Consider the following 114,663-nt stretch of genomic DNA (forward strand, 5'->3'; position numbering starts at 1 on the left):
GGTTCAGCTCCGGCATCGGCGCGGGCATCGCGGCTCGCCTGCTGGACGACGGCTGGGAGGTGGTGGGGCTGAGCCGCACCGCCCCCGCCATCGACCATCCGGCCCTGCGCTTCGTTGCCGTCGATCTGATGGACGCCGGGGCGCTGGCCGACGCCCTGGCCGGCCTGCCGCCGGTGCGGGCGGTGGTCCACGCCGCCGGCATCCTGCGCGTCGGCCGGCTGGGCGGGACGGACAGCGCCAAGGCCGACGCGCGGGCAATGTGGCGCCTGCATGTCGAGGCGGCGACGCAGCTCGTGGAGCACGCCGTCCCCGCCATGGAGGAGGGCGGGCGCGTCGTGCTGATCGGCAGCCGCACCTCGGACGGCTCGGCCGGGCGCGGCCAGTACGCGGCCAGCAAGGCGGCGCTGTCGGGGCTGGCCCGCTCCTGGGCGATCGAGCAGGCGCCGCGCGGCGTCACGGTGAACGTGGTCGCCCCCGGCGCCACCGACACGCCGATGCTGGCCGACCCCAACCGCGCCGGCGTGCAGCCGAAGCGGCCCCCCATCGGCCGCTTCATGAAGCCGGAGGAGGTGGCGGCGCTGACCGCCTTCCTGCTGTCGGACGCGGCGGCCAGCATCACCGGCCAGCGCATCGTGGTGTGCGGCGGCGCCTCTCTGGTGTGAAGCGCCTTTTCCGGTTCAGCGCGCGGGCACGAGGCGCGGCACCCAGCGGACGTAAGTGAGCATCGCCACCAGCTCCACAAGGGTCTGTGTCACCACCACCGCGGGCACCAGCGCCCCGCCGTCCGGGACGGCGAAGGCCAGCGGCAGGACGACCAGGGAGTTGCGCGTGCCGCCGCTGAAGACGACGGCCCGCGCCGCCTCGGTCTCGAGCCGGAACAGGCGCGCCACCGCCCGGCCGGCGTAGGGCATCGCCAGCGCGAAGGCGATGTAGAGCGGCACGGCGAGGGCCACCGCCCGCGCCTGGGCGGCCACGTCGGCGGCGACTGTGGCGACGACCAGGAACAGCACCAGCGCCATGAGCGGCACCGGCAGCCACGCCAGGGCGCCCGCGGCGGCCTTTCCAGTACCGCTGCGCGCAGCCCAGGCCTGCGTCGCCCCGGCCAGCGCCAGCGGCACGGCGATCAGTCCGACGAAGGCGTCGATGAACGGACCCGGCTGCATCAGCGCCGCCGCTCCCTCCCCGGCGAACAGGCCGAGATAGACGGGCAGAAGCAGCGTCTGGACGAGCAGCAGCACCGGCGTCGCGGCCAGCACCAGCCGCGCGTCGCCGCGCCCGAGATGGGTGAAGACGACGACATAGTCGATGCACGGCGCCAGCAGGACCAGCAGCACGCCGAGCCGCACCGCCGACTGGTCCGCGGGCAGCACGGAGACCAGCCCGAAGACGACGCAGGGCACCACCGCGAAATTGACCAGCAGCAGGGCCGACAGGAAGCGGGTGTTCGTGACGCTCCGCCGCAGGTCGCCCAGCGGGACCTGAAGAAAGGTGATGTAGATCAGCGCGGCGAGGGACGGGTTGATGCCGGCTCCCCAGGCGTCGCCCGGCACGACGGCGGCGGCAAGCAGCCCGGCGACGACCGCCGCGAAATAAATGGGGACCTGATGGTTTTCCAGATCCGCGCGGGTGATGGCGGCCATGTCTCGGCTCCCGGTCATGGAATGTGTTTCTGGCCGTGCCGGACCCGCCGGGTCACGGGCAGCAGCGGCCATCCTCATGGTGCGGCGACAGCGCCTCGATGATGCGGCACTCGGCGATCCGGCCGCCGCGCCGGCACTGGTGGGCCAGCCGGTCCAGCTCCTCGCGCAGGCGTTCCAGATCGGCGATCTTCCGCTCCACCTCGTGAAGCTGTTCGAGCACCAGGGCGTCCACCTCCCCGCAGGGGCGGTCCGGCTGGTCGGCCAGATCCAGCATCGCCCGGACGGTCTCCAGCGGAAAGCCGAGATCGCGCACCCGCCGGACGAAGGTCAGCCGCCGCACATGGTCGTGGCCGTAGCTGCGGTAGTTCCCCGCCGTACGGGCGGGCGCCGGCAGGATGCCGATCTTCTCATAGAAGCGGATGGTCTCGACCTTGGTGCCGGTCATCTTGCCGAGCGCGCCGATGGACAGATCCTGCTGCGCCATCACAAACCCCTTTGACCCTGTAGTAACTCCAGGGTGGAGGATAGCGCAGAGCGGGCAGCCGCGCATCCACCGCCGAACGGGACCTCACCCTTCCGCCGCCGCGATTGCGCGCTTCAGCACCTCGAAAACGCGCGGATCGCTCATCTGGGCGACGTTGAACCGCAGATAGCCGGCGGCCGATTGGCTGACGCTGAAGACGTTGCCCGGGGCGAGGACCACCCGCTCGTCCAGCGCCGCCCGCGCCGCGTCTGCCGCGTCCCGGCCGTCCGGCAGGCTGCACCAGAGATAGAAACCGCCGCGCGGCATCAGCCAGGGGTGCAGGCCGAGGGCCGCCAGCCGGTCCGCCGTCTCGCGCCGCGCCCGAGCCAGACGGCGGCGCAGCCCCTCCAGATGCTTGCGGTAGCCGGCATCGCCGAGGGTCGCGAGGACGAGTTCGGCGGCGACCGGGCTCGGACCGCCGAAGTTCGTCGCGACCTGCAGATCGACCAGTGCCTCCACCCAGTCCGGCCGCGCCGCGAGATAGCCGCAGCGCACCGAGGCGGAAAGCGTCTTGGAGAAGCTGCCGATCCGGATGACCTGGGACAGCCCGTCCAGGGCGGCGAGGCGCGGGGAGGGGTCCGGTTCGAAACCGGCGAAGATGTCGTCCTCGACGATGGTGATGTCATGGGCGGCGGCGGCCTTGAGCAGCCGGTGCGCCGTCTGCGGCGACATCGTCGCCCCTGTCGGGTTGTGGAGCGCCGCGTTGGTGATGTAGAGGCGTGGCCGATGTTCGGCCAGCGCTTTGGCGAAGAGCGCGGTGTCCGGCCCGTTGCGGGTGTAGGGCACGCCGACGATGCGGACCTGGTGGGCGCGCAGCAGGGCCTGGAAGTTGAAATAGCAGGGGTCGTCGATCAGCACCGTGTCGCCGGGGCGCAGCAGGAAGCGGCAGATCAGGTCGATCGCCTGCGTTCCCGACCCGGTCAGGAGAATCTGGTCGGCTCCCGCCGCGATCCCTTCCTCCGCGAACTGCCGCGCCAGGAGCCTGCGCAGGGCGAGCGAGCCGCGCGTGCTGCCATAGTCGGCCAGCACGGCGTCGTCGGCGTGGGCGAGACGGCGGATGGCGCGGCGCAGGGCGGCGTTGGGCATCCAGTCCGCCGGCAGCCACCCGCAACCGGGCTTCAGCATCTCAGCGTCGGCGTCGAGCGACTGGCGCGACACCCAGAAGGGATCGATGGCCCGGTCGCGGCGCGGTTCGACTTCGGCCAGGGCCAACGGTGGCAAAGCGCCGGACACGTAGAAGCCGGAACCGGGCCGCGAGCGGATCACGCCTTCGGCGGCGAGACGGTCGTAGGCCTCCACCACGGTCGACGGCGACACGCCCATGGTGGCGGCGAACCGGCGGATGGACGGCAATCGGTCGCCCGGAGACAGCCGGCCGTCCGCCATCCTTTGGCGGATCGCGTCCATCACCTCCATGGTCCGGGTGACGTTGCGCGGTTCCGGCAAGGGCGAGCCCGTCCTCACCCGGTCTCCCGCAGGGATTTCGACGCCTTGGTGCGGCGGGCTTCCAGGGCGCCGCGCACCTCGATCAGCATCTCCGGGCTGGTGTCGTCCGCGTTGAGGATGTTGTTGATGAGGCCGAGCAGCACATGCTCGCTGAGATTTTCCACCACCGTGCCGCGGCTGACGTCGAAGCGTCCGGCCAGCACCCGTTCCGCGGGCAGCTTCTGTCCCGCCTCGATGATCCGGCGGGCGATCAGGTCGTTGAACTGCTCGATGATGATGTCGGGCGGGCGTCGGACCTTGGTTTTCTGCAGGTGGCGGGAGACGTCGAAATCAGGGTCTTCCATGCCGCTCTCCAGTCGCTGAACTGGTTCGCTGGTACGCAGCGGTTCCAGTTGTTTAGGCATCCCGGGTGGGCAAGTCAATCGCACGCCGTGGTCCGGGATCCCGGAACGCCGGTCATGAACGCGCGGAACGGCTTGTCCACCGCTCCGTTCGGCATCCCGACCCGGGACGGAGCGGCGGAGGTTCAGCCGACGGCCTTGGTCCGTAGATGGCCATGAAGCCGTCATCGACGAAGATCAACTGGCCGTTGACGAGGTCGGAGGCCGGGAACACCGCGATGCTTATGCCTCCGGCAGGTCCGGCCGGCAATTTGTGCCCATAGGCAGAGTCCCGCCAAGCGAAAGGTGTCCGCACCGGCGTCACGGGGGCCCGGCGTGGTGTTCATCGGCGGGGCGGCGATGTGGCACAACCTTTGCTTTTGCTCGGCACCACATGGCGCAAGCCATGAACCGCAGTGGAGGTGAACATGCACATCCTTGGGCACCCTGTGGTCGTTGGACAGGCTGCCGTTTCGGATCGGAGCCGGATGTCGGGCGCCAGCCAACCGACCGGCTCGACCAGCTTCTCGGATATGCTGTCGGCAAACGCTTCCGAAGCGCCGGCTCCCATGACCGCGCCGGCATCGACCGAGCCGGCCGAGAGCCAAGAGATCGCCCGGCTGCAAAAGGATCTGGATGCGTACAAGCGCCAGCGGGAGAAAGTCGTCCAGAGCCGAACCAGCGACCCGCCGGCGTTTCAGATGGCGCTGCCTGTCAACGACCGCGGTTACATGCCCTACGTGACGGCCGACCAGCAGAAGCTGATGGACCGCATCACCGATTCCTATCTTGGCCGGCCGGAGCACGAGATGGAGAGGATGTGGGAGGAACTGCGGGCCAACGGCCTCACGCCGGAGCAACTCGTGCGGACCGCGACGTACTTCGTCAATCTTGACGGCGAGGTCGTCAGCCGTGCGGTGGCAACGGGAGGCCAGCGATCCGCCCCGCACGGGAGCACCGCCTGGATGGCATCGAGCGTTTGAGGGATCGTGACCGACACCGTCTACGTCACGCTGGTCTCCGGCTTTTGCGCCTCACCGTCCGATCCCTCCTGGATAAGCCGCGACCGGAGTTCGGCGGGCGCGCCCTCCGCCCAGATCAGCAGAGCGTCAAGAGCCGGGCACAGGGACTGGCCCCATTCCGTCAGATGATACTCCACCTTCGGCGGGACCTGATGGTGGACGATGCGCCCGACCACCCCGTCGCTTTCGAGCTGACGCAACTGCTGGATCAGCATTTTCTGGGAAATACCGGGGATGGCCCGCTCCAGATCGGAAAAGCGCCGGACCTGGCCGCCGAACAGTTGGAACAGAATGACGAGCTTCCATCGGCCCTCCAGAACCCGGAGCGTGTTCTGCACGCTCTGAGCAGCCGATCGCGCCGTGTAGGAAGCACGCTTACCTTCCGGTAAGTACCTTACTTTTTCGTCGGTTCTTGTCATCCGGAAAGCCTAGTAGCACCCTTTCTCCGACGCAACGCATTCCCGGAGAGAGCGCATGAACCACGAACTTCCGCCTGCGATCACCGCCCTGGAGATCGCATGATGCCCGCCCGCATCGATCCCTCCGAATTCCAGGGGCGCCGCGTCGTCGTCACCGGCGGCACCAAGGGCGCCGGCCGGGCGACCGTCCAACGGTTCCTCGCGGGCGGCGCCCACGTCCTGACCGCCGCGCGCGCCGGTTCCGACGATCCGGCGGGCGCGCGGTTCGTGGTGGCGGACCTGACCACTCCGGAGGGATCCCTGCGCCTCGCCGAGGCGGCCATGGAGATCCTTGGCGGCGTCGACGTGCTGGTCCATGTTCTGGGTGGCTCCGCCTCGCCCGGCGGCGGCTTCGCCGCCCTGACGGATGACCATTGGCGCACGGAGCTGGACCTGAACCTGTTGGCGGCGGTGCGGCTCGATCGAGCCCTGCTGCCGCAGATGATCGCCCGCGGCAATGGCGCGGTCGTCCACGTCTCATCCATCCAGCGCCAACTGCCGCTCCACGATTCCACGACCGCCTATGCGGCGGCGAAAGCCGCTCTGACGACCTACAGCAAGGCGTTGTCGAAGGAGCTCGGTCCGAAGGGCGTGCGGGTCAACGTCGTTTCGCCGGGCTGGATCTACACCGAAGCCGCCGACGCTCTGGTGTCCCGCATCGCCGCCAGCACCGGCGGAACGCCGGAGGCGGCGCGCCAAAGCATCCTGGATGCGCTCGGTGGCATCCCGCTGGGACGCCCGGCCCGGCCCGAGGAGGTTGCGGAGCTCATCGCCTTCCTGGCCTCGGATCGTGCGTCCGCGATCCACGGCGCAGAGCATGTCATCGACGGCGGGACGATCCCGACGGTCTGATGGAGCCATGCGGGGGTTCGCGGACCCCGGCCGCCTCTTGCCGGAATTCGATGACCCTTTCGTGAAACCCCGGCCGTGCGTCACACGCCTGTCATCGAGTTCGGTTAGGTTGCCCACCCGGCGCGAAGCCGTTCCGCAGGCCGCAGGGGCAGACCGGTGCTCGACACGTCTCTCTCCATCAGCATCCGCCCCTCCACGGAGGCGGATGTGGCCGCGATGCTGGAGATCTACGGTTACCACATCCAGCACGGCCTCGGTCCCTTCGACATCGGGCCGCTGCACGCCGAGGAACTGAAGCGCCGCCGCAAGGCCATGCTGAAGCGGCGCCTGCCGCACCTCGTGGCGGAGATCGGGGGCGTGGTCGTCGGCTACGCCTACGCCGCCCCCTTCCGCAAACGCCCGGCCGATCGCTACACGGTCGAGCACTCGATCTACGTCCACAAGGACCGCCAGGGTCTCGGCATCGGCCGGCGCCTGCACGAAGCCTTCGGGTTCGTCCGGGCCGGCGTTCTGCGGTCGGTGGGCTTCAAGTTCGGACGCTGGACCGACAGCGTCTTCCTGCAGCGCAGCCTGGGCGAGGCCGACGCGGAGCTGCCGGATGACGTTCGTGGCGGCACCGTTCAGGCCGGCGACTGACGTCTTCCCCCTTGGAGGTCCGGCATGGACTTTTTCCGACGCTTCTCCTCCTGGAGTTGCGCTTTCCAGACGCGCGAGCGGCAACTGTTCGAGCCACCAGCGTCGGCCAGAATCAACAAGTGCTCAGCCCGGGGAAAGCGACGGCTCAGCTGCCGCAGGGAACTGCGCTTGCCCTTGGCACGCCGGCCCATGGGGTCACCGGCGGTCTCGGGGGCGAGCAGCGTCTCCAGAGCCGGGAGAAGCTCCGGATCCTGCACCTCCTGCGCCGGTCGCGCGCCGCCCGGGGCGCGGACGTGCTCGGTCGAGCGCTCGGCCAAGCCGGCCGCGAGTTCGCGGCGACCACGTCGAATGGTCCGCCGGTTCAGGCCGGTGATCTGCGCCAAGAGCGACTCCCCGCCGCGGCCAAGGCGCTCGGCCTCCAGCGCGACGAACCAGCGGCGCTGCTGCTCATTGAGGCGACTGACGAGCAGATTGATGTGCTGGTGAAGCGCACGATCCGCGTGCGGCTCATCGGCCCGACAGCGCGGACAGCCACACGGATGAACAATGGACGAGGGCATTGGCAATTCCCGTCGCCGCCGACGGAACAAGCTTTCAGTCTCTCCAACCCACGTCCGGGGCACATAATTCCCTGCCTTGCCCTAGCCTCGGCATGCCGACTTCCCGGAAGGTCGCCTGATCTCCATCGCCTCCGGGCGAAATCCATCCTCAGGCCGAGTTCTGCGCCAAAGTCGCCAACCACAGCAGGTCATCCCCGGATTCCTCGACGAAGTTGCAGGCGCACCGGGCCGCCGATCAATGGCGTCAGCAATCCATAATTTGCCGTGCGATCAATCACATACAACCGACCCTCCTTGAGATCGCGGACGCGAGGGGCGAAGCGGAACCTTAGCAGATGGCCGAGCCCCGACACATGATCCGAGATTATGTGGAGACTCAGCGACCACAGGCGGCGGGAAGTGCTATTCTCCCGCAGGCGCCCCATCATCAGCTTTACGGGATCGAGCGCACCCCGGTCGCTGCGTCTTGGCCTCGCACGGCCAGCCTTGTGACTGACGGCGGCAGCCGGCGCGATTAGCCGACCTTCACACCGTCCGGCGCTTCAGGATGCACGGGGCCAGAAATCATAAGGCCATCTTATCGCAGTGATTATGAAAGCCTAATTTACTCGACGGACCGTGTTGGGCAAGATTTTTGCCAGAACACACAATTTCCGCAGGAGGAGACGATGGACGCAAGGACCGACGAGAGTGCTGGCCAGTGCCCGTTCAGCGGCGGAGCCCGCGGCCGTAGGAACCGCGACTGGTGGCCGAACGCCCTCGACATCGAGATGCTGCATCGGAACTCGCCGCTGTCCGACCCGATGGGCAGGGACTTCGACTATGCCAAGGAATTCCAGTCCCTCGATCTCGACGCCGTGATCAAGGACCTGCACGCCCTGATGACGGACTCGCAGGAGTGGTGGCCGGCGGACTTCGGCCACTATGGCGGGCTGATGATCCGTCTGGCGTGGCACAGCGCGGGCACGTACCGCACCACCGACGGCCGTGGCGGCGCCGGCGCCGGCCAGCAGCGCTTCGCGCCGCTCAACTCGTGGCCGGACAACGCGAACCTCGACAAGGCGCGCCGCCTGCTGTGGCCGATCAAGCAGAAGTACGGGCGGAAGATCTCCTGGGCCGACCTGATGGTCCTGGCCGGCAACGTCGCCCTGGAGTCGATGGGCTTCAAGACCTTCGGCTTCGCCGGCGGACGCGTTGACGTGTGGGAGCCCGAGGAACTCTTCTGGGGTCCCGAGGGAACGTGGCTCGGCGACGAGCGCTACAGCGGCGAGCGCCAGCTCCAGGAGCCCCTCGGCGCGGTGCAGATGGGCCTTATCTACGTCAACCCGGAGGGGCCGAACGGCAAGCCTGACCCGGTCGCGGCGGCCAAGGACATCCGCGAAACGTTCTACCGCATGGCGATGAACGACGAGGAGACCGTGGCGCTGATCGCCGGCGGCCACACCTTCGGCAAGACGCACGGTGCGGGCGATCCGTCCTTCATGGGCCCGGCGCCCGAGGCCGGCGCGCTCGAGGACCAGGGACTCGGCTGGAAGAACAAGTACGGCAGGGGCTTCGGGCCCGACGCCATCACCGGCGGCCCGGAGGTCATCTGGTCGCAGACGCCGACCAGATGGAGCAACCACTTCTTCGACAACCTCTTCAAATACGAATGGGAGCTGACCAAGAGCCCGGCCGGTGCATGGCAGTGGCAGGCGAAGGACGCCGAGCCGTCGGTCCCGGATCCCTTCGACCCGTCGAAGACGCGCCTGCCGACCATGCTGACGACCGACCTGTCGCTGCGCTTCGACCCGATCTACGAGAAGATCTCGCGGCGGTTCCACGAGCATCCCGACCAGTTCGCGGACGCCTTCGCCCGCGCCTGGTTCAAGCTCACCCATCGCGACATGGGCCCGGTCGCGCGCTATCTCGGCCCGCTCGTGCCGAAGGAGACGCTGATCTGGCAGGACCCGGTTCCGCCGGTCGATCACCCGCTGGTCGATGACGGCGACGTCGCCGCGCTGAAGGCGAAGATCCTCGCGTCCGGCATTCCGGTCCAGCAGCTCGTCTCGACGGCCTGGGCCTCGGCCTCGACCTTCCGCGGCTCCGACAAGCGCGGCGGCGCCAACGGTGCGCGCATCCGCCTCGCCCCGCAGAAGGACTGGGAGGTGAACGAGCCCGCGCAGCTCCGGACGGTTCTGGAGAAGCTCGAGGCGATCCAGAAGGACTTCAACGCGTCCGCCGCCGGCGGCAAGAAGGTCTCGCTCGCCGACCTGATCGTGCTCGCCGGCGGCGCCGCGATCGAGAAGGCCGCGAAGGACGCCGGGCTGGACGTGCAGGTGCCGTTCTCGCCCGGCCGCACGGATGCGTCGCAGGGGCAGACCGACGTCGACTCCTTCGCCCCGCTCGAACCGCGAGCCGACGGCTTCCGCAACTACATCAACAGCAAGAAACAGCAGTTCATGCAGCCCGAGGAGGCCCTGGTGGACCGGGCGGCGCTGCTGCGGCTGACCGGGCCGGAGATGACCGTCCTCATCGGGGGCCTGCGCGTCCTCGGCGCCAACACCGGCGGTTCCAGGTACGGTGTCTTCACCAGCCGGCCCGGGACGCTGACGAACGACTTCTTCGTCAACCTGCTCGGCATGGACACGGAGTGGCAGCCCCCGAACGCCGAGGGCGTCTATGAGGGCCGGGACCGCAGGACCGGAGCCCCCAGTTGGACGGCCACCCGCGTCGACCTGATCTTCGGCTCGCACTCCCAGCTCCGCGCGTTCGCGGAGGTCTATGCCTGCGTCGACTCCCGGGAGAAGTTCGCGAAGGACTTCGTCGCGGCCTGGACGAAGGTGATGAACGCCGACCGCTTCGACCTCGCGCGGCCGCGGCAGTAGATGCGTCCGGGGGAAGCGGGGGAAGCGCCGCAGGGCGCGGGCGGGCCTCGTCGCCGCGGGGCCCGCCCTTCGGGGTGTAAATCTGCGCGGAGGGGCGAATGGGCGAAGGATAAAGGGAATGCAGCAGGTGCTGGTGGCATCGTGGCTCGAAGGGCGCTCGGCCCTATGGCGTGCCCCCCCCGCAAGGGTGGATCCTTGCCGCACGGCGTCGGCGGCCCCGGCGCTCCGCTCGATCCCGGTGCGCCCCTTGCCCACTGCAAGGTCGGTATCGGACCTGAGGTGATCGTTTCCGGGCCCGTGGGGAATGACCATCATCAAGACGGCGCGACAACGGGCATACAGTCCCACTTCAAAATCAGGAACTGCCAGGGCGAGCGAGGATGATCCGATCCTGTCACGGTGTGCGGACGGGAGGCGGTGCCCCCGAGGTTGAACAGCCGTGTCGGGACAACGCGTAGAAGCAGGTCGGCACCGATGTGGCTGGTCCGTAAGGCCGGGCGGCGCTCAACGCCTACTCCTCGCCACGCCTCCATCACGGTCGCCGCCCCAGAGAGGCGCCGGCAAACCAGAAAACGGCGGCGACGAGCACGGCCCCGGACATCCACCATCGATCACCGTGCGACAGGATCGACGTCAGAATGACGATCGCAAAGCTCACGATAATGATCACTGCGCTCATCACGCACCCCTCCGGCCATGGGCTTTGGCGCATGCTTGTTGAGCAAGGCGCGTTTTCGAGCCTCCTGCGCAAAACTGCCTGAGCGGGCACCCCGCTCGATAGCAGCGGGGCAGGGAAGCACCGTTGCATGGCGTCCGCAACGCTGGATCGGCCGAGCGGGAATACCCGTGGTCCGGCACGCACGGCCGGACGGCGGTCGCACAGGCCGAAGGCCAGCAACATGCGTACCCCACCAACCCGATTTCCCAATGCGCCCTACCAAGCAGCCAACACGATAAGGCCAAGCAGCGCCGCCAAGGGCACCACATACATTGGGTTGATCTCGCGCGCTTCCAAACGCTCCCACAGATGCGGTTTCATATAACGTCCCCTCTGGATGGGGCAGCCGCACCGGCCAAGACACTCATTCAACTCGGAGTGCACCAAGGCCGGATACTTGCCGACACAATGAATATGGGAATGGTATGCTTGCGACGATGTGCAAAAAAGAGAGCGATGACCGGACGCCAGTAGGTTTCCTCAACAGCGGAACTGTCGACAAGCCTCGAACGCGGGTGTTAGAGCGAATTGCCATTCGCTTGAGATTCACACGGCCTCATTTGCCGGCTCTCAGCGGATGCCTTTGGCATCCACCTGCCGCCAGCGGGAACGAAGTTCCCGCGAGAGGCTGGGCTTCGGCCGCATGAGCGGCCGGGACCGCCGTCGCGGTCCAAAGCAAATCGAAATCCGCTTTGGTGCATGGAGACGGGCGGCCGGTCTGTTCGTCCTTTCTGCCGCCGGTTACGCGGTGCGTAACGGAGGTGGGGCGTCCTGCGTCGAGCACGCGGTTGAGGGCGGATACGCCGATCATGGCCTCCGCCTGCTGAGCCGACAGACTCCGGGCGTGCCGTGCCGCTCCTCCAGACCGAGGTCGCCGATACTGGGCTCGTCGGTCGGGAAGCGTTTCTGGCGGGCTACGGGGCGGCGCAGGCCGTACCCGGCCCGCTGTTCACTTTCGCGGCCTATCTTGGCGCCGTGATGCAAACCCCACCCAGCGGTATTCTGGGTGCCATCATTGCCCTCATGGCGATTTTCGTGCCGTCGGCTTTGCTCATCCTCGGCGGCTTACCATTCTGGAGCCGCCTTCGGACCGCCCCGCTGGCGCAACCCGCACTCTCCGGGATCGATGCCGCAGTTGTGGGCCTGCTCGCAGCGACGCTCTACGGCACGGTCTTCAGCGAAGGAATCACCTCGTCAGTCGCCATGGCCATCGCCGCAGCGGCGTTCGTTGCCCTGACAGCGTGGCGGGCACCGGCATGGGCCATCGTCATCGAAGCAGGTATGGTTGGTTTCCTGACGCTCTGACAAAGGCGCATGCAAAATCCAGGAGGAAGGCAGATGGAGACAAAGAAGATTTCGGACAAGGTTGCGGTCGGTCGGCAGCCCTCAGCGGAGCAACTGGCTGAATTACGCGCTCAAGGGTTCGCGACGGTTGTGAACCTGCGCACTGCAGGTGAGAAGAACCAATCGCTGTCACCGGCTGATGAGGAGGCTGAGGCTAAGTCGGCTGGATTGTCTTATCATCACATTCCGGTTGCAATCTCCAGCTTGGACGCGCAGCAGGTAGAAGCCGTACGCGAGGCCATCCGGAACTCCGAGGGTCCGGTATACGTGCATTGTGGTGCAGGCCAACGTGCCTGCGCCATCAGCCTGCTTGCCACAGAGAGTGGTGGAGCAGCTGGCCACCTCGTCACCAAAGCCCGCGATCTTGGGTTCCCCGTGGTTGATGACGAACTCCGCACGTTCATCGAGGGCTTCGCACGAAAGCCGGAGGGGAATGAATGAAGCATATTCCTTGCCTCTGAGCAGCCAAGCCAATCTATGGCGCTGGTCCGCCGCCCCAACTGGCAGGAATACCCATAAAGAAATCTCCGTCACGAGCGGTTGGATTACGATGGGCTTCCTGCCTGTTGGGGCCTGAGTAGAAGAGATACTGTTGGCGAATCCCGGAGCGGCGGGTCGGAGTTCCCTCATGGAGAAATCCCGCTGCAGATTTGAACCGCTCCGGGTTTCCCGGAGGCCATTTGGCTTGAGTCACGCCGCCATGGCGGCGTCCTCGGTTTGGGCATGGTAGCGCGCTTCGGCCTCGGCGGGCGGAATGTTGCCGATAGGCTCGAGGATGCGCCGGTGGTTGAACCAGTCGACCTATTCCAGGGTGGCAAACTCGACAACTTCCAGGGTGCGCCATGGCCCGCGACGCCGGATCAGCTCGGTCTTGTAGAGGCCGTTGATCGTCTCGGCCAAGGCGTTGTGGTAGCTGTCGCCGACGCTGCCGACGGAGGGCTCGACGCCGGCCTCGGGGAGGCGCTCGGTGTATCGCATGGCAACGTATTGCGATCCGCGATAGGAATAATGAATGAGGCCGCAGCCCTTGGCCGGCGGCGGTCGTGCAGCGCCTGCTCCAGGGCATCGTGCACGAAGCCGGCATGGGCGGTGCACGACACCCACCAGCCCACGATGCGGCGGGCGAAGGCGTCGATGAGGAAGGCCACGTTGACGAAGCCTTGCCACGTGGCCACGCACGTGAAATCCGCCACCCAAAATCCGCCACCCACAGGGCATTCGGGCGGGGCGCCTGGAACTGCCGGTTCACCCGGTCCAGCGGACAGGGAGCCGCCGGGTCACTCATCGTCGCCCGCGCCGCCTTGCCGCGCGTGACGCCCCGCAGCCCCGTGCGCCGCATCAGGCGAGCCACCGTGCAGCGTGCCACGTCGAGGCCTTCCCGCTGCAATTGCCGCCACACTTTTCGTACCCCATAGACCTGGAAGTTCGCATCCCAGACCTGTCGGATAGCCCCACTCAGCTCCGCGTCATTTCGCGAACGGGCCGGCGCCTTGGACGGATCGGCGCGGCGGGCGGCATGAGCGCGGTAGGTCGACGGGGCGATCGGCAGCACTTTGCAGATCGACTCGCCCCCGAGGACGGCGCGGTGCTCATCGATGAAGGCGATCATTTCCGAAACGGGCGGTCGAGCTCCGCCTGGGCGAAATAGGCCGACGCCTTGCGCAGGATCTCGCTCCCTTGGGACAGCTCCCGGACCTCGCGCTCCAGCGCCTTGATCCGCTCCTGCTCATCCGTCGTCGGGCCGGGCCGTTTGCCATGGTCACGCTCGGCCTGCCGGATCCAGTTCCGCAGCGTCTCCGGATTGCAGCCGATCTTCGCCGCGATCGAGCCGATCGCCGCCCACTGCGAGGCGTGGTCCCCTTCGTGCTCGAACACCATCCGAACCGCGCGCTTCCGCACCTCGGGGGCGTACTTGAGTGATCCCTGTTTCGTCATGATGACCCCACTCTCTCAGAAGATGGGGCCTCCGGGAAACTGGGAGCAGTTTAAAAGCTCCAATCAACAGGAAAGCGGGGACTCATGAATGGACGCGCAGGAAATCCGATAGAGGTGAGCTGGATGAACCAGGCCCTTGAGGGGAGTCAGTCCAAGGTCTACGGCTTCAAATCGGCCCACGACGAGGTTGTGGACAATATCGGAAACGACAACAGTATCGGCCTCGGCGTTTTGGCAAATACGAGAAGCCACCTGAACCACGCACCCCAAGAGATCGTTGTTGTCCTCGACAGGCTCACCAGCGTGGATGCCGATGCGCACTCGGAGGTGTTCAGCGCGATCATGATTGAACATATCAAACGCTTGCTGGATGAAACAGGCGCAGGCGACCGCCGCAGAGACATCTCGAAACGAAGCCATCATCCCATCTCCGGTGCGTTTTATCTCTCGTCCAGCAGTATTCTTCAACGCTCGTCGGACGATAACATCATGTTCGTGCACCATATCGACCGCTTTTACATCGCCAAGCCGGGCAGTAATGCTGGTGAAATCGACGATGTCGGTGAACAACACCGCGCAGAAGGAGGGGGCAGCGGTTTCCCAATCGGCAGCCGTTGGCACCGGATCGGGAATGCGGTCGAGAAGCGCCACCACCGCGGAGAGATCAAGCGCCATTAGGTCGGATGCCTCGCCACCATGTGCATCCCGGTGGACGCGCATCGCCGTTTTCCGGTCAGGCGCGTCAATCAGGCAGAAGTCCGTGCCGGACGCTCCATCGGACCAGTGACACAGGAATCTGACACCGTAATGATTTTGCATTTCCAGGTCCTTCCGACGCTCCTCCGCGATGTTGGCTGCCGTCCGTTTGCCAAAACGTTGATCATATCGCGATAAAAATAGGGGCATCAGGACCTCCTGATCTTCATTCATACCACAGAACGACAATTACTGCTCGTGCGATTAATTGTCATTATGGCAAATTTTTCTTTCGTCGTGGCATGGGGCGTTGGCGCGTAATTCGTCGGAAGCTGGCAGCGTCGGAGCCATGGCAGGTATAGAGGCGTCCCGCTGAGTTCGAGAGCCGGATACCGTACAAGGCCAACGAAACCCGCCGTCACAAGATGCCGCGCGCCCGCTATCGGGTGGAGAACTGGGCGGCTTACGATGCGGCGTTGCGCCGCCGCGGTGATCTGATGATCTGGGTGACGCCCGAGGCAATTGCCGCCTGGACGCCAGCGAAGACGGCGCGGCGCGGTCGGCCTCCCCGCCACTCGGACCTCGCGATTGAGGCTGGATTGATGCTGCGCCTCGCTTTTGGGCGGCCATGGCGGCAGACGGAGGGGCTGCTGGGCTCGCTCATGCGCCTGCTCGGTCTGAAGCTTCCGGTTCCCGATCACACGACGTTTTCCCGGCGCAGGGCCGATCTGGCAGTCGCGTCGGCGCTGGCCAGGGCGGATGGGCCGGGGACCGTGGTGATCGATTCGACCGGGCTGAAGGTGTTCGGGACAGGCGAGTGGCACCTGGAAAAGCACGGCGGCCAAGCACGCCGAAGTTGGCGCAAGCTGCATCTCGCCGTCGATCCGCATAGCGGCGAAATCCTCGCCTCGGAAGTGACGACTACGTAGGGCGGCGAAGCCTCTCTGGTCGGGCCGTTGCTCGGTCAGATCACGCGCCCAGCGCAACACCGGAACGGTCCGGCGGATGATCGCGGCCAGCCGACGGGTCTCGACATGACGGGTAGCGATGCGGCGGGGGAACGCAGAGCTGGGACGATCCAGGATCATTTGGAACGCAACGATCGTGAGCAGCATGCCGGCAACGGCTGATACGCCTGGAAGCACGCCGAGGAGCGCCAGGAGAAGGAGGATGCCCCCGAACGAGCGATAACCGAGCCTCCCGGCGAGCCAGTCCAGCGTCACATGCTCCGCGGGTGGTTCGCCGAGAATCCCGTTCAGCATCACGGACGTGGGCGCACGCGTGATGATGACAATGCCCCCTCAGACTGTTGAGCCATCGGGAGAAGGGGGCGGACGGTCGGCTCGGAAGGGTGAAACGCATAGGGGAGATGGCATGAGCCAGTCGCAAGTGGGCCTGTTCATCGCCGCCGCCTCGGTCATCGCGGTTTCCGTCGCCCTATACCGGCGCGGCCGTCTCAGCGAGGCTGGGCTGGTCGGCGTTCTGGTCGGCATTGCCGCCGTGGTGGCGTGGATGCTCTCCAGTCCGTGATGGGTCTCTCCTGGCGTTGGACAGAACGAAAGACCACCCGCGGTGTTGATGCCGGGGTACGTCCTCATCGACCGTCTCCGGAACCGATCGTATCCTGATCACCCGCCACGGTCGGCCAGCTACGGCCGGATGGGCCATGGCCGGATGGGACGAACGAAAGAGGGGCGTCTCCCATGGGCACCGATAGAGGCACGGAACACCGCCGCCAGCGGCGCCAAGCCGCTGGAGAGGATGCGGCCGCAAATCGACAGGCCGGGATGGATGGCGATCCGGATCGGCTGCCCTTGAGGCCTGACATGGCCCTGGGGCTCTGGACATCCTGGATGGAAGCCAACGTCGGTGCCGTCCGCGATTGGAGTGGAGCCGTCAGGCCATGGTGGCAGGTTTCGCCCAACGATCTCACCGGCACCCTGCGGGACGCCGGAACCCGGCGGCTCAACGACGTTCTGGCCAACGACCCGGTGCTCCGGTCCATCGACGGCCTATGGAGCGCCAATCCCTTCCGCACCATCGTGCCGGTCGACTGGGCGGAAGTCGCCCGCGCGCTCCGGACCGTGTGGATGCTGTCGCTCAGCCGTCCGGACAAGGCCGTCCGCAAGGCCGCCGACGTCCAGGCGGCCGTCTGGACGTCCGCGATGGAGGCATGGAACGACGCGGGCCGCCGCTGGTGGGGCATGGCCGCCGGCAAGGGGGCGGACGCCGCCGGGTCGGGACCGGCGCCCCAAGGCGACAAGCGCTTCGCCGCGCCGGAATGGCACACCAATCCGGCCTACCGCACGCTCAAGGAAATGTACCTGCTGGCCTCCGACTGGCTGCTGGAACAGGGCGAGCGCGCCGACGGCCTCGACGATGCCGAGCGGCGGCGGCTGACCTTCCATCTCCGCCAGTTCGTCGACGCCATGAGCCCGACGCTTTTGCTGTTCTCCAACCCGGCCGCTTTGCGCCGGGTGTTGGAAACCGGTGGCGTCAGCCTGGCCGACGGTGCGCGCAACCTGCTCTCGGACCTGAGGGAAGGCCGCCTCAGCATGGTGGACGCCACCGCCTTCGAGCCGGGGCGCAATCTGGCGACCACTCCCGGCAAGGTCGTCCACCGCAACCGGCTGATCGAGCTGATCCAGTACCAGCCGGCGGGCGGGGCGGTGCACGCTGTGCCGCTCCTCATCCTGCCGCCGTGGATCAACAAGTACTACATCCTCGACCTCCAGCCGAAGAACTCGATGGTGCGCCATCTGGTCGAGCAAGGTTTCACGGTGTTCGTGATCTCGTGGAAGAACCCGGACGCCTCGATGGACGGCGTCGGCTTCGACGACTACATGGACCTCGGCCCGCTGCAGGCCGCCGACGTGGTGCGCGACATCACCGGGGCCACCTCCATCAATGTGATGGGCTACTGCATCGGCGGCACGCTGCTTGCCATCACGCTCGCCTGGCTGGCGGCGAAGGGCGACACGCGGTTCAACGCCGCCACCTTCATGGTGTCGCTCCAGGATTTCTCCCATGTCGGCGACACCGCGGTGTTCATGGGCGAACCGGCGGTGGACTTCATCGAACAGCAGATGATGGAGCGCGGCTACCTCGACAGCCGGGAGATGAGCAACATGTTCAACCTGCTGCGCTCCAACGACCTGATCTGGTCGAACGTCGTCAACAACTACCTGATGGGCAACAAGCCCCCGGCCTTCGATCTTCTGTATTGGAACAGCGACGGCACCCGCATGGCGCGGGCGGCGCACAGCTGGTACCTGCGCAACACCTATGTCGAGAACAACCTGATCGCTCCGGGCAAGGTCAGGCTCAAGGGCGAGGCCATCGACCTCGGGCGCATCCCTCAAGACGTCTACGCGGTCGGCGCGGAGAAGGACCACATCGTGCCCTGGGACTCCGCGTGGCGCGTCACGCAGCTGCTCAAGGAGAGCAAGGTGCGCTACGTGCTGGCGTCCAGCGGGCACATCGCCGGCATCATCAACCCGCCCGGCGGCAAGGGCACCTATTGGACCAACGGCGCTGAAGAGCCCGGCGCGACCGCGCAGGCGTGGCGCGAGAAGGCCACCGCGCACAGCGGCAGCTGGTGGACAGACTGGACGTCATGGTTGGCTGAACGGTCGGGTCGAAAGGGAAAGCCGCCGGCGCTGGGCAGCGCGACGCACCCGGCGCTCGCCGACGCGCCCGGAACCTATGTCCTGGAAAAGTAAGCCCGCCACGCTTCCCCGCGGGCGCGGACGGGTGGTCAGGACCAGAAGCTCATCATCCCCCAGGCGACCAGGGCGGCCATGAGCAGAAGAAAAAGCCAAGGGTTGACGACACCCGTGCGGCGGCTCCGGTCGACGACTTCGCCGTTCGGAGCCGTGGCGGACCCGCCTTCCGGCAGAAGCTTCACCAGACGATCCGCGGTCGCGACGGCATCCGGGGCTTCGGGTTGTTGCGCCGGAAGCCGGCGGAGGATGACGGCCAACGCCGATGCCGCAGCGTCCTTCGGCAGCGCCGCCAGGCGGGCCGCCTCGGCCCAGGGGTCGATGCCGAGCCGCGCGAGCGCGGACAGAACGCTGAGGCGGCTTCCGTTCTCCTCGTCCCACAGCGGGGCGGACAGGAACTCGTTCAGATCGGATTGATGCAGGGTGTATTCAGGGCGCAACGGCATATCAACCTCCCACGGTATTTTATGTTCTGCACCTGTATATGGCGGCCGATTGGAAAAAATCAGCGGTGCGTCGATAGGGTTCATTGAATGATGGAATTCTGAAGAAATCCTGCAATCAGGATTTCTTACAAGGTTCATTTTCTTGAGCGGGTGTCGCGACGTTTGTTTTTGCAGCGGTTGAAAGTTCAAGACCCCGCATTGTCCTCCGCCTCGATGTCCGTCAATCGGGTGGCAGGGCCTCGTCGCGATGCTGGCGCAGTTCCGGTGCCCCGCGCCAAGGCTCGCCGTGCCGCCGCTCGTAGACGCCGCCCTCGCCAGCGACGCGAACCCCCTGGACCACGGCCCGCACCTTGTCGTCCGAGGAGCCGAAACTGCGCAGGGCGTAGTCCATCAGCCCAAAGGCGAGTTCGCGCTCCCCCATGATCGCCAGTCCCACGCCTTGCCTTTCCAGGTGGGCAACCTCCGCCTCGCTGTGGGTCCGCACCGCCGTGTCGATGGAGGGGCCGTGTCGATGGAGGGGTTGATCCGGCGCGCGAGATCAAGGACGCGCGGTGTCTGATAGCCCTAGGGCGTGGCGACGACGATCAGCCGCGCCCGCCGGGTGCCGGCGGCCTCCAGGACGCCCGGCGTCGTCGCGTCCCCATAGACCGCCGGCACGCTGCGTTCACGCAACACCTCGACCCGCCGACGATTCTGGTCGATGACCACGATGGGCAGCTTTTGGCTTCTCACCCCCTTGCCGACGACGATGCCGACCCGACCGTAACCGACGATGACCGCATGGTCCTGTGGGCCTTCGTGAGCCGGAGGCAGCACCGACAGGCTGTCGTTTCTCTGGCGTTCGAGCCGGCCCAGCATGCCCGACCGCCCGCGCAGCCAGCCGGAGAGCCGGTCGGGGCCGGCGAACATCAGCGGATGAGCGTGATCGAGAGGAGCGCACCCGTGAGGATCAAGTCGCGTCCCTCCGGCGGCAGCAGCCCGAGCGTCACCCCGAGGCTGGCCAGGATGAAGGAGAACTCGCCGACTTGCGCCAGACTGGCCGACACGGTGAGGGCGGTCGAGGCCGGGTAGCCGAACACCATCACGATGCCGAACGCCGCCAGCGTCTTGCCGAGGACGATGACCAGGACGACGGCGAGCACGGCGAACGGCTCGTGGACCAGGATCATCGGGTCGAACAGCATGCCGACCGAGACCAAGAACAGCACCGCGAAGGCATCCTGAAGCGGCAGCGCGTCGGCCGCGGCTTGATGGCTGAAGTCGCTCTCGCTCAGGACGACGCCGGCGAAGAAGGCCCCGAGAGCGAAGGAGACGCCGAACAGCTCGGCCGAGCCGTAGGCATTGGCAAGTTTGTTCTCGACGCGATGAGTTGGCCGATGTTCTCCAGGAAAACTTGCAGGATGGGCGAGGGATTGTCCGCCCGATAGCCCGCGGCGATCTCAATCACCGGCGCGTTGCCGGTGAGCGGCCGGCTGACCAGCGAACGCGGCAGCAAGGGTTCCACATAGGCAGGCAGCAGCGTGACCCCACCGGTAGACGCCACCAGCGAGATCCCGGTGGCGATGCCGTCGAGGGTGTGGACCGGCGAAACGACGACGCCGCGCTCTCGCAGATAGCGGTCGACAATGCCGCGCAACACATGCGGGGTGTCTGTGTAGCCGATGAAGGATGCCGGATCGATGTTGCGCACATCGATCGCGGAGCAGGCGGCTAGGGGATGATCGCTCGGCAGGACGACTAGAATCGGCTCGTGCGCGATGACCTTGTACGAGACGTCCGGCTGCGGTTCGAGCCGGCAGAAGCCGAGATCGATCTCGCCCCGTTGGATGGCTTCGCCGATGTCGGGCGAGAAGTCGCTCGACACCCGGAAGTCGATGTCCTTCAGCTGGCCCCGCAGCACGTGAGTAACGTGCGACAGCCATTCGACCTCCTGACCGGTCAGGAAGCCCACCGAGAAGCTGGGCTTGGGCGGCCGGGCGGCCCTCCGCGCGGCGGCGACCGCATCGGCCGCCGCCTGTAAGGCCAACCGCGCGTGCACTAGGAAGGCGCGTCCGGCCGGCGTGAGTTCGACACCGCGGGAGCTTCGCAGCAGGAGCTGGGCGCCAACCTCGAGTTCCAGGTCGCGCAATTGGCGGCTCAGCGACGGCTGTGCCGTGTGCAGACGCCGTTCGGCGGCGACCGTGAGGCTGCCCTCTTCGGCTACGGCGACGAAGTAGCGGAGGTGACGGAGCTCCATCTTGTGCAATACCTGCTGGTGTCATCCCTATCAGGGCCATGCCTGAAAGGTATGGACGATACATAAACGAAGTCGTTCTCAAGCGGCAAGTGGTTGGATATCAAGGTGGTACAGACACGCAATCACTGCCGCCCGGGCATGGTCGGTCCGCCACCGGCGACGGTGGCCCAACCCACCATTCGGCTACAGGGCCGGCAACAGGAGACCTGCAATGACCACCATCTCGATCGTGACCGGCGGCAGCCGGGGCCTGGGTCGCAACACCGCCCTCAGCATTGCACGGCGTGGCGGCGACGTGATCCTCACCTACCGCAGCCAAGCCGCGGAGGCGGAGGCCGTCCTGTCCGAGATCCGGGGACTCGGGCGGCGGGCGACGGCGCTCCAGCTCGACACCGCCGATACGTCCGGCTTTTGCACCTTCGCCGGGCGCGTCCGCTCCACCCTGGAAGGCTGGGGTCGGGACCGCTTCGATCACCTGATCAACAATGCGGGCCACGGAGAGATGGCCGCTTTCGCGGAAACGACCGAGGCGCAGTTCGACCAGATCTTCAACGTCCATGTGAAGGGCGTCTTCTTCCTGACCCAGGCCCTGCGGCCGCTGCTGGCGGACGGCGGCCGGATCGTGAACTTCTCCTCCGGCCTGACCCGGGTGTCCTATCCCGGCTTCGCGGCCTATTCGGCGGCCAAGGGCGCCGTCGAGATCCTGACGCTCTACTTGGCCAAAGAACTCGGCGCCCGCGGCATCACGGCCAACACGATTGCGCCCGGAGCCATCGAGACCGACTTCCTCGGCGGTGCGGTGCGCGACACCCCGGCTTACAACGAGACCTTCGCTGCGATGACCGCCCTCGGCCGGGTTGGGGTGCCCGACGACATCGGTCCGGCGGTGGCGAGCCTGCTGAGCCCCGACAACCGTTGGGTCACCGCCCAGCGCATCGAGGTTTCTGGCGGTCAGAACATCTGATCCGCCCCTCCACGCCAAGCATGCAAGACGGAAAACCGTGATGACACGCATTGCAAAGGGACGTGACCCTGTCGTCGCCGCCTCATGGAGTTCGACGAAGGCGAACTTCGATGTGCGATCAATGGCGACGAACATGTGCAACTTGTCCTGTTCGGTCCGAACCTCGGCGATGTCGATATGGAAGAAGCCGATGGGGTAGGCCTTGAACTTCTTTCAGATGGGGGATCGTCGGCTGCAGGGCATAGAGGCAGTCATCAAGCGGCAGCAGGGTATAGCGCCGGAAAGCGACGACGGCTTCCTCTTCGACCGACAGCACCGTCGAGCGAGGTGCCTTGGGGCCGGTCCTCTCATCGGTCACCGTTGACCGGAACTTCCATTTGGCGACCGTCTTCGGGTTGATCCCGTAGCGTTTGGCCAGAACCCTCAGGCTCTCTTGACGATGTTGTATTGCTCGACGGATCGCCTCTGTCGTCGTGGCGCTCCCATGGAGTACTTGGCCCATAGTGCATCCCTCCATTCCTGCGGATACAATGCACCATCAAATGCCGGGACTAAACACCCGCACAAAATCTGCCAGACCACGATGCGCCGCGCCCACCAGCGCCAGAGCCATCCTGCCATCTTCTTTCCCCCGACCTGTTTTTGGCTGCCGCCCGGGCCGCCATCGCCGTGGAGGGCCCTTCGCGAGCCGAATGGACGGACCCAAAGTCCCGGCGGCAAGCGTGGTTTCGCATGATGAAGGAGGCAAGCTGCCAGTTGGAACGGCTGAAGAAGGAGCAGCACCCGGCGCCAGCCCCCATCCACATTTCTGAGCATGAGCCAGCACCGATCAAACCCCCATAACCCGACGGTCAAGCCGCAAATGGAGGCTGCTCCAGAAGCCGGTCCCCCTGCGCCAAAACCAGACACCAACGCTTGGCGCGGGTCACCGCATTGTATAGCAAGCACCACTTCTGCTCGGCACTGCGCCGCTTTGAGACCTGGGCCGAGATCGCGCAGGCTATTGAGCGGGCGACCGCCTACTGGAATCAGCACAAGCATCCCTTCATCTGGGGCCGCCGGCGACGCCACCGGCCACCGCACAGGCTCGGTGTCGCCGTTGTTCCAGTTCTCTCACGGATTTAGCGGATGCACCACCAAGGAGCAGACTGTCCGGGGCGCGTCGCGCCTCAGGCGGCGGCTGGCGAGACGGCGTGCCGGCCGGCCGCGTCCCACATCAGCCGGGGGTCGAAGGTCTCCGCCGCGAACATGGTCAGGATCACCACACCGCAGAAGGCGACCGCCCCGATGCCGGGCTCGATCGTGACCACCGAGCCGAACTTCACCAAGGCCCCGAGCAAGGCCTCCATGAAGATGTCGATCATCGACCAGCGGCCGATCCAGCGCACGACGTGGTAGAGCCGCGTCCGGTCGCGCAGCCAGCCGGACTGGCCGGTCTGCGTCGAGACCAGCATGACGGACAACCCAACGAGCTTCAGCATGGGGACGGCGATGCTGGCGAAGAAGACGAGCGCTGCCAACGGGTACATGCGGGACGCAACCAGTTCCTCCACGCCGCCCAGGATCGTGCTGGGCGCACCGGCGCCGAGTTGCATCACGGTCAGGACTGGGAAATAGTTGGCCGGGATGTAGAGCAGCGCCGCCGCGATCACCAGGGCCCAGGTGCGGGCCACGCTGTCCGGCTTGCGCGGGTGCAGGGCGGAACCGCATCGGGGGCAGCGATGCCGCGCGCCGGCCTCCATGGGACCATCCACGCTGCTGACCAGCCCGCAGACCTCACATCCCGCCATCTCGATGGTTCGGCGGTCCGGCGGCGCGCAGCGCCCTCGGGCGTCGCCGCGCTGGTCCAGCCGATCCCAGATCGCCTCGCGGTCCAAGGCGCTGTCGGCCCAGATGATAACCACGGTCAGGGCGAGCAGCGCGTACACCCCGACGTCGAGTGTGATCTTCACCAAGTCGCCGAGCTTCACGTAGGCGACAAACACCCCGAAGACGAAGACCTCGATCATCGACCAGGGGCCGAGCCGCTCGACCAGCGCGAAGACGCGGCAGAGATGGCGCGGCGGGGCGGCCTCGCGCTGCCGCAGCAGCACGTAGAGCGTGCCGAGCAGCTTGAACAGCGGCGCCACCACGGTGACGAACAGCACCGCCACCGCGAGTTCCGCCATGTCCCGGCGTACCAGTTCGGCCGGCCCGGAGAAGAGGCGCGCGCTGAGCGAAATACCTGCCTTCTGCACCGTCATCAGCGTCGTGCTGCACATGATGACCAGCAGGACCAACGCGGTGAGGTTCAGCGCGACGCTGTGATCGATCGGGCGGCGCGTGGCCCGCTCCAGCGTGGTGGAGCAGCGCGGGCACTGGGCGGTCATGCCCGGCGCCAAAGCGGGGACCGTCTGGAACAGCCCGCAGCCTGGGCACTCGCGCAGCCGCTCCGCGGGTTGGGGCTGGTTCCTCATGGTCGCCCCGCGATTCCGGTGACGGGTGCCGCAGCAAGCCCCGAACCGAGCCCCGCGTTCAGCATCGATGCGAGACCATCAGCCAGCTGCCCGACCGCCGTGCTGGTGGCCGCGACTTGGCCGGCGACGCCCGGCTTCGGCGGCGGAACCGCGATCCGGAAGCTGCGCAGGGTGGGCTCCGCCCGCCTCCGGCCGGTCACGCTCGCCTGAGCCTGAAGGACGAGGGTGCCGGACGTGTCCTCGTCGAGGCGTTGGACGTCCACCTCGATGGTCGCGTCGGGATTGGCGGAGACGGTGCCGGCCTCGCTGACGACCACCGATCGGGACAGGCGCCGTCTCAGTTCATCCGCCAGCACGCGGCCCAGCATCTCCCCGAGCGGCTCACCCCACCAGTCGTTCTCCATCACCTCCAGCCGGTAGTTCTCGGACGAGCGAACGATCTGCGGTCGCTCCAGGTAGCGGGCGATCCCCACCTGACGCAACAGGACGACCTTGGGACCGGCGGCTTCCGGTGCCGAAGTGCGCGAAACGGACGTGTTCGCTGCCGGCGCGCCGGGCACAGGCGCGCCAGATACCGGCGCAATGGTGTATAGGTTGGGCGTCGGAGGCGAGCAGGCGGCCGGAAGGGCCGCCAAGCCGACCGCGGCCAGCCGGTACAATCGAAACGGGCGGGTCACTCCACACCTCCAGCGGGACGGCCTCTGATCAGGGCTTCCGGGTGGCGCGTGAGCATGTCCGTGAGCATGCGGATGGAGCGCACCGCTTCGTTGAGCTGCGCCAGCAGGCGATCGAGGTCACGGTTGAAGCGCGTGTTGTCGCCGTAGCTGTTGTCGAACGAAACGATCAGCCGGTTGGCGTTGCCGAGCGCCTTCTGCAACGCCGCCGAGGTACCCGCCAACTCCTTCAAGGTGGGTGCCACGCCGTTGTCCAGGTGCTGGAGAAGGGTGTTCGCGCTGGCGACGGCGGTCGACAGCTCCGCCACGGTCTGCCGCAACTGGGGGTCACCGGCCAGATCGTTCACCTTTCCCAGGATGCCGTCGAGGTTGTCGCCAATCTGCTTGAAGGGGATGGCGTTCACCTTGTCGAGCAACGCCGCCGCGGAGGCCTGCAGGTCGCCCAGGTTGCCGCTTTCCGTAGTGGGCAGCACGAAATCGGATCCCTGCTTGGTGACGGAGACCGGCGGCGCGTCGGCGATGAAGTCGAGCGCCACCATCTGCTGCCCAGTGATCAGGTTCGCGCTCTGCAACGATGCGCGCAGGCCCCGCTTCACCAGCACATCCGCTGCTTCCTCAATCGTGCTGAAGACGGCCTTCCCGCCCACCCCGAGGATGCGCTCGGGTTCGATCTCATATCGGACTGGCGCCACGACACTGTCGTTGGCGTGATTGGGCGCGAGCCGGACGTCAGTGACATGACCGACCACGAGGCCATGCATCGTCACCTCGGAGCCCGGGCCGAGACCACGGACCGAACCCGGGAAGTAGGACAGGACGGGCACCTTGCGGCTGTAGGAGGCGGCGTTCGCGGTGTCGCGATCGGGGAACAGCGGAAAGACGTGATTCTCAGGGCTGATGCCCGTCTGGCGATGCTCGTCGGGGGTGTCGAAGGCGATCCCGCCGAGCAGAAGCGCGCGTACGGACTCGAGTTGGAGATCGACGCCGGCCCCCCCGAGCTTCAGCGACACGCCCGACGCGTTCCAGAAGCGCGTCTCGTCACGGACATAGGCGTCGAAGGGCGTGCGCACGAAGACGCGGATGGTGGCGCTTTCGGCCATCTCCGCAATGTCCCAGCCCAGCACCTCGCCCACCTCCAGATCCCGGAAGAACACCGGCGAACCCAGCGAAATGGACCCGAGCCGCTTGGCCTTCAGTTGGAAGGTGCGACCCGGAACGTCCGCTTCGAGGACCGGCGGGTCTTCCTGACCGATGAACTCCCGCTGCGCCTTGCCTTCGGTCTGGGGTGGGCGCATGCCGATGTAGGAGCCGGAGAGCAGTGTCTCCAAGCCGGAAACGCTGCCGGCGAACAGCCGCGGCTTGACGACCCAGAACACGGTCTGATCGGTTAGCAGCGGCTCGGCTTCGCGGGCCGTCGCGATCGTGACCAGGACGCGGGTGCGGTCGGGAGTCAGCGTCAGGCCCTGCACCGTCCCGAACACGATGTCCTTGTAGCGAAGCTGCGACTGGCCTGCCTGAAGTCCTTCGGCGCTGGCGAAAGTGATCGTGATCGTAGGGCCCTGTTTCGACAGCGTGTGCCAGACGAGCCACCCGCCGACGAGGAGCGCGGCCAGCGGAATCAACCAGATGGCTGAGATCCTCCGCGACCGCCGGGTCACGGCGCGCGCGGTCACCGGCCGCTCAGCCACTTGGTCCATGGCGACGTCATCCATGGCAACGCCGCTCCGACCCGACGCGGGGCCGTGATACCGTATCGGCCCCAGTATGGAGAGTGATGTCGCGGTCCGTATCAGAAGGCCGGCGTGGCGGGCGGCTCATGCGAAGGCTCCTCTGGCGACTGCCGCGCGGCAGCCCCCGCGGCAGTCCCCCTTGTACGACCATGTACGATCAAGGCACGACCGAACACCGTGTTTGGAAGCAGGGCTTGCAGGCCCTTTGGGCAATCCGCCCGCGTTGGCAAGCCGCTGAAAACAGCCCATCAAGACGGTACGGGACCCCTCGACGGAATGCCGCTGTCGAACGCGGCCTGAACTCTTGTCATGTCGCCAACACGGCTCTCGCTCAAAATATTTTTGATGCACGAGCGGTTGGATTCAAGCGGGATACGGTATGTAACCATACCACTCTTGACGGCAACCCGCGCCTTCCGATGATTCAAGATGAAAAAGGCAAGAGAACGACCTTGCGCGGGCACTCTTTTAACCTCCCTGACACGCTTAAAGGTCTCTGATACCGCCTTGCTGCCTTTAGTTTTGTTTGCTTTGCTCGCCCTCAATCTGAAGCCGAAAGAGGAGAGTTTCGGCGATCCCATGCGCGACAAAGCCCGGCGTTACGATTCGACTGGTCGCGACCCTGCCGGCGGTATCGGGTCTTGCGGCCTGCGCCAGACCGGCAATGGTGGCCTCGCAGGTTTTCAGAGACCGCGTCCGCCGCGACCTGCACGGGTTGGTCCTGAACCTGAAATCTGGTCCAGCTGGCAGGCAACTTTTTGGGCGCATTTCCATCCTGTGAGGAGGAGCGCGCCATGCGGAAACAGTACACGGAGGAGCAGGTCAGCTTCGCGTTGCGGCAGGCCGATGCCGGCACGCCGGTGGAGGAGATCTGCCGCAAGATGGGCGTGTCGGAGCCGATGTTTTACCGGTGGAAGAAGAAGTTCGCCGGCATGGGGGTGGCGGAGATTCGGCGATTGAAGCAGTTGGAGGAGGAGAACGCTAAGCTCAAGCGGTTGGTCGTCGACCTGGCCTTGGACAAGACCATGCTGCAGGATGTGCTGCGCCGAAAATGGTGAAGCCCTCCCTGCGCCGGCACGTGGTGGAGCACCTGCAAAGTGCTTACCGGGTGAGCGAGCGGCGAGCGTGTGCGGTGGCTGGGGTATTCCGGCCCATCCAGCGCTACCGCTCCGTACGGCACCCGTAGACCGCGTTGCGGTTGCGCCTGAAGGACTTGGCCGTCGCCCGGGTCCGCTACGGCTATCGGCGGCTGCATGTGTTGTTGCGCCGGGAGGGCTGGCTAGGACACGGCAGGGAACTATGTATTCAGATTGTCGGTTGGAGGACTGCCCAGGCACCGCATCCTTTGTGAGCGGAGCGACCAATGTCCTCTTCCGCCGTCCACTCGTGTACGTGACCGCGCTGCCGGGCCGATGAGCCGCACCCCGATCAAGTGCTGCACCAGCAGATCAACCTGCTTATCAGCCGGCTCGGTGAGCAGCAGCGCCGCTGCTTCGTGGCCGTTGAGGCGCGGCGTATTGGCTGGGGCGGGGAGACGTTGCTGGCGCAGATCACCGGCCTGAGCCGCCGCACCATTCGGCGCGGCCGCCGTGAACTCGAGGCCGGCTTGGCCGAGCGCCCGGCTGAGCGCGTCCGCGCCCCGGGTGGCGGCCGTCCCCCGCGCGAGGCGCAGGACCCGGACCTTCTTCCCACTCTGGAGGCGCTGCTCGCGCCTGAGACCGCCGGTGACCCGATGGGCCGGCGCGCCATCCAACGGTGGCGCGCCTGTTGCGCCAGCTCGGCTATTCGCCCAAGGTCAATGCCCGGCGCACGGAGGCTCGCAGCTCGCCCCCAGAACGCGACGCGCAGTTCCGCCACATTGCCAAGCAACGGGCACAATTCCAGGCCACAGGCGATCCCATCATTAGCGTCGATACGGAAAAAAAGGAGCTGGTCGGTAATTACAAGAACGCTGGCCGCACGTGGTGCCGCAAGGCCGAAGCCGTGCTGGTGCACGATTGGCCGCAGGACGCCGTTGGCCAAGCGATCCCCTACGGCGTCTACGATCTGATGAGCAATCGCGGCTTCGTGGGCATCGGTGACTGCTTCGACACACCGCGCTTTGCCGTTGAGGCGATCGGGGACTGGTGGGCTCATGAGGGCTACCGGCGCTTCCCGGAGGCCGAGCGCCTGCTCATCCTGGCCGACGCCGGCGGCTCGAACAGCTGCCGCTCGCGCGTCTGGAAAGCGCAACTCCAGGAACAGCTCTGCGATCCCTGTGGGTTGGCGGTCACGGTGTGACACTACCCCACTGGCTGCTCGAAGTGGAATCCCATCGAGCATCGGCTCTTCAGCGCGATCAGCGTGAATTGGGCCGGCGTGCCCTTGCGCACCTTCGACACGGTGGTGCGCTACATCGCCGGCACCGTCACCGCTCTCCTCAAGCGCGGTGGCAACGAAACCGGCGAGCGCGTCTCCGATGCCGAGATGCATCGTCTCCGCTTGGCTCCGCACACCGTCTGTCCCGCGTGGAACTACACACTCTCACCACGAACCGACTGGGAGGAGTGAGCACCTTGTTCCCTGCCGTGTCCTATGTCGTGCCGGTCAACGCCGACGTCGGCGCCATCGACGTCGATTTCATCGACGAGCCGGACACCCGCCACAACCTGTCTGGCGTCAAGGGGCTCGGCGAGGTGGCGATGGTCGGTGCGGCGGCCATCGTCAACGCCGTCCACAACGCGACCGGGAAGAGAATCCGGCATCTGCCGATCCGGATCGAGGACCTACTCTAGGGTCCGCTCCGGTCCATGGCCGGCGATCCACCGGGTGAACCGCCGGCCATCGGATCAACCATGCCCCGAGATATCATCCCGCGCAAAATTGCTGGGGCCACGGACGTGTTTGATCCCAACTGGAGGCAATTCTTCTTCCGCTGTTTTCATCGGGACATCACCATGGTGCCATGGTCGTCTTCCCGACTGGGCGACGCCTTGCGGCATTTTGCAGTGGAAGGATGGACAGCATGGCGGACCAGTCGATAAAATTCTCCTACGAGTACGGAAAATACAAATATTTCGAATTTTCCGGAAACAACAACAAGGTGGATGTCGAGTTTTCCTGGGACTCTCCGAAAACGGACCCATCGGGAAAGCCGATACCGAAGAAGGTGATCGATCTTTTCAACAAGAATGTGCGCGAGGCCATTCAGGAGTTGATGAAGGCCGAAGAGAAGACGGTCGCCGAAATAAAGAAGCAAATCCAGGCGTGGGATCAGAAGATCGCGAAGCACGAGATCGACGGCCGCAACCTGTTTTTGTTTCTGAACACGATCAACACCACCATGGAGCAGCGGGCCGCCGACCGCTTCGGGGGAATCGTCGGCGGCATCGCGACGGTCATGAAGCTGATCGTGAAGAAGGCTTTCGCCGGCCTGGACGCGGCCGTGCGCAAGATGCTCGAAGACATGAAGTGGAAGGTCTACGCCAAGACGGTGGGAAAGATTGCCCTCGCTCTGACGGCGACGGCCCTCGCCATCACAGCCACGGTGCTGACCGGGGGCGCGGCGCTGCCGCTGGTCGTGGCTGGCGCCAAGATCACGCTCGACGTTGTCAAGGAAGGGAAGGCCGCCTACGACAGTTTCAATGACGGCGCGGACGAGGTGGTCGCCTTGCAAAGCGCCGTGGCGAAGCATCGGAGCAGCGCGCAGGAGGCGATGAAGGTGGTCGAGCGGGCTGAGAGCCGGCGCTACCTCATGGCGGAGTCGGTGAACAAGCTGGAACGGCAGCTTCGGGCGGCGGAGGCCAAATACGAAGACGTGGAGCGCATCCTCAATCAGAAGAAGATCGACGGAATCACCGTCACCGAGGATGCCTCCATCCTGGCTCTCGTCAAGAAGGTGAAGCAGTACAAGGATCTGATCGACCGCCTCACCCCCCTGCTGAATGGAGCCCGCGCCGACCTCAAGCGTCTGGACGCGATGATCGACGGAGCGCGACGGGCATTCGACCCGTCCACCTACGACGCGATTCCAAACGCCGACTGGAAGACGATTCTCAAGAAGTACGCGGATGAGTACGGCTCGACGGTCAAGACGCTGGGTGACCTGGGCTCCAGCATCGCGACCGTCGTTCAGAAGCTGGCCTGATCCCCGGCCCGCCAGTCGTAGCCCTTCATGTGATCGAGGAACGCCCGCATGGCCGCGCTCGGAAGGCGGCGGTTCGGGTAATACAGAAACCAGTGCGGCAAGGTGGGGCTCCACTCCGGGAAAAGCTCCACTAGCCGGCCGTCCCGGAGATGGGGTTTCGCATAGTCGTCCAGGACATGGGCGATGCCCCGGCCGGCCAGGGCGGCCTGAAGCTCGTTGTGCACCGTGCTGACCGTCAGGCGTCCGGCGGGCGTGACCTCCAACGCGTCGCTCCCACGGGCGAAGCGCCATGTGACGAGGGTCCCGCCGGGAAATCTCCGCCTGATGCAGTCATGGTAGACCAGGGCATGCGGCGTCACCGGCAGGCCGTGCCGCGCGATGTAATCCGGTGACGCGACGATCGCGTATCGGAGCGACGGCCCGAACGGGACCGCGATCATGTCCTGCGCCAGCTGCTTACCGAACCGGACGCCGGCATCGAAACCCTGCTCCACGATGTCGATCACCGCGGCATCGCTGATGATCTCGATCTTCACCTCGGGATAGGCGTCCATGAAGTCGAAGACCAGCGGACAGAGGAGATGATCGACGGCGGGCGCCGGCGCGTTGATCCGCAGCGTTCCCGATGGGCTGTCCCTCAGTTCGCCGACCTCGGCGATCGCAAGCTGGATGTCGCTCAGCGCCGGGGCCAGGCGATCGAGGAGGCGCTGCCCGGCCTCCGTCGGCGATACGCTCCTCGTCGTCCGGTTGAGCAGCCGGATGCCGAGAGCCTCCTCCAGGGCGTTCATCGTCTGGCTCAAGGCCGATGACGAGACGCCCCGTTCGAGCGCCGCCGCGCGGAAGCCGCCACAGCGCACGATCGCCGCGAACACATCGAAGCTGTCCAAGCGAATGGGGCTCATTGCGAAGCAGGCCTAATCAAGCCGATCACATTTGACGAGCTTATCAGCGCAATCTTGCCGTGTCATGGTCGATCTGCGGTTGATCGTCGCGCCCGGATCGCCGTCCGTCACCGGTCCCCCCGGTCCCGTGGCTGGAAGCGGGCGCCCCATTCGGGAGGAAACACCGATGAATGCCCTCACTCTGAACCGACGCAGGATCATGCTGTCCGCGGCCGTCGGCGCATCGACCCTGTTCGTTCCCGGTGGTGGGGGCGTGTCTGCGCAGCCGACGCCGACGCCCGCGACCGGCAACGCCGGCCACTACCGTTTCCGGGTCGGCGAGATCAGCGCGACGGTGTTGAGCGACGGCGTGATCGGCGGTCCGCCCCGCGTCTACGCGAGCGATGCGCCTGAAGCGGAGCTTCAGGAGGTGCTGCGGCGCGCCTTCCTGCCGACGGACCACATGACGTTGAATTTGAACACCCTTCTGATCGAAACCGGCGGACGGCGCATCCTCGTCGAGGCCGGCGCGGGCGCGACGATGGGGCCGAACGGCGGACGGATTTTTCAGAACCTCGCGGCGATCGGGCTCGGTCCCGCGGACATCGACGCCATCGTGATCTCGCACACCCATCCCGACCATGTCGGCAATCTCAGGACCGCGAACGGCGGCCGGGCGTTCCCCCGGGCCACCGTCTTCGTGCCGCGGGCGGACTGGGATTTCTTCGTCCGCAACGATCCGGATCTGTCCTACATGCCCGTTCCGCAGGATTTCCGCCTGCGCTTCGCCGCCGCGATCAAGAGCAGCCTCGAACCGGTCAGGGAGGACGTTGAGCTTTATGAAGCCGGTGCCGAGATCGTGCCGGGGCTCACGACGATCGTCGCCTCCGGCCACACGCCGGGCATGGCCACGTTCCTCGTCCATTCCGGAAACGACCAGTTGCTGCTCACCGCCGACCTCGCCTACCACCCGGTCGTCAACGTCGACAATCCCTGGCGTCCCGGACCCGATCGCGACAAGGACACCGCGCTCGCCTCCCGCCGCCGCATCTTCGACCGGGCCGCCGCCGACCGTATTCTCGTGCTGGGTTTCCATTTTCCGTTTCCGGGCCTCGGCCGGATGCTCAAGACCGACGGCGGGTACGCCTGGGTCCCCGCGAACTGGCAGTTTTGAGATCCGCCTACGAGGGGGCGATACACGAAAGTGAGCCTCCTCCGAAGCAGTGGTTCTCCCGCACTTTGCGTGGATCCTGACCTTGCCGAGCAAGGCCGTCAGCGCATCCTCAATCTTCTCCGGCTGATGCAGCCGGACAACTTTGCTATCCCAAACAGTCCCCTGAAACGAATGAGGGCGCCCGGCACCGTCATGGTGCGGCGGGCGCCCTCGGTCAACGACCCCGACCGTGATCGGCGGTCAGCCTCACGCCATGTGGCGGAGGACTTCGTTGCTGCCGCGCCAGATCATGTCGAGCGCCACGTAGGAGATGATGGCGAGGCCGACCCAGCCAATCCAGCGGTGCTTGTGCAGCACATGCGCGATCATGTTGGCGGCGGCGCCCATCAGAACGACCGACAGGACCAGACCGATGACCAGGATGGTCGGGTGTTCCTTGGCGGCGCCGGCCACCGCCAGCACGTTGTCGAGCGACATCGACACGTCCGCCACGACGATCTGCCAGATCGCCGCGCCGAAGGTGGTCGCTCCGGCCGCCGCGACGGCGGCGTTGCCCGCCAAGCCGGCGGTGACGGTGCCCGAGGGGTCGGGCGCGTCCATCGCCTCGTCGGGAGCGATCTCGTCCGCGCCGTGGCTGCGCAGCTCACGGTACATCTTCCAGCACACCCACAGCAGCAGGACGCCGCCGGCCAGGGTCAGGCCGATGATGGCGAGGAGCTGGGTGGTGATCAGGGCGAAGAACACGCGCAGCCCCATGGCGGCGGCGATTCCCCAGAAGATGACCTTGCGGCGCTGGGCCAGCGGCACCGCCGCGGCGGCCATGCCGACCACGATGGCGTTGTCGCCGGCCAGAACGAGGTCGATGGCGATGACTTGAAGCAGCGCGGCGAGCGCGTCGGCTGTGAACAGATCGGTCATGCGGTGCCTTCCTCTAGCATAGGGCAAGAGAGCAGCACCCACGGGCGGGACCAGGCACAGGGCAGAAACGCTGCCGGCAGGGGCGGGCGGGCGGGGGCCACTCTGAATGTCTCCAGTCCGACATCACAGTTCAGGGAACTGTCAGAGGGGCCCGGCCTGGTAAGCCGGTCTTTATACCAACACTCCCGGCACCACAACTTCGGTTTCGCCGGGGCGGCCATGCGATTGTGTATGGGGTGGGAACGGCACGCCCACGCCCCGGCCATCGCGGCCTTGGGGGCGGGCGTGCCGTTTCGCTCAGCGAGGCCCGGTCAAAGCGGTAGCGTGCCGACCTTCGTGCCGTCCGCTGCCTCGATGGACAGCGAGGTCCAGCGCGGCGCCCGGCCGCCGCTGCGGCTCACCGACAGCGAGGCCGCGTCCGTGCCGGTGACGGTCAGCAGGCAGACGGACTCGTCGCGGCACACGCTCTCCCCGTCGTCGTCGAACAGGGTCAGCGGGGCGTAGCCCTCCGGACCAGGGAAGCAACGGACGGTCAGCGGACCCTCGGCCCAGGAGGGGGCGGGGCCGAGCGGCAGCAGCGTGCCGGCCCTAACGAAGGCCGGGGACACCCCCAGCGGCGCCGCCACGGTGACGTGCCCGCCGCCGTCGTAGCGCCGGCCGTCGCGCAGGTCGTACCAGCCGCCGGGCACCGCCGGCAGCCAGACCTCCAGCTCCGTCCGGCCGGGGTCGAGGACCGGAGCGACCAGCAGCCGGTCGCCGACCATGGTGCTGTCCTCCTCCCCGTAGGCGGCGGGCTGGTCGGGGAAATCATAGAACAGCGGCCGCATCACCGGGGCATGGTCGCGGTGCGCCCGCCACAGCAGTGTGTAGAGCAGCGGCACCAGCCGCTCCCGCCAGTTCAGCGCGGTCTTCACCTGGGGCAGCAGCTCCGGGTAGGTCCAGGGCTCGGTCACGCTGCCGTCGTCGTTCCAGGAATGGATGGTGAAGCGCGGCCACCACACCGCCTGCTCGATCCAGCGCATCAGCAGTTCCGGCTCCGGGCGGGGACCGGCGAAGCCGCCGACGTCGTGGCCGTAGTCGAACAGGCCCGACAGGCTGAAGCCATGCCCCATGCGCAGGTTCCAGCGCAGCGTCTTCCAGCTCGTCCGGTTGTCGCCCGACCAAGTCTGCACATAGCGCTGGAGGCCCGGCCCGCCGGAGCGCGAGATCAGGTAAGGGCGCTTGTCCGGCGCGTGGGCCACCTGGGCCAGATGCGAGGCGCGGATCATCAGATGGGTCTGCACCGGGCGCAGCGTCGCCATCGTGCCGCCATGGCCGTTGACGTCGCAGACCGCCGCGTCGTCCCAGATCTCGAACTCGTTGTTGTCGTTCCAGGTCGAGCCGATGCCGCGCTCCAACAACTCCTTCGTGACGTTGGCCATCCACCAGCGCGAGGTCGCCGGGTTGGTGAAGTCGAGATAGGCGCCGTCGCCGCCCCAGAACTGGGTGATCTGCGGGCTGTCCGGGGCGTCGCTGTCGCGCACGAAGCCGCCGAAGCCCTGGACCTCGGCGAATTTCGGATGGTCGTTGAGCAGCGCCGGCTTGATGTTGGCGACGAGATGGACGCCGGCCTCGGCGAACTTGCCGGTGACCGCCTCCGGCTCGGGGAACTTGTCGCGGTTCCAGTGGAAGACGTAGCGCTTGTCGCCGATCATCGTGTAGCCGGACGACATCTGGAACGACCCGCAGGGCAGGCCGTGCTCCTTCAGCGCGTCGAGGAATCCGAGCAACCGCACCCCGGCGTCCGGCGCGTCGGTATACTGCATGGTCGAGCCGGAATAGCTGATCGCCCAGCGCGGCCGGAAGGAGGTGCGGCCGGTCAGGGCGGTGAAGTTCGCCACCACCTGCGGAACGCTCGGGCCGAACAGGACGTAGCAGTCGAGATCGCCGTCCGACGCCTCGAACCGGATGAAGTCGCCGTGGTAGGCGTCGATGGTCTGGCCGAGGTCGAAGAGGCCGCGCGACAGGTTGTCGTAGAAGACGCCGACCGCCGCCCCGCCGCGCTCCGGCCGCACGCTGAGGCAGAAGGGGATGTGCTTGTAGAGCGGGTCGCTCGTCTCGGCATCGTAGCCGAGCGCGTCGGTCGTCCCCATGGCGAGGCGCCGGCCGCGCTTGTCGGTGCCGCCGCTCTTGTCGCCGAAGCCGTGGTAGCGCTCCCCGGCGTGGCTGACCAGATGGTGGGCGAAGCGGGGCGAACGGTCGTCGAACAGGTAGGGCTGGGTCGGCCGGTCGGCCAGGACGAGGCGCCAGCCATCGCCCTCCGCCGCCGGCTCGTACCAGCGCAGCGCCAGGGGCGCGCGCTGGACCACGACGCGCCAGCCGGGGGTGGTGACGGTGACGCTGTCGGCGCTTTCCTCGACCGCCGCCGGCGTGCCGGGAAAGCCGGTCAGGTCGCGGCGGTCGCGCCCGTCGATGGGGTCGGCCAGCGCGGGGTCGGTCTGGCCCGACAGCTCGGGGGCCAGCGACCAGGTGCGCGGCGTGCGCAGCCCGCTCGGCCGCTCGATGAGGACGCGCGCCAGCGCGGGCCCCAGCGGGAACAGGGTCAGGCGGTAGCCGCGGTCGAGGTCGAAGACGATCCCCTGGGGGCCGGCTTGCGTCCCGTCGCGGGACGGGGCGGGCGCAGCGAGGGAGGCGCCGGTCAGCGTGCGCATGGCGCGTGAACTCCTGAAGTCATGAGACCTGAGGTTTGTGGGGAGCCGGCTCCTGGGGGCAGGACCCGGCTTGCGTCCCGCTTACTTGATGAGGCCGAAGAGGCTGGGCAGCCAGAGCGACAGGCCGGGGACGTAGGTGACCACCAGCAGCGCCGCGGTGCTCCAGGCGAAGAGGGGGATCAGCGGCCGGATCACCTGCTCGATCGACACGCGCGCCACGGCGCAGCCGATGAACAGGGCGCTGCCGGTCGGCGGCGAGACGATGCCGAGCGACAGGTTGAACACCAGGATCACCCCGAAATGCACCGGGTCCACCCCCAGCTCCACCAGCACCGGCAGGAAGATCGGCGTGAAGATCAGGATGCCCGGCGTGATGTCCAGGAAGGTGCCCATCAGCAGCAGCACGATGTTGACCAGCAGCAGCGCGATGATCCAGTTGCCGGACACCGACTGCACCCAGTCGCCGATGATCTGCGGGATCTCGGCCAGCGACATCACGTAGGCCATCGCCATGGAGGTGCCGACCATCAGCGCCACCACCGCCGTCGCCACGATGGTGTCCACCAGGATCTGCATGATGTCGTCCATCGACAGCTCCCGGTAGGCGAGCGCCAGGGCGAGCGCGTAGACGACGGCGATGGCCGATCCCTCCGTCGCGGTGAAGACGCCGCCGACGATGCCGCCGATCACCACGATGATCAGCCCCAGGCTGGGCAGGGCGGACAGCAGCGCGCGCGAGGACTGGGACAGGGTGGGGGAAGGCAGGCGGGCGTAGCCGCGCTTCTTCGCCATGATCCAGGCCGGGATCATCACCGACAGGCCGAGCAGGATGCCCGGCAGGTAGCCGGCGACGAACAGCGCCGCGATGGAGGTGCCGCCCGACACCAGCGAATAGACGATGAAGGCGCCCGACGGCGGGATCAGCAGACCGGTGATGCAGGAGGAGATGTTGACCGCCGCGGTGTAGCTGCGGTCGTAGCCGGCCTTGTCCATCGACGGCTGCATGGTGCCGCCGATGGCCGAGGCGGCGGCCACCGCCGACCCCGACACGCAGCCGAACATCATGTTGGCGAGGATGGTGATCTGCGCCAGTGGTCCGGGCATCCAGCCGACAAAGACCTTGGCGCAGTCGATCAGGCGGCGGGCGATGCCGCCCCGGTTCATGATCGAGCCGGCCATGAAGAAGAAGGGGATCGCCAGCAGCGCGAAGCTGTCCAGGCCGGTGGCGATGCGCTGCGCCGTCACCGAGATCGCCGGCAGCGGCGGCATGATGGTCAGCAGCGCCGTGATCGAGGCGAGCCCGGTCGCGTAGGAGATGGGCACGCCGAAGGCCAGAAGGGCGACGAAGGCGGCGCTGAGGACGAGGGCGGGGGAGAAATCCATGGCTGCGTTTCCGCGACGGAAGGGGGGCGTCAGTCGAGCGAGACGGCGTGGCTGGTCACGCCCGGCCCTTCGCGCAGGCTCTCCATCAGGGCGATGACCATATAGATCAGGGTCAGCACGCCGGAGAGCGGGATCACGGCGTAGACCACCCACATCGGCAGCTGGAGCGCCGGCGTGACCTGGCCGAGCGTGCGCGCCTTGTCCACCAGCAGCCAGCCGCCGCCGCACAGGATCGTCACCGTGAACAGCGCGACCAGCGCCGCGATGGCGATCTCGACGCCGCACCGCGGCCGGGCCGGCAGAAGATCCACCAGCCCGGTGATGGCGATGTGCCCGCGCTTGCCCAGCACATAGGCCGAGCCGAGCAGGCTGACCCAGATGAAGGCGAAGCGGGCGATCTCGTCCGTCGCCGACGTCGAGACGTTGAGCGCGTAGCGGGCGACGACCTGCCACACCACGCAGCCCAGCATGGCGACCGTCAGCGGGATCGTGATGGCGAGCACGAAGCGGTCGAGCGTGCGGTGGATGGTGGCCAGCATGGGGGCGCTCCTCTGTTTCGACGCGGCGAGCGGGCGGGGCGGGGGCTTACTTGACCGCCTGGATGCGGTCGGCGAGCGTGGCCAGCGCCGGGGTGGCCTTCAGGTCGTCGTACATGGGCTGCACCACCTGACGGTAGGCCGCCTTGTCGGCGTCCACGAACTTCACGCCCATTTTCACGGCCTCGCCCTCGGCCTTCTCCAGTTCGGCCGTCCAGCGGGCGTTGTGGGCCTTGGCGCTGTCGCGGGCCGCCTGGCGCAGAAGCTCCTGCTGCTCCGGCTTCAGACGGTCCAGCGTCGCGGTGGCGACCAGCACCACATCGGGCACGCGAGTGTGCTCGTCGCGGGTGTAGACCTTCATCACCTCGCCGTGGCGGGCCAGGGTCAGAGCGGTCACGTTGTTCTCCGCCCCGTCGACGACGCCGGACTGCAGGGCCGTGTAGACCTCGCCCCAGGCCAGCGGGGTGGCGGTGGCGCCCAGCAGGTTGATCATGCGGGTGGCGATCGGGCCGGGCTGGACGCGGACCTTCAGGCCCTTCAAATCCTCCGGCTTGGCCAACGGCTTGTTGGCGTAGAAGCTGCGCGTGCCGTTGTCGTAGTAGGCGAGGCCGACGAAGGCCTTGGCGCGGCTGGAGGCCAGGATCTCGTCGCCCACCGCGCCGTCGACCACCTTGAAGAAATGGTCGCTGTCGCGGAACAGGAAGGGCATGTCGTAGACGCCGAAGCTCGGCTCGAAGGCGGCGAGCGGCGAGGCGTTGGCGTGCACGAGGTCGAGCGCGCCGTTCTGCATCTGCTCGATCAGTTCGCGCTGCTGGCCGAGCTGGCCGGCGGGAAACACCTTGATGTCCAGATCGCCCTTGCTGCGCTCGCGCACCAGCTTGGCGAACTCGTCCAGCGAGACGTCCACCGGGTGACCCTTGGCCAGCCCGTGGCCGAGGCGCAGCGTGGTCTTGGCGGCGGCCGGCCCGGCGAGGGTGAGGCCCAGAACAGCAGCGGCGAGAAGGGCGGCGTGACGACGGTTCAACGCGAACATGACGGTTCCTCCGGTTATCGTGATTTGGCTGTATCGGTGCGCGGCGATGCGGGCGCCTCGGCGTCGGCCATCGCCCGGTAATGGTCCGCAAGGACGGCGAAGGCGCGCTTGCGGGTGGTCTTGTCCTCGGCGATCAGCCCCTTGCGGTTCCAGCCGCGCTGGAAGGCGGTCTGCCGCCGCTCGGTGCGGAAGTCGTAGAGAACCCAGGGCGTCATCCCGCGCACGTAGGGGGCGGTGGCGAGGATGGCGAGCTGCTCGCGGTAGACCGCCTCCTGGCAGTCTTCGGTGAAGAGCTCGCGCGGGCCGCCGCGCAAGCCCGCCACCGCGTCGGCGCCGAACTCGGAGATGATCACCGGCTTGCCGGGGGCGGAGTTGGCGAGCAGCCGGCGCAGCCCGTCGAAGGAGGGCTCGTACCAGCCGAAATATTCGTTGAGGCCGATCACGTCGAGATGGTCGGCCAGCCGGTCGGCGATGGCGAAGCGCTCGCGGTCGATCAGGCAGGCCGCGGTCACCAGCCGCGTCGGGTCCAGCTGGCGGGCCAGTGCGGCCAGCCGCGCCATGAAGGACAGGCGGGCGTCGGTGTCGGCGTTCTCGTTGCCGACGCCCCACAGGATCGTGCTGGCCCGGTTGCGGTCGCGGGCGATCAGCTCGGCAAGCTGGTTCGCGGCATCCTCGTAGGTGTCGGGGTTGGCGAAGTCGATGGCCCAGTAGACGGGAATCTCCGACCACAGCATCAGCCCGACCTCGTCGGCGATGGCCGCCGCCCGCGGGTCGTGCGGGTAATGGGCAAGGCGGAGGAAATTGCAGCCCAGCGCCTTGGCGTCGGCAAACCGGCGGCGGATGTCCGCCTCGTCGCTGGTCTTGCCGAGCAACAGGTCGTCCTCATGGACGGAAACACCGCGCAGAGTGATGTCGCGCCCGTTGAGAAGGATGCGCTCGTCCGCCACGGCGATCTCGCGGAAGCCGACGCGATCCGACACGGAGTCGGCGCCGAAGCGCAGGGTGACGCCGTAGAGGCGCGGCGAGTCCGGCGACCACAGCTCCGGGGCGAGGTCGAACTCCACCTGTCCTCGTCCGGCGATGACGGGAAGAGGGGAGGGCGGCAGCAGCCCGTCGATGGCGACGGTCGCCGTTCCGTCCACCGGATCGGACAGGGTGACGTCCACGGCGACGCGGCCGAAGCCGCTGCCCGGCACCAGCGCCACGCCGAAGTCCCGGATGAACAGCGCGGGCAGGCGCAGCAGCGTGACGGAGCGGTAGAGGCCGCCGTAGTTGAACCAGTCCGTGTGGCGCATCGGCACCCGGTCGGTCCGGCGCGCGTTGTCGACCTGGATCTGGAGGCGGTTCGGGCCGGGGCGCAGATGCCCGGTCAGCTCGACGCAGAAGGGCGTCGAGGCGCCGCGGTGCGCGCCCAGGAACTGGCCGTTCAGGAAGACGCGCGCCTCGTAAGCGGCGGCGCCGATGTGCAGGACGGTGCGCTCCCCGGCCTCGCCGGGTGTGAGGTCCAGCGTCCGCGTGTACCAGGCGCCGCCCTCGTAATGCCGCCACTCCGGGTGCAGCATGTTCCAGCAGGCGGGAACCGGGGCGGTCTGCCACGCGCCGTCGTCGTAATCGCGCGGGGCGGTCCATTCCGAGGCCGGCACCGGCTCGTCGGCGTACCATCCCTGGCGCAGCCCCTCGTCGTGGGGGTCGATGGCGAAGCGCCAGTCCCCATCCAGCGACTCGACGGCGCGCCCGGCGACGGTCACCAGGGCCGCGGCGCCCACCCGCCTACGGGCGAAGGCGTCGGCGTACGTCTCGTCATGAAGATGGTCGTAAGGGTCAACGACCGTGGCGCGGTCGGCGCCTTCGGCTGTCATGAGCGTCCTCTCCCTCGTCTTTTTTTCCGCGCCCGCTTTGTCGAAGGGGCGAGGGTGGGCAATTCGTCCGTCCGCCGACGTCGTTACCGATATCATGGCGGAGGGAAATCGATTACCCTTGTCGAAACAATAGGCGCGCGTGCATCTCTACGCAACCGGTTTTCACGCCGCCGCCCCACGCCAACCCTCTTGCGCAGACCGAGGTGCCGATGCCCCCGCCATCCGACCGCAACCGCGCCTCGCGCACGGGGCGTGCGTCGCCCGCCCCGTCGCTCGCCCAGGTGGCGGCCCGCGCCGGGGTGTCGGTCGCCACCGCCTCGCGCGTCATCAACGGCGTCGCCAACAAGGCGACGGAGGAGACTGCGGAGCGGGTGAGGGCGGCGATCCGCGAGCTGGGCTACCGGCCGGGCAGCGTCGGGCGGGCGCTGCGCCGCCGGGAGAGCCGCATCGTCGGCGTCCTGGCCGCGAATCTCGCCAACCCCTCCATGGCCGCCATCGCCTCGTCCATCGAATGGTCGCTGCGCGGGGAGGGGCTGGTGATGTCGCTGTGCGACACGCACGAGCGCGCCGACGTGCAGGACGAGTACATCCGCGAAATGCGCGCCCAGCTCGTCCGCGCGATGATTCTGGTGGGTGCGGTGGACAGCCCGGCGCTGGACGAGGCGCGGGCCGCCGGCGACACGCTGGTCTTCGTGAACCGCCCGGACCCCGGCGACCCGTCCTCGCCCTATGTCGGGCTCGACAACGCCGGTGCCGGGGCGGAGATCGCCGAGCGACTGCTGAACCGCGGGGTGCGCCACATCGGCGTCCTCCACGCCTCGCTGGACCGCACCGCCGGTCACTGGCGCCTGCTCGGGCTGTTCGACCGGCTGGCCCAGGCGGGGGTGGACACGGCGGCCATTCCCTGCGCCACTGGGCCGGGGCTGGATCACATCGTGGCCGGCTACCACGCCATGGGAACGATGCTGGAGCGGCCGGACCGCCCGCCGGTGATCGTCTGCCTGAGCGACTTGCTGGCCTATGGCGCTTTCCGCCGCGCGCGGGAGGCTGGGCTGGAGGTGCCGGGCGACGTGGCCTTCTTCGGGTTCGACGACAACCCGATCAACCCCTGGATCGCCGACTGGCTGAACTCGGTCCGTGTGCCGTCCGACCATTTCGGTCCGGCCATCATGGGCATGCTGCACCGGCTCTGGGACGGGGAGGAGCGGCCGGCTCCGCTGCTCCTGACCCACCAGCTGACCATCCGCAACCGCCGCCTGCCGGGTGAGACGGCACCGGTCTCGGGCAGGTGATCTGAACGCCGACCCCCGCAAGCCGGCGAGCGGTTGCACTGATGCTAGGCTTGCGCTTTGATACGGCGCTTGGTTTTCATTGGCGCAAAAATTCCATAAGATGCCTTATGGAAAATATCGTGATCCCGATGCGCCTTTGAGGCACGTCGCTGACAGGCTTACCCTGGGTCTGTCAACGACGCGGCGGGTTCGGTCAGTTGGACGGCCTTTGACGACACCGGCGCCGTGGTGTCCGAGATCCGCGACTTCGTTCTGTTCCTGGAAGCGCGCCGCTACGCGCCCGGCACGATCAGGCACTATGCCAAGCATGCCGTCCGCCTGGGCAACCATCCGAAGACTCTGGGCAAGTGCTTCGCCAACCTGACCGCGCCGGAATTCGATCGCTTTCTCGCAGCCATCGAGCCGAACATCGTGCCGCTGCATGGTCAAGCTGCCGAACTTTCCCCCAGCCTTCACAACCCTGAAAACTGGGGGCACTATACGAAAGTGCGCAAATTGTCAGGGATATGAAAACGCGGCAGGAACGTGAGCTGCGCCGCGCTCCTGCGCCCCTTTTGCGCCCTTTCGCGACAGCACTCATACCGGTTCCGCCGAACCCACGACGAGGTGCGCAACTTCCTACGCCTGGCGACCCGGCGCAACCAGCACGTCTCCGCGGCGCACGACGGGCGATCCATGTCCAAAGAGTCTCTGCTCTGCGCGATATGATCGGCCTCGCGTAGTTCACGGCGCCCGCCGCCAGACTTTCGGCATCGTCGACTCAGGTATGGCGCGACACCTGACGGAACCGAGACGACTGCAGCGATCTTGGAGTTTCTCGGGCAACCTTGAATCATCTCCGGGCCGCACATCATGCGGTCGCATTCACGAGATGGCTTGATACGGTCGAGATGAACGCACGAAGACGCTGAAGACGCCGTAGGTCCCGGTGATATCCCATCCAGATGTCTCGCGCCGGCGGCGGCGTCGGCAGGTCCAGTCGGCGAATACCCGGGATCTGATTGCCGACCACGCGAGGCAGGACGGCGATTCCGACGCCTTGCCTGCACATGCGCCCCTGGACGTTCCGGTTGTTCGATCGCAGGACCGGCCTCGCGTTGGGGAAACTCTCGATGAGCCACGCGATGTCAGGGAAATGGCCGGTGGACGTGTCGTGGGTGATCAGCCGGAAACCGGTCCCATCGCCATATTTCGGCTCCTGCGCCTCTTCCGCGATGTAAACGCCGTACTCAAGGCGGAAGAGCCGACGCTGAACAACGTCAGCGGTGTCGAACGGAACGATACGGAAAGCGACGTCGGCCTCCCGCTGGGCGAGATTGAACAGGCGCGTGCCGGTCAAGATCTCGACGTCGACATTGGGGTAGGCTTTGGAGAAATCCGCAAGGATGGGAGGCAAGACATAGGCCCCGAACCAGTCCGCGGATGAAATGCGCAGACTGCCTTTGAGGTTCTGCTCCTGCCCCGCAAGCCGGCGCTCCATCGCCAGCGCGCTTTCCTCCATCTGCTCCGCCAACGCGATGATCCCGTGGCCCTCTTCGGTCAGAACAAGACCGTCCGCGGTGCGCTGGAAGAGCGTGTGACCGATCGCCTGCTCAAGTGCGCGGAGGCGCCGGCCGACGGTCGGATGACTTGTCTGAAGAGAACGCGCGGCGGCGCCGAGCGTGCCGGTTCGCGCAATCGCGAGAAAGACTCTGACGTCACTCCATTCCACCACAACCACCCACACAAAACTGAACGCCGAGAGTACAGTTATGTCACTTATCGAACAAAACTAAATGCCTAGATTGCCACCATGGTCTGGGGGAGCGCGTCCTTCTGTGGATGCGCTGGATCCATGCGGGCCGCCGCTTGGGTGAAGGAATCGTGACCCTGGCTGTGGGGCCCAAGGAAAGCTCGTCCGGACGGAACAGAGAGGATTTTCCTGAGGGGTCGCGGAACGCGGCGGCTCACCTCGATACTCGCAAATGAGGACTTCGACGATGATCACGATGCTGGTGACCTATGCGGGCGATGAGGAAACGCCGTTCGACCGCGACCATTGGATCAACGTGCACTTCCCGCTCGTGCGGGAAAGCTGGGGACGTTATGGGCTGGTCAGCGCCGGCGGGTTCTTCCCGCAAGGTGATGGTGCCGGGCTAATCGCGGTTGGGGTCGTCAACTTCCGTGACGAGGCCGCCATGGAAGCGGCGCTCAATTCGCCGGAGACCGCCCAGGTCATGGCTGACGTCGACATCGTCACCGCCGTCAAACCGCAGCGCAGCATCGTGAAGCCACTCTGAGCGGCACAGCGGTGCCTGTCGATTGCCGGGGCCACTGATTTCTCCAGGTCTGTCTGCGCCCCGGCGCGTCGCCGCGATCGGCGGTGCCCTCGATGCGCTCAGCGGGGCGTGCACCGATGCTGGCCAACGTGCTCACGTCTTCATTGTGGCTCTCCTCTGCATCGCCACCCGCCAACTCGTCGGCGCAGGTCTCGGCCTCACGATCGCCTGGCAGCCTGCGTCCGATCCCGCGCACAGCTCTCATCGGAACAACAGGAGATAGAACATGCAGATCGGGTTTGTCGGTCTCGGCAATATGGGCTCGGCAATGGCCCTGAACCTCGTGAAAGCAGGCCATGACGTGCGGGCCTGGAACCGTAGCAAGGTCGCTCAGGACAGCGTTCCCGGGGTAACGCTGGTCAAGCTCGCGGCGGATGCATTCCAGGCTGACGCAGTCTTCACGATGCTATCCGACGACCCTGCCATTCGGGAGGTGATCCTCGATGCCGGCCTTCTGGCAAGCGCGCAACCAGGGCTGACCCATGTTGTCACATCGACGATCTCGGTCGCCTTCGCGCGGGAACTGGAGCTGCTGCACGAAGAGGCAGGCCTTGGCTATGTGTCCGCACCGGTCCTCGGGCGACCGAACGTGGCGGCGAGTGGCCAGCTCAACATCCTGGCGGCCGGGAAGGCCGATGCCGTTGCCGCGGTCGAGCCGCTGCTCGCTCCGCTCAGCAAAAAGGTCTGGAAGTTGGGGGAGGACCCTGCTCGGGCGAATGCGGCGAAGCTCGCCTGCAATATGATGATCGCCATGGCTATCGAGGCGATGGCCGAGAGTGTCGTGCTGACCGAGAGCGTCGGCCTCGACCGTGCGGATTTCTTTGAACTCATCCTGGGCACCCTTTTCTCGGGTCGCGCCTATGAGAGCTACAGCGTGCAGATCACGGAACGGTCATTCGAGCCGGGTTTCAAAGCCGAGCTCGCGCTCAAGGACATGCGTCTCGCGACTGAGGCCAGCAACGAGATCGGACGCACACTCCCGATGCTCGAAGCGGTCCGCGAGGGGCTCGGCAAAGCTGTCTCGGCGGGCTTCGGGAAGAAGGATTGGTCGATCATGGCCGACATGACGGTTCGCGGCGGCGACAGCTTGGCTGTCGTTTGAAAGCAACTTGGAGAAAAAACAATGAAGACTTGGCTCATCACCGGCTGCTCAAGCGGCTTCGGACAGCGCCTCGCGCTCGCCGCGGCACAACGCGGTGATCAGGTCATCGCGACGGCCCGCGATGTCAAAACGATCGATGACATGGCCGAGCCTTTCGGTGGCCGCATGATCACCTTGCCGCTGGACGTGACGGATGCGGCGGCAGCCAAGGCTGCGGTCGCAAAGGCGGTCGAGACGTTTGGCGGGTTCGACGTGCTCGTGAACAACGCCGGCTACGGACTGTTCGGCGCGATCGAGGAAGGCACGCCCGAAGAATATCGGCCGATGTTCGAGGTGAACGTCTTCGGTCTGATCGAAACCACCAGAGCCGCCCTGCCCGTCCTGCGACATTCGGGCGGAACGATCGTCACCATGTCGTCCGGCGCCGGCATCGCAGGCAGCGGCGGCGGAGGTTATTACAACGCCGCCAAGTTCGCCGTGGAAGGGATTTCCGAAGCGCTCGCCAGCGAGCTGGAGCCGTTCGGCATCCGCGTGCTGATCGTCGAGCCTGGGCCGTTTCGCACCGATTTCCTTGGCCGTTCGATCAGGATGGCGGCCAACGAGATGCCGGAGTACGCCGCGAGCTCGCGCAAGCACTATCGCGAAACCAACAACGGCAATCAGGCGGGCGATCCCGACAAGGCGATCACGGTGATCCTGCAGGCGGTCGACGCCGATGACGCCCCGCTTCATCTGCCACTCGGCCCCATCGCGCACGCGATCGCCGAGCGAAAGCTGGCTGCGTTCCGCCGCGATATCGACGCTTGGCGCGACGTCTCGATCGCCACCGATTTCGATCAGCCCTGAGCGCTGGCCGCGAGCTTTGTTTAAACGTCAACATCGATTGGAAAGCGATCATGATCGCAACCTTGAAGGGGTTTACCCAGCAGCTGGTGCCGGTGAATGGCATCAAGATCAACGCTGTCACGGGAGGCTCGGGCCCGCCGATCCTTCTGCTTCACGGCTGGCCGGAAACATGGTGGGAATGGCACAATGTGATGCCGCTTCTGGCCGAGCATGTCAGCGTGGTGGCCATGGATCTGCGCGGCGCGGGCTTTTCCGACTGCCCGCTCGACGGCTATGACAAGGCAACGATGGCGCGCGACGCGCACGAGGTCATGATTGCCCTTGGGCATGAACGCTACGCCGTGTGCGGACATGACATCGGCGGAATGGTCGCCTTGCCGCAGGCCGCCATCCACCGGGAGGCTGTCACCCACCTGGCCGTCCTCGACGTTCCGCTTCCCGGCTGGACCGGATGGGAGGCGACGACCGCGGGGCTCTGGCACTTCAGCTTCCATATGAACCGGGATCTACCCGAGCGCCTGATCCATGGCCGTGAATACGACTATGTTTCGACCTTCATGGCAGAGCGTTTCTACGATCACGGCACCTTCAATCCGGCGGACATCGAGATTTACGCGAAGGCGATGGCTCTTCCTGGCCGCACGCGCGGCGGCATGGAATGGTATCGCACCCTCGCCGCCGATCATGCGGCGGCTCTCGAGTACAAGAAGCACCCCCTCGGGATACCGGTGCTCGGTCTGGGTGGGGACCAGCGGTTTGGTGCGCAGATGGTGCCGATGCTCAAAGAGTTTGCCAGGAACGTGACAGGTGGCTCGATCGCGCGGTGCAGCCACTATGTCGCGGATGAGCGGCCCAATGAAGTCGCGGCCGCTCTGATCGATTTCCTCAAGGCCAACTGAAACTAAGACCAGCTGAAACTCTGCGCCCGCGCCGTCGCGGGCCGGACGGATCGCGACGCTGCGGGCAAATTGCACCCGAAGCGGTCGCGATGGATCGACAAAATCAAGGAGACTGTCATGACCGCACCCCTCATTCGCGGCGTCAATCATATCGGCATTACGGTGCCCGACATTGAAGCGGCAAAATCGTTCCTGGTGGAAGCCTTTGGCGGCCAAGTGATCTACCAATCCTTCGGGCCGCAGGATCCACCGCGGCAGGGACCCGAATTCGAGCGGGCCGTCGGCGCTTTCCCCGGAACGGTCGTGCGTGCGCAGGCGATGGTCAAGATCGGAACCGGACCCGATATCGAGCTCTTCGAAATGCACGGCCCCGAGCAAGCCCAGCCGATCCGGGCGAGCGACTTCGGCATCACGCACTTCGCTCTCTACACCGACGACATCGACGCATCGGTCGAGCGCTTCGAGAAGGCTGGAGGCACCCCCCTCACCGCGCCGCGCGCTATTCCCTATGGAACCGAGAAAGGTCCTGGAAACAAGGTCTGCTACTGCCGCATGCCCTGGGGCACGACGATAGAATTCATCACCACGCCGGACCGTATGCCCTATCATGACCAGACGGATCTGCGCAGGTGGCAGGACGAGGACTGAGCAGAGCACGATCGGACAGAACAGCGTCGTGCGGGATTAGGGAATCCGGCGCCGGCGACAGGACGCGCCCGCCGAACCAAGGAGGACCTCCGATAAGCCGGTGTCGGCGAAGCAGTCCGAACCTCCGACGCCCGGGCATGCGGTTCGGCTCCTGGCTGGCGTCTCGCTGCCCGTCCCGTCATCGAAACAATCTCGGCAGGACATCGTCACATTACCGTGGGCGAGGCCAGGAAGGAGCCCGCCGCTACCCAACCACGCTTTACCGCCTTGCGTTGAATACCCGTTGATCCGCGGACATCGAGAGCTCGAGCCTCCTCACGGGGCGACCGGGTTTTCCGTTGGCCTGCTACTTCGCGGCCGCCCTACCCCGCCTTGCCAAATGGAGGAGCTGGGCGGTCAGGCCGACCACCAGGATAACCGCCAAGCCACCCTGGGCGCCAAGGAGCAGCGGCGACTTCAGGTCGGTCACCAAAGGGTGGCCGTCCGGAAAACGGCGCAGGATTTCGCTAACGGTCGGCACCATCAGAAGAAACGCGCTCACGCTCAGACAAACGATCTCGATGTATTCGGCCGAGCGCCCCGCCCCGAGAATTCCCTTGACCCCATAGCCCGCAAGCAGGAGGAGGATCGTCACGGCGCCGATGACGTTGCTGACCGGCTGATGCGCCACGAGGAAGACCGTCGAAGCGCCGATCAGCATGGAAACGAGATAGACGGCGCCCGCTTTGGACCGGGGAACGATCCGGCCATGGCGGGCAAACATATAGAAAGCCATGGGAATGGCCGGCAGGCTGCCGAGCGTATGGGCCCAGCCAAGCGGAGAGATTCCGAACATGAGGGATTTCCTTCCTTATCCAGTGGGACAGAGCGGCAAAGCAGGCAATTCGGCAACGCCGTCTTAGGCCGCCATATCTACCTATCAGTCGATAGGTGAAACAGGCATGCGTTCATTCTCCCGGCGAAGTGCCGGCTTCAAGCGACGATTCGCTGCAGCAAAGGACGGGCTATCGCTCCGAAGGTCGTGGCGTCGTCATAGGCGCGAGCGGATAGCATCGCGCCATGCACGCCAGCCATGAACAGTTCGGCATCGCTCCTGGCGGTTCCGACCAGCCGGAGACGGCCTTGTGCGGCACCTCGCTCAAAGACGGAGGTGAGCCAGTCTGCGAGCTTGCGGAAATGCGCCCGCACTTCGAGAGTGACCGCTTCGGGAAGCACCGGAGTCTCTCCCGCCAGGAGCGCGCAGACGCAGAACGGGTCGGTCGTGTCGGCGAAGCACCCCTCCCAGTAGCCGAGATAGGCGCGAAGCTGTTCGAGCGGATCGGCGACGTTCCGCTCCAGCTCGGCAAGCCCGGCCTCGACCTCCCGCCGGTATTGCACAACCAGCACGCGGACCAGATCCGCCTTGCCGGGGAAATGGTGGTGGATGCTCGCGGTGCGGATGCCGACGACCTTGGAAATGTCGGCGTAGCTGAAGCTGTTGTAGCCGCCCCTGGCGATCAGGGAGCGCGCACAGCTTAGGATGTCGTCGGCTCTGGTCGATGTGTTCCCCATATCTTTATCTACCAACTAGTAGGGAGTTCGTCAACGCAAACTTGATGCCCGCATATCAACGGGTATCGTCACATAAACCGTGGATGTGGCGAGCCGGAGGTGCACCAACTATGGTAGCGGGATGAGACGCAAACCTGCTCCCCACGTCGGCTGTTGCACGGATAGTGCTGATGCCGTCGACCATGGCCCCAGTGTTGGTGCACGGAGGCGAGCCGGACCGGTTGGCGGGGGCGAACGCGCCGAGTAGAAGGGCGGCCCCGTTGCCCTGACCACTACGCCCGTCATGCCCTTCAAGCACAATGCTGCCCGTCGCCACCGCATCCCCAAGATGCGGTTCACGGTGACGAATTGGTCCTCATATGAAGCGGGGCTGCGCCGGCGCGGCAGCCGCCGCGTTTCCCGCACGGTTCTGGTTGGCACGGTGACTCCGACGCTTTCCCGCACCGATGACAACCCCGACGGAATCGATCCCGCCGTCTTCGAAACCTTCCGCTCGGATTGGCTGATGCGGGACTTTCCGGCATGGCTGGAGGAAAACATTCGCCCCTTCATGACGGCGGACAGTTCGCCCGGCATGATGGCGTGGGTGAAATCGATGGCCTTGCAAGCCTCGATGAAGGCGCTTCTGGACTGCCACCGGGCGACGACGTCCACCGACTTCCGGCGGGAGCTTCGGGACATCACCGTGCCGACCCTGCTGATCCACGGCGATTTGGATGTCTCCAGCCCGCTTGGCATCACCGGAAGGAAAACCGCCGAGCTGATGCCGAACGCGACGCTGACCGTCTACGAGGGGGCGCCGCACGGTCTGTTCCTGACGCATATGGACCGCTTCAACCGCGACCTGCTGACCTTTCTGGATGCATGATCGGCAGCGCTGGTATCATGTGGAGCGCAAAACAACGACAACACCGGACCGGAGGCCGGAACAATGCCGCAAACAGCCACCCGGCACCGACCGACCCCGAGGACCGTGCCGCACCAGCCGGTCGGCGAGTTGCTGCGCGCGTGGCGCAAGCGGCGTGGCTTGAGCCAACTCGACCTCGCCTGCGAAGCCGACATCTCGACCCGGCACGTCAGCTTCTTGGAAACCGGGCGCTCGCAGCCCAGCCGGACCATGCTGCTCCATTTGGCGGAGCGGATGGACATTCCGCTGCGCGACCGCAACGCGCTGCTCGCCGCCGCGGGCTTCGCGCCGGTCTTTTCCGAACACCGGCTGGGCGATCCGGAGATGCAGGCCGCCCGTCAGGCGGTCGATCTCGTGCTGACCGGGCACGAGCCTCACCCGGCGTTGGCCGTGGATCGGCACTGGACGCTGGTTGCGGCCAACCGGGCGGTCGCTCCGCTGCTCACCGGCGCCGCGCCGGATCTTCTCCAGCCTCCGGTAAACGTGCTGCGCCTCAGCCTTCACCCCTCCGGGCTGGCACCGCGGATCGAGAACTTCGCCCAGTGGCGGGCGCACATTCTGCACCGGCTGATCCGGCAGATCGACGTCAGCGCCGATCCTGTGCTGGCCGCGCTGTTCGGCGAGTTGAAGGGCTACCCGGTGCCCGACGGGCAGGCTCCGCACAGCCGGAGCGAGCCGCTGTCGTCGCATGATGGCGTGGTTGTTCCTCTGCGGCTCAGGACGGAAAGCGGGACGCTCAGCTTCTTCAGCACCACGACGGTGTTTGGAACGGCGGTGGACGTCACCTTGTCCGAACTGGCCATTGAGGCTTTCTTCCCGGCCGACCTCGCCACAGCGGAGATCATGCGGCAGGCCCTCGCCCGGTTGTGAGGAGCAGCTCCGCCCGACAGAGGCACCGCCTTTGCGCCGGCATGGCGCACGGGACCCGGCCCTATCATGGCGGACCATCCCATGATGGGCGGAGATGCGACATGGCGCAGACCGACATCGAGTTGCTTCGCAACCTGTACGACCGCTATGCCGTGGGCGATGTGGCGCCGCTGTTCGAGCATCTCGCGCCCGACGTCGAGTGGATATCCTGCGGCCGGTCCCCGGCCCTTGCGGCCTTTTCCGGCAACTTCCACGGCCTGGATGGTGTCCAGCGCTATTTCCAGGGGTTGGCCCAGGCATGGACGATCACCAAGCACGAGATGCGGGACATCGCAAGGGACGGAGACCAAGTCGTCACGCACAACCTCGTTGAGGCCGTCAGCAAGGTCACCGGGAAGCCGGTGGCGGTGACGACCGAACACCGGTGGGTGCTGCAGGACAGCCGAATCCGCCGCTTCGAGGAGCGTTGCGACGATGAGGCGGCCCTGGAGGCGGCTTGCCGCCCGTCCGAGCCCTAACGGCCCGGTTGCCCAACGGAGCGCGGTGATAGGACCGGCATTCGCCGGACGGATTCTCATTCGCTATCCGGGCGACTTTTGGACCTTGGCTTGACCGCGAGAAGCATCCGTGATCATGCAAACGACATCGTCCAGCTGCCCGCAAGGAACCTTGATTTGGAGTTGCACGCCTTGGGGCGTGAAGCCGTTGGTCTCGGCAGAGGCTGCTGGGAAGGCGCCAAGCCCCGACCTGATCCTGGCCTCGTCGGCGAAGGCGCACGTGACGGCCAAGGCTGCAAAGCGGATGATCGGCTGACGTTCAGCGGCATGGAGACACGCCGCTGCGGTGCCGCCGTAGGCACGCACCAACCCGCCCGCACCGAGAAGAACGCCACCGAACCAGCGGCTGACCACCAGCGCCACCCGATCCAGCTTCTGGCCGTCTATGGCCTGAAGAATCGGGCGTCCCGCCGTTCCTCCCGGTTCACCATCATCGCTGGACCGGTAGAGGTCGCCGATCCGGAAGGCCCAGCAGTTGTGGCCCGCATCCCGTTGGCTGCAAGCAGCGATAAAGCCACGTGCCTCCTCTTCGGTCGTGACCGGACCCGCCGAGGCCAAAAAGCGGCTCTTCTTGATCTCCTGCTCGAATTGCTCTTTCCGTTTAAGTGTGAACATTACCTTTTGCCACGATCATTCCTGCATGGGCCAGAAGCCGCCCCGGCCCGGGGCCGATGGAATTTATTCATTCCATGGGGGGATTGCGACGTCGGCGCAACGATATCTGCAACGAAACCGGCAATGACGGAGCTGTGCCCCTCCATCCATGACCGCCATCAGCAAGTCTGCCGATGAGCGTGGGCTCAACCGTAGCGCCGCTCCAGCCAATCGACCGCAAATGCGGTGGTGGCGACCGCCTCGGCCATCATGCTGGGCGCCTCCCCCATGGTCCCCTTTCATACTATCGAGCGTAAATCCTGACACATCAGGACTTACGCTCGCCCTCAAACGGCGGGCGCGGCCGCCCGCCCGCCCCGGGACTCCCCAATGCTGTTAGCGTCGCCTTGTCCATTCGGCCATCGAAGCAGAGCGCAAGCGCCTCACGGTAAAGGGGAACGGACTCCTTCGCAGCCAAGGCGAACAGGGTCATGCAGGAGTGGAACTTCATGTCGTCTGGAGAGCCGAAGATCTCATGAAGTGATCGCCCCCGGATCGCCAGAACGGCCCGCGTCGCGGCTTCCAATCGTGGGCCGAGCGTCGGATGCTCCAGATAGGCGCGCGCCTCGTCGAGGGAGGCGATGCCGTAGAACTCAGCGGTTGCCGAGCGGCCGAGGCCGCGCAGTTGCGGAAAAATGAACCACATCCAATGGCTCCGCTTGCGCCCGTCCTGCAATTCGTCGAGCACTGTCGTGAACACCGGCTCCTGTGCGGTCACGAACCGTTGGAGATTGAAGGGATCGTCCAGTTGCATTCTAGCCCTCCCGACTGAGGAGTCCGCAGGATCGTCGCTCCGGTGATCTGATACCTGGTGGACGACTTGCCCCAGTCAACATTCCGCCTTTTCGCGACAGCGTTGCCGGTCAGTAGAACTCTTCCAGCCACTCGGCATGGACCCACGCAAGATCACGGTCACCTACGTCCGCCACGTCTTCACGCAATGGTTCATGAGCCACATGCATAACGCGAAGCCGCTGTACGCGACCACGATCATCCGTAATGTTAATTCGATCCCCCGGAGCCGGGAGTTGGATGAAACGGAATCTCCCCCACAGTTTACTGTCCCCATCACGGTAAACTGTCAAAGGCACTGAAATCATATCCCCGCCCTTTCACAACATCCGTCCGATTGCGGCACAGCAGGATCACGCATGGAACCGGGCGCCTGTTGCATAAAGCGGCCGTCTGGTTGTCGGTTTGGCGCATCCGGTTGCATAAACCCGGCATTCGGTTGCGTGGCCGGCGCCAGCCGTTGCATGGAAGGCTCGTTTTCACGACGCGCCAGAACCGAGCGGTTCCAGCACAGGGCGCCTAAGCTACCGCTTTCGCCACTGAGCAGGGGGACGATAATGCGTAGCTGAGCTTAAGTTCATGCCGCGTTCTCATACCCCGGACAATTTGTACACTTTCGTGTAGTGGCCCCAAACTGACATGTCAGCGACGTGCAACCCCTTATTCCACACCATCAATCCGAACTTCACCCTAGGTAAATGGAAAATAGCAATTTCCACGATCCTCATCCAACGATGAGGCCGACAGTCTGGACCGTGCCGACGGAATCGCGTACCGGCTGCCCACTGCGTTTTATGTCAGTGTCAGTGCGCTAGGCTCAAGGTACGGCCACCGGCGCGCGGCGCAGCGCGTTCAGAAGAATCCCGATCGTGGTTCCGTTGTGGAGCACGGCTGTGCCCACCGGAGACAGCAGACCCAACGCGGCGGCGCCGAGGATCGCGCTGTTCAGACCGACAGTCAGGCGGTAGTTGCGGGCGATCAGCGCCATGGCGGCGTTCGCCGTCTCCTTGGCATCGGCCACCCGTTCGATCCGATCCTCCAGAAGCGCCACGTCGGCGGTCAGCCGGGCGATATCGGCTCCCTTCTGCATGGCGATCCCGACATGGGCGCCGGCCAGCGCCGGAGCGTCGTTGATGCCGTCGCCGACGAAGGCGATGCGCGCGCCGTCGCGGCTAAGGTCCTCGATGATGCGGGCCTTGTCGGTGGGCAGCAGGTCGGCGTGAAAGCCGTCGAGATGCAGTTCCGCGGCCAGTTCGGCAGCGCGGTCGCGGTGGTCGCCGGTCAGCATCAGCACCTGCTTCACCCCGGCGCGCCGCAGCCGCGCGATGGTCGCCGCGCTGGTCGCGCGCACGCTGTCTTTCAGCGCCAGAACGCCGGCCAGCACCCCGCCGAAGCCAATGAACAGCAGCGTCTTGCCGTCACGGTGCAGCGCGTCGATGGCCTCCCGGTGAGCCGTGGTGTCGATGCCCTCGTCGTCCTCGATGAAATGGCGGGAGCCGACGACGATGCGCTTGCCGTCGATGACGCTGGCCACCCCGTGGGCGACGATGAACTTCACCTCCTGATGGTCGAAGTGGCGGTTGTGCGTCTCCTTGGCGGCGTTGACCACGGCCATCGCCAGCGGGTGGAAATAGTGCTCCTCCACCGAGGCGGCGAGGCAGATCAGGTCGTCGGGGCTGAAGGTCGGGTCGAAGGCGATGGAGTCGGTCACCTGGAGATCGCCGGTGGTCAGAGTGCCGGTCTTGTCGAAGATGACCGTGTCGGCCTGGGCCAGCCGTTCCAGCGCGTTGGCGCCCTTGATCAGGATGCCCGCCTGCCCTGCCCCGTACATCGCCGACTTGAAGGCCACCGGGGTCGCCAGCTTCAGCGCGCAGGAATAGTCGGCCTGGAGAACCGATGCGGCGCTGCGCCAGTCGCCGGTCATCAGGAAGGAACCGCCGGCCAGCTTCAGCACCGTGGGCACCAGCCGGTCGGCCAGCCGCGCCGCGTCGAGCTGCGCCTCGCTCTTGGCGGAAAGCGACTGTTCGACGTAATCGGCGATGCGGGCGGCGGCGGTGTGGCTGCCGACATGCTCGGCGTAGACGACCAGCCGCCCCTCCTCCATCAGCGTGCCGGACAGGACGGCGGAGCCGCGCTGTTTGACCACCGGGGCGCTCTCGCCAGTCATGGCGGCCTCGTTGACGGTCGCCTCCCCGCTCAGCACCGTGCCGTCCACCGGGATCACCGTCCCGGCGCCGATGACCACGCTGTCGCCGACCATGACGGTGTCGGCGGACACCTGGACCTCCGTGCCGTCGCGCAGCAGCCACACCTGATCGCTCGACGGGCGCAGCAGCCGCTTCAGCAGCGCGTCCGACCGGCGGGCGATGGACTCCTCCATATACTCGCCAAGCGCCAGCATGAAGACGGTGGTGTTGGCCGCTGTGAAATCCCGCCGCGCCAGGGAGATCGCCACCGCCGCCGCTTCCAGCACATGGGAATTGACGCCCTCCCGCCCGTAGATGGCCATGCCCTCGCGCAGCATCGGCATCGCGACGGCCAGCGACAGCGGCAGGCGCAGCGGCATGGGCAGCAGGAAGCCGCCGGCCAGCGTGGCGAGGCTGCGGACCAGCGTCGCGACGTGATTCTCCCCGCCCTCCTCCGCCGCCGCGGCGGGAGGCGCCGGTTCCGGAATCGGCAGGGCGGCCAACGCGAGGCACAGCGCCGGGGCGTCCGTCATCGCCGGATCGTAGCGGACGGCCAGCGATCGCGCGGCGCGGCTCGCCCGAACCGACGTCACCCCGGAGACCGCCTCCACCACCCGGTGCAGGGTCGCCGCGTCGTCGGGGGCGCCGGGGCGGCAGGCGTAGCGCAGCCGGATGCGCCCCGGAACCCGATGGACCGGCTCCAGCCGCAGGAACCAGGGCAGGCCGCTCATAACGGTCCGGCCTGTTCCGCCTCCAGTTCGGCCTGGAGGTCGGCCATCTGCTCCTTCATCTCGGCAAGGCCGCCGGCGAGGTTGCCGTACAGCTTCAGGCCGGACTTCACGATCTTGCCGCGCAACTCCTCGTCGGACAGCACATAGGCCGCCGCCGCCCCGACCAGGAGCCCGACCAGGAACTGCTCGGACCGGCGCGACGGGAGAAGACCGCTCAGCCCGCCGAGAAGCCCCTGCCCCCGCGCCATGCCGGCCCCCATGCCACCTCCAATGGGGGCGCCGGCGACGGCCATGGCGGCTTCGTACTGGCGCTGCTGCTTCTTCAGCTTCTTCAACGCCTTCTTGGTCTTCTTAGCCATGGGAGCCCTCGTTCTTCGGCAGTTCTTGCGGCGGCTCGTCCGCCGGATTCAGCAGATGTTCGATCATGACCACGCCCGCCGCCCCGGCGGCGACCGCCAGGGCGAGGCGCGCGTAGTCGCGGTTGCGCAGGGCATCGGCGGCGACGCTGGCGGCGGCCAGCGCCGCACCGCCCTGCAGGCCGTGGCACAGGATGGTGCGCGGCGCGGGGGGCTCGGCGCCCGTCACCCAGCGGTCCTGGACGGCGGTCAGCAGGCCGGTCGCCACCATGCCGCGCGTGAAGTCGGCGGCGAGCGTGCCGGAGCCCCGCGCCTTGCCGCGCCGCTTCGCGCGTTTCACGCGGCCCCCGGTGCGGCGGACGGCGTCGGCTCGGCCTTCACCGGTTCCTCCACATCTTCCTTCGCGGGCGCCATATCCGCTGGGGCTTCCTCAACCGGCTCCTCCGCTGCCGCGTCCACGGGCGTGGCGAGGCGGGAGCGCAGACCGGCGGAGGTCCGCTCGATGGCGAGCAGACCGGTGACGGCGGCCTCGCGCACCGCGGTCTGGGCCTTGCCGGCGCCCTCGCGGGCGGCGGCCTTCACATCGACGGACTTGAGGTCAGCGATCTTCGGATTGGCCTTGGCGTTTTTCACCATCCGGACGCCGATGGCCCCGGCGATCACGCCGGACGCGAATGTCAGAAGCGGCAGCATCATGGTCTCCTTTCCGGCGCACCGCCGGCAAACCCGGCGGTGGCGATGCGCAGCAGCGTCCCCGCCGCCGCGCTGGCTTCCCCCCGCAGCAGATCCGGCCACGCCGAGGGCGGGATCACCGTGGGGTCGTATTCGATGGTGCAGGAGCGGGCGAGCGGGTTCAGCGCGACGGAGCGGATGCCCTCCGCCCCGGTGAGCGCCCGGTGCAGCGCCCTGGCGTCGTCCGCCAGCGCCGCCAGACTGCGCTCCGCGGCGCCGTCGAGCTTCAGCCGCACCCGGCCCGGAATGTGGTGCGCGATGGTCAGAGCGGCGGCCAGCCGGCTCAGGAAATCGTCGGGCATGCTTGGGTCACAATCCTTCATTGGAACAGGCGTTTGCGCTGCACGGTCATGTGGACGAGCATGAAGGCGACGAACAGCGTGCCGAAGCCGGCATGGACGCGCTTGCCCACCCCCAGCGCTGCCAGGGTCGCCGCCATGCTGCCCATCATCCCGATCTTGGCCGCGCGGTTGATCCGCCATTTCAGTTCCGGAGCGGCCGGCTTGCTTTCCGCGACGGGGGCAGGGTCGTCCGGTACCGGAGGAGCCTCAGCGGGGTGCAGGACCGCCGACAGCAGCGCCTCCACCTGGGACCGGGCGTCATCCGGCATCAACACGGCGGGATCGTAGCTCAGCAGAACACTGCCCACCGCCGGGTTGTTCTCGGTCACCCGAACAGCATCCAGAGTCTCCAGGCGGCCCAGCGCCTCCTGGAAGCGGTCCGTCCGGCGCAGCAGCGGGTGGCGCACGCGGATGCGTCCGGGCACCGCCGATGCGATGGGAGAGGTCCGTCCGCTCATTGCCCGTTCTCCTACGTCGGCCACGGTCCGCCCACACGGCCGGGGGCATTCCATGGTTGTGCAGGATATCCATATTTTCACAATGGTGAAACATTTCCTCGCCTTCGCGTACAGGCGTCGGACGCAAGGCGGCGTTGCGGAAAAACCGCGTCCTCACCCATGAAGTGCAGGGAACGGAGCGCAGAGCAGCGCCGTAGGACCGAGCCTCAACGCAGCCCGCGGCGCGTGGGGGAGCATCAACACCAGCACCGCGGGTGGCAGTGACAGCACGAGCCCCAGTCATCCCGTCCACCCCAGCAGGCGGCTGGTCCGGACGGAAGGGCGGCGGGCGAAAACCTGCTCGTGATGGCGGTCCATGGCGAGCGCCAGGGCGAGCAAACCCGCACAGGGGTCACTACACGAAAGTGATCTTCGACTTTGCGCATTTTGGGACAGCCGTCTCAGTTAGGAGCCGGTTCACAAATCCAGCAGCAGTGCGGGGTGATAGGGGTTACGGCGCGTAGCAGGCGACGTCGACGAGCCGTCGAAGGAGGGGCGGCGGCGTTCTGAGCATGTCGCCCTTTTCGGGCGACATGGCGGCCTGTTCGAATCACAGGTGCTGGCGCAGACGGACCAAGGCGTCGGCGAATGTGGGCGCTGGTTTCGGATACCAGATGGCGCGTCGGGGCGAGAGAGCGAGGCGGCTGGCATTCTGATGGACGGACAGGGTGATCAACGAGTAAAGCCCGAACAGCGGCGGTGCGGTGCGGAACACCGCCGGATCCGCCCACTGTTGCTGGGTTTCGATGCCGAGATGGGCCCGGCTCTCCTCGTAGGTTGTCTCCATCGCCCAGCGGCGGTTGAACCATTCCAGCACTGTACGTGGCGGCACCGACAGGTCGGTGCATAGAAAGGCTTCCGGATCGCGCCGGCCATCGGGATAGCGCACCATCACCCAGAGGATGGGCACGATCGGCTTGCCCTGGTGGTGCCACAGCGCCGTTCCGGAGGCATAGTCGACCCAGCCGCCGGGGCGCCACCGGGTTCGGCTTGGTTGGACGGCCCGGCGCCAGACGGTAGCCTTATCGGTCAGACGGGCCCGCAAGCTGGGCTGGCGGGCGCCCTTCATTACCTGCCGCAAGGTCAAGGGCGGATCTGGTGGCGGATCGAACAGGCGCGCATCCAGGCGCAGCCGGGTGATCGCGACCATCTGCGGGCTGACGGCGTCGAGCAGGGGCAGTGCGGCGAATTCGCCATCCATGACGGCGACCAGATAAGGCCACAGCCAAGCGACGAAGGCCGGGGGAAGAGGGATGGCGAGGTGTGCCATGAGGCACCTGTGGCGTCGTCGGAGGCTGACCAGCCAACAACCTTTCGCCGACGGTATTGCGACGCCCGCGTATGACAGGACAAGCGTCCCAGAATGCGCAAAGTCGAAGCGTACTTTCGTGTAGTGACCCCCATGTGTCGGCCTTCGAGGGTCCGGCACCCAGCGTATCCGGAGACCTCCGGCGCCGGTTCGTGGTCCACGCCCGCACCGTTGATCGGCTGCCGGCGAACCCCCGGCCGCCGATCTCGCGCCACAGCGCGGTGGCGTTTCGCTGACCCTCGGCCCAGCGGTGTTCCAGGTGCTCGAGGTACGGCGCGAGGATCCCTCCGCCGCACGACGGGCGCGCCCAGGTGCCGGGGCGTCGATGCGCGGCGCCGTGGTGGCGAGCCGCGGGAGGGTGTCGGCGGAGACCGGCATGGCGAGGCGCTCGACCAGCCGCCCGCCGGCTTCCCCGCCCAGGGCGAGGGCAATGTGGCTTTGAATGTCGACGAGGCGCTTCGGAGCGGCGGGCGGAGGGTTGCACGATCCCGGGCAGGCGTTCGGCGAAGGTGCGCTTCGGGCATCCGGCCTCTCGACATAGAAACCGGCGTGCCTGGAGGCGAAGAATTACCGGCCGGCCTTGCCATGGCAGATCGGCCAACCGGCGCTCATAACGGCTGTGCACCCGCGACGAAGGCGCGTGGCAGCGCGGGCACGGAACTGATGGGCGTCGGGGGCGGACGAAGATAGTGATGCGGTCCGGCTCCGGCAGAACATGCTCGACGCAGAGACCGTCGGGGGTCACGGGGAGGAGGCGCTTGGTCACAGTGAACTGAAGCTGTTGCGATGTTCATCTCATGTGCGCATCTCTAGCGTCCGACGCCACCGGCACCACGCAAAGTGCGGAAGAACCCTGGCCTTTACAGGGGATCAGGACGCGTTGTCATGCCACCCCCTATCCCGTTACCGTTGGCCCAGGCAACTGGGTGGATGACAAGTTGACGGTACCGTTGTCTTCCACCCTCCAAGACTATCGTCATGCACCGCCACGGAACACAGGAGCGCGCTTTTCCAGGAAGGCGCTGACACCTTCACGGGCATCGGCTTGTTTTTCCAGCCGGCGGGCGACGGTCGCTTCATAGATGGCCGCAGCCTCGACGCCTTCGAGTTCACCCAGGATCACGCCGGCCTTGATCGCGGCGACCACGGACGGAGAGTTCCTGGCGATGTCGCGCGCCAGGGCGAGGGCTTCGTTCAAAGCCTCGCCCTTTTCAGTCAGGCGGTTGATAAATCCGGTCCGGTAGGCCTCGTCGGCCGACAGCGGGTTCGCTGTCAGCATCAACTCGAGCGCGCGGGCCGACGTCATCAGGCGCGGCAGACGGCCGATCTGGCCGCCCTCGGGCAGCATGCCGAGACGCGCCCCCGGCGAACCGAAGGTCGCATTCGTGCTCGCCACCCGCAGATCGCAGTTCACCGCGAAGATGAGGGCCGCGGCATAGCAATGGCCGTTGATCGCCGCGATCACCGGCTTGTGCATGCTGCGTGGGCGCAGGAAGGGTTCTTCCCCCAGGTTGCTTTCGGCGTGCGCGCCGGACGCGATCTCGTTCAGGTCATGGCCGCTGGAGAAGGCGATGTCCCCTGCCCCCGTGACCACGATCACGCGCACCGCGTCATCGCTTTCCGCTTCGTTCAGGAGGCGGAGGAAGTCCGCCGCCATCGACCCTTCGAACGCATTCCGCTTGCGCTCGTTGGAGATGGTCAGGATGCGGATCGCGCCCTCCGTCCGCGTGGAAATTTCGGGCATGGCAATAGTCCTCATTCAAGGCCGGCTGGCCTATTCGGATTGGGTCGATGGGGATGGAATGGGGTTGGCGTCAGCGCCAGATCTTGTCCTGCCGGTCATAGGCACCGACGCGCAGGTCGGGCTTCTCGGCGATCAGATGCTTCTTCTGGACCCGTTGGGAGTCGGTCAGCGGGAAGCTGTCGCGGTACTCGTAGTAGCGGGGGACCTTGAACCCGGCGAGATGACGGGAGCAATGATCGGCGATGAACTCCGGCGCGCAGGTGTCCGGGGACACACCGGGGGCCAGCAGGATGTAGGCCTTGATCTCCTCGCCGCGGTAATCGTCGGGCACCGGCACGATGGCGGCGTCCTGGATCTGGTCGAGCGCGCGCAGCACCACTTCAACCTCGCGCGAGGCGATGTTCTCGCCCATGCGGCGGACCATGTCCTTGGTGCGGCCAAGGATGTAGTGATAGCCCTCGGAATCCACGCGGCAAAGGTCGCCGGTTCGGAACCATCCGTCGGTGAAGGCGTCTGCCGTCGCGTCCTCATTGCCGAAATAGCCCTTGAGGATGCCACGGCCGCGAACCCACAGCTCGCCCGTTTGGCCGGTTGGGACCGGCTTGCCGTCCTCGCCCGCAATCATCAGCTCGCGGAAGGGAGCGGCCACGCCGCAGCTTCCCGATCCGGTCATCTCCGGCAGGCGATGGGCGGGGACATAGCTGCCGCCGCCAATCTCCGTCATGCCGTAAAATTCCTGGCCATACACGTCGAAGCGGCGCTGGAAGTCGATATGGCTCTCCGGGCCGAATGCAAAGATCGTGGCGATCTTCAGCTTGTTGTCCGCGTCGCCCGGGCGCGGCGGCTGCTTGTAGACCATCTCGAACAGGGCGCAGTAATCGCATTCCAGCGCTGACACGTCTGGCATGAAACGCTTGGCGCCCGGCTTGCGCGGGAAGAAGGCGCAGCCGCCGCTGACTATGGCGTTCAGCAGGATGCGCTGCCCCACCATGTAGAAAAAGCTGGAACCGACATAGAAGCGGTGCAGGTCGGTGGCGAAGAACTCAGTCGAGCTGATGCCGAGGCACAGCCAATACTCGTTGCTAAGCATGCAGGCCTTGGAGAAGCCCGTCGTGCCCGACGTGTATTGGAGGTTGAGCGTGGCGTCCATGGCACGCGGAGTCGCCGGAGCCTGACGGCCACGGGCCTCGTCCATCAGGGTCCGCCAGTTGCGGTGACGGTCCGACACCGCATCGCCGATCACGATGATGCGGGAGGGATCGAGCTTCACCGTTTCCAGCTTGTCCAGATGCGGCAGGAACTCCGCTTCCAGCACCATGTGCGTGGCGAGCGAGGTCCTCAGGACATACTCGACCTCACGCGCGGTGTAGGTCGCGTTGACCGGCACCATCACCGCCTGGAGACGCGACAGCGCCAGCCAAGTGATCGGGAACTCCTCGCGGTTCCACGACATCACTGCGACATGAACCCCAGGGCCGATGCCGATGGCGGACAGGGCGGCGGCGGCGACATCGACCTTGGCCAGAACCTCGCCCCAGCTCCGCTCCACGCCATCGTCGAGGAAGCGCCAAGCGGGCGCCGCCGGGACACGGGTAGCTGTATTCAGCAGTAGGTCATACACTGAGTCCGGAAGCGTCATCGCTTCCAGGCGTCGGGCGAGAGCATCAGGCTCTTCCCTGCGAAAATCTGAGAACATCACACTTTCCCCGGGTGATAGGGCCGTTGACTGCGCTGGCGCATCTTTGAGATGCGGAGGTGCGGCGTGCAGTATCGGGCGACCTGTTACCCCGCACTCCGTTTGGCGCGGCGTTGGATCAGATCGCTCATGAAGACGGCGGCAAAGGTGACGACGATCAGCAGCGTGGCGACGGCGGCCACGACCGGCGTCAGGTCGTGACGCATGTCCGCCCAGATACGCATGGGCAGGGTTTCGTTCTGCCCCATGACGAACAGGGCGATGACCAGCTCGTCGAAGGAGATGAAGAAGGCGAACACGCCGGCCGAGATCACCGCCGGACGGATCGTCGGCAAGGTGACGTGCCAGAAGGCCTCATGCGGCTTCGCCCCCAGCACGCGGGCCGCGCGGGCCAGCGTGTCGCCGGTCTGGCGCAGCGCCCCGGACACCGTGGTGGTGACGAAGGGCAGAGCCAGAACGGCATGGACCAGAACCACCCCCCACAGCGAGCCGTAAAGGCCGAAGCGGCTGAAGACCAGCAGGGTGCCCAGCGCCAGAATGATGACCGGCACCACCTGCGGACCCAGGAAGACCGGTCCAGCCACCCGCGCGGCCTTGCTGCCCTCCCGGCTCAGCACCAGGGCGGCCGCGGTGCCGATGGCGGTGGCCAGCATGGCGCTCGCCGCGGCGATCAGCAGGCTGCGCAGGGTGGCGTCGATCCAGCCGGCGGACGCGAAGAACTCCTGATACCATCGGAACGTGAAGCCTTGCGGCGGGAATTTCAGATAGCGCGTTTCGCTGATCGACATCGGGATGACCAGCAGCAACGGCAGCAACAGGTAAAGCAGGACGCCGACGAAATAGACCGGAAGCAGGTAGCGCCCGGACTTTTCCCAAAGTGATCGTTTCATCGCGAGCCTCCATGGCCGCTCAGCCCCGTCGCTCGCCGGAAGAGCAGGGCGATAGCACCCACCACGGTGAAGCCCGCGATCACCAGCACCATGCCCAGCGCCGAACCCAACCCCCAATCGAGGGTCAGCGTGATCTGCGTCGCGATCAGGTTCGCGATCATCGTCTCCTTCGGACCGCCGACCAGCGCCGGGGTGATGAAGAAGCCGAGAGCCAGCACGAAGGTGAGCATCCAGGCGTTGACCGCTCCCCCCGCGCTCAGCGGAAGGAAGATGTGGACGAAGCCACGCCACGGCGATGCACCCAAAATCCGGGACGCCATCAACAGAGAACGGTTGATGGTGGTCATGGTCGAGAACATGACCAGAATGGCGACCGGCAGCAGGACCTGAACCATCGCGATGTAGACGGCTCCGCGCGTGTACAGCATCTGGAGCGGCCCGTCGACGGCGCCGATCCCGATCAGCATGGAGTTCACCAGCCCTTCCCGGCCGAGAACGACGATCCAGCCGAAGGTGCGCACCAACACGCTGACCCACAGCGGGGTCAGGATGAGGAGGAGCAGCAGGGTCCGGTTGCGCGGCGGACGGGATGCGAGGAAATAGGCGGCCGGATAGCCGACCAGGATGCAGGCGCAGGCCACGCCGAAGGAAAGCTGCAAGGTTCCGAACAGGATCGTCCGGTATGGCCCCGCGCCGAGTGCCGCCTCGTAATTCTCCGCCGACAGCCCGGCTTCACCCTGCACGCTCCACAACGCGACCTCGCCCACCGGGAGGATGAACACGAAGAGGAACAGCACGGCCGCTGGGGCAAGCAGCCAGAGGGAGGAGAGAGGCGCGCGCCTGCCGCGCGCCGCCCCTTTCCCATCGCGCGGCATGGCAACGCCGTCGCTCATTGCAGGCGCCAAGCTTCCCACCGCTTCTGGATGCGCGGGAGGTTTTCAGCCCAATATTCGGAATCCAGCGCGAACTGAACGTCGAGGTTCGCCGGGCTGGTCGGCAGTTCCTTGGCCTCGTCGGCCGAGAGGATCTTGTAGATGTCAGGGTTGAAGGAGGAGTAGGGCATGGCGCGGGCGATCTCGGCCAAGCGCGTCGGTGTGTTCCAGCAGTAGTTCATGAATTTCTGGGCATCGGCCACGTTGCGGGCGCCCTTCACGATGGAATAGTAGCTGACGTCCAGCGATCCGCCGTCCCAGATGATCCTGACCGGCAGCTTGTCCTTTTGAAGCTGCTGGATGCGGCCGTTGAAGGCTGTCGCGTAGAAGACCTCGCCGCTGGCGAGCAGCTGGACCGGCTGCTGGCCGCTGGTCCACCAGACGGTGATCGCCGGCTTGATCTCGTCGAGTTTTCTGAACGCGCGGTCGACGCCTTCCGGCGACCGCAGCACGTTATAGACTTCGGACGGCTTTACGCCGTCGGCGATCAGGGCGAATTCGAGATTTTCCGCCGGGGAGTTGCGCAGTGTGCGCGGGCCGGGGAAGGTCTTGACGTCCCAGAAGTCCTTCCAGCCGCCGAAGCTCTTGCCTTCCGGCAGCTTATCGGTGCGCACGCCGATCGTGGTGGAATAGGCGATTGCGCCGATGGCGTACTGTTTGCGGGCAACCGGCGGGAGCTTGTTGTCCGGGTCGACCACCGACCAGTCGATCGGCTCCAGCCAGCCATTCTTGGACGAGACCGGCAAGCCCGAACGTTCGGTGGGCGCAATGTCCCACAGGATGTTCTTGGTGGTCTGCTGGACGCGGATCTGGGCAAGGGAGTCTTCGGTCGCCGCCTGGGTGACGGTGATGCCGGTCTCCTTGGTGAACGGCTCGATGCAGATGCGGTTCAGGGTTTCCGCCCACGCACCGCCGTAATTGGCGATCGTGATCGACTTGTTGCCGGACTGGGCCAGGGCGGCGTCGCCGGCACCGCCGACAATCGCCGCTCCAACGGAGAGGCTCCACAGCAGCTTCTTCATAACGGCACTCCCAATCAGTTCTTTAGCGACCGGTCTTGGCGAGATCCGGAACGAGGACGACGTCGGAGGGTCGCAGGACGAGACTGATCGTCTCGCCGCGTTCCGGGATCCGATCCCTGTCGCGTCTCTGTTCCCGGAAGTGGATGAGCGCACCATGGGCGGTGCGGGCGCTGTACTCGATCACGTCGCCGAGGAACACCGCTTCTTGAACGGTCACGCCCACGGCAATGTCCGCCCCTTCGGCCGGGCGGCGCTGAAGCTTTTCGGGACGAACGCTGGCGTACCAAGCCCCTTGGCGGGCCTGGGAGTCCGCATCCCGGTAAACGGCGCCCAGTTCGGAAATGGACACCGATCCGGCCGTCGACAGATCGGCGGCCAGCAGGTTGGTCTGGCCGATGAAATCGGCGACGAAGCGGCTTTTCGGCGCGTCGTACATTTCGGACGGGGTGCCGACCTGCTCGATCCGGCCGTCGCGCAGAACGACGATGCGCGACGACATGGCGAGCGCCTCGCGCTGATCGTGAGTTACATAGACCACGGTGCAGCCGAGCTGATGCTGGATTTCCTTGATCTCGAACTGCAGCGCTTCGCGCAGCTTGAGATCGAGCGCGCCGAGCGGCTCGTCCATCAACAGGACGGGCGGTTCGAACACGATGGCGCGGGCGAAAGCCACTCGCTGCTGCTGTCCACCGGAGAGATCGCGGGGCATCCGCTTGGCGAGCGCGCCGAGCCGGACGATCTCCAGGACCCGCTCCACCCGTTCGTTGATCTCACTACGCGGGGCGCGGCGCATCCGCAGCGGGAAGGCGATGTTGTCGAACACCGTCATGTGCGGGAACAGGGAATAGTTCTGGAACACCATCCCCAGATTCCGGCGCTCCGGCGGCTCGTCGATCACCGACTTGCCGTCGATGAGGATGTCGCCCGAGTCCGCCCCGGAGAAACCCGCAAGTGCATTCAGAGCCGTCGTTTTCCCCGATCCGCTCGACCCGAGGATCGTCAGGAACTCGCCGGGATGAATGGTCAGAGAAAAATCGTGCAGTGCTGTTATCGATCCATAGGCCTTGCGGACGGATTGGAACTCGATCGTCGCACCGGTCGCCTTCGCTTTCGAAAAAGCTTCCCTGTTCAAGGTGCCGCTGGAGGGTTTATTGACATCCACCATCGTAGGTATCATCGGCCTGCCCAGTGATGACGCATTGTCTAAATATGACGCTATGTGTAAAAATGGCCTTCGTCAAGCTGTGAACGTCAGTTCGCAGAACATTTTTGTCGGGGCCATGGTGGTTGGGGAGCGAGGGCATAAAAATGCAGCAGGATGAGAAAATTCAGGGCAGCGGGCCTGAGCGGGATGAAACCGTTCCCCCTCTCTTCTTTGAAGAGGTGCTGGCAGTCAAGAGCCGGGAGCGGACGCGCCCAAAGCGGGAGCGGACGCGCTACATGCTGCTCTCCCTAGTCGCCCGCCACCTGCGCACCACACGGGGAAAGCTGATGACGGTGGAGGCCCTGCTGGACGAAGCTGGGCTGTCACGCGGAACCTTCTACAATCATTTCAAAGACATGGACGAATGCGCCGTCGTCCTCGTCAACCTGTTCTTCGAATATGTCACCCACCGCCGCACCGTATCGAAGGGGCCACGAAGCAGCTACGAGGCGATCTTGACCGCCAACACCGACTATTGCCGCGCCTATGAGGCGAACGCAGGCTTCTACAGCCTGTTCTCGGAACTGGCCACGCGGAATCCCGAGGTGTTGCGCATGCGCGAGCGGATGAATTCCGAATGGGTCGACCGCATCATCGTCGCTGTCGCCCGCCGTCGCGGACAGCCCTTCGGCGTGGAGGAACGCGGCAGGTTCGAGGGCGTCCTGCGCCTGCTGATCGCGATGACGATCGAAAGCTTGCGCGAACGGTTCGTCCATGGCGACGCGTTGCTGTGCCGGTCCTTCCCCACCGCCGACAGCCTCGCAAAAGCGCTGTCCGATCAATGGTATCTTGCGATGGTGCAGTTCGAAGGCCCAATCCAGCCGGCTGTAAGCGCTAACCGCCACGCCGCATCAGGGTGACAAGGTTCGGACAGATTCACCCTGGCTCGGTGGACACCTCAGCTAAGCTCCGAGTGGAACGGGAAGGTGTCTGATGACGAAGACGAGGCGATTGAACCACGCACACGCTGCTCTGTTCCGACGAGACGTCGATTCCGGCACAGTGATCCATGGCTGTCCCTCTTGATGCTTGGAGCCGATCCGCTCGGCCCTGGTTTCCACACCATCACTGTGGGGATAGCTGCCCGCCCAAGCCAGAGCTTGGTGCAAGGCCCATTGCGGCATATAAGTGCGGCACCATGAACAGGTGAAAATGCCGCGGCGGGACAATTGTACACGGGTCCATTCTCCTGAGGACGGGCATTAACCTACGCATCCGGCTTGGCGGTCAGCAGATACCCAAGCCCATGGACCGTGACGATCTCCACCTCGCTTCCGGCAAGTCGACGGCGAAGGCGTGATACCAACACGTCGGCGGTGCGGTCTCCATACACCCACTCCCGCCCGCAGATCGCCTTGCTGATCTCCAGCCGATCCGACGGCCGGTCGAGCGTGTGGATCAGATGGACGAGCAGCCGGCTTTCGGCCGGGGACAGGACTTCGGTCCGCCCGCCGACCGACAGCCGGCGGGTCTGGGTGTTGAGTTGAACGGCCTTGCCGACGGTCACGACCCTTTCCTCATGCGCTTCGCGCGGCGCGTCGATGTGCTTGGCGATGCGCGCCCGCAGCAAGGCCGGCTCGACCGGCTTGCAGATGTAGTCGAGGGCGCCCAGCCCCAAGCCAAGCAGTTGGTCGTGCGAGGCCGACAGGCTGGACAGTACGATGAAGGGTGCCCTGGCTTCGGCCTGGATGGTCTGGGCGAGCAGCAGGCCGTCGGTGTCCGGCAGCCGCCGGTCCAGGATCACCAGATCGAACCGCTGCCGTTTCAGTGCGGCCCGCGCCTGCTCGCCGTCGGCGGCGCAATGGAAGCGATGCCCCATCTGCGTGACCACATCCTCCACCATCAACTGGATCAGGACGTCGTCGTCGATGAGAAGAATGTCGGCGGTCTCGGTCACGCTGAGGAGTCCTCTGCGAAGCGGTTCCGCCAATCCGGTGGGAGAGAGCATGCGAGCAGGGAACCATGCTCTTTGGCCCGCGTCGCCGCGCCGACGGTGCCATCCTCATGCGCCGCTTCGATCCGGCGCAGCCGGTCGGCGATTTCGTCCAGACCGAAGGTCGCGGCTCCGCTCGCCAGCTTGTGGGCGAGAGCGGCAAGGGCGGCATCCCCCTCCGCCGGGTCGGCGACCTCCAGCGTCGTACGGAACTCAGTCCAGCCACGGGTGAACGCTTCCGCCATCCGCCGCCGGGCGGTCGGCGACAGACCGTCGAGCAGGCCGCCCGCCCCCACTGCCGGTCGCGCCGCCTTGCCGCGGATGGCCTTGCCCAGCGCGGTCGCGTCCAGCGGCTTCTCCAGGATGGCCTGAAACAATCCGGCGTCGGCTGGCGAGGCGCGGACCCAATCGGCGTTGGCGCTCAACAGGATGATCGAGGCTTCCGCCAAAGCCGGATTGCGACGGATCTCGCGGGCGAAGTCCGGTCCGGTGCCGTCCGGCAACCGGTAATCGAGGAGGAAGACGCCATAGGCGTCCGGGGCCGCAAGCAGCAGGGCGTGCGCCTGTTCCAGGGTCTGGGCGTGGTCCACCGACAGACCCATGCGATCCAGCATGGCGGCGGTGACCTGGGCATTGATCGGGTCGTCGTCGACCATCAGGCAGTTCTGGTGGAGACGGTCGTCCGGCATGCTCTGCCGGGCCGGCGGCTCTGCCGGGGATGCCACGACCAGCGGCAGGCGCACTTCGACGACGGCCCCTTCCCGAGGGTCGAGAACGGCGATGCCGCCTCCCAGCGCCAGCGTCATGCGCTGTGCGATGGCCAGGCCGAGACCGGATCCGTTGCGCCCCGTCGTCCGGGGCCGCAGCCCGACGGGGGCTTGCGCCAGCATGTCGCGGATCTCCTCGGGCATGCCCGGCCCATGGTCGGCGACCCGAAAGACCAGCATGCCGTCCTCCACCCGCAGGCCGACCAGCACCCCACGGCCGTCGTCATGGCGCAGGGCGTTCTGGATCAGGTTGCCCAGAATCTGCTGGATCATCGACCAATCCAGCCGGACATGCTCCGGCAGGCCCGGCGCCATCTCCAGGCGCAGGGGCACGCCCAGCTGACGGGCGGGAATGTCCTTGATCCGCACCAGATCGCCCAGAGCCTCGCGCAGGCACACCGCGACCGGACGCGGTTGCGGCGCCTGATGCTCGAAACGTGAGAAGCTGAGCACATTCTCCAGGGTCGTGTTCAGCGACCGGGCCGCGATGTCCAGAAGCTCGACCAGTTCCTCCTGCTTTTCCGGGCTGGCCCCCTTCATCAGGCTTGCGGCCCCCAGGACGCTGTGGAGCGGCGCGCGGATTTCATGGGACATCGCCGCCAGGAAAAGCGACATGGTGCGTTCCGCCTCGCGCGCCCTGCGGATCGCCTGACGATGCTCGGTCACGTCGTGCAGCAGCATGATCTGCCAGGGCCGCAGCTTGTGGACCGTATCCTCGACCGACCGCAGGCGGATGTCGAAGCAGCGACTGCCCTGGCGTGTCTGCATCCAGATCGAATTCCACTCCGTGCCCGGAGTGGCGACGATCTGGTCCACCACCGCCTGGAGTTCGCTGCGGTGCGGTTGCAGGGCCAGACGGTAGGTCAACGCACCGGCCTCCGGCATGTCGAGGAAGAATTGCAGGGCCGCCCGGTTGGCGGTCAGCAGCCGGCCGTCCTCGTCCAGGATGAACACCGGATTGCGCAGGCTTTCCAGGGCCGCGAAATACTGGTCGCGCTCGCGCGTCAGCCGCCGCAGGCTGTCGCTCAATGCCTCCTCCTGCGGCGCGGCCACCGCCCAGGGAACCAGCATCGCCAGCTCGACCTCGTCGAAGAAATCGTCGAGCCTCGCCCGGAAGGCGTCGCCGCTGCCGAACTCCCGCGCACCGTCCGGCAGGCCGCCCAGCCGGTTGCGGTAGGCGCACCGGTACAGCTTGAGCATGCCGTTGTTCAGTTCCAGCGGGATCCCGGCGTCATGGTGCGCCTGCGCGATGTGGCGGAGCCGGTCGAAACGCGGGTCGGTGCGATAATTGTTGTGGCCGCTGTGCCCATCCCGGCGCAACGGGTCGGACAGATAGGCGGCAAGGCCCTCGTTGAGCGCAACGGTGGCTTCGGTCCAGGCCGCCCGCATGGAGCTGGTCTGGTCGGCATAGCCCTTCTGCTTGGCCAGCCGGATACCCTCGTCGACCAGCGCCCCGCATTCGGCCCGAAGGGCGTCGGTCAACCATTCGGCCCGCCGCTTCATCCGCACCCATCCTCCAGCCATTGCACCGTCGAGGTTCCGGACCCCGGCCCCCGGACTCCAGACGGCCAGCTTACGGCCGGTGCGGCCGGTGTAAAGGGCATCGTCGTTTACATCGCGTTTACATCTTGCTCACAGGCGTGACGCCTATGGCGCCGCCACCGTCGCTACGCTGCTTCCATCGGTCGGTACCATTCGAAGGAAGCACACGACATGGCTCTTCATCGCAAGACCCTTTACCGTCTCACCGGGGGCGCGGCGCTGCTGGGCGTGCTGGGCTTCGTGGTGCTGACCTCTCCGTGGACATGGTCCGCCACCCACCCGGGCCGGACCCTGCCGGACGAGGGCGGAGCCGACCTCGCCAATGGGCGCAAGGTCTTCGTCGCCTCCGACTGCTCGACCTGCCACAAGACCCCCGGCCAGGAGGACGACACCGTCCTGGGCGGCGGCTGGGCGCTCGACACGCAGTTCGGCGTGTTCCACATGCCCAACATCTCGCCCGATCCGGAGACCGGCATCGGCGGCTGGACGCTGGCCCAGTTCGACCGCGCGCTACGGGAAGGCGTCGGGCCGGGCGGAGCCTGGCCCGACGGCCGGAACCTCTATCCGGCCTTCCCCTACACCTCCTACCAGCGGCTGAGCGGCACCGATGTCCGCGACCTCTACGCCTACCTGCGCAGCCTGAAGCCGGTCGGCAACAAGGTGCCGGACCACGACCTGAAGTTCCCCTATGCCATGCGGCGCGGCGTCGGCGTCTGGAGGCTGGCCTTCCTCGACGGCAAGCGCGGCGAGGAAAGCCCGGTTCCGGCCGGTGTCGACGCGGCCCAGTACCGGCGCGGCGAATATCTGGTGGAGGGGCCGGGCCATTGCGCCGAATGCCATTCGTCGCGCGGCCTGATGGGGAACGTCATCGCAAGCCAGCGCTACGGCGGCGGCAAGTCCCCCGACGGCGTCGATTACTTCCCCAACATCTCCCCCGACGAGACCGGGATCGGCTTCTGGTCGGTCAACGCGATCGCCAACTACCTACACACCGGCGTCAGTCCCATCGGCCGCACGGCGGCGGGCGACATGGCGGAGGTCGTCAAGAACACCGCGCAGCTTCCGCGCGAGGACCTGCTGGCGATGGCCGTCTACCTGAAGCATCTTCCCGCCGTCCACAAGCCCGCGCCCGGCATGCCGGAGCCCAACCGGACCGACAAGCTGGTGATGCTCCGCAACGCCGTCGCCGCCGCGCCGACGCTGCCGACCACGCCGGAGCAGGCCATCGCCCAGGGCGGCGACGTCTGGGTGGTGGCGACCAAGCCGGTGTGGCTCGAACAGGCGGGTGTCGGCGGATCGGTCCCGGAGCAGGGCAAGCTGCTGGGCGGCGCCCCGGTGCATGTCGCCGCCCGCAACGCCGACCGGCTGGAGCTGGTGCTGAAGGGCTGGCAGATGGCGGAGGCGCCGTCGGTCGTCTATCAGTCGAAGGGGCATCGCGTGATGCTCGCCGTGCTCGACCAAGCGGCGGCGGCGGCCGTGAAGCGCGGCAAGCCGGAAACCGACGCCGACACCGGCCAGTCCTGGGTCCCGGTCGAGGTCACCCTGTGGTCCGACGCCGCCAACCTGAACGCGGACCGTAAAGCGCTGTGGGATTACAGCCAGGCGACCTTCCAGAAGGCGTGCTCCGCCTGCCATGTGCTGCCGGACAAGCAGCATTTCACCGCCAACCAGTGGGTCGGAACGCTGAAGGCGATGAAGCGCTTCACATCCTTCAACGACGACCAGTACCGGCTGATCCTCACCTACCTGCAGAACCACTCGAAGGATCTGCGCCCGAACGGCAAGGAGGCGGCGAAATGAGTGGAGCCATGACGCACGCCTTTTCCGGGGAGACGGACCTCGTTGCGGTCACCGACTGGCTGGCGCGGCAGTTCCTGTCGCCCCCCACCATCGAACAGGTCGAGGCGGCGCGCACGATGCCGGGGCAGATCGCCCTGCGCCGGTTCGGCGAGGAGCTCGGCCAGCCCGCCGCGGCGGACGCCCTCTGCCAGCTGCTTGCCGCCGGTTCGGTGGCGGACGTGACCCTGGCGGTCCAGCGGCGGCACACCGCCCTGTTCGAAGGGATTTTCCGCCAGCGGTCCGTTCCGCCCTACGCCAGCCTTTGGGACGGCACCGGGCGGCTCTGCGGCCCCGCCGTCGACCGCATGCAGGCGGCGTTGCGCGATCTCGACATGCGGGTCGGGGCGGACTGTGCCGAACTGCCCGACCATGTGGCGATCCAACTGGCGGCGCTGGCGGAGGCGATGCGGCAGCGGCGGGCCACGACGGTCGCCGACCTGCTGGACCAGATGCGGGTCTGGACCGGCCGCTTCGCCGGGGCGCTCATCAGGGCCGACGACGTCGGCTATTACGGCAATCTCGCGCGCTTCCTGCTCTCGCTGCTCGACCGGATCGCGGATGGTTCCGCGACGGTGGACGGTGGCCGCGCGACCGCAGCGATCTGAAAGGTCAGACCATGAACACGACAAAGAACTTGACGATGACCGGCGGTCCGCTGCTTTCCAAACGGGCCTTCCTCAAGGGATCCGCAGCGGCGGCATTGGGGCTCTCCAGCCTGCCGCTGCTCGCCCGCGGCGCGATCGCACAGGCGGCGCCCAGGAAGATCCTGTCCGGCTGCCACTGGGGCGTCTTCTACGGCAAGGTCGCGGACGGCCGCGTGACCGAATTCATCCCGTGGGAAGGCGATCCGTCCCCGTCGCCGCAGCTTCCCGGCGTGATGGATTCGATCTACTCGGAATCGCGGATCCGCTATCCCATGGTGCGCCGCGCCTGGCTGGAGCAGGGGCCCGGCGCCGATCCCGATGGGCGCGGCAGCGGCGATTTCGTTCGCGTGAGCTGGGACAAGGCCATCGAGCTGGTCGCCCGCGAGATCACGCGCGTCCGCGCCGAACACGGCCAGCAGGCGGTCTTCGCCGGTTCCTATGGCTGGAAGAGCCCCGGCAAGCTGCACAATTGCCAGACGCTGCTGCGCCGCATGCTGAACCTGACCGGCAGCTACACCAACAGCTCCGGCGACTATTCCACCGGCGCCGCGCAGGTGATCCTGCCCTATGTGTCCGGCTCGATCGAGGTGTATGAGCAGTGCACCACCTGGAAGAACCTCGCCGAACATTGCGAGCTGATGGTGTTCTGGGGCTGCAACCCGCTCAACAGCTCGCAGATCTCCTGGCAGGTCGCCGACCATGGCGCCTGGCCCGGCATCGCGATGATGAAGGCGGCCAAGACGAAGGTCCTTTGCATCGACCCGGTCCGCACCGAGACCTGCAAGGAGCTGAACGGCGAATGGCTGGCGCCGCGTCCGCAGACCGACGTGGCGATGATGCTCGGCATCGCCCACACCCTCTACACCGAGAAGCTGCATAACCAGGACTTCCTCGACCGCTACACCAACGGTTTCGACAAGTTCCTGCCCTATCTGCTGGGCAAGACCGACGGAACGCCGAAGAGCGCCGACTGGGCCGCCGGCATCTGCGGCCTGCCCGCCGAGACGCTGCGCGATCTGGCGCGCCGCTTTGCCGCCAAACGGACCATGCTGGCGCTCGGCTATTCGACGCAGCGCCAGCATCATGGCGAACAGATCCATTGGATGCTGATCACGCTGGCCGCCATGCTGGGGCAGATCGGCCTGCCGGGGGGCGGCTACGGCCTCAGCTATCACTATGCCTCAGGCGGAGCGCCGACCCATACCACGCCGATCCTCAAGGCGATCGACGACGCGTCCGGTCAGGCGAGCGATGGGGCGGCCTGGCTGGCGCAGAGCGGGGCGGTGTCGATCCCGGTCTCGCGTCTGGTCGAGACCCTGCTGAATCCCGGCAAGACGATGCAGTTCAACGGGCATGAGATCACGCTTCCGCTGATCAAGCTCGCCTACTGGGCCGGCGGCAATCCGTTCTCCCATCAGCAGGACCGCAACGAGATGCTGCGCGCGTGGCGCCAGCTCGACACCTTCATCGTTCAGGATGCGCAGTGGACCGCCTCGGCCCGCCATGCCGACATCGTGCTGCCGGCGACGACCTCCTACGAGCGCAACGACATCGAGCAGGTCGGGGATTACGCCCTGAGTCACATCGTCCCGATGAAGAAGATCGTCGATCCGGTCTTCGAGGCGCGCAACGATTTCGACATATTCGCCGCCATCGCCGACAAGCTGGGCAAGGGCTACGCCTTTACCCAGGGCCTCAGCGAGATGGACTGGATCCGCGGCATCTACGAATCCGCCAAGATCGAATCGCGCGCCAAGGGCATGGAGATGCCGGTCTTCGACGTCTTCTGGGACAGCAACAAGCCGCTGGAATTTCCGCTCGGCAAGGAGCAGGCCGATTTCGTTCGCCATGCCGATTTCCGCGCCGATCCCCTGCTGAACGCGCTGGGGACGGCGTCGGGCAAGTTCGAACTGTATTCCGCGGCCATCGAGAAGTACGGCTATGACGACTGCCCGCCGCACGCCACCTGGATGGAGCCGGTGGAACGGCTGGGGGGCCCGTCGACCCGCTATCCCCTGCATGTGGCCGCCAACCACCCGCAGATGCGCCTCCACTCCCAGCTCTGCGGGACCGTCAATCGGCAGAGCTACGCCATCGCCGGCCGGGAGCCTTGCTGGATGCATCCGGAGGACGCGCGGGCGCGCGGGTTGTCGGACGGCGATGTGGTCCGTGTCTTCAACGACCGTGGCCAGATCCTCGCCGGTTTGAAAGTCACCGACGACATCTGCCGCGGTGTGATCCGCATCAACGAGGGGGGCTGGTTCGACCCGGCGAACGCGCGGGAAATCGGCAGCCTGTGCCGGTACGGGGACGTCAACAACCTGACGACCGGGCTGTCGACCTCGAAGCTGGCGCAGGCCAACTGCGGGCACACCGGGGTTGCCGAGGTGGAGCGGTTCAAAGGAAGCCTACCACCCGTTGCGGTCTTCAGCCAACCTGCGTGAGAACCGGGGCAAGAGCCGATGTGATGGACGGCCTTACCGTCACATCGGCTCAATCGCGCTGTCCCCGCGCGATCGAACGGCGGCGCCGTGCGCCACGTAAAATTGGCGCTTTAATTTTATAGACGGTCGGTCTATAATTGTGGACATGAACACGACCGACCCATCTTTGAAGCCTCGCCGACGGGGGCGCCCTCCGAAGCAGGATGGCGCCTATCTCGACACCAGGGAGAGGTTGGTCAGGACCGGCGTCGCCATACTCACGGAAAAAGGATTTTCCGCCGTCGGCATCGAGGAAATCCTGGCGTCGGCGGGCGTGCCGAAGGGATCTTTCTATTATTACTTCGGCAGCAAGGAAGAGTTCGGCGGTACGCTGATCGCTGCCTATGCGGAATACTTCGCGCGGAAGCTGGACCGCTGGTTCCTGGACGAGTCCCGTCCTGCGCTGCAGCGTCTGCGCGACTTCGTCGAGGATGCCAAGGCGGGCATGGCGCGGTTCGACTTCCGCCGTGGATGCCTGGTTGGCAATCTCGGCCAGGAAATGGGCACGCTTCCCGAGCCGTTCCGTGAAAAGCTGAATCTCGTCTTTCTGGATTGGCAGGCCCGCACATCCCACTGTCTGCGGGCAGCGCAAGCGGCCGGACAAATTGGGATCGATCTGGATTGCGATCACTTGGCCGAGTTCTTCTGGATCGGCTGGGAGGGTGCCGTGCTGCGGGCAAAGCTGGAACGAAGCCCCGCCCCTCTCGACGCCTTTTCCCGCGGCTTCTTCGCGGCCTTGCATCTTCAGGCATAGACCGGGCGTCTTTGGACGTCACCCGCACCCAACCCGTAGGAGGGTTCAATGTTTCAAGCCATCTTGATCGAGAAGGACGGCGCGGACGTCCGCGCCGGCCTGTCCACCGTCGATGACGACCGCCTGCCGGCGGGCGACGTGACCGTCCGCGTCGCCCACTCGACGCTGAACTACAAGGATGCTCTGGCGATCACCGGGAAGGCGCCGGTGGTCCGCAGCTATCCCATGGTTCCGGGTATCGACTTCGCAGGTGTCGTGGAGCATTCGGCACACCCCGCCTACAAGGCCGGCGACAAGGTCGTCCTCAACGGCTGGGGTGTCGGCGAGCAGCACTGGGGCGGCCTTGCGGAAAAAGCACGCGTCAACGGCGACTGGCTGGTCCCGCTGCAAAGCCCGTTCACGCTCCGTCAGGCGATGGCAATCGGGACGGCAGGCTACACGGCCATGCTCTGCGTCATGGCGCTCGAACGGCATGACGTCACGCCGAACAAGGGGGAGGTTCTGGTCACCGGCGCCGCCGGCGGGGTCGGCAGCGTCGCCGTCGCCCTGCTGTCGAAGCTCGGCTACGAGGTGGTGGCCGTCACCGGCCGCCCGGAGGAGGCCGGTTACCTCAAGGCGCTAGGCGCCAAGGAGGTGCTTGACCGCAAGCAGTTCCAGGACCCCGGCAAGCCGTTAGCCAAGGAACGTTGGGCCGGTGCCGTGGATGTCATTGGCGGCCAGATCCTCGCGAATGTCTGCGCGGCCATGAAATATCGCGGCACGGTGGCTGCCTGCGGTCTTGCAGGTGGCATGTCGCTGCCCACGACCGTGGCACCCTTCATCCTGCGCGGCGTGACCTTGGCCGGGGTCGACAGCGTCATGTGCCCCAGGGAATTGCGGATCGAGGCCTGGCGCCGCCTGGCCGATGACCTTGATCCGGCTAAGCTGGATGGCCTGACGAGGGAGATCGCCTTGTCCGATGTGATTCCCACCGCCGCCAGCCTGCTCGACGGGCAGGTCCGTGGCCGCGTCACCGTCGCGATTTCTCCCACACCCGAATAAGTGCACTGATCAGAATTCCACAACCGCTCTGGACGGTCGCTTACCGGCGGTCTCCACCGACATCGCTGCTCATGCATCTCGGAACCCACCAGGAAGGCTCAGCCTGCGCAGCAAGCTCTCCGTTGGGTTCCGTCAGCCTTCGTGTCAGCTTGATCGTTTCGGCGGTGCTGCCGTAGATAAACTCCCCGTTCTCATGACATCGGAAAGGAGCGGTTCCGGCACGGTCCGCCTAAGCCGCCGCTTTCGCCACTCAGCAGGGGAACGATAACGCGTAGCTGAGCTTAAGTTCATGCCGCGTTCTCACCTCCCGGACAATTTGCGCACTTTCGTGTAGTGACCCCGATGAGGCGCAAGCGACCGAGGTGGCCATCGCCGCCGCGGCCCTCAACCGCATGCTCGACCTCGGACGCCCGAACTCTGTCCGCGTCGCCTGATCATGGGGGTGAGTCAGGCGGAACTGTAACCCCGGCCACCTCCGTGCAACACGCTGCATCACGCGGGACATGCGGGGCGAGACACGTCTCGCCGAACGCGCCTTCAACAGCGGACTTGGCGTGCTCGCCCAGGCCGTGCAGTTCATCAGCCAGCAGTTCGAACCTCAGGCCGCGTTGCATCGGCAGTGATGCCGGTGGCCATCATCACGCGCCTGCAGCAAGAGCTTGCAACAGAGCCTGCGGGATTTTATGGCGTTGTGACAAAATATTTCAATTTTTGACATAACGCTCTGTCGATTGAACACGCAATAGGCCTTCTGATAGATAGAAATTTGTAGGCAATCTATCTATTGCAAAACAATCGTCACGCGAATGCGATAGGCCGGTTGCCCTAAGTGATGGAAACAGCAAGGGCACAGTGATGGACACGACCAACCTCATCGCTTCCGCCGTCACTTGGACGATTCCGCGTCCTGCCGATCCCACCGCCAACGGTGGGCGCATGGAGGCCGTGTTCATCGATACCGGCCTTGTCGATTGGCAGACACTCATGGCGGGCGTGGCGGCGGGGATCGAGATCGTGCTCCTCGACGGCTCGGCGGATGGGCTGGCCCAGATGGCGGCTTGGGCGGCGGGGCGGTCGGGTTATGACGCCATCCATGTGCTGAGCCACGGCGCCGCTGGACAGGTCCGGCTGGGCGCGCTCCTGCTCGACACCGCCGCCGTGGCGGACCGCTCCGCCGAACTGGCCGCGCTCGGCGGCGCGCTGACGCAAACGGGCGACCTGCTGCTCTACGGCTGCGATGTGGCGAGCGGAAACGGCGCGTCCTTCATCGCCGCCTTGGCCGAAGCGACCGGGGCGGACGTCGCCGCCTCCACTGATCGGACGGGCAGTTTCGCCATCGGGGCGAACTGGACCCTGGAGGTTGGAATAGGAAGCCTAGAAGCCACTTCGCTGGCGTTTGAAAGCTATGCCTATGCGCTGGACACCCTCACCGGCGGCGCCAACAACGACACGCTGACCGGCACCGCCGGCAACGACGTGATCAATGGCAACGACGGCAACGACAGCCTCCTCGGCGGCGACGGCGCCGACACCATCAACGGCGGTAACGGCAACGACACCATCGTCGGCGGTGACGGCAACGACAGCCTGATGGGTGGCAATGGGAACGACAGCCTGGACGGTGGTGCGGGCGACGACAAATTGTACGGCGAACTTGGCGACGACACCTTGAACGGAGGTGGCGGCAACGACAGCCTCTTGGGCGGTGACGGCAACGACGTACTCAATGGCGAGGCCGGCAACGACACGATCCAGGGCGGCAACGGCAACGACACGATCCAGGGCGGCGACGGCAACGACACCATCGTCGGCGGGGCTGGAAACGATTCCATCGTCGGCGGAGCCGGGAACGACGTCATCGGTTACACCAGCGGCTCCGAACTCGGCGCCGGCGAGTTCATCGACACCGGGGACGGCAACGACATCATCCGCTTCTACAGCACGACGCCTGGCGACACGCTGGTTCTTCCCGGCACCCTGACGGACTCGAACAACACCCTCACCGTTGCCATCACGGGCGGATACAGCAGTCAGACCACCCTCACCGGGCTGAAAATCGACGCATCCGCCGTGACGCTCTCGGGCGGCCTCACGATGAACGGCGGCGGCGGGTCCGACGTGCTCACCGGCACGGTGCAGGGCGACTCGCTCAAAGGCGGCGACGGCGACGACACGCTCAACGGCGGGGCCGGCAACGACACGCTCAACGGCGAGGCCGGCACCGACGTGCTCAACGGCGGCGCCGGGGACGACGTTTTCCTCGACCCCAACGGCGACATCATCACGACGCTGGAAAGCGGCGATGTCATCCGGCTGACCGGCGGCGCCGCCAAGGCCCTCTCCTCCAGCCATCTGCAGTACGACAGCGGCACCAAGACGCTGACGGTGGACTGGGACAAGGACGGCACCTTCGGGGGAGGGAGCGACGTCGTCATCACCTTCACCAACGCGCCGAGCCTGACGACCTTCTCGGTCACCGACACCGGCGCCTTCGCCGACATCCGGATGGGGGCCGCCCAGACCGGTCCGACCGTCACGGACGGGAACATCGCCATCTCCGGCGGTACCGGCACCGGTGGCGCGTACAAGATCGGCGACACCGTCACCGCGACCTGGGACAACACCGCCACCGGCGACAACAACACCGGCGCCGTCACCGGCGTGACAATGGACTTCAGCCAGTTCGGCGGCGGCTCTGCGGTCGCCGCGACGAACAACAACGGGCTGTGGACCGCGACCTACACCATCGCGGCCGGCTCCATCGACGCCACCAACCGCAATGTGTCGGTCACCGCGACCGCGGCCTCGGGCAGCACCACGCGGGCCGACGGCACCAACGCCACGGTGGACAATGTGGCGCCCACGCTGACGCTGGGCAACATGGCGGGCCAGGCGTCGCTGGTCGGCACGAACAGCACGCTGCGCATCGGCAGCACGGTGACGGCGATCTGGGACAACAGCGGCAGCGGCGACGGAAGCGACAACACCGACACGATCGCCGGCGTGACGGCGGACTTCAGCCAGTTTGGCGGCGGTTCCGCGGTTGCCATGACGAACACCGGCGGCGTCTGGACCGCGACCTACACCATCGTCGCCGGCAGCCTCGACACCACCGGCCGCAACGTCTCGATCACGGTCACCGACAACGCCGGAAACAGCAAGACGCTGACCGACACCGCCAACCACAAGCTGGACAACGTGGCGCCCACGGTGACGGACGCCAACATCGCCATCTCCGGCGGTACCGGCACCGGCGGCGCCTACAAGATCGGCGATACGGTCACGGCGACGTGGAACAACACGCTGGGCGGTGACAACAACACCGACACGCTGACCAGCGTGACGATGGACTTCAGCCAGTTCGGCGGCGGTTCGACGGTCGCGGCGACCAACAGCAACGGCGTCTGGACCGCGACCTACACCATCACGGCCGGCTCCATCGACGCCACCAACCGCAACGTGTCCGTGTCTGTCACCGACAACGCCGGCAACAAGACCACCACCGCCGACGCCGCTAACGCCATCCTGGACAATCAGGCGCCCAAGGCAACCGATCCGGCGATTTCCATCTCCGGCGGGACGGGAACCGGCGGCGCCTACAAGATCGGCGACACCGTCACGATGACGTGGAACAACACGGTCAGCGGCGACAACAACACCGACACGCTGGCCGGTGTCACGGTGGACTTCAGCCAGTTCGGCGGCGGCTCCGCGGTCGCGGCGACCAACAGCAACGGCGTCTGGACCGCCACCCACGCCATCACTTCGGCACCCGGCGGAACCACGAACCTCAACGTGTCGGTCACCGTCACCGACAACGCCGGCAACGTGAAGACGACGGCGGACACCACCAACGCAACGCTGGACGTCGCCGCTCCCACGGTGACGGACGCGGCGATCGCCATCTCCGGCGGCACCGGCACCGGTGGCGCCTACAAGATCGGCGACACGGTCACGGCGACGTGGGACAACACGCTGAGCGGCGACAACAACACCGACACGCTGGCCGGCGTGACGATGGACTTCAGCCAGTTCGGAGGCGGAACGGCCGTCGCCGCGACGAACAACAACGGCGTCTGGACAGCCACCTACACCATCACCGGCGGCTCCATCGACGACACGAGCCGCAACGTCTCGGTCTCCGCCTCGCTGGCGGGTGGCGGCACGAAGACGACGGCCGACACGACCAACGTCACGGTGGACAACGTGGCGCCCACGGTGACCGACGGCCACTTGTCGATCTCCGGCGCGGCCGGGACCGGGGGCGCCTTCAAGATCGGCGACACCGTCACCGCGACCTGGGACGACACGCTGCTCAACGGCGACAACAACACCGACACGCTGTCCGGCGTGGCGTTCGATTTCTCCGCCTTCGGCGGCGGCAGCGCGGTGGCCGGCGTCAACAACGGCGGCGTCTGGACGGCGACCCACACCATCACCGCCGGTTCCCTCGACGCCACCAACCGCAACGTCTCGGTGACCGTCACCGACAATGCCGGCAACGCGACGACGACAGCGGACACCAGCAACGCCACGGTGGACAACATCGCGCCCACTGTCACCGACGCGAACATTTCGATCTCCGGCGCGACTGGGATCGGCGGGGCGTACAAGATCGGCGATACCGTCACCGTGGTGTGGAATGGCACCGCCGACGGCAACACCGACACGCCGGCGGGTGTGACGGTGGACTTCAGCCAATTCGGCGGCGGCGGCGCGGTCGCGGCGACCAACAGCAACGGCGTCTGGACCGCCACCCACACGATCACCAGCGGTTCCATCGACGCCACCGGCCGCAATGTGTCCGTCACCGCCACCGACAACGCCGGCAACACGAAAACCGGCATCGACAGCAGCAACGCCCTCGTGGACAACCGGGAACCGTGGGCGAGGGACAGCTTCATCGCGATCTCCGGCGCGACCGGAACCGGCGGGGCCTACAAGATCGGCGACACCGTCACCGCGACCTGGGACAACAGGATGGTGGGGGGGGACAACAACACCGATTCCCTGACCAGCGTGACGTTCGACTTCTCCGCCTTCGGCGGCGGCAGCGCGATCGCGGCGACCCAAAACAACGACATCTGGACGGCGACCTACACGATCACGGCCGGCTCCGTCGACGCCGCCAACCGCAACGTCTCGATCACCGTGACGGACGATGCCGGCAACACGGCCACGGGGACCGACACGACCAACGCCACGGTGGACAACGTCGGCCCCACCGTCACCGACGCGAACATTTCCATCTCCGGTGGGACCGGAACCGGCGGCGCCTTCAAGGCCGGCGACACCGTCACCATGACCTGGGACAACACGCTCGCCGGCGACAACAACACCGACACGCTGGCCAGCGTGACCGTGGACTTCAGCCAGTTCGGCGGCGGCTCCGCGGTCACGGCGACCAACAGCAACGGCGTCTGGACCGCCACCTACACCGTCACCGGCGGTTCTGTCGACGCGGCGGGCCGCAACCTCTCCGTGACCGTCACCGATGATGCCGGCAACACGACCACTCGGGCCGACACGACCAACGCCACGCTGGACAACGTCGTGCCCACCGTCACCGACGCGAACATCTCGATCTCCGGTGGGACCGGGACAGGCGGTGCTTTCAAGACCGGCGACACCGTCACCATGACCTGGAACAACACGGTCAGCGGCGACAACAACACCGACACGCTGGCCGGCGTGATGATGGATTTCAGCCAGTTCGGCGGTGGCTCCGCGGTCGCGGCGACCAACAGCAACGGCGTCTGGACCGCGACCTACACGATCACCGCGGGCTCCATCGATGCCACGGGCCGAAACGTATCGGTCTCCGTCACCGATGACGCCGGCAACGTCACCACGCGGGCGGATGGTACGAACGCCAGTGTGGACAACGTTGCCCCCACGGTGACCGACGCGGCGATCTTTATCTCCGGGGGTTCGGGCCCGGGCGGTGCCTACAAGGCCGGCGACACGGTCACCATGACCTGGGACAGCACGGTTACTGGCGACAACAACACCGACACGCTGGCCGGCGTGTCGGTGGACTTCAGCCAGTTCGGCGGCGGCTCCGCGGTCGCGGCGACCAACAGCAACGGCGTCTGGACGGCCACCCACACCATCACCACCGGTTCGCTGGAGGCGGCCAACCGCAACGTCTCGGTCACCGTGACCGACAATGCGGGCAACGTCACCACGCGGGCGGACACGACCAATGCCACGGTGGACAACGCGCCTCCCCCCGTGCCGGCCATCACCGGCTTCTCCAGCGACACCGGAAGCTCGTCCAGCGACCACCTGACCAACGACACCACACTGGTGCTGAGCGGCACGGCGGAGGCCAACGCCCTGGTGACCGTCAAGCTGGGAGGGAACTCCATCGGCACGGCGAACGCCAACGGGTCCGGCGCCTGGACCTTCGACTACACCGGCACGGTTCTGCCGGCGGGCACGCACAGCTTCACCGCCACAGCCACCGACGCAGCGGGCAACGTGTCCACGGCCTCGTCGCCCTTCACCGTCACGGTGGACACCACCGTCCCGTCCGCCACCCTGACGCTGAGCGACACCAGCCTGGACGAGACGGGCGCCGCGACCCTCACCATCACCTTCACCGAGGCGCCGGTCGGCTTCGCGCTCGACGACCTGTCGGTGAGCGACGCCACCCTGTCCAACCTGACGGTCCAGGCGGGCTCCAACGGGCTGGTCTACACCGCCACGCTGACGCCGAACCTGGACGTGGAGGCGACGGGCCGCACCGTCACGCTCGGCACCGGCTGGACCGACGCGGCGGGCAACGCGCCGGCGGCCACGGCGTCCTCGCCCGCCTTCTCCATCGACACGCTGGGTGCGGCGGGCGTCACCGTTACCCCGTCCGGTCTGGTGAGCAGCGAGGCCGGCGGCGCCGTCACCGTCGCCATCGCCCTGGCGACCCGACCGCGCGGCGACGTGACCATTCCGCTGTCCGTCTCGAAGCCCGGCGAGGCGCAGATTTCGGTCGGCAGCCTGACCTTCACCGCAGCCAACTGGAACACCCCGCAGACGGTCACCGTCACCGGCCTGGACGACCGCGTGAACGATGGCGCGCAGGCCTACGACCTCGTGCTCGGCGCGATCACCAGCACCGACAGCCGCTACGCCGGGCTCGATCCGGCGGATGTGGCGCTGAGCAACGCCGACAACGATCCGCCGTCCATCGCGCTCGCCACGGCCACCCGCGACGACAGCACCACCGGTGACCCCACGGCCCGGCTCACCGGCACCGCCGACGCCGGTTCGAAGGTGGAGGCGTGGCGCGACCTGGACAACGACGGCGTCCTCGATCCGGAGGACACGCTGGTGACCTCGGTCCAGCTCGGGGACGGGGAGACCGCCTTCACGATCGACGTGCCGCTGCCGAACAACGCATTGACCGATCTGATCCTGGTGGCGGTGGACGCCGATGGGCACCGCACCGCTCCGCTCGACGTGACGCAGCGCTTCCGCACGGTGGAGACCGGTTCCGGCACCAACGTCACCAACCAAAGCAGTGTGGACAGCGATGGCAACGAGCGGGTGGACGTCGAGGCGGTATCGGAACAGGCCGGTGCGTCCGCCGAGGTGGTGCTGACCGACCAGACCGAGGAAGACGGCGAAGCCATGCTGACGGCCAGCGTGTCGGCGGGCACCCGGCTGGTTGCCAGCGGCCCGGCGACGCAGCAGAGCAGCGCGGTGGCCGGCCAGACGCTCAGCAATAGCCTGCTGACGCTCGCCGCCAGCGCCGACGAGACCGAACAGGCGGCCCTTCAGCAGATCGCCAGCCAGATGCCGGCGGTCACCGGGGCGCTCGGTTCCTCCACACCGGTCACGGTGCGCCAGATCGTGGTGACCGCCAGCTCCGGCGGGGCGACCACCGGCCCGGTGACCATCCGCGGCACGTCCGACCAGGGCGACGGCGTCGCAGCGGTCGTCCTGGACACCCGGCGGGCGGCGGGCAGCACCGAGGTCAACCTCGACAACGTCAGCATCGCGGTGGTCCTGGGCGAGGCGCGGATCAGCGGCGGCGAAGGCAACAACGCAGCCTACGGCGACGCCAGTGCGCAGTACATGAAGATGGGACCGGGCGACGACACGCTGTCGGGCGGCGCCGGCAACGACACCATCGCCTCGACCACCGGCAACGACCTGCTGTCCGGCGACGAGGGCGACGACGTCGTTCATGGCGGCGAGGACAACGACACCGTGATCGGCGGGGCCGGCAACGACACGGTCGGCGGCGGCACGGGCAACGACTTTGTGTTCGGCGGCACCGGCGACGACCTGCTGTTCGGCGAGGACGGCGACGACTGGGTGATCGGCGGTGATGGCCGCGACGTCCTGTCCGGCGGAGCCGGCGACGACCTGCTGTTTGGCGAGGGCGGCAACGACACCCTCTTCGGCGGCGCCGGCAACGACACCGCCTTCGGCCAGGAGGGCGACGACATCCTGTCGCTGGACGCCGGCAACGACATCGCGGACGGCGGCGACGGCAACGACACCCTCTTCGGCGGCGATGGCAACGACACCCTCTTCGGTGGGGCCGGGGCGGACCTGCTGTCGCTGGATGCCGGCAACGACATCGCGGACGGAGGAGCGGGGAACGACACGCTGTTCGGTGGGGCCGGCAACGACACCCTCCTCGGCGGGGCCGGTGCGGACCTGATCGACGGCGGGGAGGGCAACGACGTGATCTTCCTCATCAACGGGGCCGACACCGTGTGGGGCGGCGCCGGAAGCGACCTCTTCGCGCTTGGCAGCGGGGGCGGCCGGTCGGTGGTGATGGACTTCACCGCGGGCACCGACCGGCTCGCCCTGACCGACAGCTCGCTCGGCCTTGCCGGCGTGATCGCCTCGGCGCGGGTCGTCGGTGGCAGCACGGTGCTTGACCTGCGGCCTGGCAGCAGCGTTACCATCCAGGGCCAGACCGGGGATGTCGCGCGCTGGTTCGCCTGATCGGGCGGTTGGGCGGCCCCCGCACCCCGGAGGGTGCTGTCAGGTTGGCGGGCGCGCCCTGTCCGCGGCAGGTTTCCGGTCATGAGCACGACGCCCAATCCGTACCATGGCTTCCGCTTTCCGACGGCGATCATCAACGAGGCCGTGTGGCTGTACCATTGTTTCAGCTTGAGCCTGCGCGAGGTCGAGGTGATCCTGGCCGCGCGCGGCATCGAGGTCAGCTACGAGACCATCCGGGAGTGGGGCCTGCGCTTTGGCCGGGCGTTCGCCACCACGCTCAAACGCCGTCGACCCCGGCCGGGCGACAAGTGGTTGCTGGACGAGGTGTTCATCCGCATCCGCGGCAAACAGCACTATTTGTGGCGGGCCATCGACCAGAATAGCGTTGTCCTCGACGTCCTGGTCCGGAGCCGGCGCAACACGAAGGCGGCCAAACGCTTTTTCCGCAAGCTGCTGAAAGGGTTGCGTTACGCCCCGCGTGTCATCGTGACTGACAAGCTGAAGTCATACGCGGCAGCAAAGAAGGATCTGAAGATCGGCGGCGAACACCGACAAAGCCGATATCTGAACAACGCCTGCGAAGTCTCGCTTCAGCCGACCCGGCGGCGCGAACGGCACATGAGACGGTTCAAGTCCGCCAAGCATGCCCAACGTTTTCTTTCCACCCACAGCCCGATCCACAACCATTTCCAGCTGCGCCGCCATCTGATCTCCGCCACCGAGTACCGAGCCGCCCGAACTCGGGCCTTCTCCATCTGGCGCGAGGTGACCGGCCTCGCTCTGACCGCCTGAACCATCCAGAACGCAGGGTGTTCAGACCCTCAGTTCGCCAACCGACCGTGAAGTTGACAGTACCCTACGGTATCCGCCACGTCCGGGTGTCGCGGCGGATACCGACTGACGGTGGTCAGCCGAACCAGCCCGTCACCGCCCCGGTCTGGCCGAGGATGGTGATGCGGCTGCCCGCCCCGACGTCGAGCGTAGTGTTGCCGCCCTCCACCCGCGCCGAGCGGATCACCGCGCCGAGGTCCATGCCGGCGTCGTAGAGCGCCAAACGGTCCGCACCCGCCTGGAAGTCCATCACCACCGATCCGCCCGATGCCCGACCGAAGGCGAAGACGTCCGCCCCGGCGCCGCCCCACAGCGTGTCCGCACCGCCGTCGGCGAACAGCACGTCGTTGCCAGCACCGCCGTTCAGCAGGTCGTTGCCCGCCCCGCCGAACAGCGTGTCGTTGCCGTCCTCGCCGAACAGCGTGTCGTCGCCGCCGTCGCCGCTGGCCAGGTCGTCGCCCGCACCGAGCCCGATCAGGTCGCGCCCCGCCCCGCCCAGCGCCACGTCGTTGCCCAACCCGCCGCTGATCGTGTCGTCGCCCGCGTCGCCGATCAGGAAGTCGTTGCCCACCCCGCCGAACAGCAGGTCGTTGCCAGCCCCGCCGGACAGCGTGTCGTCGCCCTCCTCGCCGGTCAGCGTGTCGTCGCCGTCCTCGCCGAACAGGATGTCGCGGCCCGTCCCGCCGAACAGCGCGTCGTTGCCGACGCCGCCGCCGACCAGGTCGTTGCCCTCGCCGCCGAACAGCCAGTCGTCGCCCTCGCCGCCCATCACCACGTCGTCGCCGTCGTCGCCGTACAGCGTGTCGTTGCCGCCGGCGCTGGCGATCGTGTCGTTGCCGCCGCCGCCGTGCAGGATGTCGTCGCCGGCCCCCAGATACATGTACTGCTGATGGTCGTCGCCGTAGACGATCTGCTCGCCGTCGCCGCCGACCAGCGTGGCGTTGCCGACCACCGCCGCGAATTCGACGTTGTCCAGCTGGATGGTCACCGGACCCGCCGCCGCCGAGGTGTTGAGCACCACCGCGGTCGGCGCCGTGTGGCGGTGCCGGTGCCGCCCAGCGTGTTGCCGGTCACCTTGGTCTGCACCGCCTGGCCGGCGGTCGCACCCGGCGTGCTGAAGTCGATGGCGCGCACCAGGAGCTGGGCCTGGGCGGAGAGCACCGAGAGGAAGCCGTCGCCGCCGCCGGTCAGGTTGCCGCGCGAGGCGGTGCCGGCGTCGGTGCGCGCCTCGATGGCGGCGATCAGGCCGGTCAGCCCGGTCTGCGCCTCCGCGGCGGTCTGCCGCTCGGCGCTGCCGCTGGTGGTGACGGCCACCCCGTTGGAGACGCTGACCGTCAGGGTGGTGACGGTGGACACCGCACCGGTCTGCCGGTCGACCACCTGCTCGCGCACCACTGGCACGTCGGCGAGATCGGCGTTGGCGGTGCTGGTGTCCTCGACCCGCTCCCCGTTGCTGGCCGCGATGGTCACGGTGGTGACGCGCTTGCCGTCGCTGCCGGTGGTGATCGCGCCGTTGACGGTGGCGCCGTCCACGGTGGCCGTCGGCGGCGGGGCGACCGGGGCGGGCTTCTCCGCGGTGGCGGTGAGCTTCTGCGTCGCCGCGGTGAAGGGCGGCGAGGCGTTGCCCGCCGGGTCGGTCAGGCCGAGGGTCAGGGTGAGCGTGCCGTCGCCCAGGCCGGAGAGGTCCAGCCCGGTCACCCGCATGGTCGGACCGCTCATCACGCCGGAGCCGGTGACCTGGCCGCCGCCGGCCGAGGTGATCGTCCAGGTGAAGCTGGTCCCGGCCTCGCCGCCGCTGATGGTGAAGGCGGCGCTGGACTGCTCGATGGCGTCGATGCTGTCGTCCTCGAACAGCACGGTCGCGGTCGGGGCGGTGGTGTCGACGGTCAGCGACTGCGTGCCGGGGGCTGAGACGTTGCCCGCCGCGTCGGTGGCGGTGGCCGAGACGGGGTTGGCGCCGTTCGGGTTGAGGCTCAGCGTGCCGGTGACCGGTGTGGCCGTGGCGAGGTTGATGCTCCAGGTCCCGCCGTTCGTGGCGGTGGTGGTGTAGGTGGCGCCGCCGACGGTGACGGTGACGGTGCTGCCGGCCTCGGCCGAACCGGTGAGGGTCGGGGTGGTGCTGTTGCTCAGCGCCGTGGTGACGGTCGGCGCATTGGGCAGCGTGGTGTCGATGACCAGCGACTGCGTGCCCGGCGCCGAGACGTTGCCCGAGGCATCGGTCGCCGTCGCAGAGATCGGGTTGGCGCCGTTGGCGTTGAGGCTCAGCGAACCGGCGGTCGGCGTGTCGGTAGCGAGATTGATCGACCAGTTTCCACCCGTCGCGGTGGTGCTGTAGGTGGCGCCGCCCACTGTGACCGTCACCGTGCTGCCGGCTTCGGCCGTGCCGGTGAGGGTCGGGGTGGTGCTGTTGCTCAGCGCGGCGCTGGTCACCACCGGGGCGTTGGGCAGCGTGGTGTCGATGGTCAGCGATTGTGTGCCCGGCGTGGAGACGTTGCCCGCCGCGTCGGTGGCCGTCGCCGAGACGGGGTTGGCACCGTTGGCGTTGAGGCTCAGCGACCCGGCGGTCGGCGTGTCAGTAGCGAGATTGATCGACCAGTTCCCACCCGTCGCGGTGGTGCTGTAGGTCGCCCCACCGACCGTGACCGTCACCGTACTGCCGGCTTCGGCCGTGCCGGTGAGGGTCGGGGTGGTGCTGTTGCTCAGCGCGGCGCTGGTCACCACCGGGGCGTTGGGCAGCGTGGTGTCGATAACCAACGATTGGGTGCCCGGCGCCGAGACGTTCCCCGCCGCGTCGGTGGCCGTCGCCGAGACGGGGTTGGCACCGTTGGCGTTGAGGCTCAGCGACCCGGCGGTCGGCGTGTCGGTGGCGAGATTGATCGACCAGTTCCCACCCGTCGCCGTGGTGCTGTAGGTCGCCCCACCGACCGTGACCGTCACCGTGCTGCCGGCCTCCGCCGTGCCGGTGAGGGTCGGGGTGGCGCTGTTGGTCAGCGCCGCTGAGGTCACCGACGGAGCGGTCGGAGCGGTGGTATCGACCGTCAGCGTCTGCATGCCGGGAGTGGACGTGTTGTTGGACGCGTCCGTGGCGGTGACCGAAACCGGATTGGTTCCGTTGGCGTTCAGGCTCAGCGCCCCGGCGGTCGGCGTGGCCGTGGCGAGGTTGATGCTCCAGGTCCCGCCCGTCGCCGTGGTGCTGTAGGTGGCCCCACCCACCGTGACGGTCACCGTGCTGCCGGCCTCCGCCGTGCCGGCCAGGGTCGGGGTGGCGCTGTTGCTCAGCGCCGCGCTGGTGACCACCGGAACCGCGGGAGCCGTCACGTCGGCCACGTTGACCACCGCGCTGACGCCGGAGATGGTCGCGCTGCCGGTGGCGCCGCCGCTGTCGGTCAGGCCGGCGATGGCCACCGTGCGGTTGCCCAGCGTCGCCGTCGCGCTGGTGTTCTTGTAGGTGACGCCGCCAAGCAACGCGTTCATCTGCGCGTCGCTGCGCTCCAGCCCGCTGACCGTCACCGTGGCGACGCCGCCGACCACCGACACGGTGACGCTGGCGTTGCCGCCCGCAACGCCCAGGCCGGTCAGGGTGGCGGTGGCGCCGTTGGTCAGGGCGACATCCGTGCCGCCGATGGTCAGAACCTCGGTGGCGTCGACCACGCCGCTGACGGTGAACACCGCGCCGCGGAAGCTCTGCCCCGCCTCCACCGTGGAGGCCGCCACGCCGCTGAACAAGCTGGTCGACGCGTCCACCCCGACGCCGAAGGTCTTGCTGCCGCCGGTCGCGGTCAGGGTCGGCACGGCGTCGACGGTGATCGTCACGGTGGCGCTGCCCGTGCTGTAGGCGTCCGTGCTGGTGTCGGCGGTGCCGCCCGCGGTGCCGCTGGTCAGGTCCCACGCCTTGAAGGTCAGGCCGCCGGTGTCGGTGTTGGGGAAGCCCGACCCGCTCGGCACGAAGCGCACGCGGTCCGACCCGGCGAGCAGCAGCGCCGCGCCGTTGGACGAGCCCGTGGGAATGTCCGTCCAGGCGCCGGTGCCGACCTTGTACTGCCAGGTGCCGTTTGTGTTGGTCACCCCGGTGACGGCGATGCCCAGTGGAACGACGGTGACCAGCGGGAACGGGCTGTTGTACTCCGCGTCGGTGGCGGTGCCGGCGGAGGCCAGCAGGGCGGTGACCGTCGTCCCGGTGTTGGCGGCGTCGGCGATGCCCTGGTCGATGGCGGTCAGGCTGCGGACGTCGTTGGACAGGACCGGGCTGTCGTTGGCGCCGCTGAAGTTGAGGGTGAGCTGCTTCTCGACGGTCCGGTTGCCGTCGGAGACGGTGAAGGTGCTGGTGCCCTGCATCGGCCCGGCGGGTACGCCGTTGAGGAAGGCGGCGTCGAACACGTAGGCGTAGTGGCCGGTCTGGCTGTTGACGTAAGAGGTGCCGCCCGGCCCGGTGGACCAGGTGTCGTAGGTGATACCGTTGCTCAGCGTGACGCTGCCGTACTGGAGCGGGGAGGCCTGCGATCCGGCGATGGAGTAAGTCAGCGTGTCACCTTCCAAATCGGTCGCGGAGAGCTGTCCGTCGATCAGCGGGAAGGTGTCGTTGGCGGCGGTGTCGACGAGGGTCGGCGGGATGGTGGGGACGGCCAGGACCGGCGGAGCGTTGGTGTCGATGCGGTCGTTGTTCTGGCTGATCGGGGTGGTGTAGGGGGTGTTGGCGTTGCTGGCGCTGTCGACCAGGACGATGTTGACCGGGATGTCCTGGTTGGCGGCGAGGTTGCCGGTGCGCTGGCCGTCAGCGGTGACGGTGAAGGTGGCGGTGTAGGTGGTCGCGTTGAGCCGGGTCAGGTTGCCGAGCGCGAAGCCGCCGACCGTGCTGCCGGTGCCCAGCGTGTAGGTGTCGCTGTCCGACGCCACGGTGATGGTCACCGTCACCGTGTCGCCAACCTTGGCCGGCTGGTTGGGGATGGTGACGTTGGTGATCGACGGTGGTGTCGTGTCGGGGGTGCTGTTCGTTACAGACTGGTTGGTGACGGTGGCCGCGTCCCCGCCGCCGGTCGCGTTCTGGATCGCCGCCGCGTCGTTGCCGCTGGTGGGGTCGGTGTAGCTGACGGTTACCGCCTGCCCGTGCTGGACCGCCTGGGCCAGCGTCAGAGTGACTGTCTTGGCGGCGCTGTCCACCGCGACGCCGGTGACAGGCACCGTACCACCGCCGGCCTTGACCACGAAGGCGCCCGCCGCCGGGCCGTTCACGGCGTCCAGTGCGACGTCGTAGGTCAGAACCAGCGTCGTTCCGTCCACCGCCGCGCTCTGCAGGACCGGCACCACCGCGGGGCGCGGCCCCATGACCGTAGTAATGAGGAATGTGGAGGCGACGTCGAGGCCGTTGGTGGCCTGAATAACTCCGCTGGTGTTGTCGCCCGCCGGATCGACGTATCGGAATTCAATGTAGTCGCCGGCTGCGAAGGTACTGCTGACAGTCAGCGTTAGGGTCTTGCCTGACACCACGGCGGCGGTCACGTTGACCTTCGTTCCGTTGATCAGGATGGCACTGGTGCCCCAGGACATGTCGCCGGGCGAAATCGCATCGAAGGTGGACAGGGCCGGCTGACTGACGCTGTCGAGATTGCCGTCGAAGGTCACAGTGATGGTGGATTCGCCGACATAGGCAACGGTGTCCACGGCTTCGGGGGCCGCCATCAGCACGCCCGCGTAGCGTTCGATCCGCAGCGCCTCGGTCCGCACGACGCCACGCGTCCAGTCGAGATCCCAATTGCCGCCAAGATCCGCGGCACCCGTCAGTGTCCGCGACGCCGCCATGCCGGCGCCGGTGATGTCGGACAACGCGTCCAGGAACGCCTCGCCATGGCCGCTCGCCACGTTGCAGCCGTACAGCAGGATGTCGCCTTCATCGGCAAGGCAGGCACCGATGGCCGTCAGTTCCGCCGCCCGACTCGGAAGCGATGCAGCGTCGAGTCGGGTCGCACCGAGTTGGAGCCCGCCCTCGAAACCGTGGGACAGCACATGGATGGCCCGGATGCCGGAGCGATCGGCCAGCGCCTGTGCCATGACCGTCACGCCGTCGCAGCCTTCGCCGATCAGGATCGCCTCGATAGCAGACGGCACGCCTGCCTGGAGATCCTGCCAATCGGCAAGCGCCATGTCGATGAAGGCGATTTCGGTTCTGGAATGCGAAATGCGATCAAAGGCGGCGGAACGGTTCGCGGACGGAGAGGCGGACGCTTCGGACATGGCGGACTGGTCCTTAATGGGGTTCAAGCCATGGGGTGGCGCCACAACCGATATGACTACCCCATTTGGAGTTAATACCCAAAAAGAGCCGATGCGGTCAATTGGGCACCAATATTAATTACGGTTTACATAAATTTAAGAGTGCTCGGCCATGGAACCACCGAAGCCCGCAATGTCTAAATTTGTTACTTTATGTTGAAATTTGCTTTGCGATTCTTAGTCTTGTTTGGTGATGCTCAGATTCCATTTCGTTGTTCTGGGTCAGAATTAGCAGATTTCCATACAAAATAACGAAGTGATAAAATAAATTCGAACATTATTGGTGCTGGATTGGAAGTCTTGTCCGATGTCGAGTCCGTCGTGCCTACTGTCGGCTCATTGCACGATGAAGGGTGCCACCGTAACGCGAAGCTGGTATCCCTCAACCCGTCTTCGTTCAACTATTAGAGGCCCGATCAAAACCTGCTACGAGCTCAGGCGTACCAACAGCTCGGGCGCGTCATTCAGAGATTTTTATAGACGCTCTAATCCTATAGTTGAGTCTGTGAGGCTGGCGAGCGTGAACTGTTGAAACGAGTCTCCGCTTGAGGAGGCTTCCATAACCGCTACTCTGGATGTGTTGATGGTTGGCCGTCCCAGCTCGATGAGCAGTTCGACCGCATTACTGGTGAGTTCGCGCGTGCCGAGCCGCGTTTGCAGACCCGCAGCAAGTACCTGGAAGGGCTGCTCGGCGGCGCCAAGCGCAAGAACGGCTGACCAGCACATCGAAAAGGGAAGATTGGTATCGCCGAAGGTATGGTTTTCCGCACCAAACCTGTTCACGAGCCTCTTGGATCACGCCGACGCAACTCGCCGCATATAGGAGTCGAATCCGTCGAGAAGGGCAGCGACTCGGATACGAAAGGGAGAGAGCATTGAGAGCGACACGACGCGCCGTCCTGCACGGTGTTCTGGCCGGGGCCGCCCTTATGATGCCACGGCGCGTCCAGGCACAGATCAGAGAAACGCCGGTTCGACGCATTCCGTCCTCGGGAGAGGCCATTCCTCCCGTGGGCTTGGGCACCTGGATCACGTTCAACGTGGGCGACGATCCTGAACTGCGCGCCGAATGCGCGGCGGTCATGCAGGCCTTCTTCGAAATGGGGGGTCGGATGATCGACTCCTCGCCCATGTACGGCTCCTCCCAGGAGGTGGTCGGAGATGGCCTCCGGAAGCTGGGGCATCCCCCTGCCCTTTTCGCGACGGACAAGGTCTGGATTTCTTCGGGCACGCGCGGGCCGTCGCAGATCGAGGAGTCGCGCCGCCTGTGGGACGTGCCCCGCTTCGACCTGCTTCAGGTGCACAACCTGCTGTCCTGGGAAGAGCATCTCAAGACGCTGTTCGCCATGAAGGCGGCAGGTCAGCTCCGCTACGTCGGCATCACGACGTCGGAGGGGCGGCGCCACGACCTGTTTGAAGATATCATGCGCCGACAGCCTCTCGATTTCGTGCAGCTTTCCTACAACATCATCGACCGCGAAGTGGAGGAGCGCATCCTGCCACTTGCGGCGGAGCGTGGAATGGGTGTCATCGTCAACCGCCCATTTCAGCAGGGCGTGCTGCTCCGCAGGCTATCGGGCCGCCCCCTGCCCTCCTGGGCCGCTGACATCGACGTTTCCAACTGGGCGCAGTTCGTCCTGAAGTTTATCATTTCCCATCCGGCCGTCACTGTGGTCATCCCGGCGACCAGCCAAGTCGCCCATGTGCGGGAGAACATGGCCGCAATGGCGGGGCCGATGCCTGATGCCGCGATGCGGCGACGCATGGCCGATTATGTAAGGGACCTCTGATGCCGGAATGGTGGACCTATTCGGCCGAAGACTTTTTGCTCTTCAGCCCTCGCACCTATTGGCGGTTGATCGAAAGGCACAACGAGGCGCTCTGGCCGGCGCATGTTTTGCTGCTGCTGCTCGGCGTCGCCATCCTGCTGGGTCTCATCCGGCCTCGCCCTTGGTCGCATCGGGCGATCGCCGGGACACTGGCCGTTTTATGGGCGTGGTTGGCCTGGAGCTTCCTATGGGAACGCTACGCCACCATCAACTGGGCCGCGTCCTATGTAGCGCTGCTTTTCGCGTTTCAGGCCATCCTGCTGGCCCTGATCGGGAGCCGGCTTCGCTGGTCGCTCTCCTGGACCGGCCGGGCGCCCGTAGGACTTGTGCTGTTCCTCTATGCCATAGCCCTGCATCCGCTCGCGGCGCTCCTCGCCGGGCGCCCCCCGCGTGGAGCCGAGGTCTTCGGCATCACACCGGACCCGACCGCAATCGCTACCATCGGCTTGGTTATGATGGCGGAAGGACGATGGTCGTGGTTGCTGCTCGCCGCGCCTATGGCTTGGTGCCTTGCCAGTTGGGCGACATTGCACAGCATGGGCGCACCGGAGCAATGGGTGCCTCTTGGGGCGGCACTGGTTGCCCTCATTCCGATCGCACGTCGGCGCACGGCCCGACTCCCCTCGACGGAGCATTCCTGACTGATTCCATCGAGCGCAAGTCCGGATTAACGCTCGACGGAATCAGTTCAACACATCAATTCAACCAAGGAGGGACTCTGCCTCCACAGTAGTTCTCAGACGATAGCGAACCAGTAACTAGAGCAGTTTGAGCGGCTTGAGCCGCACCTTCCACACGACACTCGTGGCAAGGCCCCACGGTGATGATCGGCGTGTGATCCGCGGAATCGTCCATGTTCTAAAATCGGGCGGGCGCTGGACGGATGCTCCGCCGATCTACAGCCCCCGCAAAACGCTGTTCAACCGCTTCGTCCGCTGGGCGGCCAAGGGTATCGGGGGCCTCTTCCATGCCTTGGCCTCAGCGGATGGCCCACCGGCCCAGGTGAACCGCACTGGTCTTTCAGGGGCGGTCGCGGCTGAACCCAGCGAGATAACGCTCATCCACTAGCCCACCGCGTAGGCGGCGGCCCAGCCGCTACGCGGCTCCCGCGTCTCGTACCAGCCCCTGCTCCTTGGCCCGGTCCAGCAGATTCTTCACCGACGACCAGCCCCCGCGCAGGCCGCCACGCGGGGTGCGCTGCTCCATGTCCTGCAGCCGGTGTCGCCGCAGACTCGTTGATGCGAAAAGTTGGTGAGGACTTCTGCGGTGGTTAAGCCCTTTCCTCTGAACGGTTCGTGCGAAAAGCAGAGCTATTCTGGTGAAAAGCCGAGAGTGGATCGGGTGAAACGTGCAGAACCATCCACGCGGGGACCAGCCGTTGACGGGCGTGCCGGACGAGGTCTGGGAGATCGCCCGAGAGCGTGAGCGCGTGATCCGGCGGCTGGTCCGGAGCCCCCCGCCTACGGCGCCCGCCGGCTCGCTCTCCGCGTCGAAACGATCATCGAGGAGGAGATCCAGACCCGCTACATGGATCTTCTCAAGCCGAAGAAATCGTTGCTGATGAAGGGCATCCACGCCCGGTGCGCCGTCGAAGGGCTGGGCAAACCGGCCCATGAGACCATCGAAGCCCGCCTGGCGGTCATCAGCAAGCGGGAGCAGACCAAGCGGCGCCACAGTCCCAAGAAGGCGCAGGAAAACTTCAACCCGATCCGAGGATCGCTGGAAGCCGAACGCGCCCTGGAGATTGTCCAGACCGACCACACCCCGACCGACGTGATGGGGGTGGAGCCGGACACGCTGGAGGTCATCGGACGCCCGTTCATCACCCTGGCGATGGACATCCGAACCCGGATGTACTGCAGCTTCTACCTGTCCTTCGATCCGCCCGGCGCGTCCAGCGTGGCGGCCTGCGTCGCCCATGCGGTGATGGACAAGGCGACTGGCTGTCGGCGCGCGGTCTTCCGGCCGAATGGCCGGTCGCAGGGCCTGTGCGAGGTCATCCACGTCGACAACGGCAAGGAGTTCCACTCCAAGGCTTTCACCCGGGCCTGCGAGGATTACGGCATCGAGGTGCGGTACCGGCCGCCGGGAACGCCGCACTTGGGCGGCCACGTCGAACGGCGCATCGGCCACCTCATGCAGGAGTTGCACCTCTTGTCCAAGGTCTTCGTCCGGGGCGTGTCGGGGGACTATCTGGAGGTGCCCTACCGGAGCCTGCGCCGTCCGGCCATTTCCACGTGGGAGCTGAAGGTGGCCACCCGCGCGCTGCGCCGGCAGGGACGGGCCGGTGTCGACGAGGCGATGATCTTCGAGATGGTGCTGGCGCGACGCAAGCTGGTTGACGAGGACCGCGGTCGCAGCTGGAGCATGCCTGTGGTGCTCGGCCGGGATCGGGACCGGCGCTGCCCGCCCCCGATACCACGCGGACGATCGACGCGGAGTTCCAGGTCGTCGCCAAGGAGGCCGACGATGTTCCTCTCGATCCACCATCACATCGTGCAGGCCGTCCGGTTCGCCTTGGACGCCCATGGCCCCTTGCCGACCGGAAAGCTCCGAGCGCGCCAACGTCGTGCGGTGCTGCGCCAACTGTCCGCGGCGGCGGTCCGATGCTTGAATCAAATGGCATGGCGCGAAATGGCTGATGCCGCTCCTCACCACGTTTCCACTCCGTCCCGAAAAACACGTTGAAGCCACCCCGGCTGGGTGTTGGCCAACATGGTCAGGGCGGGCGTGCTGACCATCGGCGAAGCGATCAAGGCGTTGACCGTGGTGGCGCTGTTCTCCGTCTTCAAGCTGCTGGAGAGGGCGGCCGCAGGCATCGGACATCCACAACCGCCACATTGAGCGGATCGGCCAGAGAGCGAGGGGTGATGCACGGAGAAGCAAACCACTTGCCTCATATCGATGGTTCGACTATCGTCGAAATATGGAAACGAAGAACGCCATCAATGCCTTCGCCGCCCTGGCCCAGGACACCCGCCTGGCCGTGTTCCGCCTGCTCATCCAGGCCGGACCCAACGGGCTGACCGCCGGGGACGTCGCCCAGCAGGTTGGCGTGCCCGGCTCGACGCTGTCGCATCATCTGGCGACGCTGGAGCGCGCCGGGCTGCTGCGCTCCTGGCGGGTCCAGCGGCAAATCTTCTACGCCTGCGACTACGAAGGCACCCGGCAATTGATCGCCTTCCTGATGGAGGACTGCTGCCAGGGCCGTCCCGAGCTGTGCTCAACCGACCTCCTCCAGGCAGGTGCTTGCATCCCGGTGAGCTGCGGCCCCGATACCTGACCCGACCCGCCGCACCCCGCGGCCTGGAAAAGGCGATCCCGCGATGACCGACCACGTCTACAACATCCTGTTCCTGTGCACCCACAACAGCGCCCGCAGCGTCATGGCCGAATGCCTGCTCAACCGCGAGGGCCGCGGCCGATTCCGCGCCTACAGCGCCGGCAGCCGGCCGACCGGGCGCCTCAACCCGCACGTCCACGACCTGCTGGAGCGCCTCGACTTTCCAACCGCCACGCTGCGCTCCAAGAGTTGGGACGAGTTCGCCCAGCCCGGCGCACCGCATATGGACTTCATCTTCACCGTCTGCGACAGCGCCGCCGGCGAGGTCTGCCCGGTGTGGCCGGGGCAGCCGATGACGGCGCACTGGGGCTTCCCGGACCCGTCGAGCGCCCAAGGCTCGGACGCCGAGAAGGCCGCCTTCACCGCCACGGTGTTCGGACAGATCCAGCGCCGCATCCAGGCCTTCGCCAGCCTGCCCTTCACCTCGCTCGACCGGCTGGCCCTGAAGCGCAGGCTCGACGACATGGCCGCGGGGAACGACGCATGACCGGAAGCGTCACCCCGCTGGCCGACGCGGAGCGCCCGACTCTCGCCCGCCTGCTGGCAGCCAACGGCTTGCCGACCGACGATCTCGACGAGCCCGGCCGGCGCTTCTGGCGCGTTGCGGATGACCAGGGGACGCTCGGCTATGGCGGGCTGGAGGTCCATGGCGCCGATGCCCTGCTGCGTTCCGTGGTCGTGCCGGCCGAGCGGCGCGGCGCCGGCGGCGGCCGCATCGTGGTGGCGGCCGTGTGCGCACAGGCGGTCACACTTGGGGTCGAGCGGCTGTGGTTGCTCACCACCGGCGCCGCCGGCTTCTTCGAACGTCTCGGTTTCCAGCGGGTGGAGCGGGCCTTAGCTCCTTCGGCAATCCAGTCCAGCGCGCAGTTCGCCGGCCTGTGCCCAGGCAGCGCCGTCTGCCTGCGCACCAACCTCGCGCGGCCGGCCAAGGAGCTGGTGGGCGGGAGCGCGGTGACCATCTATCACAACCCTGACTGCGGAACGTCGCGCAACACGTTGGGGCTGATCCGCAACAGCGGCGTCGAGCCGATGGTGATCGAGTACCTGAAGACGCCGCCGAGCCGGGACGAACTGGTGACGCTGATCCGCCGCATGGGAATTCCGGTGCGGGCCGTGCTCCGGCAGACGGGCACCCCCTACGCCGAACTCGGTCTCGACAATCCCGCGCTGACGGACGCGGCGCTGCTGGATGCCATGATGGCGCATCCGATCCTGATCAACCGGCCGATCGTGATGACGCCGCTCGGCGTGCGCCTGTGCCGGCCGTCCGAAGCGGTGCTCGACCTTCTCCCCGCTCCACAACGCGGCGCCTTCGCCAAGGAAGACGGCGAGCCCGTCGTCGACGCCGCCGGGCGGTGCGTCGCCCCTGCCCCTTGACAGGACCACCGACATGACGGCTGACATTCACACCGCCCCGGCGGAACGCCCCGCCATGGGCCTCTTCGAGCGCTATCTCAGCGTCTGGGTGGGCTTGTGCATCGTCGCGGGCATCGCCTTCGGCCATCTGGCGCCCAGGCTGTTCCAGGCCATCGCCGCCGCCGAACTGGCCCAGGTCAACCTGCCGGTGGCGGTGCTGATCTGGCTGATGATCGTGCCGATGCTGCTGAAGATCGACCTCGGCGCGCTGGGCCGGGTCAAGGAGCACTGGCGCGGCGTCGGCGTGACGCTGGTCATCAACTGGGCGGTCAAGCCCTTCTCGATGGCGCTCCTCGGCTCCCTGTTCATCGGCCACCTGTTCGCTCCGCTGCTGCCGGCGGAGCAGATCCCCTCCTACATCGGCGGCCTGATCCTGCTGGCGGCGGCCCCCTGCACGGCGATGGTTTTCGTCTGGTCGAACCTGTGCGAGGGCGAGCCGCATTACACCCTGAGCCAGGTGGCGCTGAACGACCTGATCATGATCTTCGCCTTCGCGCCGCTGGTCGGGCTGCTGCTCGGCGTCTCGTCGATCACCGTGCCCTGGGGGACGCTGCTGCTGTCGGTGGCGCTCTACATCGTGCTGCCGGTGGTCGCGGCCCAGCTCTGGCGCCGCACGCTGCTGGCGTCGGGCGGCGAGCCCGCCCTGGCCCGCGCGCTGTCGCTGCTGCAGCCGGTGTCGCTGGTGGCGCTGCTGACCACGCTGGTGCTGCTGTTCGGCTTTCAGGGCGAGCAGATCCTGGCCCAGCCGCTGGTCATCCTGCTGCTGGCGGTGCCGATCCTGATCCAGGTCTACCTCAACGCCGGGCTGGCCTACTGGCTGTCGCGCCGGTTCGGGGTGGCGTGGTGCGTGGCGGCGCCGGCGGCGCTGATCGGCGCCTCGAACTTCTTCGAGCTGGCGGTGGCGGCGGCCATCAGCCTGTTCGGCCTGGGCTCCGGGGCGGCGCTCGCCACCGTCGTCGGCGTGCTGGTCGAGGTGCCGGTGATGCTGTCGGTGGTGAAGATCGTCAAGGCGACCAAGCCCTGGTACGAGGGGCGGGCCGGCGCCTGATGGCCCGGCTCCGCCATGGAACCATCACCGGAGAGTGTCGGCATGCCTGAGCATGATAGTAAGAATGGCGCGGACCTTCCGAGCCTGGACGAGCCCTATTTCGAGCCGCCGGACCTTGGCAAGCTGGCGCCTGGGCATGTGTCCACCCACCCGCCACGCATCCTGCTGCTCTACGGCTCCCTGCGCGAGCGTTCGTACAGTCGCTTCCTCACCGAGGAGGCCGCGCGTCTGCTCCAGCGCATGGGGGCGGAGACGCGCGTCTTCGATCCCCGCGACCTGCCGCTGCCGGACAGCGTACCCGCTGACCACCCCAAGGTGGCCGAACTGCGCGCGCTGTCGCAATGGTCGGAGGGGCAGGTCTGGGTCAGCCCGGAGCGGCACGGCACCATCACCGGCATTCTGAAATGCCAGATCGACTGGCTTCCGCTGGAGAGCGGCGGGGTCCGGCCGACGCAGGGGCGCACGCTGGCCGTGATGCAGGTGTCGGGCGGGTCGCAGTCGTTCAACGCGGTCAACGCCATGCGGGTGCTGGGGCGCTGGATGCGCATGGTGACCATCCCGAACCAGTCGTCGGTGGCCAAGGCGTTCCAGGAGTTCGACGAGGCCGGCCGGATGAAGCCGTCGCCCTACTACGACCGCGTGGTGGACGTGATGGAGGAATTGGTGAAGTTCACCCTGCTGGTGCGCGACCGCAGCGACTATCTGACCGACCGCTACAGCGAGCGCCGGGAGGCGGGCCGGGCTGTGGCTGGCGAAGCGCAGGCCCTCGTTGCTGCCGCCATGAGCGGAGAGCGCACCGCGTGACATTGGGAAGCGTGGCGCTTCATGGTTGGGACGCTTGGCGGGCTCGCCACGTTGACACCAGGAAAGTCGCCACCGTCCCGGCGAGGTTCACCGCCAACTCCGCATGCCGTGCCGACGGACGGACCGCTTTGCGTCCACGGCCGTGGGCATCGCTCAGCTTGTTGCGGATGCTGGCCAAGCTGTTCACGACGTTCTGGCAGTTGCCGAGGATGGTCTTGAACACTTCCTCGGTATGCTGATCCGGGGCGAGCTGGAGGTGCTCTGAGTTGATGTGGTGGACGGCCCTTTCACCAAATGCCGGTGAGCAGCGTTGACCGTCGAAGAAACCATGTGTGGACGGCCCTCTCGGCGCAAGAGGCGAATTCGTGTTGACGGTTGGTCGGGTGCATCCATGTGTCCGGCCTGTCGTCGCGACCTCTGGTCGCTGGCCTTGATGAAGTCCGCGGATCGACGCCCAAGTCACCTCAGCGCGCTCTCGGGCGCTTGGTCCCCGTGGGTTTGGTCGCCCCCCGGTCTGACCGGTTCGTCATCACGTCTCACCACCCTTACGCCATCCGCCTCGGCAGGACCTTGGTCTGCTGCCGAGCCGAACCTCGACTACGCGGCGGTCGCCGCCGCATAGGTCCCGCCGCGCGTCAGCACCGCCCGGGCAATGCGCGCCGTTTTGTTGGCCAGGGCGACGGCGGCGAGTTTGGCGGGCTTGCGCTCCAGCAGCTTCGCCGCCCAGCATCGAGCCGCGTTGTCTTGGCGCCTTCGCCAGATCCAGACCGATTGTCGTCACGCCCATGGTCGGCTCCTATGAGGTGGTTTCTTCGACGGTCAACGCTGCTCACCGGCATTTGGTGAAAGGGCCGTCCACCACATCACGTCACAGCGTCACGCCGACGCCGCGCCAGTGCTCCTTGATCCGGCCCAGCGCGCCGAGATCAAACTTCAGCGGCATCGTCATCATCAATCAGATCAGCACCGCCACCGGCAGGTTGACCTCGGCCACCTCGGCGACGATGGCCTGGAACAGCCCGGGTGCCAGATGGCCGAAGGCGATGCCCGCGACGATGCACAAGCCCACCCAGACGCTGAGGTAGAGCTCGAAGAACGCTCATAGGCGGCGCTCCGTCGGGATAGCCCGGATGTCAGCCGTCATGTCGATGTCCTGTCAAGGGGCAGTGGCGACGCACCGCCCGGCGGCGTCGAGGCATCCGGAGACCGTCGCCGCAGGCGGTCGCATGGTGTGGCACGCGATGTTCGGCTACCACCTGCGCACGCTAGTGGAGGCCTGCTTCAGCCGCTACAAACACGTCATCGAGGTCTTGTAGGGTTCCATACCAACGATTGCCGGTAGGCCGGGATTGATAACGCCGTCCTGTTCCAGAACCGCATGCTCGACCTCGTCTGTCTCCATTGTTTGGGTACGCCGCACTGCCGGCATCAGCTCTCGTGACCTCAGTGCAACAGCGTCATAGCGCATTCTTGCTAACCGGAGCTAGGTCGCATCATGGTTCAAGCCCCATTCCGAACGGAGACTGCGGCCGGAACTGTGATCACGTTCGGTGCTTTTCGCCTTCATCCAGACCGGCATCTCCTGTTCAAGGACAACAAGCCGGTTGCTCTAGGTTTGAACCGCACCGGGTTTCCCGGAGGCCCCATCTTCTGAGAGACTGGGGTCATCATGACGAAACAGGCATCACCCAAGTACGCCCCCGAGGTCCGCGAGCGCGCGGTGCGGATGGTCTTCGAGCACGCGGGGGATCATGCCTCGCAGTGGGCGGCGATCAGCTCGATCGCGGCGAAGATCGGCTGCACTCCGGAGACGCTGCGTGGCTGGGTCCGGCGGGCCGAGCGTGACCAGGGCAAGCGGCCGGGGCCGACGACGGGCGAGCAGGAGCGGATCAAGGCGCTGGAACGCGAGGTCCGGGAACTGCGCCAGGCAAACGAGATCCTGCGCAAGGCGTCGGCCTATTTCGCCCAGGCGGAGCTCGACCGCCCGTTTCGGAAATGATCGCCTTCATCGACGCGCATCGCGCCGTCCACGGGGTCGAGCCGATCTGCAAGGTGCTGCCGATCGCCCCGTCCACCTATCACGCCCACGCCGCCCGGCGGGCCGATCCGGTCAAGGCGCCGGCCCGCTCGCGCAGCGACGCGGAGCTGAGTTTGGCTATCCGGCGGGTCTGGGATGAAAACTTTCAGGTCTATGGGGTACGGAAAGTCTGGCGGCAGTTGCGGCGGGAGGGGCTCGATGTGGCGCGCTGCACGGTGGCCCGGTTGATGCGGTCCATGGGCCTGAAGGGCGCGACACGCGGCAAGGCGGTGCGCACCACGATCAGCGACCGAGCCGCGCCCTGTCCGCTCGACCGGGTGAACCGCCAGTTCCAGGCGCCCCGCCCGAATGCCTTGTGGGTGGCCGATTTCACGTACGTGGCCACATGGCAGGGCTTCGTCTATGTGGCCTTCGTCATCGACACCTTTGCCCGCCGGATCGTGGGCTGGCGGGTGTCCCGCACCGCCCACGCCGGCTTCGTCCTGGACGCCTTGGAGCAGGCGCTCCACGACCGCCGTCCAGCCAAGGGCGGCGGCCTCATCCACCACTCCGACCGCGGGTCGCAATACCTTGCCATTCGCTACACCGAGCGCCTCACCGAAGCTGGGGTCGAACCCTCCGTGGGCAGCGTCGGCGATTCGTACGACAACGCCTTGGCCGAGACGATCAACGGTCTCTACAAGACCGAGGTGATCCGGCGCCGCGGGCCATGGCGCACCCTGGAGGCCGTCGAGTTCGCCACATTGGAGTGGGTCGACTGGTTCAACCACCGACGCCTGCTCGAGCCCATCGGCAACATTCCTCCCGCCGAGGCCGAAGCGCGCTACTATGCTCAAACCGAGGACCTCGCCATGGCGGCGTGACTCAAACCAAATGGCCTCCAACAAACCCGGCGCGGTTCAGTTCGCGGGCACTCGACATTTTGATTGCTTTGGCCGATCGGGCTGGGGAGTTGGTCACGAAGGACGAGCTGGTCACGCGCGCGTGGCCGAACACCATCGTCGAAGAGTCGAACCTCAGGGCGCAGATAGCATTGCTTCGCAAGGCTCTTGGCGACTCCGGGGGCACAGCCCATTTCATAGTGGCCGTTCCGGGTCGCGGCTACCGCTTCGTGGCGCCGATCTCATCCTCTATCCTCGCAGACGGAGCCGAGGCGGCAAGCGCCCAGAACCACCTTCCACGGCTTCTGAGATCGCCAATCGGGCGGGAAGAAGCCATCAAGACCGTGCGAGGCCGCTTTCAACGGTACCGTCTTACAACCATCGTGGGACCAGGCGGTATTGGCAAGACCACACTCGGTGTCGCCGTCGCTGAACAACTTATGTCCTCGTATAAGCACGGCGTGTGCTTTCTCGATCTGGCCCCGCTGGCGAACGACCAACTCGTTTCAGGCGTGCTGGCCGCCGCACTCGGCCTAGCCGACAGTTCCAAGGACCCTCTTTCCGGCGTCATCGCGCATCTGCGTGAGCGGCAGATGCTTCTTGTGTTCGATAGCTGCGAGTTGGTTGTCGACGCGACGGCGCGGCTGGCAGAAGCGCTGCTCCGACAGACATCGGAGATCCAAATTCTCGCGACGAGCCGGGAAGGCTTGCGGGCGGAGGGCGAGAGCGTCTATCGGCTGGCGCCCCTGAACCTGCCTCCGATGTCTGCTGGATTGACTGCCGGAGAGGCACTGACCTCCCCGGCCGTCCAACTCTTCGTTGATCACGCGATATCCCGCGGCAGCGGATTTGAGTTTGACGACGGTGAGGCGCCTCTCGTTGCCGATATCTGCCGCCAACTCGATGGCATCCCCCTGGCCATCGAACTGGCGGCAGGGCGGGTTGGGGCCTTTGGCACGCGAGGCGTGGCAAAACTCCTGAACGATCGTTTCCGGCTGCTGGCAGGCGGCAGACGCACCGCTCTTCCCAGGCATCAAACCCTGGAGGCCACAATCGATTGGAGTTACGAGGCGCTGTCGGACCCAGAGCAGACGCTTCTGCGCCGTCTGGGCGTGCTTGCGGGTGAGTTTACGCTGGAGGCCATTGCCGCCATCATGACTGAGGCCAGTGGCCTTGACACCGATCTTCCTCTTCATCTTTCCAATTTAATCTCGAAGTCTCTTGTCGTTGTCGATGTTCACCAGAAGACCGCACAGTACCGACTGCTCGACACAACCCGTGCCTACGCGTTGGCCAAACTTTCGCAACGCGGCGAATTCAGTGGCACCATACTGCGTTTGGCCAAATATCTGTGTCGTGTTCTCAAACACTCGCATGGCGAAATCGAATTGGTTCCCGCCGACGAGTGGTTGGGGCGGTACAGCCGCCATATCAACAACGTGCGCATGGTGCTGGACTGGGCCTACTCACCCAAGGGCGATCCTGTGGTCGGCCTTGCCGTAACCGTGGCCGCTATCCCACTGTGGTATCAGCTCTCAGCGGTCGACGAGTGTCTGAGATGCGTTAAACGCGCCTTGCTGAGCATCGGCCCGGGGCCAGAGCGGGATGCGCAGGCGCGCCAAGTCATGCAGCTCTACAGAGCGCTCGGCCTGTCACAGGCTTTCAAGGTGGGGTTCGCGCTGCAAGCGCCGGCAGCATTCGCCAAAGCCCTGGAAATGGCCGAAGATCTCCACGATGTTGACGCTCAATCGGAAGCGCTCTGGGGTCTGTGGCTTTGCCGGGTCGGGATGGGTGAGTACCGGGAATCACTTGGCGTCGCGCAGCAATTCATGAAACTGGCAGACAATGGGCTCGACCGCTTCATTGGCGATCGAATGATGAGCATGACGCTCTTCTGCATGGGAGATTGCAAGGGCGCTCGCACCCACGCGGATCGCATGCTTGCTCACGATGTTTTCCCTCCGGAAGGCATTTCAACCAGTTCGGTTCGCTTCCGATTTGGGCAATCAGTGACCGCCCGTGTTCAGCCTGCCCAACTCCTTTGGATACAGGGCTTCCCGGATCAGGCGGTCCTGGCCGCGAAGAATGCTGTCGACGCCGCCCGCGCATCGGGCCATGCGATTTCGCTGTGCGAAGCACTGGCGCGATGGGCTTGTCCTGTCTGGATTCACGTCGGCGATATGGCGGCCGCGGACCTCGCAATCACAACCATGCTCGACTTGGCGGCCACGAACGCGCTCGGACCCTGGGAAGTGTTCGGCCGCTGCTGGAAAGGCGCACTTCTGATCAAGCAGGGTCATGAAAATCGAGGCATCCCACTTCTGCGCACGGCGCTGGAGGAGATCCAAAAGGGAAGACTGTTCACGCTCTACAATGTCCGGTTTCTTGGGTTCCTGGCCGAAGGTTTGGCGTCCACGGGACAGAGCGCGGAAGGATTCGCCCTTGTCGACGCCGCCATCCGGCACAGCGAGGAAAAGGAAGAGCTTTGGTGCGTTGCGGAACTTTTGCGCGTGAAAGGTGAGATCCTGCTGCAAGACGGCACTGGCCTCAACTCGGCCGAGCAGTGTTTTCTACAGTCCGTCGAATTCGCACGACGGCAGGATGCGTTGTCGTGGGAACTTCGAACGAGCATGAGCATGTCCCGTTTGCTGCGTGAACGTGGGGAGGTTGCGAAGGCGCACCGCTCTTTGGCGAAGGTGTACCGCCGTTTCACTGAAGGCTTTGAGACGGCCGATCTGAGAGCTGCGAAGGCACTTCTCGCCGAATTTTCGTAACAATCGACTGGAATTCCGTCCCGTCACCTCTTGGCGTGACGCACGGGAATTCACGACGATTCACTGGATACTCTTCGGCTGCTTCGGCCATCGTCTTCGTGTGCCGATCATTCGGCAATGAACGACAGAAGCGCGGCTGAGGGGATCGAACATGACCACCGCTGTAATGGATGTGCTCGTCCTGCGTGGACCCAACGCACCGTTCACTCGGGCCAGCATCGCTCGCCCACAGCCCCTGGCAGGCGAAGTCTTGGTTCGGATAAGGTCGAGCAGCGTCAACCCACTGGATCTCAAAATCCGAAGCGGCAACGCGGCGCACGCGAAACATCCTTTTCCCGCCATTCTGGGAATGGACCTTGCCGGGACGATCGAGGCCCTCGGTGCCGGCGAGAGCCGGTTTGCCGTCGGAGAAGACGTGTATGGATTGGCCGGAGGTGTGGGCGGTCATCAAGGCTCGCTGGCGCAGTTCGCTGCGGTTGATGCCGATCTTCTCGCACCGAAGCCATCCAATCTCAGCATGCGCGAGGCGGCCGCGCTCCCCCTTGTTTTCATCACGGCTTGGGAAGGTTTGGTCGACCGGGCCCAGATCCAAGCCCGCCAAAAGGTGCTTGTTCTGGGTGCTGGTGGCGTCGGGGAGATGGCGATCCAGATCGCTTCGGCTTTTGGAGCCGAGGTCTTTGCGGTCGACAAAGCTGCGAAGGGGGACATCATCGAGCGCCTCGGCGCAACGGCAATCGACCGTGAGCAGACAACTCCTCAGGAGTATGTTGGCGATCACACCGGCGGCCACGGCTTCGATGTTGTCTATGACACGGTGGGGGGTGTGGCGCTTGATACCGCGTTCAACGTTGTTCGGCGTTTTGGCCATGTGGTGAGCTGCCTCGGATGGGGCACGCATTCACTTGCTCCCCTGTCGTTCCGCGCCGCGAGCTATTCGGGTGTCTTCACGCTATTGCCGATGCTGACCGGCAAAGGCCGCGCTCATCACGGGGCAATCCTGCGAGAGGCCAAGCGGCTTGCGGAAGCCGGGAAGATCACCCCTCTCGTCGACCCCCGCCGCTTCAGTTTCGAGACTGTCGCGGAAGCGTACGGCGAAATCGAGAAGCGCACTTCCAGCGGCAAGATCGTTATCGACATCGCCGAATAGAGCAGCACCGTCGCTCCTCTCGAGAAAGGGAAAAAGTCATGCCATTCGTCAACGTGAAACTGGTCGACGGCGTGTTCACCCCGGAAGAGAAGCACGCCATGGCAAAGGCCTTGACCGATGTCATGGTGAAGTTTGAGGGCTCGGAGGCCTTCCGCGAGGTGGTATGGGTCCTTATCGAGGAACTTCATACCGACGGCTGGCATATCGGCGGAAGGCCGTTCGAGGGGCCGAAGTCGTTGATGACGACGCTTTCGAAATCCAAGGACGTCGTCGAAATGATCGACGGTACGCCCACAACCCGGAAAGAGTGGGCGGCGGCAGCTCCAGTCTTGGGCTGACCACCTCGCACTCTCCAACACGGCGGCCAAAGCGCGCCGTCTGACTTAGGCCCGCCGGTTGCCGGTGGAACCGTGTCCGCCCGACAGAGGGAAGAGACATGAATGCGAAAGAAGCAATTTCAACACCCAGCACGACCAGACGGGACGTTTTGATTGGCACGGCCGCCGTCCTCGTCACGACGTTGCCCCTGGAGTCCTTGGCCGCCGTGGCGTCGCCGAATTCAACCAGCGCAACCAGTGCAGATGGGAGTGAGACCATGAGCAGCATCAAGACGAAAGACGGCGCCCAGATTTTCTACAAGGACTGGGGCGCCGGGCAGCCGATCGTGTTCCACCACGGGTGGCCGCTGAGCAGCGACGACTGGGACAACCAGATGCTGTACTTCATCGGAAAGGGTTTCCGGGTCATCGCCCACGACCGGAGGGGCCACGGCCGCTCCAGCCAGACCTCGGGCGGCAACGACATGGATACGTACGCGGCCGACGTCGCCACGCTCGCCGAAGCGCTCGATCTCCGCGATGCGATTCACATCGGCCATTCCACGGGCGGCGGAGAGGTCACCAGATATGTCGCCCGGCATGGCAAAGGCCGGGTCGCCAAAGCGGTCCTCATCTCCGCCATTCCGCCCGTGATGGTCAAGTCCGCAACGAATCCCGGAGGACTTCCCATCGAGGTCTTCGACGGCTACCGCGCGGCTCTGGCGGCCAATCGGGCGCAGCTCTACCTCGATATCGCCAGCGGCCCGTTCTACGGCTTCAACCGCCCCGGCGCGGTCATCTCCGAAGGCACGGTCCGCAATTGGTGGCGTCAGGGCATGATGGGCGGAGCGAACGCGCACTATGAGTGCATCAAGGTCTTCTCGGAGACCGATTTTACCGATGACCTGCGGGTCATCGACGTTCCGGTCTTGGTGATGCATGGCAGCGACGACCAAGTGGTGCCCATCGCGGACTCCGCCGAACTCTCCGTCAAGCTGCTCAAGAACGGGAAGCTCAAGGTCTACGACGGCTATCCGCACGGGATGTTCACCACCCACGCTGACGTGATCAATGCCGACCTTCTGGCCTTCATCAGATCGTGACGGCCCGGGCGGGCCGAGATGCCTGCTCTCAACCTTTCAAATCAAGTTCGACAGCTGTCGGCTCACCGATTCCGGCTGCGGAAAGGTCTGTCATGACATCCGAACACATGCTCTCTCGCCGCGGATTTTGTCTTTGCTGCATGGGCGCGGCGAGTTTCGCCGCCACAGGAGGCTGGATGAGCCCACGCGAGGCCTATGCCGAGGCGCGCGGCTTGGTGAGCCTCATCAAGGACAGCGCTGCCAAGTCCGTGATCGCCACCCACAAACTGAGGAACGACATCACCATCCTTGAAGGCTCCGGCGGCAACGTCGCGGTCTCGGCCGGCAAGGACGGCCTCGTCATGGTCGACGCGGGCATCAGCGTGTCGCGCCCCCAGATGACGCAGACGCTCTCCGCGCTCTCCTCGGAGCCCGTGACCCATCTCATCAACACCCACTGGCATTTCGATCACGCGGACGGCAACGCCTGGATCGGCGAGGGTGGAGCGAAGATCATCGCGCATGAGAACACCCGAAAATACCTATCGCAGGTGCAGCGGGTGGAGGACTGGGATTACAATTTCGTTCCGCTGGAGCGAAGCGGCGTGCCGAAGCACGTCTTTTCTAAAGAACATTCGCTCAAGCTGAACGGGCAGTCGCTCGCCATGAAACACTACGGTCCGGCGCACACCGACGGCGACATCTCGGTAATGTTCGGCGAGGCAGACGTTCTCCATGTCGGCGACACCTACTGGAACGGGATATATCCGTTCATCGATTATTCGACGGGCGGCAGCATCGACGGGATGATCGCCGCTTCGGATGCGAACTTGGCCGCGTCGACCGGCAAGACGATCATCATTCCGGGCCACGGAAATCCGGTGAGCAACCGCGCCGAGTTGCAGGAGTTCCGCGACATGCTCGTTAGCATCCGCGAGAACGTCGCCGCGCTGAAGCGCCAGGGGCGCTCGCGGGACGAAGCGGTCGCGGCCAAGCCGACGGCATCCTTTGATGCCAAGTGGGGCAATTTCGTCATCGACCCAGGCTTCTTTACGCGGCTTGTCTACGCGGGCGTCTAGCAGGAACCTCCGGCCATACGCCAATCCCATACTGGTGCGTTCCTAGTCCAGGTTTCCCACGCCTTCGGAGTCCGGATCCGCCGACAATCCAACGGATTAAGGAGACGGCAATGTCTGAAACAAAAAGCGCTCTGTTCATCGATATTCCGGTCGAACTGAAGGAAGTGAAGTCAGTTCACAGCATCGGGGGGCTTGAGTTCGAAGGCGATCTGCCCGCAGCGCTGTTCCATCTTCAATTGATCACCACGGACATCACGAACTGGAAAGCGGCGTCGGACGTGATTGTGGTCTTCCACACAAACGCTGGCTACGTCGTGTTGAACGATGTGGCTTACAATGCTTCGCGCAACATCGCCACTGGCAACCCCTACAAAAAGCTGGTGGCCGACCTGATTGACGTCGGCGTCAAAGTCGAACTCTGCGGCGCGACCGCGAAAGTGAACGGCTGGGGCAATGCCGATCTTCTCCCCCGCATAAAGATCAATCTTGATGCCATGGCTCGCACGATCCAGCTCGTGCAGCAGGGCTTCGTCAAGATCACGGAGTAATCATCGATTCCGGGATCCAGTTACGACATCAGCGTCCAAAGAGGCTGCCATGCTCCAATCGCCATTCGGATTCCATTCGACCGCTTCTGAAGTCCTGGGAGGCGTCGACCTTCGGGGGAAGACGATGATCGTCACCGGTGGTGCAAGCGGTATCGGCATCGAGACGACCTCGGCACTCGCCGCGGCCGAGGCCTCCGTCGCTCTCTCGCCCAGGCCCAAGGAGCGCGTCCAGTGACCCATGCACCAATCAGAGTTGGCATCATCGGCGTTCACCCCGACCGTGGTTGGGCCTCGACCGCCCATGTGCCTGCGTTGAGGGAGCTGCCGCAGTTCCGACTTTCCGCCCTGAGCCACAGCCGGATCGAAACTGCGAAGGCGTCGGCTGAGAAGTTCGGTTTTGAACACGCGGTGTCATCGAGCGACGAACTTGTGAACCATCCTGATGTCGACCTGGTGGTCGTGACCGTGAGGGTGCCGGAACACCTTCATCTCGTGACCGCAGCGCTTCAAGCCGGGAAGTCGGTGTTTTCCGAATGGCCGCTTGGCATGAACCTTCGGGACGCTGAGACAATGAACGCGCTCGCCGCCGAAAAAGGTGTCTCGGCCATGATCGGCCTCCAGACTCGCGCGAACCCGACCCTTCGGCACATGCGCGAGCTGATAAAACAGGGCTATCTCGGCGAGGTGCTCTCGGCGTCGGTCATCGGTTCAGGAATCACGTGGGGGGAGGAACTCGACGAGGCTTTTCGATACACCCTGGACCCGTCCAAGGGCGCGAGCATGTTGCACGTGCCGTTCGCCCATACAATCGACGCCCTGTTGTTCGCGCTCGGCGAAGACTTCCTCAGCGTGTCGGGGACATTGGTTCGTCGTCGTCAGACGATACGGATGTCGGGGAGTAAGGAAGTCGTCCCGCTCGACGTCGCGGATCAAATAGCTTTCTCTGGCAGGCTCACGTCCGGCGGTCTCGTGACATGCCATTTCCGCGGCGGGCTGTCGCGCGCAACCAATTTCCATGTCGAGATCAACGGCACCAGGGGCGACCTATTGCTCACGAGTCCCGTCGGCTACGTAGGTCTGGGCGGATTCAAGCTCATGGGTGCGCAAGCAGACGAGACCCTTCATCCGATCGCCGTACCCGAGGGCTTCAGTGCCGACGACAACGTCCTGGCGGGCAACGTGAGGAAGCTCTACGAACTGATCGCGTCCGACATGACGTCCGGCACCCTTCAAAGTCCAACGTTCGGAGACGCCGTCAAACTGCATCGGCTGATCAACGCGATCGGGCAAAGCGGCGGGGTGGCGCGCGATGTC

The 114,663-nt window shown here is 66.2% G+C and carries 93 protein-coding genes, 15 pseudogenes and 2 other annotated features (1 of these 110 running past the window's edge); of the genes and pseudogenes, 53 read left to right on the top strand and 55 right to left on the bottom strand.

From position 1 onward, the window contains the following. Window positions 1–41 precede the first annotated feature (41 nt). Window positions 42–662 (top strand): SDR family oxidoreductase, encoded by a 621-nt coding sequence (locus H1Q64_RS23195; RefSeq protein WP_419468865.1) that lies wholly within the window; start codon window positions 42–44, stop codon window positions 660–662. 15 nt (window positions 663–677) lie between these two features. Here H1Q64_RS23195 and H1Q64_RS23200 read toward each other — a convergent pair whose 3' ends face one another. The 4 genes from H1Q64_RS23200 to H1Q64_RS23215 form a co-directional block, all read right to left on the bottom strand. Next, entirely contained in the window at window positions 678–1,640 is a 963-nt protein-coding gene (locus tag H1Q64_RS23200; RefSeq protein WP_237906922.1) for a bile acid:sodium symporter, read from the bottom strand. Between the two features lie 52 nt (window positions 1,641–1,692). Next, window positions 1,693–2,124, bottom strand: coding sequence for a MerR family transcriptional regulator (locus H1Q64_RS23205; protein ID WP_237906923.1), 432 nt, complete (start codon window positions 2,122–2,124; stop codon window positions 1,693–1,695). 84 nt (window positions 2,125–2,208) lie between these two features. Then, a complete protein-coding gene (locus tag H1Q64_RS23210; RefSeq protein WP_237907173.1) occupies window positions 2,209–3,570 on the bottom strand; it encodes a PLP-dependent aminotransferase family protein in 1,362 nt (453 codons plus the stop codon). Between the two features lie 53 nt (window positions 3,571–3,623). After that, entirely contained in the window at window positions 3,624–3,953 is a 330-nt protein-coding gene (locus H1Q64_RS23215; protein WP_237906924.1) for a GntR family transcriptional regulator, read from the bottom strand. A 524-nt stretch (window positions 3,954–4,477) separates the two neighbouring features. Here H1Q64_RS23215 and H1Q64_RS23220 point away from each other — a divergent pair. Further along, the gene (locus H1Q64_RS23220; protein ID WP_237906925.1) at window positions 4,478–4,972 is read left to right on the top strand and encodes a hypothetical protein; all 495 of its coding nucleotides are present in this window, start codon (window positions 4,478–4,480) and stop codon (window positions 4,970–4,972) included. A 20-nt stretch (window positions 4,973–4,992) separates the two neighbouring features. On the opposite strand, the gene H1Q64_RS23225 is transcribed toward H1Q64_RS23220, so the two are convergent. Next, entirely contained in the window at window positions 4,993–5,430 is a 438-nt protein-coding gene (locus H1Q64_RS23225) for a winged helix-turn-helix transcriptional regulator (protein ID WP_237906926.1), read from the bottom strand. Between the two features lie 102 nt (window positions 5,431–5,532). Here H1Q64_RS23225 and H1Q64_RS23230 point away from each other — a divergent pair, with 102 nt between their 5' ends. Both H1Q64_RS23230 and H1Q64_RS23235 read left to right on the top strand, forming a co-directional pair. Then, window positions 5,533–6,321 carry an SDR family oxidoreductase gene (locus H1Q64_RS23230; protein WP_237907174.1) on the top strand — a complete coding sequence of 263 codons (789 nt, stop codon included), beginning with the start codon at window positions 5,533–5,535 and terminating at the stop codon, window positions 6,319–6,321. 156 nt (window positions 6,322–6,477) lie between these two features. Continuing rightward, on the top strand, window positions 6,478–6,957 hold the full coding sequence (locus tag H1Q64_RS23235) for an N-acetyltransferase family protein (RefSeq protein WP_419468861.1): 480 nt from the start codon (window positions 6,478–6,480) through the stop codon (window positions 6,955–6,957). Between the two features lie 50 nt (window positions 6,958–7,007). On the opposite strand, the pseudogene H1Q64_RS34145 reads toward H1Q64_RS23235, so the two are convergent. Further along, a pseudogene (locus tag H1Q64_RS34145) lies at window positions 7,008–7,097 on the bottom strand (ISAzo13-like element transposase-related protein); the annotation flags it as partial. A 589-nt stretch (window positions 7,098–7,686) separates the two neighbouring features. Continuing rightward, window positions 7,687–7,879, bottom strand: a pseudogene (locus H1Q64_RS23245) (Tn3 family transposase); the annotation flags it as partial. A 306-nt stretch (window positions 7,880–8,185) separates the two neighbouring features. Here H1Q64_RS23245 and katG point away from each other — a divergent pair. Beyond that, window positions 8,186–10,384 (top strand): catalase/peroxidase HPI, encoded by a 2,199-nt coding sequence (katG, locus tag H1Q64_RS23250; protein ID WP_237906928.1) that lies wholly within the window; start codon window positions 8,186–8,188, stop codon window positions 10,382–10,384. A 532-nt stretch (window positions 10,385–10,916) separates the two neighbouring features. Here katG and H1Q64_RS23255 read toward each other — a convergent pair. After that, complete coding sequence (locus H1Q64_RS23255; RefSeq protein ID WP_237906929.1) at window positions 10,917–11,063, bottom strand: hypothetical protein; 147 nt, start codon at window positions 11,061–11,063, stop codon at window positions 10,917–10,919. A gap of 888 nt (window positions 11,064–11,951) precedes the next feature. On the opposite strand from H1Q64_RS23255, the gene H1Q64_RS23260 reads away from it, so the two are divergent. Together H1Q64_RS23260 and H1Q64_RS23265 are read left to right on the top strand one after the other, a co-directional pair. After that, window positions 11,952–12,407, top strand: coding sequence for a chromate transporter (locus tag H1Q64_RS23260; RefSeq protein WP_330874606.1), 456 nt, complete (start codon window positions 11,952–11,954; stop codon window positions 12,405–12,407). Between the two features lie 33 nt (window positions 12,408–12,440). Beyond that, window positions 12,441–12,887 (top strand): beta-lactamase hydrolase domain-containing protein, encoded by a 447-nt coding sequence (locus tag H1Q64_RS23265; RefSeq protein WP_237906930.1) that lies wholly within the window; start codon window positions 12,441–12,443, stop codon window positions 12,885–12,887. 249 nt (window positions 12,888–13,136) lie between these two features. Here H1Q64_RS23265 and H1Q64_RS23270 read toward each other — a convergent pair. Together H1Q64_RS23270 and H1Q64_RS23275 are read right to left on the bottom strand one after the other, a co-directional pair. Next, window positions 13,137–14,381: pseudogene (locus H1Q64_RS23270) on the bottom strand (IS3 family transposase). After that, window positions 13,981–14,097 (bottom strand) — a sequence feature (AL1L pseudoknot). It overlaps the preceding pseudogene by 117 nt. A 63-nt stretch (window positions 14,382–14,444) precedes the next feature. Beyond that, window positions 14,445–15,287, bottom strand: a complete 843-nt coding sequence (locus tag H1Q64_RS23275) for a nickel-binding protein (RefSeq protein ID WP_237906931.1) — start codon at window positions 15,285–15,287, stop codon at window positions 14,445–14,447. Window positions 15,288–15,466: 179 nt separating this feature from the next. Between H1Q64_RS23275 and H1Q64_RS23280 the strand changes: the two are divergent. Continuing rightward, a pseudogene (locus tag H1Q64_RS23280) lies at window positions 15,467–16,003 on the top strand (IS5 family transposase); the annotation flags it as partial. Window positions 16,004–16,090: 87 nt separating this feature from the next. Here H1Q64_RS23280 and H1Q64_RS23285 read toward each other — a convergent pair. Next, window positions 16,091–16,339 (bottom strand): annotated as a pseudogene (locus H1Q64_RS23285) (exopolysaccharide biosynthesis protein); the annotation flags it as partial. A 112-nt stretch (window positions 16,340–16,451) separates the two neighbouring features. Between H1Q64_RS23285 and H1Q64_RS23290 the strand changes: the two are divergent. Together H1Q64_RS23290 and H1Q64_RS23295 are read left to right on the top strand one after the other, a co-directional pair. Further along, window positions 16,452–16,607 (top strand): hypothetical protein, encoded by a 156-nt coding sequence (locus H1Q64_RS23290; protein ID WP_237906932.1) that lies wholly within the window; start codon window positions 16,452–16,454, stop codon window positions 16,605–16,607. A gap of 323 nt (window positions 16,608–16,930) precedes the next feature. Then, window positions 16,931–18,799 (top strand): PHA/PHB synthase family protein, encoded by a 1,869-nt coding sequence (locus tag H1Q64_RS23295; RefSeq protein WP_237906933.1) that lies wholly within the window; start codon window positions 16,931–16,933, stop codon window positions 18,797–18,799. A 35-nt stretch (window positions 18,800–18,834) separates the two neighbouring features. Here the strand turns inward: H1Q64_RS23295 and H1Q64_RS23300 are convergent, their stop codons facing one another. The 5 genes from H1Q64_RS23300 to H1Q64_RS23320 form a co-directional block, all read right to left on the bottom strand. After that, window positions 18,835–19,434: a hypothetical protein gene (locus H1Q64_RS23300; RefSeq protein WP_237906934.1), complete on the bottom strand. Its 600-nt coding sequence runs from the start codon at window positions 19,432–19,434 to the stop codon at window positions 18,835–18,837. Window positions 19,435–19,465: 31 nt separating this feature from the next. Further along, entirely contained in the window at window positions 19,466–19,681 is a 216-nt protein-coding gene (locus tag H1Q64_RS23305) for a hypothetical protein (RefSeq protein WP_237906935.1), read from the bottom strand. Window positions 19,682–19,809: 128 nt separating this feature from the next. Then, complete coding sequence (locus tag H1Q64_RS23310) at window positions 19,810–20,154, bottom strand: NAD-binding protein (protein ID WP_237906936.1); 345 nt, start codon at window positions 20,152–20,154, stop codon at window positions 19,810–19,812. Then, window positions 20,154–20,567 (bottom strand): cation:proton antiporter, encoded by a 414-nt coding sequence (locus tag H1Q64_RS23315; RefSeq protein ID WP_237907176.1) that lies wholly within the window; start codon window positions 20,565–20,567, stop codon window positions 20,154–20,156. Before H1Q64_RS23315 ends, H1Q64_RS23310 begins: the two co-directional genes overlap by 1 nt. Next, window positions 20,516–21,481 carry a LysR substrate-binding domain-containing protein gene (locus H1Q64_RS23320; protein ID WP_237906937.1) on the bottom strand — a complete coding sequence of 322 codons (966 nt, stop codon included), beginning with the start codon at window positions 21,479–21,481 and terminating at the stop codon, window positions 20,516–20,518. Before H1Q64_RS23320 ends, H1Q64_RS23315 begins: the two co-directional genes overlap by 52 nt. Window positions 21,482–21,692: 211 nt before the next feature. Here H1Q64_RS23320 and H1Q64_RS23325 point away from each other — a divergent pair, with 211 nt between their 5' ends. After that, window positions 21,693–22,445, top strand: a complete 753-nt coding sequence (locus H1Q64_RS23325; protein WP_237906938.1) for an SDR family NAD(P)-dependent oxidoreductase — start codon at window positions 21,693–21,695, stop codon at window positions 22,443–22,445. Between the two features lie 75 nt (window positions 22,446–22,520). Here H1Q64_RS23325 and H1Q64_RS23330 read toward each other — a convergent pair. The 4 genes and pseudogenes from H1Q64_RS23330 to H1Q64_RS23345 form a co-directional block, all read right to left on the bottom strand. Continuing rightward, window positions 22,521–22,947, bottom strand: a pseudogene (locus H1Q64_RS23330) (IS481 family transposase); the annotation flags it as partial. Between the two features lie 667 nt (window positions 22,948–23,614). Then, window positions 23,615–24,901 (bottom strand): paraquat-inducible protein A, encoded by a 1,287-nt coding sequence (locus H1Q64_RS23335; RefSeq protein WP_237906939.1) that lies wholly within the window; start codon window positions 24,899–24,901, stop codon window positions 23,615–23,617. After that, the gene (locus H1Q64_RS23340) at window positions 24,898–25,578 is read right to left on the bottom strand and encodes a PqiC family protein (protein ID WP_237906940.1); all 681 of its coding nucleotides are present in this window, start codon (window positions 25,576–25,578) and stop codon (window positions 24,898–24,900) included. Before H1Q64_RS23340 ends, H1Q64_RS23335 begins: the two co-directional genes overlap by 4 nt. Then, entirely contained in the window at window positions 25,575–27,287 is a 1,713-nt protein-coding gene (locus tag H1Q64_RS23345; RefSeq protein ID WP_237906941.1) for an intermembrane transport protein PqiB, read from the bottom strand. The genes H1Q64_RS23340 and H1Q64_RS23345 overlap by 4 nt, the downstream gene beginning before the upstream one ends. Before the next feature lie 812 nt (window positions 27,288–28,099). Between H1Q64_RS23345 and H1Q64_RS23350 the strand changes: the two are divergent. The 4 genes and pseudogenes from H1Q64_RS23350 to H1Q64_RS23365 all read left to right on the top strand — a co-directional run. After that, a pseudogene (locus H1Q64_RS23350) lies at window positions 28,100–28,584 on the top strand (transposase); the annotation flags it as partial. Between the two features lie 488 nt (window positions 28,585–29,072). Next, window positions 29,073–29,855 (top strand): annotated as a pseudogene (locus H1Q64_RS23355) (ISAzo13 family transposase). A gap of 23 nt (window positions 29,856–29,878) precedes the next feature. Next, window positions 29,879–30,079: pseudogene (locus tag H1Q64_RS23360) on the top strand (hypothetical protein); the annotation flags it as partial. Window positions 30,080–30,309: 230 nt separating this feature from the next. Then, the gene (locus H1Q64_RS23365) at window positions 30,310–31,431 is read left to right on the top strand and encodes a hypothetical protein (RefSeq protein ID WP_237906942.1); all 1,122 of its coding nucleotides are present in this window, start codon (window positions 30,310–30,312) and stop codon (window positions 31,429–31,431) included. Here the strand turns inward: H1Q64_RS23365 and H1Q64_RS23370 are convergent. Then, window positions 31,416–32,333, bottom strand: coding sequence for a LysR family transcriptional regulator (locus H1Q64_RS23370; protein WP_237906943.1), 918 nt, complete (start codon window positions 32,331–32,333; stop codon window positions 31,416–31,418). The genes H1Q64_RS23365 and H1Q64_RS23370 overlap by 16 nt on opposite strands. 166 nt (window positions 32,334–32,499) lie before the next feature. On the opposite strand from H1Q64_RS23370, the gene H1Q64_RS23375 reads away from it, so the two are divergent. After that, window positions 32,500–33,486 (top strand): MBL fold metallo-hydrolase, encoded by a 987-nt coding sequence (locus H1Q64_RS23375; RefSeq protein ID WP_237906944.1) that lies wholly within the window; start codon window positions 32,500–32,502, stop codon window positions 33,484–33,486. A gap of 246 nt (window positions 33,487–33,732) precedes the next feature. On the opposite strand, the gene H1Q64_RS23380 is transcribed toward H1Q64_RS23375, so the two are convergent. The 6 genes from H1Q64_RS23380 to H1Q64_RS23405 all read right to left on the bottom strand — a co-directional run bounded on the left by H1Q64_RS23380 (window position 33,733) and on the right by H1Q64_RS23405 (window position 41,905). Further along, the gene (locus tag H1Q64_RS23380; RefSeq protein ID WP_237906945.1) at window positions 33,733–34,404 is read right to left on the bottom strand and encodes a TerC family protein; all 672 of its coding nucleotides are present in this window, start codon (window positions 34,402–34,404) and stop codon (window positions 33,733–33,735) included. Between the two features lie 311 nt (window positions 34,405–34,715). Continuing rightward, entirely contained in the window at window positions 34,716–37,094 is a 2,379-nt protein-coding gene (locus H1Q64_RS23385; RefSeq protein WP_237906946.1) for a TIM-barrel domain-containing protein, read from the bottom strand. An 81-nt stretch (window positions 37,095–37,175) separates the two neighbouring features. Next, window positions 37,176–38,477 (bottom strand): TRAP transporter large permease, encoded by a 1,302-nt coding sequence (locus tag H1Q64_RS23390; protein ID WP_237906947.1) that lies wholly within the window; start codon window positions 38,475–38,477, stop codon window positions 37,176–37,178. Between the two features lie 29 nt (window positions 38,478–38,506). Further along, on the bottom strand, window positions 38,507–39,016 hold the full coding sequence (locus H1Q64_RS23395) for a TRAP transporter small permease (RefSeq protein WP_237906948.1): 510 nt from the start codon (window positions 39,014–39,016) through the stop codon (window positions 38,507–38,509). A 46-nt stretch (window positions 39,017–39,062) separates the two neighbouring features. Then, window positions 39,063–40,046 (bottom strand): TRAP transporter substrate-binding protein, encoded by a 984-nt coding sequence (locus H1Q64_RS23400; RefSeq protein ID WP_237906949.1) that lies wholly within the window; start codon window positions 40,044–40,046, stop codon window positions 39,063–39,065. Window positions 40,047–40,060: 14 nt separating this feature from the next. Beyond that, window positions 40,061–41,905 (bottom strand): glycoside hydrolase family 2 protein, encoded by a 1,845-nt coding sequence (locus H1Q64_RS23405; protein ID WP_237906950.1) that lies wholly within the window; start codon window positions 41,903–41,905, stop codon window positions 40,061–40,063. A 209-nt stretch (window positions 41,906–42,114) separates the two neighbouring features. Here H1Q64_RS23405 and H1Q64_RS23410 point away from each other — a divergent pair, with 209 nt between their 5' ends. Both H1Q64_RS23410 and H1Q64_RS23415 read left to right on the top strand, forming a co-directional pair. Continuing rightward, window positions 42,115–43,197 (top strand): LacI family DNA-binding transcriptional regulator, encoded by a 1,083-nt coding sequence (locus H1Q64_RS23410; protein WP_237906951.1) that lies wholly within the window; start codon window positions 42,115–42,117, stop codon window positions 43,195–43,197. A 225-nt stretch (window positions 43,198–43,422) separates the two neighbouring features. After that, a complete protein-coding gene (locus H1Q64_RS23415) occupies window positions 43,423–43,707 on the top strand; it encodes a hypothetical protein (RefSeq protein WP_237906952.1) in 285 nt (94 codons plus the stop codon). Window positions 43,708–44,047: 340 nt separating this feature from the next. Here H1Q64_RS23415 and H1Q64_RS23420 read toward each other — a convergent pair whose 3' ends face one another. After that, entirely contained in the window at window positions 44,048–44,908 is an 861-nt protein-coding gene (locus H1Q64_RS23420) for a LysR family transcriptional regulator (protein ID WP_237906953.1), read from the bottom strand. Between the two features lie 268 nt (window positions 44,909–45,176). On the opposite strand from H1Q64_RS23420, the gene H1Q64_RS23425 reads away from it, so the two are divergent. From H1Q64_RS23425 to H1Q64_RS23445, 5 genes are all read left to right on the top strand, one after another. Continuing rightward, a complete protein-coding gene (locus tag H1Q64_RS23425) occupies window positions 45,177–45,476 on the top strand; it encodes an EthD family reductase (protein WP_237906954.1) in 300 nt (99 codons plus the stop codon). 265 nt (window positions 45,477–45,741) lie between these two features. Then, complete coding sequence (locus H1Q64_RS23430) at window positions 45,742–46,617, top strand: NAD(P)-dependent oxidoreductase (RefSeq protein WP_237906955.1); 876 nt, start codon at window positions 45,742–45,744, stop codon at window positions 46,615–46,617. Window positions 46,618–46,638: 21 nt separating this feature from the next. Next, window positions 46,639–47,463 carry an oxidoreductase gene (locus H1Q64_RS23435; RefSeq protein ID WP_237906956.1) on the top strand — a complete coding sequence of 275 codons (825 nt, stop codon included), beginning with the start codon at window positions 46,639–46,641 and terminating at the stop codon, window positions 47,461–47,463. A 50-nt stretch (window positions 47,464–47,513) separates the two neighbouring features. Continuing rightward, complete coding sequence (locus tag H1Q64_RS23440; protein WP_237906957.1) at window positions 47,514–48,362, top strand: alpha/beta fold hydrolase; 849 nt, start codon at window positions 47,514–47,516, stop codon at window positions 48,360–48,362. A gap of 117 nt (window positions 48,363–48,479) precedes the next feature. Then, on the top strand, window positions 48,480–49,010 hold the full coding sequence (locus H1Q64_RS23445) for a VOC family protein (RefSeq protein WP_237906958.1): 531 nt from the start codon (window positions 48,480–48,482) through the stop codon (window positions 49,008–49,010). Between the two features lie 346 nt (window positions 49,011–49,356). Here H1Q64_RS23445 and H1Q64_RS23450 read toward each other — a convergent pair whose 3' ends face one another. After that, on the bottom strand, window positions 49,357–49,845 hold the full coding sequence (locus tag H1Q64_RS23450) for a hypothetical protein (protein WP_237906959.1): 489 nt from the start codon (window positions 49,843–49,845) through the stop codon (window positions 49,357–49,359). A 137-nt stretch (window positions 49,846–49,982) separates the two neighbouring features. Next, window positions 49,983–50,561: a TetR/AcrR family transcriptional regulator gene (locus tag H1Q64_RS23455; RefSeq protein WP_237906960.1), complete on the bottom strand. Its 579-nt coding sequence runs from the start codon at window positions 50,559–50,561 to the stop codon at window positions 49,983–49,985. Between the two features lie 283 nt (window positions 50,562–50,844). Here H1Q64_RS23455 and H1Q64_RS23460 point away from each other — a divergent pair. The 3 genes and pseudogenes from H1Q64_RS23460 to H1Q64_RS23470 all read left to right on the top strand — a co-directional run. Further along, window positions 50,845–50,953: pseudogene (locus tag H1Q64_RS23460) on the top strand (IS5/IS1182 family transposase); the annotation flags it as partial. A gap of 539 nt (window positions 50,954–51,492) precedes the next feature. Further along, the gene (locus H1Q64_RS23465) at window positions 51,493–52,338 is read left to right on the top strand and encodes a helix-turn-helix domain-containing protein (RefSeq protein ID WP_237906961.1); all 846 of its coding nucleotides are present in this window, start codon (window positions 51,493–51,495) and stop codon (window positions 52,336–52,338) included. Window positions 52,339–52,439: 101 nt separating this feature from the next. Continuing rightward, on the top strand, window positions 52,440–52,856 hold the full coding sequence (locus tag H1Q64_RS23470; RefSeq protein WP_237906962.1) for a nuclear transport factor 2 family protein: 417 nt from the start codon (window positions 52,440–52,442) through the stop codon (window positions 52,854–52,856). 63 nt (window positions 52,857–52,919) lie between these two features. On the opposite strand, the gene H1Q64_RS23475 is transcribed toward H1Q64_RS23470, so the two are convergent. The 17 genes and pseudogenes from H1Q64_RS23475 to H1Q64_RS23555 all read right to left on the bottom strand — a co-directional run bounded on the left by H1Q64_RS23475 (window position 52,920) and on the right by H1Q64_RS23555 (window position 67,942). Further along, on the bottom strand, window positions 52,920–53,510 hold the full coding sequence (locus H1Q64_RS23475) for an IMPACT family protein (protein ID WP_200487477.1): 591 nt from the start codon (window positions 53,508–53,510) through the stop codon (window positions 52,920–52,922). Window positions 53,511–53,817: 307 nt separating this feature from the next. Further along, complete coding sequence (locus H1Q64_RS23480; protein ID WP_237906963.1) at window positions 53,818–54,303, bottom strand: DUF1810 domain-containing protein; 486 nt, start codon at window positions 54,301–54,303, stop codon at window positions 53,818–53,820. An 855-nt stretch (window positions 54,304–55,158) separates the two neighbouring features. Continuing rightward, window positions 55,159–57,258 carry a heavy metal translocating P-type ATPase gene (locus H1Q64_RS23485; protein WP_237906964.1) on the bottom strand — a complete coding sequence of 700 codons (2,100 nt, stop codon included), beginning with the start codon at window positions 57,256–57,258 and terminating at the stop codon, window positions 55,159–55,161. Next, window positions 57,255–57,617: a YtxH domain-containing protein gene (locus tag H1Q64_RS23490; RefSeq protein WP_237906965.1), complete on the bottom strand. Its 363-nt coding sequence runs from the start codon at window positions 57,615–57,617 to the stop codon at window positions 57,255–57,257. Before H1Q64_RS23490 ends, H1Q64_RS23485 begins: the two co-directional genes overlap by 4 nt. Continuing rightward, the gene (locus H1Q64_RS23495; RefSeq protein WP_237906966.1) at window positions 57,610–57,954 is read right to left on the bottom strand and encodes a hypothetical protein; all 345 of its coding nucleotides are present in this window, start codon (window positions 57,952–57,954) and stop codon (window positions 57,610–57,612) included. The genes H1Q64_RS23490 and H1Q64_RS23495 overlap by 8 nt, the downstream gene beginning before the upstream one ends. Continuing rightward, entirely contained in the window at window positions 57,951–58,310 is a 360-nt protein-coding gene (locus tag H1Q64_RS23500; RefSeq protein ID WP_237906967.1) for a hypothetical protein, read from the bottom strand. The genes H1Q64_RS23495 and H1Q64_RS23500 overlap by 4 nt, the downstream gene beginning before the upstream one ends. Next, on the bottom strand, window positions 58,307–58,648 hold the full coding sequence (locus H1Q64_RS23505) for a cation transporter (RefSeq protein WP_237906968.1): 342 nt from the start codon (window positions 58,646–58,648) through the stop codon (window positions 58,307–58,309). The genes H1Q64_RS23500 and H1Q64_RS23505 overlap by 4 nt, the downstream gene beginning before the upstream one ends. Before the next feature lie 17 nt (window positions 58,649–58,665). Next, window positions 58,666–59,145 carry an HMA2 domain-containing protein gene (locus H1Q64_RS23510; protein WP_237906969.1) on the bottom strand — a complete coding sequence of 160 codons (480 nt, stop codon included), beginning with the start codon at window positions 59,143–59,145 and terminating at the stop codon, window positions 58,666–58,668. Window positions 59,146–59,424: 279 nt separating this feature from the next. Next, a complete protein-coding gene (locus tag H1Q64_RS34005) occupies window positions 59,425–59,502 on the bottom strand; it encodes a hypothetical protein (RefSeq protein WP_330874615.1) in 78 nt (25 codons plus the stop codon). A 232-nt stretch (window positions 59,503–59,734) separates the two neighbouring features. Continuing rightward, window positions 59,735–60,454: a hypothetical protein gene (locus H1Q64_RS23520; RefSeq protein ID WP_237907206.1), complete on the bottom strand. Its 720-nt coding sequence runs from the start codon at window positions 60,452–60,454 to the stop codon at window positions 59,735–59,737. Window positions 60,455–61,073: 619 nt separating this feature from the next. Beyond that, window positions 61,074–61,259 (bottom strand): annotated as a pseudogene (locus tag H1Q64_RS34010) (transposase family protein); the annotation flags it as partial. Window positions 61,260–61,469: 210 nt separating this feature from the next. After that, entirely contained in the window at window positions 61,470–62,237 is a 768-nt protein-coding gene (locus H1Q64_RS23530) for an enoyl-CoA hydratase/isomerase family protein (protein WP_237906970.1), read from the bottom strand. 70 nt (window positions 62,238–62,307) lie between these two features. Next, complete coding sequence (locus H1Q64_RS23535) at window positions 62,308–63,876, bottom strand: class I adenylate-forming enzyme family protein (protein WP_237906971.1); 1,569 nt, start codon at window positions 63,874–63,876, stop codon at window positions 62,308–62,310. A 143-nt stretch (window positions 63,877–64,019) separates the two neighbouring features. Continuing rightward, window positions 64,020–64,823, bottom strand: coding sequence for an ABC transporter permease (locus tag H1Q64_RS23540; RefSeq protein WP_237906972.1), 804 nt, complete (start codon window positions 64,821–64,823; stop codon window positions 64,020–64,022). Then, complete coding sequence (locus H1Q64_RS23545; protein ID WP_237906973.1) at window positions 64,820–65,716, bottom strand: ABC transporter permease; 897 nt, start codon at window positions 65,714–65,716, stop codon at window positions 64,820–64,822. The genes H1Q64_RS23540 and H1Q64_RS23545 overlap by 4 nt, the downstream gene beginning before the upstream one ends. Beyond that, complete coding sequence (locus H1Q64_RS23550; protein WP_137143283.1) at window positions 65,713–66,777, bottom strand: ABC transporter substrate-binding protein; 1,065 nt, start codon at window positions 66,775–66,777, stop codon at window positions 65,713–65,715. Before H1Q64_RS23550 ends, H1Q64_RS23545 begins: the two co-directional genes overlap by 4 nt. Before the next feature lie 22 nt (window positions 66,778–66,799). Further along, entirely contained in the window at window positions 66,800–67,942 is a 1,143-nt protein-coding gene (locus H1Q64_RS23555) for an ABC transporter ATP-binding protein (protein WP_237906974.1), read from the bottom strand. Window positions 67,943–68,085: 143 nt separating this feature from the next. On the opposite strand from H1Q64_RS23555, the gene H1Q64_RS23560 reads away from it, so the two are divergent. Beyond that, entirely contained in the window at window positions 68,086–68,841 is a 756-nt protein-coding gene (locus H1Q64_RS23560) for a TetR/AcrR family transcriptional regulator (protein WP_237906975.1), read from the top strand. Between the two features lie 347 nt (window positions 68,842–69,188). On the opposite strand, the gene H1Q64_RS23565 is transcribed toward H1Q64_RS23560, so the two are convergent. After that, complete coding sequence (locus H1Q64_RS23565; protein ID WP_237906976.1) at window positions 69,189–69,878, bottom strand: response regulator transcription factor; 690 nt, start codon at window positions 69,876–69,878, stop codon at window positions 69,189–69,191. After that, on the bottom strand, window positions 69,875–72,184 hold the full coding sequence (locus H1Q64_RS23570) for an ATP-binding protein (RefSeq protein WP_237906977.1): 2,310 nt from the start codon (window positions 72,182–72,184) through the stop codon (window positions 69,875–69,877). Before H1Q64_RS23570 ends, H1Q64_RS23565 begins: the two co-directional genes overlap by 4 nt. A 210-nt stretch (window positions 72,185–72,394) precedes the next feature. On the opposite strand from H1Q64_RS23570, the gene H1Q64_RS23575 reads away from it, so the two are divergent. The 7 genes from H1Q64_RS23575 (at window position 72,395) to H1Q64_RS23615 (ending at window position 88,737) form a co-directional block, all read left to right on the top strand. Then, window positions 72,395–74,023, top strand: a complete 1,629-nt coding sequence (locus tag H1Q64_RS23575) for a c-type cytochrome (protein ID WP_237906978.1) — start codon at window positions 72,395–72,397, stop codon at window positions 74,021–74,023. Beyond that, window positions 74,020–74,667, top strand: coding sequence for a TorD/DmsD family molecular chaperone (locus tag H1Q64_RS23580; protein WP_237906979.1), 648 nt, complete (start codon window positions 74,020–74,022; stop codon window positions 74,665–74,667). The genes H1Q64_RS23575 and H1Q64_RS23580 overlap by 4 nt, the downstream gene beginning before the upstream one ends. An 11-nt stretch (window positions 74,668–74,678) precedes the next feature. Beyond that, the gene (gene torA, locus H1Q64_RS23585) at window positions 74,679–77,150 is read left to right on the top strand and encodes a trimethylamine-N-oxide reductase TorA (protein ID WP_237906980.1); all 2,472 of its coding nucleotides are present in this window, start codon (window positions 74,679–74,681) and stop codon (window positions 77,148–77,150) included. A gap of 145 nt (window positions 77,151–77,295) precedes the next feature. Beyond that, window positions 77,296–77,943, top strand: a complete 648-nt coding sequence (locus tag H1Q64_RS23590) for a TetR/AcrR family transcriptional regulator (protein ID WP_237906981.1) — start codon at window positions 77,296–77,298, stop codon at window positions 77,941–77,943. A gap of 48 nt (window positions 77,944–77,991) precedes the next feature. Next, a complete protein-coding gene (locus H1Q64_RS23595) occupies window positions 77,992–78,984 on the top strand; it encodes an MDR family oxidoreductase (RefSeq protein ID WP_237906982.1) in 993 nt (330 codons plus the stop codon). Window positions 78,985–79,839: 855 nt separating this feature from the next. Then, window positions 79,840–87,945 carry a DUF4347 domain-containing protein gene (locus H1Q64_RS23610; protein WP_269145432.1) on the top strand — a complete coding sequence of 2,702 codons (8,106 nt, stop codon included), beginning with the start codon at window positions 79,840–79,842 and terminating at the stop codon, window positions 87,943–87,945. An 81-nt stretch (window positions 87,946–88,026) separates the two neighbouring features. Further along, window positions 88,027–88,737: an IS6 family transposase gene (locus H1Q64_RS23615; protein ID WP_237906983.1), complete on the top strand. Its 711-nt coding sequence runs from the start codon at window positions 88,027–88,029 to the stop codon at window positions 88,735–88,737. A gap of 115 nt (window positions 88,738–88,852) precedes the next feature. On the opposite strand, the gene H1Q64_RS23620 is transcribed toward H1Q64_RS23615, so the two are convergent. The 3 genes from H1Q64_RS23620 to H1Q64_RS23630 form a co-directional block, all read right to left on the bottom strand. Then, a complete protein-coding gene (locus H1Q64_RS23620; protein ID WP_237906984.1) occupies window positions 88,853–89,797 on the bottom strand; it encodes a calcium-binding protein in 945 nt (314 codons plus the stop codon). Further along, on the bottom strand, window positions 89,761–95,004 hold the full coding sequence (locus H1Q64_RS23625; protein ID WP_237906985.1) for a DUF4347 domain-containing protein: 5,244 nt from the start codon (window positions 95,002–95,004) through the stop codon (window positions 89,761–89,763). Before H1Q64_RS23625 ends, H1Q64_RS23620 begins: the two co-directional genes overlap by 37 nt. A 513-nt stretch (window positions 95,005–95,517) precedes the next feature. Next, window positions 95,518–95,826, bottom strand: coding sequence for a hypothetical protein (locus tag H1Q64_RS23630; RefSeq protein WP_237906986.1), 309 nt, complete (start codon window positions 95,824–95,826; stop codon window positions 95,518–95,520). 92 nt (window positions 95,827–95,918) lie between these two features. On the opposite strand from H1Q64_RS23630, the gene H1Q64_RS23635 reads away from it, so the two are divergent. The 11 genes and pseudogenes from H1Q64_RS23635 to arsH all read left to right on the top strand — a co-directional run bounded on the left by H1Q64_RS23635 (window position 95,919) and on the right by arsH (window position 103,483). Beyond that, window positions 95,919–96,833, top strand: a complete 915-nt coding sequence (locus H1Q64_RS23635) for an aldo/keto reductase (RefSeq protein ID WP_237906987.1) — start codon at window positions 95,919–95,921, stop codon at window positions 96,831–96,833. After that, window positions 96,833–97,513 (top strand): DUF6064 family protein, encoded by a 681-nt coding sequence (locus H1Q64_RS23640; protein WP_237906988.1) that lies wholly within the window; start codon window positions 96,833–96,835, stop codon window positions 97,511–97,513. Before H1Q64_RS23635 ends, H1Q64_RS23640 begins: the two co-directional genes overlap by 1 nt. Before the next feature lie 120 nt (window positions 97,514–97,633). Then, window positions 97,634–97,877: pseudogene (locus H1Q64_RS23645) on the top strand (transposase); the annotation flags it as partial. Window positions 97,878–98,399: 522 nt separating this feature from the next. Next, window positions 98,400–99,560 (top strand): integrase catalytic domain-containing protein, encoded by a 1,161-nt coding sequence (locus H1Q64_RS23650; RefSeq protein WP_237906989.1) that lies wholly within the window; start codon window positions 98,400–98,402, stop codon window positions 99,558–99,560. Between the two features lie 27 nt (window positions 99,561–99,587). Then, a complete protein-coding gene (locus H1Q64_RS33890; RefSeq protein ID WP_269145433.1) occupies window positions 99,588–99,716 on the top strand; it encodes a hypothetical protein in 129 nt (42 codons plus the stop codon). Window positions 99,717–99,798: 82 nt separating this feature from the next. Further along, a complete protein-coding gene (locus H1Q64_RS23655; RefSeq protein WP_237906990.1) occupies window positions 99,799–100,155 on the top strand; it encodes an ArsR/SmtB family transcription factor in 357 nt (118 codons plus the stop codon). 43 nt (window positions 100,156–100,198) lie between these two features. After that, on the top strand, window positions 100,199–100,702 hold the full coding sequence (locus H1Q64_RS23660) for an arsenate reductase ArsC (RefSeq protein ID WP_237906991.1): 504 nt from the start codon (window positions 100,199–100,201) through the stop codon (window positions 100,700–100,702). Next, window positions 100,699–101,061: pseudogene (locus H1Q64_RS23665) on the top strand (GNAT family N-acetyltransferase); the annotation flags it as partial. The gene H1Q64_RS23660 and the pseudogene H1Q64_RS23665, both read left to right, overlap by 4 nt. Before the next feature lie 90 nt (window positions 101,062–101,151). Then, complete coding sequence (gene arsC, locus H1Q64_RS23670) at window positions 101,152–101,592, top strand: arsenate reductase (glutaredoxin) (protein ID WP_237907178.1); 441 nt, start codon at window positions 101,152–101,154, stop codon at window positions 101,590–101,592. Window positions 101,593–101,647: 55 nt separating this feature from the next. Then, on the top strand, window positions 101,648–102,679 hold the full coding sequence (gene arsB, locus H1Q64_RS23675) for an ACR3 family arsenite efflux transporter (RefSeq protein ID WP_237907179.1): 1,032 nt from the start codon (window positions 101,648–101,650) through the stop codon (window positions 102,677–102,679). Between the two features lie 42 nt (window positions 102,680–102,721). Then, a complete protein-coding gene (gene arsH / locus H1Q64_RS23680; protein ID WP_237906992.1) occupies window positions 102,722–103,483 on the top strand; it encodes an arsenical resistance protein ArsH in 762 nt (253 codons plus the stop codon). 19 nt (window positions 103,484–103,502) lie between these two features. On the opposite strand, the gene H1Q64_RS34015 is transcribed toward arsH, so the two are convergent. From H1Q64_RS34015 to H1Q64_RS23695, 3 genes and pseudogenes are all read right to left on the bottom strand, one after another. Beyond that, on the bottom strand, window positions 103,503–103,946 hold the full coding sequence (locus tag H1Q64_RS34015) for an abortive infection family protein (RefSeq protein WP_330874609.1): 444 nt from the start codon (window positions 103,944–103,946) through the stop codon (window positions 103,503–103,505). A 134-nt stretch (window positions 103,947–104,080) separates the two neighbouring features. After that, window positions 104,081–104,233, bottom strand: a pseudogene (locus H1Q64_RS23690) (IS110 family transposase); the annotation flags it as partial. A 121-nt stretch (window positions 104,234–104,354) separates the two neighbouring features. Beyond that, a pseudogene (locus H1Q64_RS23695) lies at window positions 104,355–104,552 on the bottom strand (arsenical-resistance protein); the annotation flags it as partial. A gap of 600 nt (window positions 104,553–105,152) precedes the next feature. Between H1Q64_RS23695 and H1Q64_RS23700 the strand changes: the two are divergent. The 8 genes from H1Q64_RS23700 to H1Q64_RS23740 all read left to right on the top strand — a co-directional run. Beyond that, window positions 105,153–106,384, top strand: a protein-coding gene (locus H1Q64_RS23700) for an IS3 family transposase (RefSeq protein WP_237905893.1) whose coding sequence is annotated in 2 segments (ribosomal slippage) — window positions 105,153–105,447 and window positions 105,447–106,384 — 1,233 coding nt in all. Because the reading frame shifts where the segments join, the coding sequence is not laid out codon by codon here. Next, window positions 105,437–105,553: a sequence feature (AL1L pseudoknot), on the top strand. (Overlaps the previous gene by 117 nt.) A gap of 89 nt (window positions 106,385–106,473) precedes the next feature. Continuing rightward, window positions 106,474–109,176, top strand: a complete 2,703-nt coding sequence (locus H1Q64_RS23705) for an ATP-binding protein (RefSeq protein WP_330874611.1) — start codon at window positions 106,474–106,476, stop codon at window positions 109,174–109,176. Between the two features lie 151 nt (window positions 109,177–109,327). Further along, complete coding sequence (locus tag H1Q64_RS23710) at window positions 109,328–110,323, top strand: zinc-dependent alcohol dehydrogenase family protein (protein WP_237906995.1); 996 nt, start codon at window positions 109,328–109,330, stop codon at window positions 110,321–110,323. 38 nt (window positions 110,324–110,361) lie between these two features. Beyond that, on the top strand, window positions 110,362–110,661 hold the full coding sequence (locus H1Q64_RS23715; RefSeq protein ID WP_149272682.1) for a tautomerase family protein: 300 nt from the start codon (window positions 110,362–110,364) through the stop codon (window positions 110,659–110,661). Between the two features lie 257 nt (window positions 110,662–110,918). Next, window positions 110,919–111,743: an alpha/beta fold hydrolase gene (locus H1Q64_RS23720; RefSeq protein WP_222071011.1), complete on the top strand. Its 825-nt coding sequence runs from the start codon at window positions 110,919–110,921 to the stop codon at window positions 111,741–111,743. A 92-nt stretch (window positions 111,744–111,835) separates the two neighbouring features. Then, window positions 111,836–112,801, top strand: a complete 966-nt coding sequence (locus H1Q64_RS23725; protein ID WP_237906996.1) for an MBL fold metallo-hydrolase — start codon at window positions 111,836–111,838, stop codon at window positions 112,799–112,801. A 110-nt stretch (window positions 112,802–112,911) separates the two neighbouring features. After that, the gene (locus H1Q64_RS23730) at window positions 112,912–113,349 is read left to right on the top strand and encodes a DsrE family protein (RefSeq protein WP_237906997.1); all 438 of its coding nucleotides are present in this window, start codon (window positions 112,912–112,914) and stop codon (window positions 113,347–113,349) included. A gap of 231 nt (window positions 113,350–113,580) precedes the next feature. Further along, on the top strand, window positions 113,581–114,663 hold the 5' portion of the coding sequence (locus tag H1Q64_RS23740; protein WP_237906998.1) for a Gfo/Idh/MocA family protein. Its footprint extends 3 nt past the window's final position; 1,083 of the gene's 1,086 nt are visible here — the first part of the coding sequence; its start codon is at window positions 113,581–113,583; the stop codon falls past the right edge of the window.

It is taken from the genome of Azospirillum brasilense, from assembly GCF_022023855.1.
In the GTDB taxonomy this organism is placed as follows: Bacteria; Pseudomonadota; Alphaproteobacteria; order Azospirillales; family Azospirillaceae; genus Azospirillum; species Azospirillum brasilense_F.

Bases quoted from the DNA above. Each gene is read 5' to 3' on its own strand.
- H1Q64_RS23200 (WP_237906922.1), bottom strand. From the start codon at position 1,640: ATGGCCGCCATCACCCGCGCGGATCTGGAAAACCATCAGGTCCCCATT.
- H1Q64_RS23205 (WP_237906923.1), bottom strand. From the start codon at position 2,124: ATGGCGCAGCAGGATCTGTCCATCGGCGCGCTCGGCAAGATGACCGGC.
- H1Q64_RS23210 (WP_237907173.1), bottom strand. From the start codon at position 3,570: ATGGACGCGATCCGCCAAAGGATGGCGGACGGCCGGCTGTCTCCGGGC.
- H1Q64_RS23215 (WP_237906924.1), bottom strand. From the start codon at position 3,953: ATGGAAGACCCTGATTTCGACGTCTCCCGCCACCTGCAGAAAACCAAG.
- H1Q64_RS23220 (WP_237906925.1), top strand. From the start codon at position 4,478: ATGTCGGGCGCCAGCCAACCGACCGGCTCGACCAGCTTCTCGGATATG.
- H1Q64_RS23225 (WP_237906926.1), bottom strand. From the start codon at position 5,430: ATGACAAGAACCGACGAAAAAGTAAGGTACTTACCGGAAGGTAAGCGT.
- H1Q64_RS23230 (WP_237907174.1), top strand. From the start codon at position 5,533: ATGCCCGCCCGCATCGATCCCTCCGAATTCCAGGGGCGCCGCGTCGTC.
- katG (WP_237906928.1), top strand. From the start codon at position 8,186: ATGGACGCAAGGACCGACGAGAGTGCTGGCCAGTGCCCGTTCAGCGGC.
- H1Q64_RS23255 (WP_237906929.1), bottom strand. From the start codon at position 11,063: ATGAGCGCAGTGATCATTATCGTGAGCTTTGCGATCGTCATTCTGACG.
- H1Q64_RS23265 (WP_237906930.1), top strand. From the start codon at position 12,441: ATGGAGACAAAGAAGATTTCGGACAAGGTTGCGGTCGGTCGGCAGCCC.
- H1Q64_RS23275 (WP_237906931.1), bottom strand. From the start codon at position 15,287: ATGCCCCTATTTTTATCGCGATATGATCAACGTTTTGGCAAACGGACG.
- H1Q64_RS23290 (WP_237906932.1), top strand. From the start codon at position 16,452: ATGAGCCAGTCGCAAGTGGGCCTGTTCATCGCCGCCGCCTCGGTCATC.
- H1Q64_RS23295 (WP_237906933.1), top strand. From the start codon at position 16,931: ATGGAAGCCAACGTCGGTGCCGTCCGCGATTGGAGTGGAGCCGTCAGG.
- H1Q64_RS23310 (WP_237906936.1), bottom strand. From the start codon at position 20,154: ATGTTCGCCGGCCCCGACCGGCTCTCCGGCTGGCTGCGCGGGCGGTCG.
- H1Q64_RS23320 (WP_237906937.1), bottom strand. From the start codon at position 21,481: ATGGAGCTCCGTCACCTCCGCTACTTCGTCGCCGTAGCCGAAGAGGGC.
- H1Q64_RS23325 (WP_237906938.1), top strand. From the start codon at position 21,693: ATGACCACCATCTCGATCGTGACCGGCGGCAGCCGGGGCCTGGGTCGC.
- H1Q64_RS23335 (WP_237906939.1), bottom strand. From the start codon at position 24,901: ATGAGGAACCAGCCCCAACCCGCGGAGCGGCTGCGCGAGTGCCCAGGC.
- H1Q64_RS23345 (WP_237906941.1), bottom strand. From the start codon at position 27,287: ATGGATGACGTCGCCATGGACCAAGTGGCTGAGCGGCCGGTGACCGCG.
- H1Q64_RS23365 (WP_237906942.1), top strand. From the start codon at position 30,310: ATGGCGGACCAGTCGATAAAATTCTCCTACGAGTACGGAAAATACAAA.
- H1Q64_RS23370 (WP_237906943.1), bottom strand. From the start codon at position 32,333: ATGAGCCCCATTCGCTTGGACAGCTTCGATGTGTTCGCGGCGATCGTG.
- H1Q64_RS23375 (WP_237906944.1), top strand. From the start codon at position 32,500: ATGAATGCCCTCACTCTGAACCGACGCAGGATCATGCTGTCCGCGGCC.
- H1Q64_RS23380 (WP_237906945.1), bottom strand. From the start codon at position 34,404: ATGACCGATCTGTTCACAGCCGACGCGCTCGCCGCGCTGCTTCAAGTC.
- H1Q64_RS23385 (WP_237906946.1), bottom strand. From the start codon at position 37,094: ATGCGCACGCTGACCGGCGCCTCCCTCGCTGCGCCCGCCCCGTCCCGC.
- H1Q64_RS23390 (WP_237906947.1), bottom strand. From the start codon at position 38,477: ATGGATTTCTCCCCCGCCCTCGTCCTCAGCGCCGCCTTCGTCGCCCTT.
- H1Q64_RS23395 (WP_237906948.1), bottom strand. From the start codon at position 39,016: ATGCTGGCCACCATCCACCGCACGCTCGACCGCTTCGTGCTCGCCATC.
- H1Q64_RS23400 (WP_237906949.1), bottom strand. From the start codon at position 40,046: ATGTTCGCGTTGAACCGTCGTCACGCCGCCCTTCTCGCCGCTGCTGTT.
- H1Q64_RS23405 (WP_237906950.1), bottom strand. From the start codon at position 41,905: ATGACAGCCGAAGGCGCCGACCGCGCCACGGTCGTTGACCCTTACGAC.
- H1Q64_RS23410 (WP_237906951.1), top strand. From the start codon at position 42,115: ATGCCCCCGCCATCCGACCGCAACCGCGCCTCGCGCACGGGGCGTGCG.
- H1Q64_RS23425 (WP_237906954.1), top strand. From the start codon at position 45,177: ATGATCACGATGCTGGTGACCTATGCGGGCGATGAGGAAACGCCGTTC.
- H1Q64_RS23430 (WP_237906955.1), top strand. From the start codon at position 45,742: ATGCAGATCGGGTTTGTCGGTCTCGGCAATATGGGCTCGGCAATGGCC.
- H1Q64_RS23435 (WP_237906956.1), top strand. From the start codon at position 46,639: ATGAAGACTTGGCTCATCACCGGCTGCTCAAGCGGCTTCGGACAGCGC.
- H1Q64_RS23440 (WP_237906957.1), top strand. From the start codon at position 47,514: ATGATCGCAACCTTGAAGGGGTTTACCCAGCAGCTGGTGCCGGTGAAT.
- H1Q64_RS23445 (WP_237906958.1), top strand. From the start codon at position 48,480: ATGACCGCACCCCTCATTCGCGGCGTCAATCATATCGGCATTACGGTG.
- H1Q64_RS23450 (WP_237906959.1), bottom strand. From the start codon at position 49,845: ATGTTCGGAATCTCTCCGCTTGGCTGGGCCCATACGCTCGGCAGCCTG.
- H1Q64_RS23455 (WP_237906960.1), bottom strand. From the start codon at position 50,561: ATGGGGAACACATCGACCAGAGCCGACGACATCCTAAGCTGTGCGCGC.
- H1Q64_RS23465 (WP_237906961.1), top strand. From the start codon at position 51,493: ATGCCGCAAACAGCCACCCGGCACCGACCGACCCCGAGGACCGTGCCG.
- H1Q64_RS23470 (WP_237906962.1), top strand. From the start codon at position 52,440: ATGGCGCAGACCGACATCGAGTTGCTTCGCAACCTGTACGACCGCTAT.
- H1Q64_RS23475 (WP_200487477.1), bottom strand. From the start codon at position 53,510: ATGTTCACACTTAAACGGAAAGAGCAATTCGAGCAGGAGATCAAGAAG.
- H1Q64_RS23480 (WP_237906963.1), bottom strand. From the start codon at position 54,303: ATGCAACTGGACGATCCCTTCAATCTCCAACGGTTCGTGACCGCACAG.
- H1Q64_RS23485 (WP_237906964.1), bottom strand. From the start codon at position 57,258: ATGAGCGGCCTGCCCTGGTTCCTGCGGCTGGAGCCGGTCCATCGGGTT.
- H1Q64_RS23490 (WP_237906965.1), bottom strand. From the start codon at position 57,617: ATGGCTAAGAAGACCAAGAAGGCGTTGAAGAAGCTGAAGAAGCAGCAG.
- H1Q64_RS23500 (WP_237906967.1), bottom strand. From the start codon at position 58,310: ATGATGCTGCCGCTTCTGACATTCGCGTCCGGCGTGATCGCCGGGGCC.
- H1Q64_RS23505 (WP_237906968.1), bottom strand. From the start codon at position 58,648: ATGCCCGACGATTTCCTGAGCCGGCTGGCCGCCGCTCTGACCATCGCG.
- H1Q64_RS23510 (WP_237906969.1), bottom strand. From the start codon at position 59,145: ATGAGCGGACGGACCTCTCCCATCGCATCGGCGGTGCCCGGACGCATC.
- H1Q64_RS34005 (WP_330874615.1), bottom strand. From the start codon at position 59,502: ATGGACCGCCATCACGAGCAGGTTTTCGCCCGCCGCCCTTCCGTCCGG.
- H1Q64_RS23520 (WP_237907206.1), bottom strand. From the start codon at position 60,454: ATGGCACACCTCGCCATCCCTCTTCCCCCGGCCTTCGTCGCTTGGCTG.
- H1Q64_RS23530 (WP_237906970.1), bottom strand. From the start codon at position 62,237: ATGCCCGAAATTTCCACGCGGACGGAGGGCGCGATCCGCATCCTGACC.
- H1Q64_RS23535 (WP_237906971.1), bottom strand. From the start codon at position 63,876: ATGACGCTTCCGGACTCAGTGTATGACCTACTGCTGAATACAGCTACC.
- H1Q64_RS23540 (WP_237906972.1), bottom strand. From the start codon at position 64,823: ATGAAACGATCACTTTGGGAAAAGTCCGGGCGCTACCTGCTTCCGGTC.
- H1Q64_RS23545 (WP_237906973.1), bottom strand. From the start codon at position 65,716: ATGAGCGACGGCGTTGCCATGCCGCGCGATGGGAAAGGGGCGGCGCGC.
- H1Q64_RS23550 (WP_137143283.1), bottom strand. From the start codon at position 66,777: ATGAAGAAGCTGCTGTGGAGCCTCTCCGTTGGAGCGGCGATTGTCGGC.
- H1Q64_RS23555 (WP_237906974.1), bottom strand. From the start codon at position 67,942: ATGGTGGATGTCAATAAACCCTCCAGCGGCACCTTGAACAGGGAAGCT.
- H1Q64_RS23560 (WP_237906975.1), top strand. From the start codon at position 68,086: ATGCAGCAGGATGAGAAAATTCAGGGCAGCGGGCCTGAGCGGGATGAA.
- H1Q64_RS23570 (WP_237906977.1), bottom strand. From the start codon at position 72,184: ATGAAGCGGCGGGCCGAATGGTTGACCGACGCCCTTCGGGCCGAATGC.
- H1Q64_RS23575 (WP_237906978.1), top strand. From the start codon at position 72,395: ATGGCTCTTCATCGCAAGACCCTTTACCGTCTCACCGGGGGCGCGGCG.
- H1Q64_RS23580 (WP_237906979.1), top strand. From the start codon at position 74,020: ATGAGTGGAGCCATGACGCACGCCTTTTCCGGGGAGACGGACCTCGTT.
- torA (WP_237906980.1), top strand. From the start codon at position 74,679: ATGAACACGACAAAGAACTTGACGATGACCGGCGGTCCGCTGCTTTCC.
- H1Q64_RS23590 (WP_237906981.1), top strand. From the start codon at position 77,296: ATGAACACGACCGACCCATCTTTGAAGCCTCGCCGACGGGGGCGCCCT.
- H1Q64_RS23595 (WP_237906982.1), top strand. From the start codon at position 77,992: ATGTTTCAAGCCATCTTGATCGAGAAGGACGGCGCGGACGTCCGCGCC.
- H1Q64_RS23610 (WP_269145432.1), top strand. From the start codon at position 79,840: ATGGACACGACCAACCTCATCGCTTCCGCCGTCACTTGGACGATTCCG.
- H1Q64_RS23615 (WP_237906983.1), top strand. From the start codon at position 88,027: ATGAGCACGACGCCCAATCCGTACCATGGCTTCCGCTTTCCGACGGCG.
- H1Q64_RS23625 (WP_237906985.1), bottom strand. From the start codon at position 95,004: ATGTCCGAAGCGTCCGCCTCTCCGTCCGCGAACCGTTCCGCCGCCTTT.
- H1Q64_RS23640 (WP_237906988.1), top strand. From the start codon at position 96,833: ATGCCGGAATGGTGGACCTATTCGGCCGAAGACTTTTTGCTCTTCAGC.
- H1Q64_RS23650 (WP_237906989.1), top strand. From the start codon at position 98,400: ATGGATCTTCTCAAGCCGAAGAAATCGTTGCTGATGAAGGGCATCCAC.
- H1Q64_RS33890 (WP_269145433.1), top strand. From the start codon at position 99,588: ATGGTCAGGGCGGGCGTGCTGACCATCGGCGAAGCGATCAAGGCGTTG.
- H1Q64_RS23655 (WP_237906990.1), top strand. From the start codon at position 99,799: ATGGAAACGAAGAACGCCATCAATGCCTTCGCCGCCCTGGCCCAGGAC.
- H1Q64_RS23660 (WP_237906991.1), top strand. From the start codon at position 100,199: ATGACCGACCACGTCTACAACATCCTGTTCCTGTGCACCCACAACAGC.
- arsB (WP_237907179.1), top strand. From the start codon at position 101,648: ATGGGCCTCTTCGAGCGCTATCTCAGCGTCTGGGTGGGCTTGTGCATC.
- arsH (WP_237906992.1), top strand. From the start codon at position 102,722: ATGCCTGAGCATGATAGTAAGAATGGCGCGGACCTTCCGAGCCTGGAC.
- H1Q64_RS23710 (WP_237906995.1), top strand. From the start codon at position 109,328: ATGACCACCGCTGTAATGGATGTGCTCGTCCTGCGTGGACCCAACGCA.
- H1Q64_RS23715 (WP_149272682.1), top strand. From the start codon at position 110,362: ATGCCATTCGTCAACGTGAAACTGGTCGACGGCGTGTTCACCCCGGAA.
- H1Q64_RS23720 (WP_222071011.1), top strand. From the start codon at position 110,919: ATGAGCAGCATCAAGACGAAAGACGGCGCCCAGATTTTCTACAAGGAC.
- H1Q64_RS23725 (WP_237906996.1), top strand. From the start codon at position 111,836: ATGACATCCGAACACATGCTCTCTCGCCGCGGATTTTGTCTTTGCTGC.
- H1Q64_RS23730 (WP_237906997.1), top strand. From the start codon at position 112,912: ATGTCTGAAACAAAAAGCGCTCTGTTCATCGATATTCCGGTCGAACTG.